We start from the raw sequence: 115,343 nt of genomic DNA, 5'->3' as shown, positions 1-115,343 counted from the left end.
AGCAAAATGGCCACTGGACGGATTTTACACAGCACGTTTCCTACCTGCAAATGGATGGCGACGATGCGGAAGCTTACCACAAGATCACTGATCTGGTAAAAGAAAAAGAAGAAGAATGGGGCGTGCACCCCAATGTGATATTCTACCTCGCGGTAGCGCCTCAGCTCGTTCCTTCAATCGCTCAGAAACTGGGCGCATTGAAGATCTGCGGAGACAAAGGTACCACCCGCATTGTGGTAGAAAAACCTTTCGGGCACGACCTGGAAAGTGCTCACGAATTGAACCTGCTCCTTTCGAGCATGTTCGCCGAGGAGCAGATCTTCCGTATCGACCATTATCTGGGTAAAGAAACGGTTCAGAATATTCTGGCTTTGCGTTTTGCCAATGCATTGTTCGAGCCGCTCTGGAACCGTAACTATATCGACCATATCCAGATCACAGCTGCCGAAGCGGTAGGTCTGGAAGGCCGCGGAGGTTATTTCGAACATGCGGGCGCTTTGCGCGACATGGTGCAGAACCACATCCTGCAAATCCTGTGTATGATCGCAATGGAGCCGCCGGTATCATTCGATGCGAATGAAATCCGTAACAAAAAGGTAGACGTACTCAATGCGATCCGCCGCATTCCCAAAGAACAGGTACACGATTTCGCCGTTCGCGGACAGTATTCGGGTGGCTGGAAAAAAGGCGCGAAAGTGGTAGGATACCGCCAGGAAGAAGGTGTGAACCCGCAGTCGAATATCGATACGTTCGCTGCTGTGAAGTTTTATATCGATAACTGGCGCTGGCAGGGCGTGCCGATCTACGTGAGGACCGGTAAATACCTGAACCAGAAAGCGACCCACATTACATTGCATTTCAAACAGGCGCCGCATTACGCATTCCCGCCTGAGTCAGCTGAAACATGGCGATCAAACCGTCTGACAATCAGTATTCAACCTAATATGGACATCAGCATTCGCTTCCAGGCCAAACGCCCGGGGCAAACGATGATGCTCGATCCGGTGGATATGACTTTCGATTACGACGCGGCAGGCGAGCACGCACCAGAGGCGTACGAAACCTTGCTTTTGGATGTAATGGAAGGCGATGCGACGCTGTTCATGCGTAACGACCAGGTAGATGCCGCGTGGAGAGTGATCATGCCGATCCTCGAAGCATGGGAAAACCGCCCGCCGCAGGACTTCCCGAACTACGCACCTGACTCCTGGGGCCCCGATGCGGCCGATGCGCTTCTGGCCCGCGACGGACATACCTGGCTCAATCTGCCTCCAACCCCGTAAGCTATGGCGTTGCATATCGAGAAGGATACCAAAGCATTAAGCGCCGGCCTTGCTGAATGGATTACCAATTACATTCAGCAAGTGCTTGCAAAGCAGGACCGTTTCACTTTCGTATTGTCGGGAGGAAGTACGCCTAAGGCTTTGTACGCATTGCTGGCCGAATCGCCTTACAAAGAGTCGATTCCCTGGGAGAAACTTCATTTTTTCTGGGGCGACGAAAGGGCGGTGCCGTTTGAAGATTCGAGGAATAATGCCAAAATGTGCTATGATGAACTGCTGGATAAAGTGCCTGTAAAGGCTGAAAACATCCACATCATGCGCACGGACATTACACCGGAGGAGTCTGCTGCCGGGTACGAAAAAATATTAAAGACCTATTTCGAAGGTTCCGAAACGACTTTCGATTTTGTATTACTCGGAATGGGGGATGACGGTCACACATTGTCACTCTTCCCCGGAACAGAGGTGATCCACGAGCAAAATGCGCTTGCTACCTCATTTTTCCTGCAAGCTCAGGACATGTACCGCATTACCCTCACGGCTCCGGTCGTGAATAATGCAGCTTGTGTAGCCTTTTTGGCAGCGGGCGCGGGTAAAGCGGAAGTTTTGAAGCAAGTTTTGAAAGGTGAAAAGAATGTAGACCTCTATCCTTCACAAATTATTAAACCCCCAAAAGGGGAATTGCATTGGTTTGTGGACGAAGCTGCCGCTGCGCTGCTTTAAGATTTAAATACCTATTTCAAATGCTGCGAAGCGCGTCGATCCAACGGCGCGCTTCGTGCTGTTTATGGGGTTTTTGAAGCGTTCAACAACACGCTGCACCATTAGATAAAATTCAAAGGCCCTTCATCGACCCGCGTATTAATTTTACGTAAAACAAATCTCGCTCACATGGTACACATTCTGAAAATCGCGGCGGTTATCATCGTGGTAACCTACGCGCTCCGGCTCGTCAACGCCCAGTCCGATTGGCTCGTTTTTGCTGGCCTGGCGATTATCGGGCTGTCTTTTTACTTCCTATATATTGTCCTCGGACAAATTGTAAACCAATTGAAATCTAAACTGTAATCGAATATGAAGCGAAACATTATTATTGGAATTCTGACACTCATCGTATTGATCATGGCGCTCGCGGTACAACCATTTTCGTTCGAAAACATCGATGCGGGTAATGTGGGTATACGCATTAACCTGTACGGCAGCGACAAGGGCGTCGATAATATCACGCTGGTAACCGGCCGCGTTTGGTATAATGCCTGGACAACCAAGATCGTAGAATTCCCGACTTATACGCAGAGTGTTGATTACGAATCATTTGTAATCACAACCAAAGATGCCGCCGAATTCAAAGTCGATCCGAAACTGAACTACCACATTAACCCGGACAAAGTGCCGCAGATCTATCGCCAATACAGACGACCGTTAGCGGAAATTCAGCAGGGTTTTATGAAAAACACGATTTACGATGCGTACCGGATCGTGGCTAACTCATTCACGTCCGACAGCGTAATGTCGAACCGCGAAGTATTCGAAGACCGCGTACAGAATGTATTGACCAAAACCCTCGGCAAAGACGGATTCGTTTACGACCAGCTTACCTCGGCCATTACCCCGCCGCCATCGCTCCGCCAGATGATCGACGAGAAAAACGCTTCTATCCAGGCTCGTCTGAAAGCGGAAAACCAGGCCAAGCAAGCCGAAGCCGAAGCAAAAGTCATCATCGCGCGTGCGGAGGGGCAAGCGAAAGCGACCTTGATCAAAGCCAGAGCGGAAGCGGAAGCCAACCAGTTAAGACAAAAGACATTGACACCATTGCTCATTCAGCAGGAATGGGTTGCGAAATGGAATGGTATTTTGCCAACGACGAATGCTGGCGGGAGTACGAGTTTGATGCTGGGGATTAAATAATTTCCTGTTTGCACCAAGCAATACCGGCCCCGGGGATTACCTCGGGGTTACTTTGTTTTGCTTCATAATCTTTTTGAGCATACTTCCCGGCAAGCTGATGTAGGCCGAACTATCAATCAGCGTATTGATATCTCCGAAAATGTCTTTTTCCGCGTTGAAAGTGCTGTTGTCACGGATGTCGATATCGGCGGTTTCAATGCGGTTCTGTGGGTTCAGCAGCACATACCCACCGCGGGAAATGGTGGCTTTGAAGTTGCGGGCCGTCGAGTTGGACAGCATTACCGAATTGCCTTTCTGTTCCAGAACCAGGTCTTCGAATTTATAATCCTTTATTCTCGTGCGGATGCTATCTGAAACAATACCTTCCAGTTTTGGCGCAATAATGTAGATCGAAGGCAGCGAACCGAAAGCGTTGCGTGGCAGGTTATCTTGTTTCCAGTCGGCTTTGTAAGTCACAACCAACGTGTCGCCGGAATGGGCCCATTCGAGGTATTGAGGTAGGGTAATCATGCGGATTTCCGCCGTAGGGCCTTGTTGTATTTCAGTTAATGCAAATCCTCTACCTTTCAAATGCAGGTACTTGAATGCGCCTACCTGATGTTTCGAAAATCCGTAATACTTGTCGTCTTTATCGATTCTATCAAACTGCTTTTTCAATACGAAATTGGATGACAATGTTACCACAAAGAACACGGATAATGTGATTGCTAACAGTATGTTGCTGGTTTTCATGGCTATTTGGTTAACGGGTACATTTCTTCAATGAATTTCTGGTAGAGGCTATGCAGCTCATCAATACCAATGTCTAGTAAATAGAGGTTCTTGAAAACCTCGGGGAGTTCGGTCGTCAGGAAGCGTTCTTTGCGGTATGCTAGGATTTTGCTATTTGCCTGCTCATCGGCCGAATAGCCAATGCCGCGTTTGTTAAATATGATTTCCTTGTTTTGAAGAAAGTCATAAGTCCGCATTACGGTGTTCGGATTCACTTCCATCATCGAAGCGAGGTCGCGTACCGACGGAATGCGCTCGCCGGGCGGCCATTTGCCCAGTAAAATCTGCTCGCAGATGTAGTCGGCGATTTGCAGGTAAATGGCTTGTTTATCTTTAAATTCCATGATTGGTGCTTATTAAATTTCCCGCTCCTTCATCTGGTAGTAGGCGCAGATCCACAGCATGACGGCAAGCCATACAGCAAATCCCTGCATTGCGTACTCCATAGTTTCAGAAAATCGGATGTGGTAAAAGCCGGCAAAGTACTTAGGTCTCTCCATTCCTTCTTCGGTATAAAACCAAACTTTCCAGCCGGATAGCGGATATGCCAGGAATTTGCTGGGTTTGGACGCAAATTTTATTGCCATCGAGTAGTTGAAATAGGCGAGCGCCGAACCAAAAGCGATAACTACAACCGCGGTTTTGATATAAGCGAACTTTTTAAAATAAATAGACCCCAGGAATACAGAAGCGTGAATGATGAGGTAACAGCAAGTCGTATATTCAAACAGTTCCTTGGGAATGTAACCATATCCGGTACCGCCCGAAGGAAGCAAAGTGTTCGCGTAGTCGATGGTCCAGTAATGAAGCTGCCAAAAGAAGATCAGGAACGGCACTACGAATGCCAGGTTGAGCAAAAGCGAACTAAGGTACTTTTCGAGACGCGACGCCGGGATCATCAAGGCCGCAATGCCATTACTTTGGTCGGAATACTGCGAGAAAGAGGTGCTCGTATAAAGGCTTCCACCAAAAAGTGCAATCATGAACAGCGCACCGAAATGAAGAATTCTTAGGAACTCACTGGGTTCGCTTGACTGCGTGATGGGTAGCATCATTGCCAGAATGCAAAAAACAAGCACACCAGCCATCATCAGATAATTCCGGCCTTTTTCCGCCGCGTCGAATCGTAGCATGAGTGCAAATCGGTGAATGTCGAATGTCTGGTTCATAGGATAGTGATCGGGGACAAAAAGGCTGGGACTAGGAAAGGCAGGATGTAGCGAAGCGTCGCCGCGGCTAACGCGATCAGCAGGATGATGATTATTTTCATGGCTAATAGGCGAATATTTGACTGATTCGCTGAGGATTTTCAATCACCGCATTGAACAGATGTTCCAGATCGACGCGACTTTCTTCCTGAGTCGAATTCTCGAAAACGGCTTTGTAGCCGCGCAGCGATGGTTCGGAATAAAGTATCCGATTGTCGTATTCAATGTTGGGTAGTTCACCGAAGCACAGTCGTTCCGAAATGGTGTCCAGGCTGTGCTGGATGAGTATCTTACTGTCTTCGAGGATGATAATGGCGTCGATCAGATTATCTAAATCGCGGACCTGGTGAGTCGAGATCAGGATGAGCCGGTCTTTGTCAAGTGCAGACGATACCAATCTGCGGAACTGGCTTTTCGACGGAATATCGAGGCCGTTAGTGGGCTCGTCCATGATCAGCACGCGGGTGTTGGTGGCCAATGCGAATGCGATCAGTACCTTTTTCTTCTGGCCGTACGACATACCCGTCAGCTTGTTGCCCTCCGGTATGTCCAGTTCGGCAATGTACCCGCGGAAAAGCTGCTCGTCGAACTTTGGGTAAAACGGGGCCATGAGACTCAGGTATTTGTCGACTGTCACGGACGGGAGGTAGATCTCTTCAGGCAGGAAAAAGATATCCTGCAAAAATGCAGGCTGTCGTTTACGTGGCTCATAGCCTGCCACTTCGATGCGCCCGGCAGTCGGGAAGAGGAGGCCCGCCATATTGCGCAGCAAGCTCGATTTTCCCGCCCCGTTTTTGCCGAGCAATCCGTAAATATGCCCGGCGTCGAGGTGCAGATCGAGATTCTCAAACAATTTTTTACGCTTTCCGTACCCAAATGAAACCTGGTTAAGGTGGATCATGGCTCAATTGTTTTAGTGTATTAGTTAAATAGTACACTGCAAATGTAACTGATGATTTTACATTCGCAACAGTTGAAGCAAAAATTAATTTTTGAAAGAATACTGAAAGGAAATGGCTGCTTAAATGCCGGAGATCAGTCGCTTATAATCTTCCTGCGTGTCGATATCGATGCTGCCCTCTGGAAATGGATAGGGCACGACATCGTCCGCATAACGTTTGAAGAGCTTTTTTGCACCTTCGGCTCCGGTAAGTTGGAGCAGGGCGGGGAAATAGGAAGCGGCAAAAAAAGCAGGTGTGCCCAGCGAGTCGCTGTATTGGGAGGCGATAATGCCTTTTCCGGTTTTTTCGAAAGTGTGAATTAATGCAAGGAAAATTTCCACGGAAACAAATGGCTGGTCGCTCACGGCCAGAACCGAACCTTTAACATGCGGGGCATGACCCGCCAGCGCATGAATCCCGGTTTTAATGGAAACCGACATACCTTCCTGCCAGGCGGTGTTAAATGCCAGCTTGCAGGGCAGATCTTTAAGTTCCGTGTCAATTAATTCAGAATTGGAACCTGTCACGACAATGACGTTGCCGCCGACGATTTCCAGCGCAGCTTCCGCAATGTGCCGGATCAGGCTTTTGCCTTGATATTGCAGCAATTGCTTGGGCTCTCCCAGCCGCGACGAGTTCCCCGCGGCCAGGATTACAATACTATATTCGTCGCGTAGCATGACAGGTCAGGGAGTAATGGTCTGAATGGCGCAGAGGAAATCTTCCTTTTCCTCGCGGGTATAATCCACGTGCTGACTGGCGCGGTTATGGATCGGTTCGAGCTTTTCGCGTAGGGATAACCCGGCACGTTTGCCCAGCACGGCCTTTACTTCTGCCAAAACGGATAATGCAATTTCCTCGGAAGTTTCGGCACCGATATCAAGTCCTACCGGCCCGTATACTTTGGCCTTTTGCTCATCGGTAATCACCATTCCTTCGCTTTCCAGCTCTGTATACATCCGTTCGAGCTTTTTCTTCGGACCTAATGCACCTACATACTGGCAGGCATCGACGGTGAGCAATTGTTTCAGTAATGCGAGGTCGTAGTTGTAATTGTGCGTCATGAGCAGCACAAATGTCCGCTCATCGATGGTAATGTGCTTCAAGGCCTCCTCGGCACGTGATACGAGTACTGTTCCGGCTTTGGGAAACCGCTGCCGTGTAGCGTGGCCGGTGCGACCATCGACCACCGTTACGTCCCAGCCGAGCACACTCGCCATTTCAGTCAGCGGGATCGTATCGTTGCCTGCGCCGGCGATGATGAGGGAAGGGGGTGTATTGAAATATTCGATGAAGCCGGTCAATGATCGGTTTTCAAATGTCTTGAAAAACGAATCGCCGCGCTGGTAGGCAGCCTGTGTTTCGGTGAGGAGCTGATCGTGCATTTCCGGTTCAATGCAGTTGCAGGTCACCTGGTCGTCGCTCTGCAAATGCAGGAAACAGGTACCGGGTTGCGCGCCGGTCCGGGAGTTCAACGAGAACAATGTTACCAGGACTGCATTCTGCCTTTTGGCCGAAACCCTTTTCAACAACTCCACCGGGTTTTCGGGATCTGCTGTTTGAATGGGTTCAAAAAGAATATGCACGATACCATTGCAGCCAAGCTGAACGCCGAGGGTGGTGTCGTTTTCGTCGGTCGTATCGTAGGTTACCAACTTGTTTTTCTGCTGGGAAATGGCCAGTAATGCTTTTCGCAACGCGTCGCCTTCGAGGCATCCGCCGCTGATGGCGCCGGTAAGCTGGCCGTCGTCGGTTACGAGCATGCGTGCGCCGGGGCGCCTGTACGAGGAGCCTTCCACGTGCACGACCGTCGCGAGCGCCATGCGTTTGCCCGAGGTCAGTGCCTGCTCATACGACCGGATGATGTCCGTGATCTCTTTCATGGCGATGTTGTTTTACAATCTTTGAAATAACGGAAACCGCATGCGTTACTTGCTCCTCGGTAGAATATCTTCCGAAGCTGAAACGGAAAGAGTTATGGATGCGCTCGTCGGGAAAACCCATTGCTTTCAATACGTAACTGGGTTCCAGCGTGGCTGAGGTGCAGGCCGAGCTGCGGGAAAATGCGAGGTCGCTTCCCGCTTCGAATATCAGTTTTTCGCCGTCCACCTGCCCGAATGAGATATTGGTGCAATGGGGCAGCCTGCGCGCGTCCTCGGCGTTGATCTCAATGTCGCGCAAAGTCAGCAGTTCTACTTCAAATGCATTCCGTAATGCGGCAACACGTTTACTTTCCCGCGCCATTTCGGTGCCGGCAATCTCGCAAGCCCAGCCGAGTCCGACGATACCCGGCACATTCAGCGTACCGCTGCGCATATTCCGTTCATGGCCACCGCCGTCGATCTGTGCGATCAATGTCACGGCCGGATTTTTCTTGCGTACATATAATGCACCCACGCCTTTGGGACCATAAATCTTATGTGCGCTCAATGCAAGAAGATCTATTCCGTCATTCTGAACATTCACCGGAATTTTGCCGACGGCTTGCGTCGCGTCGGACAGGAAGGTAATGTGATGCTTTTTAGCAATAGCAGCTATTTCACGAATCGGCTGGATTACGCCGGTCTCGTTATTGGCATACATCACCGCAATGAGAATGGTATCGGCCGTAATGGCGTTTTCAAGATCAGTGAGGCTGATGAGCCCGCTCGCATTAACGGGAAGGTAGGTCACACTGCCGCCTAGGCGCTCAATGTGCCTGCAGGTATCGAGTACGGCCTTATGCTCGGTGCATACGGTAATGATATGTTTCTGCTGCTGTTCCGAATTTTCAAAAACACCTTTAATAGCCAGGTTTACAGCTTCGGTAGCCCCGGATGTGAACACAATCTCCTGCGGGTGCGCGCCTATGAGGTTGGCGACCTGCTCGCGCGCCATGTCGACCGATTCCTCAGCTTCCCAGCCATAGGAATGTGTGCGGCTCGCGGCGTTTCCGAACCGCTCCGAAAAATAGGGGAGCATCTCCTGCAAAACCCTCGGGTCCACAGGGGTGGTCGCGTTATGGTCCAGGTAGACAGGTAATTTCAAAGGTTAAGGTTGGTTTTTATTTAAAAAAGCAAAACGGACGGGCTTAGTTCAAAATAAACAAAAAACCATCTCATTTTAAACATGAGATGGTTTCCGAAACTTAAACGAACAGGTTAACTATAATTAACAAAATCGGTATTCAGTTTGATGATCTGATTAGTGGGTCATCATCAATAGCATTAGGATCTCAGGTATTTCGAAAGGCGGGAATACAAACCCCATTCCTTCGTGTAGAGCATGTACAGGGTGTATTTCAGCTTTTTGGGCAGTCTGTCTTCCCAGGTTTTTTTATCTGAAATGCCTCCTTCCTGCACGGGCATGCCCGCAAGCAAGGGCGGAGCCAGTAGCCGGTACGCGCCCAGGAATGCATTCGCTGCGATATGTATGAGTGCCAGGTTCTTAAATCCTGCCGCCACTTCGATAAAAATGAGCCCGGTATGGGCCATCGAAACATAGGCAATGCGCCGCTTTACGGACGATTGCACCCGGGCAAAGGCCGTCGCCATCGCCGCCCCTGCCAATCCGAGCAATGCAACCAGTACCCGTACGGAAAGCAGGTGTTCCCAGAATGGATATGAACGCAGCAGCAGAAATACTCCCATCTGGACGGTCAGCGTGGCAAGCAGAATGGCACTCGCCGTGGTGGAATTTTCCAGCGCCTGGGGCAGCCACGAAGCGAATGGCAGCTGCGAAGATTGCATGGAAGCGGTTGCCAGGAGCAGACACGAGATCAGCGTGGCGTTTTCCCGCCACAGGTGGTGGCTTGCCCACATGGCAAGGAGCAAGCCCACGTCACCCAAGCGATATATAAAAAAGGCTTTCGCCGAAATGCCGCCCGAAGAACTACCCGATGTAAAATCGCGGTGGACGATGATGAGCAGGAAAGAAGCGATGCCCATGATCTCCCAGCCGAGCACTAGTGTTTTTAACTCACCGGAAAAAATTGTAAGTCCATAACCCGTACAAAAAAGCAAAGCGGTACAAACGAAGCGGGGCCACTGTTTTTGCCCACGCAATGTTCTTCGGCCATTCCACACGGCCAGGAGCGTCATCGCAAACCCGGTCGTGAGATAGGCCAGTGTCAAACCGTCAAAATGGAAATCATTCCAAAACATATACTCAATCAAAAAAAGCTATCGACGACCGGTATCAATCAGCAATGCGGCTTCACGGATCACCAGCCACCGATAGCGAATATTTTAATGGGCGGCATCTTCGAGCGACTTCACCGCGGGAAGCCGCCGATAGGTTACCATTTTTCCTTTCTTCAAAATTCGGAGTTCGCGCGATACAGGGTCGACCGTTACCAGGTGTACCCATTCATTCACCAGCCACGAACGAGAGGCATTTAGCCGCCTAATCACTTGCATGACCGTTTCGGGAAACTGCTCCACGACACATAGTAATCGCATCGGTTCTAAATCCTGGGTTAGTTCGGTCGGCAAACCCGTTCTCAGGTCACCCCGGGCACTGCCGGTCATACCAAACAGCCCGATTATCTGGTCAGTCAAAGCATGTCCGACATCTGCGCCTGCCTGGCTGGTTCGCGAGAAGTAGTATTCCAGATTTGCAGCACCCAGTGAGGGCACGACGGTTTCCAGAATCTTTTCCAACACTTCACCCTCCGGATCGAGCGAGAATTCGTAACCGTTCAGAAACGCGCGGTGGCCAGCCGGCAGGTTCCGGAATACCGGCGGCCTCCCGACTATACAAAGGGAATCCGGCGCGTTTGTGAGAATGACTTCCGAACTTTGCCCGCCCGTTTTGCCTGGTGAATTTTCCGGATTGTGGAATAACCCGGCCAGTATCCCCTCGTAATAGCTCCATTCGACAGCTTCCTGCCAAATGGCGAGCACCTCGCTCTTTTCATCCATGGGCACGGGCGCAAACAAATCGTCGGGAAGTTCGGCAAGCCGGGATGCCAGCGGCTCCCAATGCTCGCCCAGGCGATCGTCCAGCACGTCTATTTCCATCAGCAGCTCAAACACGATCAGCTCGCGCAAGGTAATGTGGCTGCCATTGGGCAGGTTCTTTCCCCCGCTTTCCAATGTTGCCACCAGTCCGGACCAGCCGCGATGGGCAAATTGCTGGTCGAAAAGGTATTGTTTGAAAAGCGTTTCATCCCCGACAATAACCGCCAGCAAATCGCTGATTGAAGGGCTGGTATGCAAAAGCAGGTTACGCGCCCGGGGCGTATTGAATGCGCTGACAAAACTGTTCGACTCCACTTCGCGCATGGAATCGAGAAAGCCCTGTCCGCGTACCGGGAATTTCCAGTCCGCAATGCCGTGGTCGAGGTAGTTGCCGAGAATCCGTAACAACCTCGGATGAACACGGGCATCCGGATCGGTTTTATATTGCTTTTGCCAATGAGCCCTCAGCTGGCCGATCCGCGCCGCTGCACAGGTCTGTGCCGGAAATTTCTTCATCAACACCTTGTCCTGCCACTCGAATGTGTTTGCGGCCCCTTTTTTCTCGACCAGCACTTTTTCCAGCACACCGGGTTTCACCCTTTTGGAATTATAAAGTGACCGGTATTCTTCCAGGGAAAGCGATGTATGGTACCCCAGCATTCCGGACGCTTGCCGGAGCGCGTCGTGGAAGGCCAGGTGCTGAAAAGCCTGCAACGGGTTCCGGTGCGTAAATGTCCTTCCGGGAACCAGTGCCGGCAGAAATTGCTTCAACTCATGCAGTACCACTTGTTCATCGAAAGAGTTGTTCCGGGCTGTCATGTGCTGAATGCTGATCGCGTTTTATGAAGTGCTTTTGCCAACCGGGCGACGGCGGAAGCCATCTCCCGGTTTCGTGTTTCAAAGGAGCCAAACGGCAATTAAAACGCAATTAAACGAGCCTTAAAAAGCGGTTAAAATTGGTTAAAATGAAGATTATCAGCTTGTAATGCCGGTTCGGAAAAGGCGGTTCGCCGTTGGATTTATTAATGCAGGAAATGGGGCATTTAATGAAACTATTTTTTTAATTTTGTGTTCTACTCTACAATGTTAGTAGATTAATGTTTCATTCTTTAAACCTTCACCATTATGTCACTTCGATTAGGAGATATCGCACCGGACTTTGAAGCAAATACCACTCAGGGACCCATAAAATTCCACGAATGGCTGGGAGATAGCTGGGGATTGTTGTTCTCTCACCCCGCTGACTTTACTCCCGTTTGTACAACCGAATTGGGTAAAACGGCCCTTTTGAAAGGTGAGTTTGAGAAACGCAATGTGAAAGTACTCGCCGTAAGCGTCGACGACCTGGATTCGCATAACCGCTGGATCCCGGATATCAATGAAGTAAACAATACCGAGGTGAACTTCCCGATCATCGCCGACGAAGGCCGCCAGGTAGCGCAACTGTACGACATGATCCACCCGAACGCCAGCGAAAAAGCAACGGTACGCTCGGTATTCGTGATCGGTCCCGACAAGAAAGTTAAACTGACGCTGACGTATCCCGCATCGACAGGCCGTAATTTCAACGAAATCCTCCGCGTGGTGGATTCGCTCCAACTGACTGCCAACTATTCAGTAGCTACACCGGCGGACTGGAAAGACGGCGAAGACGTGATCGTAGTGCCCGCAGTAAGCACCGAAGACGCGCAGAAGAAGTTTACAAAAGGTTTAAATATCGTGAAGCCGTATCTGCGCTATACGCCGCAGCCGAACAAGTAATTTTGGTTTGCATGAAAAAGCGGATGCCTCTTATCGGGACATCCGCTTTTTTATAAGCTACCGCTTTCGCTCTCAATCACCTCCTCCGGCACAATCTTCTCCTCCCCGTAATACGTCATATGCCGTGCGCCCTGGTAATAGAACCAGATCGACAGCGACATTGGAATGTGGGCAATGTCGTTATAGTTGAACCAATCGCCGAAACTGAACTTCAATGCGTGGAAACCGGCGGCTATCGCGCCCATGAGCGTTGCCAGGAAAATATTCTTGCTTCCCGGGTCCTTTTTCTTCTTGTAAACATAGAGCTCGATCATGAAGAGCATCAGGAACAACCCGTAGAATGCATGTACTTCCACGACTTTGAAATCGAGGGTAATGAATGTCAGGACAAAAAAGACGGTGAGCTCCACGTAGTTCAGCCAGCCCAGAATAAGGCCGTTTCGCTGTTGCAGTAACGGTTTGATATGCCAAATAGCCGCCCTTTCAAACAATGCGACGGCGATCATGCTTGCGAACCAGCCGGGTATTTTACCGACTTTGCCGGTCATGTACAGAAATCCATGTCCTAAAATCCCGCCAATCGCCGTTGCAATGGCCATAAAGAGGAAGAAATACTGGATTTGCTTGTACATGCGATGCGCGCGCCCGAGTTTGTTGAGGTGGATAAAGGCGTAGATGCATACAGCGGTCATCATCAGGCTCGACAGCACCGTCGAGGGCTCCATAATGGTTATTCCGAATAGATTTATCTGGTGGACTTTGCTGAAATCTATGACAACGTCATTCATGAACAGAAGAGTAAGTTAGCGCATACCGGACTTGACCGGTTTGCATTCAAGTTTCAAAAATACGCTTGTCTTCCCTCTTCACCAAAATTGTACCAATGGCCGAACATTCGTTGTCCGGTCGGTTTGATCTCTCCCGCGTTTTCCGTTTGGTATCCCGAAAGTGCCGATTCGCAGATGAAATCGGGGTAGCTATCTATTATCAAATAATAAATATGAAGTATGTTTTTCCTTTGTATTGAGAATTGTATTTAAGTAGGACAGCGGCGAAAGCACCCTCTTTGAAAACTTATGGAACCCATGAACAATCCCTTACTATCAGTCGTCAGATTTGCCTTTTTGACGCTCATTATGGCCATTGCGGTCAACCAATCCTTCGCCCAGGCCCCTGTGCAGGGAAACTCTAAAATTTCTGGAATTGTACTCGACTCAGCCGCCGCGAAAGGGGTTGAATTTGCCAGTATTGCATTATTCAATGCCGCTGATAACAAGGCGATTGACGGCACCACGGCCGACGAAACCGGCAAGTTCGCCATTTCGAAAGTGGCGCCGGGTACTTACAAGCTGATGATTTCCTTCATAGGCTACAAAGACAAGGCAGTGAATGTAAAAGTAGAGAAAGATAAGGATGTGGAGCTGGGCTCGATCCAGCTGGCTTCGAGCGTGCAGAATTTGCAGGAGGTAACCATTACCGGAGAGAAGTCGTTGGTGGAGGAGAAGGTAGACAGGCTGGTGTTCAATGCTGAGAAGGATATTACTTCCAAAGGAGGCGACGCGTCCGATCTGTTACGCAAGGTCCCGATGCTTTCGGTGGACCTGGACGGTAATGTGTCGTTGCGCGGAAGTTCAAACATCAAGGTTTTGATCAATAATAAGCCTTCTACCATTATCGCGGCCAATGTGGCGGATGCTTTGAAGCAGATTCCGGCGGATATGATCAAGTCTGTGGAGGTGATCACTTCACCATCGGCTAAATACGATGCGGAAGGCTCGGGCGGGATCATTAACATCGTTACCAAAAAGAACAATTTGCAGGGGCTTACGCTAAACATCGATTCCGGTGTGGGTAACCGTGGCTCGAACCTGGGTTTGAACGGAAGTTACCGCAAAGGCAAAATGGGTTTCACGCTCGGCGGATTTGGTCGCGCATTCTATAACAAAGCAACATCGGTACTTGATCAGACAACCTATTCAGGCGGAAGTTCTTTCCTCACCAACCAGAGCTCGACGGCGAAAGACCGCGGCTTGTTCGGGCAGTATTCGCTGGGTTGGGATTATGATTTGGGTAAAAATCAGGCATTATCGGCTGGTTTGCGTTATGGAACGCGGAATTTTATCCAGAAGCAGGATCTGACCATCAATCAATACGAAAACAGCATTCTCAATAACAGCTCGCTGCGCAAAGTCGATCGTAAGGATTTGTCGGGAACGGTCGATTTCAATATCGACTACATCCGGACATTCAAACCGCAACAGGAGTGGAGCATTTCCACATTGTACAGCCGCACCAGACTGACCAACAATTTCAATACCGACCTCCTGAACGAATCCGGCGCAGTAGGCAGCAAGCTGAAAAACGAGAACAAAAACGAGAACTCGGAGCTGACGCTCCAAACCGATTACCAGACACCGCTGGGCAAGAACCAGTTGCTGGAATTCGGCGCGAAAGGCATTTTCAGGACTGTGAATAGTGATTTTAAATACCTTACGGCTGGTGAATCGGGCGATTTTGTGTTGAGCACGACCAATCCGTCTGGCGCATTGAACTACAAACAGAATGTGGCGGCGGGATATTTCTCCTACACGCTTTCTACGAAAAACAAATACACTTTCAAACTTGGCACACGCTACGAATACACGGGCATTACGGCCGACATGGGCGAGAATAAGGCCATCGATATCCCGGCTTATGGGAACCTGGTGCCGAGCATCAACGTGTCGAAGGCACTTTCGGGCAATACTACTTTGAAAGCGGCTTACAACCGACGCATTCAGCGCCCGGGTATCCAGCAGCTGAACCCGAACGTGAACTTGTCGAACCCTCAGAGTATCAGCACCGGTAACCCGGCATTGAGCCCCGAACTGACCGATAATTTTGAACTCGCATTGAGTACGAATATCAAGAAGACCTACATTAACGCATCGGTATTCGCCCGCCAGACCAATAACTCGATCACGCAGGTGAGAATGGCGGTTGATACATTGCAGGGAGCCATTGTGACAACATACGAGAACATTGGAAAACAAAGAGCCTACGGGGCGAACGTCTTCGCGAATGTGTACCTGACGCCAAAATGGACATTGAACGGTAGTATCGACATCCTGCATTCGTACCTCGAAGGTCAGACGACCGCGCTGGACGGTACTTCGGTGGGAATGAATAATTCCGGTTTCAACTTTGGAGGTCGGTTAATGTCTCAGATTTCGCTGCAAAATGGCTGGGGATTACAGGCCTTCGGATTTTATCGCGGTAAGGAAATCCAGTTGCAGGGAACGCGCACCGGTTTCTACCTATATTCATTAGGGTTCAAAAAGGATATTGCCAACAAGAAAGGCAGCATCGGTTTCGGAGCGGAGAACTTCCTGACCAAAGGCGTACGGTTTACGTCCGACCTGACTTCACCGCAATTCGTGCAAACCGGCGCTACACAGCTTTACAACCGCAACTTTAAGGTGACATTCAGTTACTCGATTGGAAAAATGAGTTTCAATGCGCCTAAGAAGAAAACCAAGTCGGTGAACAATACGGATGTTGTAGGAGGCAACCAGCAAAACTAGCTTTGAATTGCTGTTGCCATAGCGCAGGGGCTTTTGCCTCTGCGCTTTTTTTGTGTGTACATTGTAAAACAGATATTACACAGCGTACTTTTTCGTTAATATAAAAAGATATTTTTGTATTTTCTAAATACATTGATACCTTGAGAAAGTTAATTATCAATTCATGAAATGGTCATTTGTTATTCAGCAGAAGTTTAAAGCTGCGATTTTGTTGGGAGGGATCATGGCATTGATCGTTGGCGGAACATTAATTTCCCGCTACAATGTGGAAGGGATCGACGAGTCGTTTTCTTCCATTTACAAGGATCGCCTCGTTCCGGCGACCACTATTTTGTATCTCACTGAAAATCTGTACCGTAAGCGTCTGTCGCTGGAAAATTATCTTTACTCGGAGGCACAACAATCGCCTGCGCACGTGAGAGCGCAGCTACGCGCGCATGATCGGAGCATCGATTCGCTGATCCGATTGTTTGAAAAGACTTACCTGGTGGACGAGGAGGCGAAAAGCCTTCAAGGATTCAAAAATCAGATCGGGCAATATGCTAAGCTGGAAAAACAGGTTCTTGCATTGTGCGTAGCCGGATCGTTCGCGGAGGCGAAACAGCTGTTTTCAGCGCCCGGCGGTAACACATTCGAAAGTACGATTTTGAACCTGAACGAGTTGGCGGGTATTCAGTCGACGATAGGGAAGGACCTTGTGAAGGCGTCGAAAGTGAATGTGGCGAGTTTTGGCATTATCTCCTTTCTGCAAATTTCCCTTGCGATTATAACCGGGCTGGTGGTGATTGTGCTGATCCGCAACTCTCAGATCGTCCAGAAGCCCCGCACGAACAGCAATAAAAGCCAATATTTTAACCTAAACTGATAAAGGAACGCTCAAAAAATAAAAGGTCGGGGTTTCCCGACCTTTTATTTTTTGAATGACTGAGAAGAAATTACTGGTTCACTTTGCGTCCTTTCAAAGTCTCTCTCTGGTTTTTCACCTGCTTCAACAGATCTTTCTTAACAAAGAGACGGGCACCGTTACCGCTTTGCAGGTCGAATGTGCGCTCTTTGTAGTCGAATTTGTTGTTGGGAAGCACGTCGAGGAAGTAGTTCTGGCCGCTCAGGTTGAACTTCATCCCTTTGGTATCCTGCTGGGTATCATCCCACGAGACGTTGATTGTACCATCGCCGGTGCTCAATGCAACGCCGGGTGTAAACGGCAGCACATTGATCGTCTGTATGCTTTTCCCGTTGCTCATCGTGATCTGTCCTTCGGGATTTACCTTGATGTCGTTCGGGTCGGTTACTTCGCGGCGGATGTTTATCGACTTGTCATTGAAAAACTGAACTTTCGTAAGGGAAATATTGGCAGCTTCCAGGTCGCGACGGAGATCTTCGGTAAAAACGGTGTAATTCGAGAGGGGAACGGAGTTCATCGTGGTGCAGGCAGAGAACCCGCTGATAAAGAATACTCCTACAAATAGTTTTTTAATCAGATTCATGTCAGAAATTGGTGTTCGGCGGAACTGGTTTGGTGATTTTAGTTGAGTTGTTTACCGGTCGCAATATTAGTAAAAAAGCCTGTCAGATACCAGCCGATTGAGCTTTCGTACCACTTGGTAGCGTAGTACTGACAATGTGTCAGCCAGTATGTGTTTTGATTGTTATTGGAACGTATATTTCTGGCCCGTATTGCAAAGCGAAATTACATTCTTAAAATATAAAACAAACGATAACATAACTATGGAATCAGTGATTCAGGAAAAAGGGAATTTGAGCATTCACACCGAGAATATCTTTCCGATTATCAAGAAATTCCTTTATTCGGACCACGAAATCTTTTTGAGAGAACTCGTTTCCAACGCGGTAGATGCCTCGCAGAAGATCAAAAAGCTGGCTTCTTATGGCGAATACAACGGAGAGTTGGGCGATCTGAAAGTGGTTGTCAAACTGGACAAAGATGCCAAAACGATCACCATCAGTGACAATGGTATCGGTATGACAGCTGACGAGATCAAAAAATACATCAACCAGATCGCATTCTCGGGTGCTACCGAGTTTGTGGAGAAGTATAAAGACAAAGGCGAAGGGGACAAAGGCATTATCGGTCACTTCGGTCTGGGCTTCTACTCGGCTTATATGGTGGCCCAGAATGTGGAGATCATTACCAAGTCTTACAAGGAAGGTTCCGAGCCTGTTCGTTGGGAATGTGACGGTTCGACAGAGTTCGAAATTTCTTCCGTGGAAAAAGAAGAACGTGGTAGCGACATTATCCTGCACATTGCCGAGGATTCGGAAGAGTTTCTGGATGAACACCGTTTGCGCGGCATACTGGAAAAATATGGCAAGTTCCTGCCGATCGAAATCGAGTTTGAAGACAAGGTTATCAACAACCCAAGCCCGATCTGGACCAAGAGCCCATCAGACCTGACGGACGAAGATTACCTCGCATTCTACAAAGAATTGTATCCATTCGGCGAAGACCCGCTTTTCTGGATCCATTTGAATGTGGATTATCCGTTCAACCTGACCGGAGTGCTGTATTTCCCGAAACTGCGCAACGACTTCTCAGGCCAGCGGGAAAAAATCCAGCTGTACAGCCGCCAGGTATTCATTACCGACGAAGTGAAGGACATTGTTCCCGACTTCCTGCAATTGCTGCACGGCGTGATCGATTCCCCGGATATTCCGTTGAACGTATCCCGCAGCTACCTGCAAGCGGATGGTAATGTGAAGAAAATCAATGGCTACATTACCCGTAAAGTGGCTGACAAGCTGCTTGAAATCTTCAAAAACGACCGTGAAGGATTTGAGAAGAAGTTCGATGATATCGGCTTGTTCGTGAAATATGGTATTATCAGCGATGATAAATTCTATGACAAAGCAAAGGATTTCTGTCTGCTGAAAAACACCGATGGTAAATACTTCACCTTTGAAGAATACCGCGAGCATATCAAGGAAAACCAGACCGATAAAAACGAATCATTGGTTTGGCTGTATACTACCGACGAGAAAAAGCAGGATGCATTCATCCAATCTGCCAAAAAGCGCAGCTACGATGTGCTGGTACTGAACAGCATGATCGATTCGCACTTCATCAATACATTGGAGCAGAAGCTAGAAAAAATCCAGATCAAACGCGTCGACGCCGATACACTGGATAAGCTCGTTGAAAAGGAAGTGAAGCTGGAAAGCATTCTTTCTTCCGACGATCAGGAAAAAGTGAAGAAGGTGTTCGAAGGCGTATCCGAAAACAAAACCGCCCACATTACCGTGGAAGCAATGCCTGTGGACGAACTGCCGGTGGTGATCACATTCCCCGAATTTATGCGTCGTATGACCGACATGCAGGCGTCTTCCGGCCAACGTTCGATGTTTGGTGATATGCCGTTGATGTACACGGTTTCGCTCAACTCTAATCACCCGCTGATCGGTAAGATTGCCGGTTCTGAGAACGAAGATGAGCAAAAGTCGCTGGCGAAGCAGGTATACGACCTTGCGTTGCTGTCGCAGGGAATGCTATCTGGTAATGATCTTACTCAATTTATCCAGAGAACTGTCAGTACTTTGTAATTGAGACTGATATAAGAGAAAAGCCGCTGTAAAAAGCGGCTTTTCGTTTTTATGATCTTCCTGAAATCAGTTTGAGTTTCAATCTTTCCAACTCTTCCCATTTCTGCTGTTTGGCGAGGGCGGCTTGCTGCGGCCAGGTCGACGGGTCGTGGAGCTGGTAACGCGGGCCTGCCTTTTTCAGGAAGCTCGCAATGCGTAAAAGGGATGTTTCCATGAGTTGCTCATAGGTATGAATACCCTCCTTGTTCAGAATCTCCTCGATTTTAGGCCCTATTCCCTCGATAATTTTGAGGTCGTCGGGTGCGTGATCGGGGCTGATCGGGGGATAAACGGTTTTGTGGGCGTTGGTAGCAATCGGGTAATCCACTGTGGTGTTCGTTAAAGTCCGGTATTGAGCGAGTTCGTATTTCTTTTCCTCTATTAATTCCTGCAAGTTATCGATTCTCTTTTTGATAATCACTTTTGCCAAAAACCAGCCAGCGACGGTGGCTGCAATGAGCAGTATAGCGATTTCCGCCACCGCTACCGGCAGGCTGTCCAAATCGAGTGAGATCGCAGGTAAGTTCATTGTTTCGACTGATAATAGGCCAACTCGCGGTGGATCCGGTTCAGTTTATACCGCAAATCCCTTGTTTTCTCCATTTCATAGGTTCTGCCCAATATAAAACCGATGATCAGCGTAACTCCGATCATGATGGTGTGTTGCCAGAAATGCGTGAGTTCGATCTGGTAGGCAGGAAGCCCGAGTTGCCGCAGCGAAAACCGGAGCAGTCCACGCTGTGCCGACATTTCCGGCAGAAGCCCCTGGGAACCGAAGAGCATGTCGCAAAACTGCTCTAATTTACAAACATGCCAATAAATGGAACCTGTAATCCAGAATCCGAGGAACGTCCACCAGAGCGCCTTGCTATTGAACATGAGGAAGGAAAGTTTGACGGATGTATGCTTTTACCTAAAAATAGGGTTTCATCCATTAAGAAGCAATAGGAGCGCTTATAACGCAATAAAGCCCGGGCGTTGGCCCGGGCTTTGTTATTTATCGGTTCATCGAGATCAGGAACTCTTCGTTGTTCCGTGTCCCTTTCATATGTTCCAAAAGGAAGTCCATCGATTCCATCGCATTCATATCCGACATGTGCTTGCGCAGTATCCACACTTTTTTGAGTGTTTCCTTGTCGAGCAACAAGTCCTCGCGGCGTGTTCCGGACGCCATTACGTCGATAGCCGGGAAAACACGTTTGTTGGACAGCTTGCGGTCGAGTTGCAATTCCATATTACCGGTACCTTTGAATTCTTCGAAAATAACTTCGTCCATTTTGGAACCGGTGTCTATCAATGCAGTGGCGATAATGGTTAGCGAGCCGCCGTTTTCCACATTACGCGCCGCACCGAAGAAACGTTTGGGCTTGTGCAATGCATTGGCATCCACACCACCGGAAAGGATTTTACCGGATGAAGGAACCACCGTGTTATACGCACGTGCCAGACGTGTGATAGAGTCGAGCAAAATCACTACATCGTGACCGCATTCCACCATTCTTTTGGCTTTTTCCAAAACAATGCTCGCTACTTTCACGTGGCGGTCGGCTTGCTCGTCAAATGTTGATGCGATCACCTCCGCACGTACGCTGCGCTGCATGTCGGTAACCTCTTCCGGACGTTCGTCGATCAGCAGGATCAACAGGAACACTTCGGGGTGGTTACGCGTGATAGCGTTGGCGATTTCTTTCAAAAGCACGGTTTTACCGGTTTTAGGCTGGGCAACGATCATACCGCGCTGGCCTTTTCCGATAGGTGCAAAAAGATCGAGAATACGGGTGGAATATTGTTCCGGGCGCGAGCTAAGGCGCAGGCATTCATCCGGGAACAACGGGGTAAGGTATTCGAATGGGATGCGGTCGCGGATTTCTTCGGTAGTTTTTCCATTGACCGTCTCCACGCGCAGAAGCGCAAAGTATTTTTCTCCTTCTTTCGGCGGGCGGATCTGACCTTTTACGGTGTCGCCCGTTTTCAGACCGAACAGTTTGATTTGTGAAGGCGAAACGTAAATATCGTCGGGGCTGGCCAGGTAGTTGTAATCGGCAGAGCGAAGGAAGCCGTAGCCGCCATCCTGCATGATTTCGAGCACGCCTTCGTTGACGATCAGGCCATCAAACTCTCTTACATAGTTATTGTAATTACGTTTGATTTTCGAAGATGGGTCTTCGCGTTGTGCCTGAGGCTGTTGATGCCTTTCCTGGCCTTCCTGCTGAGGACGTTGCTGACGCTCTTCACGTGGCTGGGATACCGGCTCATGCGAAATTGCGGCAGGCTTTTCTTCTTGATTATCTTCCTGAATATCAGCCTGTGTTTGTTCAACTGCAACTTCCGGTTCAGTCGTTGCCTCTACTTCCGCAGGGATGATTTCTTCTCTGCCCAGGTCGTTGAGGGTGTCATTGTCCTCGTCGATTTCGAGCGATGTATCTATGTTTTTCGGACGTTCTTCCTGACGTTTCGGGAACTCCTGACGAGGAGTATCGAATAACGGCGCGGAAGAAGGGCCGCTTTGAATGTTATCTTTTTTATTCCGGGCAGGACGGTTGTTTCCACCTTTTACCGGAACGGACACGGGTGTTGGCTCGACAGGCCTCCTCGCACGTTTTTTCTTGGGTTCACCGGAATCGGCTGAGACAGCTTCCAGTTCGGGGGTTTCCACCACAACTGGCGCAGCAACAGATGCAGGTGCTTCCTGCCGTGACATTATCCGGTTAATCAGTTCTTTTTTAGGAAGTTTGGCATGATCGGGTATTCCCAGAGCACCCGCTATTTCTCGTAGCTCTGATAAAAGCTTAATGTTTAAATCATCAATTGTAGGCATACAGAAAATGGAAAGTAAAGGGTCACTTTACCAATTGGACAATAAGGTTGTGAATATAATTGGATGTAAACAGGACTGCGCGCCCTGAAGTCACGTGATGGTCATTGATAGGTTATAATAAGCATTTATCGCGAAAGCCCGCGCGAAAGGCTTTACTTACTGCAAAACTTTGATGGATCAAATCTGATAATTGTAACTGGTACAAACAGGAAGTATTGACAATAAATCGGCAAGATTTTGAATCTCGATAACGCTGAGGTGCGAAGTTACTGCGAGATGGAATTTGGATTTACGAGTCGATACTGACTTGGATGGACGAAAGTAAATATATATGGTTTAATTTCCAAATATTTAGCTTAAAAACCGTGCCAACGGCATTCTTATTGTTTTTGTATGACAAAAAATCTCTGATGAAGTGCCGAAGTCAGTGATTTAACGTACACTAACTTTTTTCGGCCTTAGTTTTTGTGGAGGGAAAATCGGATTTTTGCGGGACTATGAATATTGTTGTGGATTCCGGGAATACCTTTTCGAAGATCGGATGGTTCGAAGGGCAAAAACTTATACGATATACGACGCACCTGGAATTCCCGGAATTGATCCGGAATGTCAGGGCGGAACTCCCGGAATACCTCTTTTTTTCTTCTGTGGGAAGGACGCAGGAAGAATTCCAGGAAGCACTGGGAGAGCCTGTCCGGATAATGGGCCTCACGCCGGATACACCTTTGCCGATCACCAGGCATTACGATACCCCGCAAACTCTCGGCGCCGACCGCATAGCCGCCGCTGCGGGCGCAAATTATCTTTTCCCCGATGAAGATCTCGTGGTCATCGACATGGGGACCTGCATTACCTACGACCTCATCGACCGCAATGCCACGTTCCAGGGCGGGTTAATTTCTCCCGGTGTACGAATGCGATTCAATGCAATGCATACGTTTACTAAAAGACTTCCACTTTTCGAGCCTGAAAAAACGCCTGATTTGATCGGAAAAAGTACCCGTCAGGCCATGCAGAGCGGTGTTATGAACGGCACGCTCGCTGAAATCGAAGGAATTATTGAAAGATACCGACACAATTACCCGACTTTGCGCGTAGTATTATGCGGTGGGGATGCTGCTTTTTTTGAAAGTAGCTTGAAACCACCCATCTTTGCGGTGCCGGAACTGGTTTTAATAGGATTGAACAGAATTTTAACATATAATGTCTCTTTACAGTAGAATAGGAATAATCACGCTTGCCATTACACTCGGTTGGAGTTGTACAAATCTTGCAAAAGCACAAGGATTGGGCAATTCTCCGTATTCATCGCTCGGTATGGGTGAGTTTTACGGAGATGCATATTCCGATAATACTGGTATGGGAGGGGCTGGCGTCGCCTCGGGTAGTGGGTTCCAGATCAACAACCTGAACCCGGCGCTTTGGGTGCGCAACCGCTTTACCACGCTGGATGTGGGGCTGGTGGGTCAGTACAAAGATATTGCGTCCGGTAACCTGAAACAGGGAAATGCGGGCGGAAACCTTGCATATCTATCATTATCCTTCCCGATCACCCCGAGATGGGTAATCGGCGCCAACTTGAAGCCTTACAGTTTCATCGATTTCCAGAATACATTCACCCGTCCTGTTTCAGGTTCGCCTGGGATCGCTGAATATACTGTTTCGGGAAAAGGCGGAGTCAACAAGGCTTCGTTGGTCAACTCGTTTCAGATCGGCCGTTATGTGACCCTGGGTCTTGAAAGCAGCTATTTTTTTGGTAACGTGCGAAGGGCGTCCGATGTGATGCTGTTTGTCAATGGTATCGCATCCGACTATATCGTCAGCCTCAACGAACGCAGTACCTATTCGGATGTTGCTTTCCGGGCCGGTGGTACTGTCCGTATTCCTCTCAAAAAAGAAAATAAGCTGAACCTGAACCTCGGTGGTGCGTATAGTTTCAGTACTTCGCTGAACTCTACCAAAACTACTTCTTTTGAGCTTACACAAGGTTCATTCCCGGTTGTGGCACCCGATACGCTGGAAAAAAATCTGGGCGGTTCCACGAAAGTGCCCGAGCAATACCAGGTAGGTGCAACACTCGAATGGCCGTTCAAATTGTCAGTTTCCGTGGATTACAGCCATCAGTCATGGTCGCAGTACAGGGGCTTCGGGAACGTGAATGAAGCACTCAAAGATGTGAATCGCTTGCATGTCGGTGCAGAATATATTCCGAAATTCGCGTCTCTCAGCTATCTTGATAATGTTCGCTATCGTATCGGTTTCAGCACGGGTAATACGCCTTATGTAGTTGGTAATACGAAAATTAATGACACAAACGTCAGCCTTGGCTTTACTTTCCCGATGGGCCGTGGGTATGCCAACTTCCTTTCGGTAGGATTCGTAGGAGGACAGCGCGGTACCAACTCCGGGGGAGCGATCCGCGAACGTTACGGGCGAGTGGTCCTGGGAATAACGCTCATGGAAAGATGGTTTGAGAAGAGGAGGATCGACTAAACGGGTAGTCTTATGCTTAACATAGGCATTCAAAAGCTTTTTTTAAAAGGAGATAGTCACGTATCTCCTTTTTGTATTCTGGTACTTTGCGTACTGCTTTTCGCGGCTTGTGAATCTAAAAAAGATAAAATCGGGGCGGTTTATAACGGACCAATCGAAATTGTCAATGACCTGGTGGTCAAGTACAGTGAGCAGGGCAATATGAAAGTGTATGTTAAAACGCCCAAGTCATTTACCTACCAGAACGAAACCCGCGTTTTCCCGGATTCGGTTAATATCAGTTTCTTTGACTCGCTGGGGACGGTGGTAACCACGCTACGCTCGGATTCGGGCAGATATGACCGCAGTGCGGACGTATATATTGTAAAAGGGCATGTGCGGGTGGTAAAATTGCAAGACCATCAGATTCTTACCACCACCGAGCTCAATTGGAGCCCGGGTACGCGCAAGGTTTTTACAGATAAGGCATTGAAAATCGTAAATACCCAGTCGCCGGAAGTGACCCATGCCGTGGGGATGGATGCCGAACAGGATTTTTCAAGAATCAAATTGCGGAAAATGACCGGTACAGTCATTTCAAAAGGTTTTTAGTCGGGCTTGCATTCTGCTAACGCCTTGCGTACAACCTCGATCGGTGTATAAACGCTGTCCTTCCCCCATTTCATCGATACAAAACTCACGAGTTCCGCGATTTCTATTTCGGTTAGCTTAGGATTGGGAGGCATTGGCCTGCTGAACTTTTTGCCGTTCACGACGATGGTATCGCTCATTCCGTACTGAATAATGCAGGCCACCCGTGCCTTGTCGGAAATAATCGACGACCCTGCGATAGGAGGGTAGAGATTAGACATTCCTTTACCTTCCATCTGATGACAGTTGGCGCAATGCGTCATGTACAGTTGCTGGCCGGTCACAAAATACTGCTCGCTTTTCAGCTCTTCCGAACTGCGGCAAGAGCCCAAACCCAGCATCATGAATGCCAGCATTGGGGCAATGCGGTTACTTTGCAGCAGTTTCATTTCTTATATTCAGCCAGTAACCGCTCCATATCGTTGAGCAACTTCTTTGTCCCTTCTTCGGTAGTACCGTCGTACATACCGCGTACGTGCTTCTCCTTATCCACGAGGATGAATGCCCCGCTGTGGATGTAGCCGCCTTGCACCGTCGTGTCTTCTTTGGCGGTCGACATGTAGTTCTTTTGGCCTATTTCATAAATTCGGGCCTTATCGCCGGTCAGGAATTGCCATTGCTGGCCTTCCACGCCCAAATCCTTCGCAAACTTATTCAGTACTGCCGGTGTGTCATGCTCGGGATCAATAGAGTGGGAGAGGATCATCACATCGGGATTGCCCTTGTAAGCTTCGTAGACTTTTACCATTTGCTTTTTCATCACCGGGCAAATGGTAGGGCAGGTTGTGAAGAAAAAGTCGGTTACGTAAATCTTGTTTTCGACAATTTTCTCGGTAATGGTATCGCCGTATTGGTTGACAAAAGCGAATTTCGGGATCTTGTTATAAATGGTGTCAACGACTTCTTTTCCATCCACGGTCTTCTTCACCCAGTCGCGCTCTCCCAGGATAGGTAGTTTTTTGTCCGAACCACCGCAGCTCGTAATAGCAGCCAGGGAAGCGGAAGCGAAGAGGCATTGGAAAAGGATTGATTTTACTTTTGAATTCATAAACGGGTTATTCTAAAAATGTTTTTGCCTCCTGAATCGATTTCAGTGTGGCCTGCTTTACGAGCAAGATCCGTTCCTTCTCAGTTTCGAAATAGAGGACAGCTTGTTTGGGGTCCAGTTTTTTCGCAGAATCGCCGCGGTAGGCGTGCATCCAGTCCATCATGAGTTTATCTGCATCAGTCAGTTTCTGGTTCAAATCCACTGCTTTAATGCGTTGTTCGGCCATGGTATTGCTGCTCACACCCACATTTTGAAGGCTATCAATGCCCTGGATTTTTTTCGAAAGCTGCGATTGCAGGCTCACAATGTCTTCCTGCTTGGGCATTACTTCGTCGTGGATCGCCAACACTTCCGTTTCGAGGCCGACGATTTTTTCCTGATTTTTGTCCTTACCACATGCCATACAAAGCGTGATCAGGAACGATAGAAGGATAAGGTTTTTCATGTAAATCGGGTTTACCGAATAGGTGTACATTAATCTCTGAGGATCATTTCGCGCGCATTGTGCAGCACGGCTTCCGAAGGATTATGGCCGCCGATCATTTGGGCGATCTCCTGTACACGTTCATCGATGGTGAGTTTTTTAATCCTGCTGACGGTTCTGTCGGAGGAGTGATCTTTGTATACGAAATAGTGCGCATCACCGCTACTGGCAATCTGGTGCAAATGCGTTATGGCGATAATCTGGTGATTTACGGCCATATTTTGCATCATTTTCCCCATCTTTTTGGCGATCTCCCCGGAAACCCCGGTATCGATTTCGTCAAAAATAATGGTCGGCAGCTTTCGCTTGTCGGCGAGTATATACTTAATAACCATCATCAGCCGGGAAAATTCCCCACCGGAGGCAACTAATTTCAATTCCTGGGGAACGATGCCTTTGTTACCGCTGAAAAGGAAGGTTACCGAGTCTATTCCGTTGGGAGTTGGTGTGGTTTCTGTAATCTGAATACTAAGCGAAGCATTAGGGATGCCGAGTTCATAAAGCCTGTCAAGGATAAGCTTTTCAATGGCTTTGGTCACTTTCTTGCGTCTCTCTGAAAGTACTTTCGCGCCCGTCAGCATTTTGTCGTGCGTCTGCGCAACTTTCTTCTCCGCCTTGATCAGATCCTCGTCGAGATTCATGACAATGCTCAGCTTGTCCTGCAAAGCGGCTTCGATATCCAGCAATTGCCCAATATTCGAGACCTGGTGTTTTTTGAGCAATGAATAAATGAGGTCGAGCCGTTCCTGGACCACCTCGGTACGCGCAGAATCCAACTCCACACCTCCATTTACCTGATCGATTTCCTCGGCCAGGTCCCGGAGTTCAATCAATGCACTTTGGGCGCGCTGGCGCAGAACATCATACTCATTCACAAGCCGCGACGCCTGCGTGAGTGAGCTGACGGCATTTTTAAGCAAATCAAGTGCTGAATTTTCAGGATTATCGAGATAGGCATGTGCCAGTTGGAGTTTTTCTTTAATCTCTACCGCGTTCTCGAGAATGGTCAGCTCATGTTCCAGCTTTTCCTGTTCGTCGGCTTTCAAACCCGCGTTATTCAATTCCTGAAAAAGAAACTGGTCGTAATCGAATTCCTTGCGGAGCTGGTGTGCTTGCCGTTTCAATTCCTCGAATGCTTTTACGGCTTCGCGGTAAGCATTGAAATCCGTTTGGTATATTTTGAGCCGATCAGCGTTTTCGGCGTAGGAATCTACAACCCGCAGTTGAAATTCGTTGTTGCCCAGCAATATCGAATCATGCTGCGAATGAACGTCGAGCAGCTGCATGCCGATCTTCCGCAGGGTTTCGAGATTAACTGGCGTATCGTTGATGAACGCCCTCGATTTGCCGGCAGCGGAAATTTCCCGCCGCACAATGCACTCTTCCGAAAAGTCGAGATTTTCGTCCTCGAAATTGGGGGCGAGATCGTAACCTTTTAGGTTGAAAGTACCTTCGATAACGCATTTCTCGCTACTGTCATATAACGATTTTGCGTCCGCCCTGTTTCCGAGCAGAAGGCCTATTGCACCAAGCATAATGGATTTTCCGGCACCCGTTTCACCTGTAATGATGTTCAGCCCGGGGTCGGGCGACATTTCCAGGTGCTTTATCAGCGCATAGTTTTTGATCAGTAAATTAGAAAGCATGTCTAATTTAGGCAGCAGATTGCCGGAGATGATGCAACCTGGCTATGATGAAGGGATCAAGGTCGTCTCCGATACGAATATAGGGATGATCTTCCCAATTAGGAAATATAACAGGACGTAACCCCAATTTTATAATGTAGTATGCCTGCTTGGTGGTACGACTCCCTGATCGTCGTCATAAACCACTTCATACAAGTCCGAAAGGGCGATCTTATGCTGGTGGTCACGGGTATCTTTCAGTATCAGCTGTGCCGCGTCGATGGATATTAATCTGCCAAAAATGGTATTTCCATTGGAAAGGACTGCATTGAGCGGCTGTTTTTGCAAAATGTGTTGTTTGCCCTGTATTTCGTCGCGCTGGACTCTTATTAATCGTTTACTCATTGATTTATATTCGCTACATAGACAGCCGCTGGTACATCTGGGTTTTCGAAGGGTCGAGATTAACCAGCAAAGTGTAAGCCTGAACGCGCTGTTCGGGCAATCCTTCAATCATTATTTTGTACAGCTCATCCGATTTGGCGTCAAAAAATGAGTTCACTACCACGCTCGCCGGACGAAGCTGATTGACTTCTTTCATCGTGTTCAGAAATTCAAGCACTTTCGCACGGGTTTCGGCAGGATTCTGCGTTGCCACATCCAGGCCTTGGCGATAGTATTTGTACATCCCCTCGCGGAATGGCGTAAATTGTTGGCTTTGAAGGTTCTCAATCAGCCAATAGCGATTTTTTGAATCCCCGTTCGAGTCCCAGCCACGCTTGTTCGGTGAAGCGTTTCGCGCAAGGTTCACCAGGTTGAATGCCTTTTGCACATAGGGCGATCCGCCCATTTTGCTGAACGAGTCGTAATCGAAAATCAGTGCAATATTGGCGTAGAATGCCAGAATGTACGGAAGCTCTTCGGTGTAGCTGTTTTCATTAAAATACAGCTGTGTACTTGGGAGGTAGGTAAATGTGAAATTTTTATCGACGTAAGTAAACAGCACGGTTTCATACGTCGAGCCATACACGGGCCGCGATACCACAAGCTGTGCGTTGCCCTCGTAGCTTCCCTGCGCCAGCGAGCGCGTGAGGTTCACATTGAGCTTGCATTTGATCTTCTCTTCCTTCGTAAACTGATCGTTGGTCCAGCGCGTATTGTTCAGAAAATCATTCATGTAGGTCTGCAACTGATTCATCGACTGTGGATCAGTCTTTTGCTGCGCCACCAGTTGCTCATAGTTGAGATTGACCGTGAACAGGAATTCCTGCGCGTGCGCACGTTGCGCGAGGGCCCCTAAAAGCAGCGGGATGGTCAGGATTAGTAGTTTTATGCTTCGCTCCATTTGCCTAATACGATATTTAGAATGTCCTGCGCGACCTCTTCTTTGGATTTAAGGTCGAATTGCTGCACATTTTTGTCTTTGTCAATAACGGTTATTTTGTTGGTATCGTGTGCGAAACCTGCTCCGGGGTCATTCAGCGAATTTAAGACAATATAATCGAAATTCTTCCGGGTCAGTTTGTCCTGCGCGTGGTTCAGTTCATTCTCTGTTTCAAGCGCAAAACCGATGATTAACTGCCCCGATCTTTTCATTGCGCCCAGCGTTCCTGCAATATCGGTCGTTTTGGCAAGATCCAACACCATACTGTCGCCTTGCTTTTTGATCTTTTGCTCAGCGACATACCTCGGTGTATAATCGGCCACCGCTGCTGCGAAAATGATCAGATCGTTCGCTTCGAAATGATCTTTTGCAGCCTGGAACATCTGGCCGGCAGTTTCAACGGCGATTGTTTTAATATTCGGATTGGACGTTTTCAGATGTGTAGGTCCGCTCACGAGCGTTACGTGTGCGCCTGCGGCCGCAAAGGCTTCCGCAATGGCGTACCCCATTTTGCCGGAGGAACGGTTGCTGATAAATCTTACCGGATCGAGCGGTTCTACTGTTGGCCCGGCAGTAATGAGGACGCGCCTGGAACCGGCAACAGGCCGTTTCGCGAAATGGTTGTCAAGTATTTTAACAATATTCTCCGGCTCGGCTAACCGTCCGTCGCCGATTAATCCGCTGGCCAGTTCCCCGTGTTCAGGTGAAATAAAGCTATTGCCGTAGCTCACCAGTTTTTCAATATTATGCTGTGTGGAGGGATGTTTGAACATATCCACATCCATTGCAGGCGCGAAGAACACCGGGCATCGGGCCGAAAGATATATAGCCGTCAAAAGGTCGTCGCAATGGCCACTGGCACATTTGGAGAGCGTTTTTGCCGTCGCGGGTGCAATGATGATCAGGTCAGCCCAAAGCCCGAGTTCGACATGATTATTCCATTCGCCTGTTTCATTTTTGGTAAATGAGGTTAGAACGGGGTTTTTGGAGAGTGTCGACAACGTCAGTGGTGTGATAAACTCGGTTGCCGATTGGGTCATTACCACACGGACTTCTGCTTCTGCTTTTACAAGAAGACGTACCAGTAATGCGGATTTATAAGCAGCAATACTACCCGAAATGCCCAGCAGTATCTTTTTACCTTTCAGATTCAATTTATGGCTATTTGAATGATCGTGGTCCAATGGTGTAAAGTTAACCAGATAAAAACAAAAAGCCCGCCGGGAATCAGATTCCTGGCGGGCTTCGTCCAATACAGTCGTATTATTCTTCTGTCGTATCGCGGTAGCTGTGGTAAGTTTTACCTTCGATGAACTCATCGATGGCAATGCTTCCAGCCTTAGGCATACGCTCGTAAAATTTCGAAATTTCGATTTGTTCTCTGTTTTCAAACACTTCTTCGAGGTTATCCACACCGGAAGCAAACTCGGCCAGTTTGTTGTTCAGCTCTTCCTTCATTTTGCTGGAAATCTGGCGTGCCCTTTTAGAAATGACCGATACGGATTCATACAGGTTACCTGTTACCGCCGCTATCTTGTCTGTATCACGGGTAATGATCGATGGATTCGTTGCCATAATGGTCTGATATAGTTAAAATTCTTAAAACAATATAAATGGTGCCGCTATTGACCGTTCGGGGTGCTGATGGCAGGCGTGGTCACCTTAGCCGGTTTGGTAGCCGGATCTGGTTGAGATTCTTTCAGTTTTTGACGTTCCGCTTCCACTTTGGCGATCACTTCGATCTGTTTCTGACTGTCGTCGAACATTTTTTCGGCGTCGCGGTTGTATTTGCCAGTCGGGTATTTATCCACAAGTTCCTGATAGAACTTAACGACTTCCTGGTATCTTTCTTTTTGCTTGTCGCTGAAACTGTTGGACGCCAGGTTGAACTGGGATTCAACTTTCAGGAATGCAAGCTCTTCGTTGTATTGCGAATCCGGGAAATCTTTGCGGAAGTTCTCAATCGAAATAACCGCGGATTTAAGCGACATCGGGTTAAAATCACTGATCTTGTGGTACAACCTCGCACGCTCGTAAGCTTTCCGTTCCAGTTTGGACCTTAGTTCCAGGATATAACGGGTACATTCTTCGCGGAACGGGCTGTCAGGATAAGTGTTGATAAAATCCTGCATAGCAGAGATCGCCGTGAAAGTACTCGTCTGATCGAGGTTGTATGGCGAAGAATCTTTGTATAAAGAAAACGCGTGCATGTACAACGACTCCTGCGCATAGTCGCTACGTGCGTAGGTGTCGTAAAATTTCTTAAAGAGAAACTGGCTGGTATTGTACTGACTCTGATGGTATTGCGTGTAGGCGTAATAGAACTGCGCGAGCTCAGATTCGGTACTTCCTTTCAATAAAGGAATCAACTCCTCAAACAGCAGTCCTGCGCGGTAATAGTCCGCCTTTTTGTAATAGGCCATGGCAGCATCATACTTCTGCTGATCTGTACCTGTCTTTTGTAACTTGGAGAACTTACTGCAGGAAGTAACAACAAGGATTGCAATGAATAGCAAGAAATAGCTTGCCGGACTGTTTTTTCGCATATTAACTGCAAAGGTAATAAAAAAAGCTACACGTCCATAACGAATGCGTAGCTGATATAGTGTTAAAAATTAGCCTATTGCTGATGGCGAACGAGCATTTTCTTGGTAGCCACTTTTTTGCCATCGACCGACAACTGATAGAAATACAGGCCGGTAGCCATGTCCCTGGTGTTAACACGTAATTTACGCTCGTTTTTGTTGAGAGTGAATTCCTGGATCTGCGAACCGAGTACATTGTAAAAAGTAAGTTTCGCATCGCGCAGGCCCGGGTTGATCGTGAAATCGATTTCAGCATATTCGCTCGCAGGATTGGGGTATACATTGGAAACCGAAATCTTGTCGTTCACAAACAGTAGCTCTTCTGCTCTCAACTGTGCTTCCAGGGCAGGTGATTTCTTTTCGCCCGATTTTTCTGCGACTTCGACAGCCAGTGTGTTGTTATCTGCCGGGTTCGCGGAAGCAAAAAGAAACGAAGTGTAGAATCTGTTCAGCGCTTTTGGATTTTGCAAAGTCAGCGGTTTGTAGCTGGTACCGCTTGAAAAGTTTGAGAATTTGATGCTCTGGGTAGCGGGGGCTTTCTTTTTGCCGACCATATTCAGGCGGCTTCCCCCCGAGACACTTTGGGCCTGTAACCCTTGAATACTCAGGGCTAAGGCTAAAATCATATATATAAAACGTATAGTTCTTTTCATAGCTGCAATCGGATACTTTTGACTAATGCGTTATGTATTTTTAGCTGAAAAGTACGCTACAAAAATATAGAGAAATAATTGTATATTCAAAATATATTGTGCGAACGGGTAACTTTATTTTTGTATGGTAAAAAATCGTGCCGACAGCTAACTCGGGACAAAATTTCTGAGTAATAGGTTATTTTTCCTGCCAGGTCGTCTTGGCCTTCGTTGGCTTCTCGGCAATACGCCAGCTGAAACCGTCCAGTTGCCGTTCCGCGGGCTTTATTTTGGAGGGAGGTATCAACTTCCCGTCCGGCTTCCCGATGAACGCGATCCGCTGAACCCGGTTATCTTCGAAAAGGAGATTCATCCTCCCGCATTCGACCCTGTTTAAACCGATATTTTTCTGCTTATCGTCTACCGCATAGTAGGCACTTTCCCCATTGCCGTCTACGAGCACCTGTTTCAACTTGTTTCCGGTCTGAAAATAGGCGTTGATCGTCCGGCCCTTCACCTGGTTGAATTGCTTCACGAGCGTATCTTCCGTGATGACGAAAGATTTTCCCTTGAGAAGCATTCGGTTGATCTCGTTGCTCACCAAAAATGCGGTGATCGAATCGGCTTCCATCTGGTAATGTTGATCGCTCCAAAGGATCGGTTTACGGAAAAAGCGGATGATCGAATCGGCGGTGTTGTAGGTGATCGAATCACATTTCCCTTGGAAATCGGATTTGTAAATGAATACGTTACGGTCTCCGATCAGCTTTCTCGTGCTGTCGCGTGCGTTTTCGAACGAATACAGCGTGTCGGCGCGGATATAAAGCGTGTCTTCGGATACGACATTCCTTACATAGGCATGTCCGAAAATTTTGGAGTAACCTTTTGTTTTCCAGTAATATCCTTCGTCGCCGTTAAGAACTGTTTTATCCTTTTTGGCTACAATCACCACATTTCCCTTCCCCTTGCCGTCATTGGATTTTCCATCTACCACCAGCGAATCGGCGGTGAGCGTATACGTTTCGTTGTCGACCGTCGTGCGCGTATGAAATGTGGACTGAGTCGATTCCGTATTGTATTGCCCCTTAGTTCCTACAACAGTACCGTCCTTGTTCACGATTTTGGTCTTTCCATTGAAATACGACCACTTGGTGATCGAGTTGTAGAGCAGCGTATCGGTAGTGAGCGTGTATTTCTTATTGACCAGCTTCACATTTTTATAATACGTAAACTCCTTGGTGGCTGTATTGTAGAGTCCTTCCTTGCTGGTAAGTACATTCTCTTCGTCGACGGTCCGGCCGGGCTGCTTGTAATAGGCAATCCCATTGGCCATATCGTACTCGATTTTGCGGGTCGTGAGCGTTTTTTTCGTGTCTTTCAGGACAGTTTTCCTTCCACTCACAATGGCGAGACGGGTGTTTCCGTAATAATAAAGTGTGTCTCCCGTAACCGTCACCGTGTCCCCCTGAACGATTCTGACATTGCCAAACGCCTCAATCATATTGGAATTGATGTGCTGGATGGCAAGGTTGCTGTACAAAAGTGCCCCCTTATGCCTGAAAACGCCATTGGTCACCCTCCTTGAATCGTCTCCGGGCTGATTAATAATTTCCAGCTCGTCCGATTTCAGGATCTCAATCAGACCTTCGCTTTGAGGAGGCTGTGTTTGAGGTAATGCTTTCTGTGCGAACAGATAAGGCGAAAAAATCAGTAAAGCAAAGAACGTTAGTTGAAATATACTTCTTTCGATATTGATGACGCCGAAAAGTTTAAAAGGGTTGCAGGTTTCTGCACTATTTTTTTTCTTCATGTTGCTTTTCTTTCTCTTACCTTTGGCTGGATCCTGTCCCGTTTACCACCCGGACGAAGAGATAAATCCATTCTCATTTAATCAAAAGTACATCAAATACGATTCGCAGGTTCATGTTGGATTCGTTTTTAACTTTTATTAACCAACACACGCCGGATCTGAAACGACAGCCGACTTTGCTTGCCGTGAGCGGCGGGATCGATTCTGTCGTAATGGCTCATTTGTTTCATAATCTGGGACTTCCGGCGGTCATTGCCCATTGTAATTTCGGTTTGCGGGGGGAGGATTCCGATGGCGACGAAGCCTTTGTGCGCGATCTTGCCGCCGGATACAATTTTTCCTTTTTTGTGACCCGTCCGGATGTCAAAAGCTTCGCAAAAAGTGCTTCCGTTTCTACCCAAATGGCAGCCCGCGAATTGCGATACGAATGGTTCGGGAAAGTCCGGCAAGAATCCGGCTGCCAGTGGATCGCTACCGCGCATCACGCGAACGACTCGCTGGAAACATTGCTACTCAACCTGGCACGCGGAACCGGCCTGGCAGGACTGACCGGCATTGCGCCCATCAACGGTAATCTGATCCGGCCTTTGCTTTATTCAAATCGCGGGGAAGTCAGCCGGTATGCTGCTGAAAACGATATTCGTTGGAGGGAAGACCGGACGAACGAAACGGATGATTATCACAGAAACAAGATCCGCCACCATGTAATCCCGGTACTAACCGAGTTGAATCCATCGCTGGAAACAACATTTAATACTTCGTCGGAACGGCTTAGGGCGGCCAACTCATTGCTCGACGAACATCTGGAAAAATGGAAAGCACAGATTATTCGCCAAGAGGCCGGTGTCACCCGCATTCCGATAGCGTCAATATTGGGCGAAACGGAACTGGCATATCGGTTATGGATTATTTTGCAGGATTTTGGTTTTCAATACAACCAGGTGCGCGGCATCCTGACTGCTCTTGAAGGAATGCCAGGCAAGCTGTTTTCTTCGGCAACCTATACTTTGCTCGTCGACAGGGACCACCTTATTCTAAAAACATCCTCCGAAATCTCCAATTCGGAGGAGCTGATCATCGAACGGCCGGACACGACATTGGACTGGCATGGCGCCAAACTTACCTTGCGTATAGTGGAGGAGGGGGGCGTAATTCCATTTGATACGACTACCATTGCCGTCGATCAGGATTCACTTACATTTCCGCTGACGCTTCGGAAGTGGCGGAAAGGTGATACGTTCCAGCCCTTCGGAATGGGTGGAAAGCATAAAAAGGTGAGCGATTTGTTGATTGACAACAAGATAGATCGCTTTGAAAAGGAACGAATTGGTGTATTGGTGAATGGAGATGGGGAGATTGTGTGGGTGGTAGGCGTGCGTGCGGATGAGCGGTTTAAGTTAACTGCCTCTACACGCAGAATATTAAGAGTCCTCTTCTACCGGGAATAGCAATATAATCAGATCGAAATTGCCATTGTAAACGACCATGAGCTCATGGCGAAGGCACTTTCCGGCCTTGTTCAAAAATTTGAAGATTTTGATGTAATATTTGAAGTTTCAAGTGGCGCTGCACTTATAGAGCGACTAGGACTTGATACGATTCCGGATGTCATGTTGCTGGAAGTCAGTATGCCTGATATGGACGGATACGAAGTTTCTTATTGGCTAAGGTCCCTCAAAGTGATCATCGACTATTTCTTCAAATCTATTAGCGGCCCGCTGTTCTTTCTCTTTAGCCTCTACTGCTGAAACGCCCTAACGGAAAACAAAATACCCCTGGTGTGATATTCCTTCCGTAGCTCGTCTCTGTAATGGGACTGAGGATCGAAGCCGTGAACAAAAACCAATTCAACTCTGAAATCAATAAGCTCTTGGTGCAATCGCTCTGCATCCTCCACAGACGGTACGATCAATTCATTTGGAAACCGAATGTTTCTAAGTTCAGCGCACTGTTCTCCTGTAATATGTGTACCCGCTTTTATTTATTATCTTCGAAGGCAGGACTCGCCAGATTCTCATTTACCGAATAGTAGTCAGAGAGGTCCCTCATATTTGGGGTGACCTTCTGTTGGTTTGCAGGTTAAATTAAACTGGGAGTATAACGCCAAGTTGAAGGTGGTTAAAAGGACTCAAGTAACTCCATTTACGCTGCTTTTAGCAATTTGGCGCCTTTGGGCCAAAGCTCGACTTTGCATTTAAGCAGCTTCTTGAGATTGTAAGCAAAAGCGGCCATGATCATACATTGGTTTGCCTGCTTAATGCCATTTACATTGATCCTACTCATTCCGGTATAATTGATTAGTGAACCAATTACGGGCTCCACTGTACTGGAACGGAGCTTTTTGAATAACTTAGCTTTATCGCTTTCCAGTTGTTTGTGCATCTGATCATAAAGCGGTTTATCGAGCGAGTGCTTGATTCTCCGAGTACCCATGTGATTTACGCACTTACTTTTAATCGGGCAATTCGCACAGTCTTCTGGACTAGTCCGGTAGATTTTCTTCTGAAGCTTCCTAGTTTTAGTAAGCTTTTCGTAACATCTAAATGTGGCATGCACACCGTTTTTGCAGGTATATCGGTCATTTTCAAGATCATAAATAAACCCTTCTTCTAATCTGTCTTTTTTGTAACTGGCAATATTAGGAATGTAACCCTCGATGCTATGGTCTGCCAATGAGCGCATAGCTTCTCCACTGCTGTAACCAGTATCTGCTAATATTTCTTTGACCTCGATATTATGCTCATGCACTCATTACGTAGAGGAATCACTCGCGGCTTGATGAATAGCTAGAAAATACAAAAGTACCGACTGTGAACCAGTGCTTTTGTGTGTAAAATTCTGTGAGGACTGTAAATGGTTGATTTTCAGCGCCTTTTGTGGAGTTTTAGAGAGGATCTGAAACCAGGTGGTTAACTCGCTGTTAAACAGTAAGTTATAGGATTTCAAAAATTACTTCCACGATTCACGATATCAACCCAAAATACCTCGTAAAATCTTACTTAACTGGCTGATTATCAATTAATAACCAACCGATTTTTATGCAAAGTTACGAAATCCCTGTTTAAGGGCAAAAATCGAGTTGATTTCTACTGCACTTTAAGTTCAAATCCCTCATCTCCGAGGGTTCGAATCCTCTTCGAGCATTTGGAAGTTCGCAAGATTTTTCAGAAGCCAGTATGGAGAGCCTAGCGTTATAAAATGTCCGGTTTTCTAAATACAAAACTGGACACTTTTGGAGATGGAGACGTTTGAATTGCCCTAGTTTGCTGATAGGCCAAAACAAAATGTACTACTGAAAATAGGAATGGCTTTGGGACTCTCTTACGGGCTTCACCGGCTGACAATAATGCAGAAGTGGAGCCCGAGAAATTCCAACAAGGCACTTTTACCGTCGGACCGGGACGGCGTGGTAACCATCCGGTTCGAAGGCTCCATCGAGGGTAAATTTCCTGAATTGGAAACCCGGCTGAAAATGCTTGGAGTCGATTTTGCCTAGGAGCGGGCATTTTCCTTCACCGCGCAATCTCGATTTTTACAACTGTTCCGTAACCAGGCCCGGAGTCTATTGTCAACCCGGCACCGATCATCTGCGCGCGCCGTTCGATATTCCGCAGGCCCGAACCTGAATGGGTATGATCTTCTGATTTGTGGTAAACGAAGCCGCGTCCGTTATCTTTCAATTCGAGCAGTACAGTTGTTTGATCGTAGGAAATGGACGCGGTGATTTCCGACGCGCCGGCGTGTTTGATGCTGTTGTTCAGAATTTCCTGACTAATGCGGAACAGTACGATTTCCTTGTCAAAACCAAGAGAATACCTGTTGCCTGAAATATTTAATTCAGTCTTGTACCGTTTTGTCTTCGAAATCCGCAACAACTCTGCCGACAGGCTTTGGTGAAATCCGAAATCCTTGACGAAGTCCGTATCAAAGCTCTTGGAAAGGGCGCGTAAATCGGCGATGGCCTGCTCGATAATCTCATTCGTCATCAAAATATCCTGCATGTTGTCGTCGCTTTGTGGCCGTCCCTCTAAAGTATTGAGGTTAACTTTCGCCACAGAGAGCAGCTGGCCGATGTTGTCGTGCAGTTCCTGGCCGATGTATTGCAGTGTTTCATTCTGGGCTTCCAACTGACTTTCCAGTATCTCGCGTTGGTAATGCTGGTGGATGTTATGTTGTTCCTGACGGTTGAGGAGCTGCCTCCGCTGGTATGCGAGCAAAATGACACCTATAAAGATAGACAGACAAAAAAAGATGATGGTACCCACTGTAACCATCAGCACGATCGTATCCCCGTAGGCGAATGATTTTGTCATTTCATCTCGTTTTTGAAAAGCCGATCCGCCAGGAGGCCCACCGTAAACAATGTATGCAGGAGATATGCAAGCGGATAAGTGATAAAATAAAGCTTTTCTGCCAAATCAGTAGAATATTTTTTCATTTGTTCGTAAAACGTCTCCACCAGGATACAGCTGGAAAAATAGCATATGTACCCTAATGCAACCCAAAAAAGCAACTCGCGAAACAGATTCCTCTGTACCGAACTTTTAATCTCCCCATACAAATACAGGAACGACCAACAGATCAGCAGCAAATAAGAAATAAAGTACGAAACGGAACTATTCTCGTCGATATCGTTCACAAAAGCCGTGAAGAATAAGCTGAGTAACGGAAAAGCATATACTGAAACCAGGATCGTTTTTTTTAGCCGCGCGTTCGAAATGCCAAAGTAAATGATCAAAACATAGAAAACATAATCCGTTACCGTCTGAATATGGAAAATGAACATGTTGGACATGTTCCGGCTCCAATAGTAGAATGACGTGCTAATGTAGATAAGCGTTAAGAACAATTGAAAGGTGAGGACACGGCCTGACATGCCAAGTAGCCGAAACCTGACGGTTCCGGCTACCAAAGGAATGAGCACGGCAACAATATACACAATTACAAGTACCTGAACACTCATAGTTTATTTACAGCATTTGCAGCATGGCGTTTGAATTTGGATCAAACCATCACTGCGCTTCATGATCTTCGCATTATCGTCTCCGATACTCAGATACACATTGTGCTTTCCGTTTTCGACTACATTGTAAATCAACAGCTTTGTTGCGGTGGGATGGTCCGCAATCAAGGTCTTTACTACATCGATAGGAAATGCGCACGATTTCATGGCGATTTCACTAGTGGCTTCGAACTCAGCCATCCTTGTCTGAAGATCCGCATCCGATATTTCTGATTGTATTTGATCTGGCGTAGAACTTGCCTGCGCACAATTGTCCAGATCCTTTACATCACTAAATCCCAGTACTTTAATTTCATTCATGGTTGTTGAATTTTAGGGTTAAAAATTAATTGCGTACAAAAGAAGGCATACCAGGCAAATAAATTCAGGAGAAAAACGCGGGAAAAAAATGTTGAAAATACGGTAGAAACGCGGGTAGGCTTTTGCATACCCGATCAAATTTCAAACAGACCCAGCTTTACAGCTTCCAGCACCATCCCTACCCTGCTTTTCACGTTCATCTTCACGAACACCGACTCCCTGTAACCGTCCACAGTTCTGGGACTTACGCACATTTGATCGGCGATTTCCACGTAAGTCATGTCGCTGCATGAGTGACGGACGAATTGTAGCTCCCGGTCGTTGAGGCCCAGCTCGGCCACGGGGTCGAGAATGCTTTCAGGATTCAGGTTTTTGATGAGCTGGCTGGTAACGTAGTCGGTGTAGTAATGGCCTTTCTGAACAATGGAGTCAAGGCCCTGTTTCAGTTCGTTGGGTTTGCAGCCTTTCAGAAGGTAGCCTTTGGCCCCGTTCCGAAGCATTTTTACAATGGCTTCCTCCTTATTATTCATCGACAATGCGAGTATCTTGATGTCTGGATGGTTATCTTTGAGCCATTCGGCAACTTTGTAACCGTCCATTTCCGGCATACTGACGTCGAGAAGTACGACCTCGGGTACCATACCCAGGCCGATCCGTTTTTTCAGATCAGCCCCACTGAATACTTCATAAATCACATCGTAATTTTCGAATTTCTGAACGAGTCCCGACAGCGCTTTGGCCATTAGTTCGTGGTCATCCACAATCGCAATCTTGGTTTTCATAACTATTCAAGGAGGATTAAGGGTTATCTAGAGGAAGAAAAATTTCAATCGTTGTACCCTTGTCAGGGACTGATCGCAACACAAATTGACCGCCGATTATTTCGGTTTTCCGTTCAATCCTTGCTAGGCCACTGTACTCATCTCCGGTCGCACTTGCGTTCAGTTTTGGCTCGAACCCAATACCGTTGCCGCTCAAATGCATGACAAACTGATCGGATTTATACCGAAGCTGCACGAAAATATTCGTTGCCTTCGAATGTTGTTTTATGTTGTTGAGAATTTCTTGCGAGATACAAAAAAGTACAATCTCTTTTTCATATCCCAGCGCGTATTTTTCTCCGGAAATAGTCAATTCGGTTGCCAACCCGCTAGCTTTCCGAATTTGAATCAATTCCGAGGCTATGTTGTCGGCCAATTTGAAATCTTTGACAAAATCTCCGCCTATTCTTTTACCGATATTGCGAAGGTCTTTAATGGAATAACTGACCATTTCATTGGCCTCAGTAATATAACATAGGTTTTCACCTGTTTGCTGCGTCTCTTCCAGCATATCCAGCTTAATATGTGCCACAGCCAGCAGTTGGCCAACATGGTTATGCAATTCTTCTCCGATTTGCCGTAATGCGCTGCTCTGCACGTCCACCTGCGCCTGCAGTATTTCCCTCGTTACCTGAGCGTCCCGGTACACATTCCGAATAAACTTTTCCATGCACCACCGGCACAAAACAAACATAAACACGATTAATAGCGCTGAAATAAATAAAATCATGACGATGGTTGATGAAGAAAAGAATGCAGAACGCGGGTCAACACCCTGCCAGCATCCTGATAATTGAGGTTTTAAAACCAAAGCTATTGAAAGCCGATACCATCCGCCACCGTTAAATACCCGTTCCGGTCACGGGAATTTTACCCGAAAAACTTATGAAAACTGATGTACTAATGAGTCTGGTTCGACTTTATAAAACTGACGAAGCTAAAAATTCGATGAGTTAACGTATATATATTAACGTTACATATCTTGAAGTTAGGATTATCTTTGTACCTTCCGAACTCCCATGAGGTACCTCGTAACACTCATTGTAACAAGCCGCAAATGCAGAAAAAATCAAGACTACCATACATCACACACGCTATTTTGGGGAGTTGAGGTTGCGCTGATCTCCGCGATACCGAAGTTATTTGAACATTATGATGTGACTTGTCGTGTTAGGCAAAATCGATCGGAAAATGTTGCAGCATTTGAGCGTCCAGCAACAGGCATACTTTCATTCCTTCGACTTCCCGCTGTGGGCCACCCGCTTGCCATTTTGAAAGTTCAGGGTTTCATCATCGCTGATGAGGTCTGAGGTTCTGATCAGCTGCTATGGCGGGGTTCGATGATGGGCATCAACGCAAAAACCCGCAACCCGGCTCTGAAGTATATTTCATTCATCCATAGCAACACGTTTTTTTATCGGCTTGGTGAATTTTTCTCAAAAAAGTCCCTTCAAAACGCCGACTGCATTTTTACAGACTCCGAGGCGTTTGCCGAATTCATCCGATCGTCCCATGCGTCCAGGTCGGAGATCAAAGTAATATCGTTTTTTACGCGTGCGTCGCCCGGGCACCCGACCAACGCCTCGGGAGATTGACCAAGGTTAGGAACCTGAACCTTTCGAAAGAAATGACTGTAAATCTGCGATCAAGATGCATTAATGCATTTTGAATAACTACGGACCCGACGAAGGGTTATGGCAGACACTTTCCGCGCAGGTCGAATCCGGCGGCATGCAGGAAGCGATTAAATATCATGGTCAGATTTTAGGGCAGCAGAAGCAGGAAGCTTTCAAGCACCACCAATTTCTGGTCGAGCACAGTTCCAATGAAGGCATGGCCACGAGCGTTGCCCAAGCGATGCAAAATGGCTTGGTATGCTTTATGACACCGGGTGGGGAAATACGCTACTATGCCAGCTACTATGCCAGGGATATGGATAATTCGGTTTTTACAAATATCGCCGATCCGGAAGCCTGGAAGCAATCACTCGACAAAATTGCGAAATGCATTGCTAAGCCGGATTTATATCAGAGAGTGTCTGAGAATGCCTTTAGTCGTTTCAAAGGCGTAGAGCTTTACGGGGACTCCTGCATGCCGTTGTCCAAACGGTGCTGCACGGATCGTTGGTTCATAGTTTAAGTTTAGCTAATAAAAACATTGAGACGCTACTACATGTCAGGAATCGGATAACTATAATTATATTTACTTTTGGAAGAATGGAAATGGATTGAAACTTTTCTACTCATAATCATTCACTTATAAACCCCCTTTTTATGGCTTCGTATTCTCTTACATCCAGTGCTGACAAGCTTGAACTGTTAACAAAAGAAAATTTTAAGCGTAGAGGCCCATTTTCTGCTCCGATTGAGATTTCGGAAATGCTTTTAATGATTCAGAATTTTCAGGATTCTAAAATGAATCAAAACATCAGGAATGAGGATTCATCATTTATAGAAGCTTTCGATATTGACAAGAAAAGCCTGTTCAGGGTGCTCGAACAGCCAAATTGTGAAGGCATCAGGGTTTTCTTTTCTTTATTACCGGACGGTAAAGGGCTGACACTTTCCTTTGTAGGTACCAACAAAGACGGGGATGATCTGATCTACGTCGATGAGAACGCTAAAATTCAGGGGATTGCGGAAGATCAGGTTGGGAAGCCCCGTGGAAAACCATTTGTACAAACTCTCGCAAAACTCTTTAAGAGGCCGGAGTTCGAGTTTTTATGGACTTAGCCGTCAATCTGTATCTTTTAACCGTAATGATTGCCATTCCCGTTGGGATCATTATGCACAAAAGTCACACCAGACCGATCAGATCCCTGGTGTTATTTTTGTTTGTTATACTTTTAATTGAACTCCCCATCAAAATACTGAGTTTACGGGGTTTTTATCAGGACCTGATTTATGTTTTCTACGGGCCGATAGAATACTTTTTCATGTGCTATTTATACAGGAGTCATTACAAAGGCGCGCTTGCAAAAAAAATTGTCGTCATCTCATTTGCACTTTATCTGGCGTTCAGCATTGTCGAGGCAATATTTTTCTTCGAATATTTTCATCTGAGCTACAATTTCATGCTCAGAAGCATCCTGATTATCTGCCTCGTGATGTATTACCTGTATGAATTGTACATTGATGAAAATATTCTTAGTTTATGGAGAGAACCTCTTTTCTGGATCAGCATAGGTAATTTCTTCTTTTTTACGGGAGTCTTTTTTGTCATGGGACTGGTAGCCAAGTTGGAGGATCATGACGTTGAATTGTCTGATAAAGTATACATTCTAAATCCGATCCTGAACATCTTCCTCTATACCACCTTTATCATTGCCTTTTTATGCAAACTTTGGACACAGCATCCCAGATTGTCTGGGTAATCCTTTTGGGAACTTTGCTGTTTATGCTCCTGGGAGTTATCATTTTTCTTTTCATTCTGATCTTTAAGCAAAGGCAACGACGGAATCTGGAAGAAAAAGCCCAGCTGACGGCCAGGTATATCCAGGAATCGTTGAAGTCGCAAATCGAGGTTCAAAACGCGACGCTCGCTGACGTGGGGCGGAATTTACACGACAATATCGGACAGTTGCTGGGTGTCATGCGCATTTCGCTCAACATGGTGGAGGACGACGAAAATACTAGTCCGGAGTCCAAAGCCAGCATCGCGAATGTTTCAGAAATCATTGAACTGGCAATCGACGAAGTTCGTACGCTGACCAAAAGCCTGGATAGTTCATTCGTTGAGGATTTCGGCTTGCTGGAAAGCGTACAACTGGAAGTGGAAAGACTCCGAAAAAGCCGGAAGTATGTTATTCACTTTGAAGTTCACGGCGACGCTGTAAAGTTTCAATTTGACAGGGAGATTGTGATATTCAGGGCCTTTCAGGAAATACTGAATAATACCATCAAACATTCAGGGGCAAAAAATATCAGTTTTGAGTTCCGGTATGATAACGATGGGTTGCTATTCACGGCGACAGACGACGGAAAGGGTTTTAACTACGATGAAGTGATGCAGCGAGGTCTGACCCACTCTGGTGCGGGACTAAGGAATATCGTAGAAAGGATCAAATTGATCGGAGGTAGCTGCGAATTCAAGACGTTTCCCGGCCAGGGAACTTCGGTTGTATTACGAATACTTAAAACCTGACTCGCATGATGAAAATACTTTTACCTGCCTTCCTTTGTCTGATTTCCTTTTCTGCATTTTCGCAGACGAAGAAATATACCGTCCTGTTTGGAAAAGATGGTAAGCTGGAAAGCCCGGATTATCCGACTATTCTGCACCATGCAGAGCTCACGATAGATTTGAGCAAGACAGATATCCCAAAATCCAAGCTCATTGCCCGGTTTGAAGAATTTTTGAAGGTGACGTCGGACACTACACATCCGTTTTACAATGACTTCCACTGGGAGCGGAAATATATGAGATCTCTCATAGACTCATACGATAGCTCTTACGTCATCGGATATGACAACTGGTTCAATAGATATTTTCCTGTACTTCTGAATCCTGCCGCAGCCTTCAAAAAATTGATCTGGAAAAAATCGTCTGGCGATTCGGTGGTTGTTTCCGGTAAGCTGGAAATCGATGGAGATGAAATCAGCAAAGTAGAATATAACATCACCATTGACGACCCTGATAATCAGCTGGTCGCTAGGCACCTGGCAGGAACTGCTCGTCTGTTCAAAGGGATAGGCGCATCACATCTGAATTATATCAGGGATGTGAGAAAAGACGTGAGGAACGAGGCTAACGCCATCGGCAACGCGTTCCTTATCGACTCACTGGATGGGCGAAATTTTAACCTGGGTTTAGTAGAACGGCTCAAACTTTTCGAATCTCAAAAAAACAGAATTGAAGGTATTTACAATCATGTCTTAAAAGAGAACAGGGATTGGATTAAGTCATGGATCTGGTATTCGCGGGGCAAAATTGTCCTTAATCCCTTTGAAGTAACATCCGACACCATACTGGTAGTCAATCGATGGGAGGAACAAATACACGAACTTTCGGAGGAGCTAAAATTGTGGAATACTATATTGCGGGAAGATCCGACGAAATTCGCCGAAGTCAACCACCACATTTCATCTATTTCCAATCGGCTATCCGACCTGAAAACCATTCCGGTGAATGGCGGTAACCTCGGCTCGCAATATAGGGCCTGGATGAAGCAAAGCAGTTTTAAAAACAAAATCCTGTACAGCGGTGTCTGGCACGTATCGTCGGAAAGTGCTATTCAGTGGATGCGCCATTATGATTTTGACCTTGATTTTGCGGATGTCAGTAAAGCAAAGAGTCTTCCGGATATGATAGCTAGTAGGGACCGCATGGCTGTATACGTTCATAATCTCAAAGAAGGGGATAAGGTCAGGAATGTTTCCACAGCGGCCGCTTTCCAGCCTAAAAGCCCTTTGCAGATCACGCTGGAAGAAATCGAAACGCAATTTACTGACGCGGCAAAGCAGGCTGAAAAACTGGCAGGCATCATTCCCCATGGCGCATTTTCAATGGATGGCCTTCTTAATTTTAATCAGGGCCTGCACTGGTCGCAACCGGCATCGGGATTATTTGATTTGAGCATACCGTGCGATTCTGCGCTTAAACAGGTATTGGAGAATATCCGATTTGGTAGTGAGGATAATTACGCGATGCTTGGACTGCTTCTTTTCGGCTGTCCCGATTCCATTGACATAGACGGCCTGGTAAGCTTAATGGAGATGCAGGATCGGTTCCAGTTTATGTCTCAGATATACAACCTCTTCCACGTCGAACCGCTTGCGGAATACAGAGCTTTGATGAACGAAATGCGATTAACCAGAAGCCATATGGAATGGCTTTTGAACCAAACCACGCCTCCGCTGAAAATCAGTTTGGAGGATGACGAAACGGCCGATTTTCGTACAGAAGTATTGATGCCGGAAGAAAAACTCGATATCGCAGCTTCGAGCAAAGTCACCTACTCCGTTTATCATAACAGCGAAACGGAAGCGGAGCTAACGAAAACCTACAAAAAATATCACACCGCCTTTTTTCTTCCGACTATCGGATTAGCCTACATTCCCGGCGATCGGACGGGCTCCGTTTTTGATCCCGGCACAAAGCAATTCATGCCGGGTAAACGATTTGATAATATCGAGGCATTCGCAGGAGTCAAGTTTTATCCGTTTAAAACGAACCCAGTAAGGAAGGTGTCCACCACGCGATTGATCCGTAAAAATGTGAGCATGCACGCTAACTTTAAGCGTGGTAACCATTTCGCCAGCAAACTTTTCGTAACGGCTGGTTTAGGTGTGAAGCACCAGTTTCTCCGAAATTACTATGGCGGTGTCGGAATCGATCTTATCCCGGGTGTGAATTTTCACGTGGGGAGCAATCTGATATTGCGGAAATATTATCAGTTGGAAAACGCTGAAATCAAACGCGAGCAGCAAAGGCCCACAGGCTATCTGTACTTTTCGTTCGGTTTTGATCCCGGTATTGTAGCAAGCCTGACAAACATATTCATCAAATGAGAACGACGCTGTTCCTTATCGCACTTTCGCTCTTCCTCTTCGCTTGCCATGGTGACGACGTAAAGTTTTACGAAGAAAAAGACCTTACCGGCAGGCTGATTCTCAAAGATGAACTTACAGGTATTTCCGGAGGTCTGGCATCCGAAGCCACGGTCTACTTGTCGGCAGGCGAGCTGAAATCAATTAACGACAAGTTTCTCTACAGTACCAAGGCCGACAAGGAAGGGATATTTACTTTTTCAAATCAACCCCGGGATCAGGGAGGTGTCTGGCTTACCGCCAAATACACGGCCAGCAATGGGATTGTGTATCAGAAACAACACGCGTTGGCCTCTCTCCCTCCTGCGAATGCTGTTGGCGAGATGGAGATAAAACTGAACCCGGTTTACCCAAAGGGTGTCCTTAAAGTTATCTGGAAGAATACCGATGAGCCAGTGGTAGGTGCGGAAGTATATTTATTTGCGAATAGCAACCAGGCAACGACAATCAGTAATGAAACTCCCGATGGCCACGTGCAAAAAGGGACCACTAATGCAAATGGAATAGCATTGTTTTATGGATTAGACGTCGGAACATACTATGTCGCCGGGCGCACGAAAGCAGGTGGCACCATTGCCTTGGCAGACCCTCCTGCTGTTCGGTTTGAGACGGCAGATGTAGATGGTCAGACAAAATCCGAAAAGTCCGTTACGTTGGCATTTCCTGACATCAGCCCAGAACCATCGATCGATGTAACTGCTACGATTGGCGCGAAAGAGCCTCTCGCCCGTTTTTACGTCTACCTTTTTACCAGTGAAGAGCAGGCAAAGACTATCCATGACCGCCGGGTAAATGGGTATGTCATGCGCGATAGCACGGATGTAAACGGGACGGTAAGTCTCAAAAATCTGGAACAAAAGAAGTACTATGTCGGTATTCGCGGGCTTGTAGGTGGTAACATTCCCAAATCGGATTATCGATCGATTGTTTTAACAGGCAATACCGTATTCGAGGTAGATTTCGAATTTTGATATGGTGAAAATTACCCGTGTCAAATGGGTGAAAATACTATTGGTCACCCCAGTACGGATGGCGAATTTTGATATGATCATATCAAAAAAAAATCATGTCAAACCCGTTCCCATCCATCACGCCCTACCGTTGGTTCTGTTACATTATCGGTACGCTATGCTCGCTTCTACTCATCTATTTACTGCTTCACTGCTGGTTACCGGAGGGCCTATCCAAAGCGACATTATCGCAAGACGATTTGTCGGTTATCAGAACCCTTCTGTATCAAAAGGACTCGCTGATATCCGAAAAGACAAACCAGAATCCTGAGAAAAAGCCCAACCCGGCCAACAAAGATACCGCCGCAACACCTGCCGCAAGCGCCGCAGTGCCGGCCGGGAGCACCACGGCACCAGCAGGCAGCACTGCAACACCCACCGAAAGCACCTCAGCAAAAAGTACGCAAGCCCTTCCGGACGGACAGCGTCCTGTTACGCAACGTCAACGCGATCAGGTGCTGATTTACATGACTTCCAGCTATCCGATCGATACGATTGAACGGAACGCGATTGAAGAATGGATTCAGATGTTTGACAGCCCGGCCGACCTCCTGGCTGCATTGAAAGATTATGTTTTTCCTGTTCGGTCTTATTTCTGGCTGTATGATGGCGGGCTGTACGCCGAGGTGATTTTCTGGACATGGTTTGGGCTGATAGCCAGTTTGTTGTACAGTGTTTCTGAGTCTTTACGAAAAGGTCTGGAAGCGTTTGATAAAAATGAGTTGTGGGTTCATATTGCTAAATTCTTTTATGCTCCCCTTTGCTCACTGGTGATCTTTGTGGGCATTAGTCTGGCCATATCGGACAAGCCGGTCATCGACCAGATCGATTACAGTCCTAACCAGATCCTCGTCGCATTTATGATGGGTTTCTTCTCCGGAAGATTGGTCCAGTTCCTGCAAGGGATCAAGAATCTGATATTTCCTAGCGACACAACGGAAAAACCATCCGGGGCAGCGTCCGGTTCATCGACGTCCCTGGCCGAAGCCACCGGGGATGACATTTTGCAGGCGATCGAGCAGGAAGGGGACCGTTGGCGCATGAACTACCCTAATGTGGTGGGTATCGCTTTGCAGACAAAACAAAAAAGTGGCAGTCCGACTGGTCAACTGTCCGCTCTTTTCGAAGTTAAAACCAAAACCCCGGGATTAGTTGTTGGCAAGATCCCCCCATTCCTTCCCTTCGAGACCTCCGATGGCAGAACGGTGGGAATTCCAACTGATGTGGTGCAAGTCGGCGAGACGCGCTTTGCATACAATCCCGGGCCTTCCATTCATCATGCTGTTCCGACGGCACCTGGTGGCAGCATCCGCCGGGCCGATCAAACTACCTGGGGAACATTAGGCTTGGGATTGAAAGACAGCCAGTTCAGCTACGTCCTATCCTGCTATCACGTTCTCTGTGCCGACTTACTGGCCCGAAACCAAACGCAATTTCGCAACACGCCAGGACTTCCGACAGTTGCTCCGGGAGAAGGAATTGCTCCAACGACAATCGGCGAGGTCGTCGAAGGCCAATTCAGCCCGTCCCAGGATTTTGCCTTGGTTCGGCTAAACAATGCTACGGATGTCTCTGGACTACCTTTCGGCACTACAACCGGCTTTCATGACATACTGGACGCACCTGGGAACAGCCTCGTAGGACGTACGGTATTCATGGTAGGTGCCCGCTCCAACGCGCAAAAAGCCAAGGTGCTCGCGCCATATCAGGAGGGAGAGTATTTCGTTCCCGGGCTTCCTGCGCAAACGATGAAAGGGCTTATAAAAACAGAGCGTTTAGCCGACGAGGGAGACTCCGGTGCGGCCGTTTACCTCGAAGAAAATGGCAAGAAACGCGTAATCGGATTGCTTATCGGCTTTAATTGTGAAGCATCATATGTGCTGCCGATCGGTGCATTTTGCACAGAATTTAACCTGCGTACCTCATAAACTCACAACCATTCCTGATCATGAAAAAGTACATATTGTTACTGGCAATGAATTTCCCTTGTTTCCTCTTCGGTCAAAAACCTGTAAGCATTCCGCAAGAAGTCGCTTTTGCGACTCTTGATACTAAAAAGACCGTGCGCGTTTCTCTGGACTTTCCTGAAAAATCATTTAGTCAGTTACGCGAAGATAAACAGGACATTCGCATTTTGCTGAGATTGAAAGACGTATTGGGCACGCTAGTGGACAAGATTCTGCTCGGCGCTCAAAGGCCGGAATCTGTGGAAAATCAAGGGGACGGCAAAAACACCCTTGTATTTGCAAAAGATTGGAATGGAAAAGATAAAACGGTTGAATTTGTCTTCATCGACATCAGTATTGTTGGGCCGACGCCAAAAACTATGAAAGTCGTATTGACAAAACCGAAAGTCGTACCTCCCATCCGAAGCGAACTGGTTGTCGATCTTTGTACGGATTCAAATAAGCCAGTCGTGTATCCAATGGGACGCTCATGGGCATTTGTCTTACCCAGAGAGAAAACACGCATGGTAGTTAAGCATATCAATCCTCTTCGTAACTCCGTTTCAATCGATGTCGCGTCGATGGCCTTTAATACAGATGCGAAGCAAGCCCTTTCCAATGTGGCCGGTTTATTAGACCTGGAAGCAGTGAAATCATCAGCAAAAGGTGCGACAGGGGCTAACGACGCCACTTCTGTATTGGCAGATACAGAAAACGTAATCGTAGAGAAATTGTTAAGCCTTGTTTCAATATCCGATTCCTTGACCGAAAGTCTTAGTCAATGGCAAAAGCTTGATTGCCTGACCGATGATGACCTGAATGAGATTGAAAAGGAAAGGAATCGAGTTTATGTGCTTATTAAACCTTATCCGAATGAGATATGGCTGGACTTGGAACTCAAAGATTTGACTGATAAAGTCGAAACAATTGCAAAAAATAAAAATGCCATTTTAAAGGATTTTCTCAAAAGATTATCCTCCTATGCCAAAAGAGACGGCCTAGCAAAAGAAACCTTCGCTCTTTTCAACGCAGTTAAAGCCATTAAAGACGGCGCTACCGTAATTACACCGCTGATCGATGCATCGGATTATCCGAACGCCGATGTCCTCCGATTCACTATGACTAAGAGCAATAAGCTGGACTCCACCAGTAACCCGGTTGTCAAGTCGTTTGATGTTTGGGTCGTAGGGCGGGTTAAACTGGATTTCAGCGCCGGTCTATTGCTTACGGGCCTCGCAGACCAAACTCACGCGGCCATTGACCAGGTAGCGAGTCAGACACGTGTTGTTGAAGGCGCTTCGCAAGTAAACGAAGTGGTTCGTCAGACACCAGTTGATGAAAGGAGAGACAACGTGAGTCTTGCCATTGCGACACTTGGCCATGTATACTGGCGTACTTCATGTTGGAAGGGCGGGCTTAACCCGGGCGTGTCAATTGGAGCGGGCCTTACTACGAAAGGGCGCCCGTTATATCTGCTGGGCGCAAGCGTGATGATCGGGCGTCGGCAGCGAATTGTTCTGAACGGAGGAGCGGCAGTTGGTACGAGGAAAGAATTGTCGCTTCGATATGATACAACCTCTAACTATTTCCCAAGCGACCCGGCAGAAGACTTTACATACGTCGACCGGACCCGCGTCAGCTGGTTTGCAGGTCTTACTTTCAATTTCGGTCAGAACGAAAAGAGAGAAGCTATAATAGGAAAATAAGCAGGGCAACGCATAATTCATTATCGGGCTTGCTCTGAACTTTGTTGAAAGCGATCTATGGTGGCTTTTGACCCATAGAGCCCGATCAAAATATTATATAAAGAAAATACCTGCAATAATAGAGTCGTTTACTACATGCCCGAAAAATGTGTTGATACATCAAAGGGCAAAATTAATTTCTTTGAGGCAAATGATGTCGAGTTGATCGCTATTGACGAGCCTGATAAAGAGAAATACTATAAAAAAGTATTAGATATGATTAACAACTCATAGATCTGAAATTATTTGACAGGGCAGTCCGCGTCGATGTTTTGATATTCATGCAAAGCAAAGGATGAATATTTTACTTACAGACACAGTTAACTTGTCGGAGTTTACAGGCACTCTGACCTGTGACGATGGCAACGGAAGACTTTTATGTTCAAATCAAATTCCTTACACGACTTCCCATCACCAGATATCAAAATCTATGTGACCAACGATGTTGTTTTGCTTCCCAATCAATACTGACCATCCAATGGTTGCTTCCTTAACGGAGGCAGCACTGAATTTTCGATACTCGTCCCTAGGTTTCGCCTAGGAATCGCTCACGTTGCCGTTTTATGATTGAAAGCGTTCATTTTCTTCCCGTCTTTGGTCTGACGCATTGATCGAGTGCGATTTATGAATGTCTTCATCTTTTTCGGACTCGTGCGCATTTGAGTACACACGGGTGAATGTGAAGGCGAGACCGTTTTAGGTTCTGGGAAGAGCATAGTCTCCGGGATTTTTCACAACGAAAGCTTGAAAACTACGGTGAATATACCCGGTGCAATAGGTTGAAAAGCCCGTTTACAGAGGCAGGCCCATAACATAATTTTGGTGCTGTGAATATGAACGAACTAAGCATGTTCACAGCAGGAACTGCCGAAAACCTGATCAATAAGTAGGCATCTAAACCATTTGGAATTATGTTGTTGCAAGACGAGAACCTGGACTTAATTGACGTCGACAGTCTGAAAAAAGAAATCGAAAGGGATTTGCCCGAAACGCCGGTATTGACAGAGGACGAAATCGAAGACGACCTCGCAGAAATGTACCTTTCCGCTTCCAATGTTACGGCCTCATTGTATTACAACAATGAAAAAATAGCGGCACTGGCTTCTACCAGAGCGCGTTCATTCGCAGCAAGACGGGCGGGACGTGGTATTTTAAAGAAAATCAGGGACTTCATTTGCCGATTTTTGAATGAAGGCTCTACGACGTCGGATATTATCGATAAAATTCTTGAAGCGCTGGCCTCAATCCTTCCGGGCGGGGTGATCATCAAATTTCTTGTCAAGAAAATTGTCAAGTTCGTTCTGAACCGAGGGATCGGGGCATTCTGCCGCGTAGCCTGATGCGCCATTGATCATGTCTTGAAGGCGCTGCGGCTGGGAAGGACGCGTCAACCGTCCTTCCTAATCACGCTCCTTCGGAACATTTCAATGAAATAGCCGAATAACTAGTCCGTATCGTTTGAGGTGCGAAGAGCCGTTTTTTAGAAGTTTTTTTTCTACTAAATTGTTACAAGTAGTTCTCAATTTCAACCTTAACTCTCCTTCGATATGATTGAAACGCTTTACTTATCTCCCCGGGTTTCAGACCCGTTTTTAAATCCTTGAAAACCTATCATCCGATAGCGGTTACGGCATGAGAGACAGCGGGTAACCACTCTGCGCAAAAACCGCCTTGTGATGAAGCTTTGTTGATTCTGACAATGTCAGCGTTTTTCAATATTACGTATATACATTAAGGTTTAATTGGTCAGCCGATACACGATTTAATATCCAGCCACCCTTCGCCATGCAGTTTTTTTATCAGGGTGAGAATAGTAAGCCTCACCAATTAACGGAATCGCCGGACAAGATTATCATCAGGACCGGGGAGCAATTCAATCCGGAGGTACTGTTTTCCCGCTTGGAGGGATTTCAGTTTACCGATCGGACCATCTTGTTGGACTATTACCCGGAAGCTTCTTCCTATGTGTACCGCCTGCGGGACGCCATTCTGGGAGAAATCGACCTGTTTAAACAATTGGTAAGGTCGCTCGACCATCCACTTATCGAATATATCGGAACGGTACTCCAGCGGGCCGATTCCGGCGTTTATCAGATATACACCGGCAACCTTTTCATCAAATTCAAAAAAGGTACGGACGACTCTCAGTACAGCGCGGTATTTGCGCGGTACGGATTGGTTTTAAAACGTAAACTTCATTTCACGGAGAATGCCTTCTTCATGCAGCCGGTCGAGGATGTACACAGGGAGATTTTTACATTGTGCAATACCATCCTCCGGGAGCAGTCCGTCGAATTTTGTCATCCGGAATTGGTCGTTCACAGAAAGACCGTGATCAAAACCCACGCACCCGCCCCGGTGGTGTACGATCGTTGGATTGAAAAAATGATCCACCTACAGGAAAGCTGGACTATTTCGAAGGGAAAGGGATCGAAAATATGCATTGTGGACGACGGAATCGACCTGGCGCACCCTTCGTTTTTGAGGAAGAAACGGAAGATCGTCAGCACCGATATGTTGCTGGACGGTTCCGACGGGTCGCACAAGGACGACTCCGAAATGCACGGTACCGCCTGTGCCAGCATTGCTTGTAGCGACGACCCCGATACGCTGGGAATAGCCCCGGAAGCAGAATTGATCGTCGTCAGATCGAAAGGCCTGGGTTCTGTACTGGAATCGGAGGCGATTTACTGGGCAGTGAAGCAGGGCGCAGACATTATTTCGTGCAGCTGGGGTCCGGCCGATGGGGACCCGTTTTCGGAGTTTAAATCCTTCTCGCAGCATCCGCTTCCCGACCATACACGCCTTGCACTGGAATACGCGGCCACTAAGGGACGCAATGGCAAAGGATGCCTTATTTTCTTTGCTGCCGGCAACGGTAAGGAGCCCGTTGATTACGACGGATACGCATCCAATGAATTCGTCATGGCGATAGGGGCCGTAAATCGGGGAGGAACGCTGACCAATTACTCCGATTATGGAAATAATCTGTTTTGCTGTTTCCCGAGCAGCGAGGTGTTCCTGGAAGCGGGTGTGGTAAAAACCGCGTACGGCGTCCCGACGATCGATCGGATTGGCGGAAAAGGGTACTCGGAAACGGATTACTATTATGCATTCGGCGGCACATCGGCTTCCTGTCCCGGCATGGCCGGCGTGGCGGCCCTGATGCTTTCCGTGAACAACGAACTCACCTTGAAGCAGGCCAGGGGCTTGATCTGCGCGGCCTGTTATTACCCCGCGTCCCCAAAGCCACTGTATTTCAAGGATAAACTAGGCCACGGCATCATCAATGCGCATGAGTTATTGAAGCTTTCCCAATTATCAAAAAATTCAAAACCTTCATATCGAACCATGAGTGATTCTAAAAAGAACAAGAAAATAGCCATCCATGTGGCGGTAGATAATGTGAGTGAAGATGTCTACAAAGGCACGTTTCCGCAGCTGGAAGGCTGCAAGAATGACCTGGGGCTTTTCAAGGCTGTTACCGAGCAGAAGGGGTACCAACAACTGATTTTTACAGATGACGACGCGACAAGGGGAGCGATCCGTACCGTACTGGAAAATGCGGTCCGCGAGGCGGAGGACGGAGATGAAGTCCTGTTCACTTACTCGGGGCACGGTACAATGGTGGAAGACAAAAATCTAGACGACGAAGACGGGAATGACGAGGCCCTGGTACTCCACGACGGATTGTTGCTCGACGACGAGATCCGGGATTACCTGACAAAATTTAAAAAAGGGGTGCGGGTGTTTTGGTATACGGATTGTTGCCACAGCGGCACCAACACCCGAAACCGGATCGTCACACGAGGGATCGGCAGCCTCGTTACGCCACAGCTTGGGGGATTGAAGCGCCTTCGTTTCATGCCTATGGAGATTGCCAACAAGGTTTATCATGAAAACAGGGCGGAATATAATACGGAGAGGAAGTCGGCGCGGGGCGACCGCGGGATTAATAACGAATACAATGCATCCATTATCCATTTCGCCGCATGCCAGGATCACCAGTTTGCGTCGGAGATCAACGGGTATGGCGACTTTACATTGAAACTGTTCAATCTTATCAACAGCGAGAAGGGATTGACTTACAGGGTTACTTTCGATAAACTGAAAGGGCTCATGCCTGCCAACCAAATTCCAATGCTTAATTTGTACGGAGATACGGATAGCTTTCTTCGCGCATTGCTTTTCGCCCAGGGCGACAACGCACCAATGTCGGTGAGTGTTGACAGGGTAGATGAAAGCACCGCCGGGCGCCCCAAACCGACTGACGACCAGGATGTCTTTTCGGATTTGCCGGAATGTAACAGGCTTTTGCTGGGCGGGAACGAATCGTTGGTAAGTTTTCAGGTAAAGGCGACCGGACGGGGAGGGAGAGATCATTTTTCAGCGAGATCGGAAGTCAGTGCGGCGCGATTTGGTGGAGACACCATTTGGGACAAAGCTTATACCGCCTATAAAAGTATGAGCCCGGATGGTCATGCGCGCGTATTTATCGAACCGGATCTGGCCAGCGTCGTTTTCGGCGATCCCAGGGTGGAGACGTCACGGGGCTCGGACGACGATTACCTCGACACTTATCCGTCGCCCGCCCCCGGGTCGGGTTTTGACGCCCTTTGGCATTTGACCGACACGTACAGTCAGTTGACATCTGCTTTGAAAGAGGTTTGTCCCAACGAATTTATCCTGGGTAAGGTCACGAGGCCATTGGATCAATATCCGCTGATCGCGCATATCGACACAGGCGTGCTGGCAGGCGGGCCCATGCACCCGATGAATCTCGACCTCAAATCGAGCCATCGTTTCGACGACCCGATCGATCGGGACAAATGGATTATCCCCGATTTTATTGAGCAGCAAGGGCACGGTAACGGTACGATCGCATTGCTGGCAGGGGGTAAACTCGAACTGCCCGGCGAAACTGCTTTGAATGCAAACGACTACTTCGGCGGCTTTCCGTTCGCACGGGTTGTGACGTTAAAAATCAGTGAGTCGGTTGCCATTCTGAGAGGCAAAAGCTTTGCCAGGGCGCTCGATTATGCCGTCGACGTACTGAAAGCCGACGTGGTCACAATGTCTATGGCCGGTGCTCCGTCCAAAGTAATGGTGGAGGCCGTGAACAATGCTTATGATAAGGGTGTGATAGTCGTGAGCGCGGGAGGGAACAGCTGGTCGAGAGGAATCCAGAAAGCCTTACCGTCGACCCTGATGTACCCGGCCCGCCTCAACCGCGTGATTGCCGCAACCGGCGCCACCTTTGACAAAACGCCCTATTTAAACGAGTTCAATGAGGTTTCGAGGGCCGCGGGCGGAAAGTATATGCAATCCTGCTACGGACCGAACGAGGCTATGCGGACCGCGTTGGCGGCCTACACGCCTAACGTCCTGTGGTTTTCCAATGAAAAAAGGCCTTTCTATTCCAAATCGGGTGGAGGAACATCCAGTGCAACGCCGCAAATCGCGGCCGCGGCCGCTTTGTACTGTTTGAAATACCAGAGCGTTTTAAAGCACGTCGCCGGCACCTGGAAAAAGGCCGAAATCGTACGACAAGCGCTTTTCCAGAGTGCCGATCAGTCTAAAAATGCGGATTTCGGCAACTTTTTCATCCTGGGTGACCGCCAGTACAACGAGTATTTCGGCAACGGTTTGTTAAAAGCGAAAGACGCGCTGGATATTAATGCACAGGGACTGTTGAACAGTATCAATCAGAATCCCGCGGCGTTTGAGGAAGAGAGAGATTCGATTGGGCGTGTCGGGATCGACGATTTGATCGGCATGTGGTACCGGTCGTCGGGAACAGCTAATGATCCCGTGCTGAAAGAAATGTTCTCGCTTGAAATCGAACAGCTCATTTTCACCGATCCGGAACTCGCAGAATTCAGCAAGGACAACCAGTTGACCGCTAAGTTGAAAACTGCGCTATATTATTCGAAATATGCTTCGTCCAACCTTAAAAAATTGCTCGCGGTGGATTTGGGACTGAGCCGGCGCGGCATCGCTGCGCGCTCAAATCAGCCGACGTTCGCGACGGAGGTCGTTGAGCTGGCGCTGGGAAAACGGCTCGTGGTATCGCTCGAAAATATTGCCGGAACGATTTCCAGCCTGAATCAACCGGTTGATGACATCCACATCGGAGGATTCCAGCTAAGCATGTCAGATGATGCGGTTCGTGCAGGCGGCCAGGCGCAGATCAGCGTCGTAGGAGAGGGCCTTGGTGAGGAGTCGATGTTCCTGGTTACGGAAGAGTACGAGGACGGTACGAAAAACTACCGTTGGGCAGTGCCTGAGGAAAACGAAGCCAGCAGGGGGGCGGCGGATACGCTGATTCATCTGGAAGCCGACCATATTTTGAACATCACCATTCCGGCCTCGCGGGGAATATTTAGAAAAATCGGCAAATTTATTGTCAATGTCTTCCGTACGGTGCAGGACAAGGCCGCCTCGGACATGCAAGGATTGCTTCTGGGAGAGATCACAACTACCGGAATTAACTGGCGACAATTTGATCCTAACGACAAGATAGCGAAGGATGCGCTGCCGAAACAGGATAATGTGCTGTTTTTGAGCCACGGAACTTTCAGCTCGGTGGAGTTTTCGTTCAGGCATCTCCTTGCAAACCCCGGTTTCCTGTCTGTCCTCAAAAAGAAGAAGTTCGGCAATTATGTGCTAGGCTTTAACATGTCGACTATCAAATCGGGAATAGACGAGAATGCTGCGGAAATCGCGTCTTCGCTGAAATTGCTGGGCATCGAAGCCAGCAAGGTAACGGTCATAGGAACGAGCCGGGGCGCGCTGGTGGCACGAGCGGCTTTCCCGGCCACGACAAAAATGATCCTGAGCGCAGGACCGCATTTCGGAACGCCGATGGCGTCTGGCGAGAACATCGGCCAGCTGCTCAACCGGTTCACCGGGCTGGTGATGACGGTATCCGGCGGCTCGTCTTTTGCACTAGGTGCCATCGCATTTGCTGCCAAAATGGGCATAGGGCTCGTCTGGAAGATGCCTGGATTGGCCGATATGGCTCCGGGTAGCAAGTTTCTTACCAACCTTAATAAGTCGAATCCGCTGGGAAACAACCATTATTTGATAGGTATGAACTACACCGGAAAGGGATTGAAATCGGTACTTGACATCGCCAGTGACAACCTTATTTTCGGAGGGAGCCCCAATGATATGATCGTGCCTTTCCTTGGCGCAATCAACGAGAACAAGACGCCCGGCAACACTTTCTTCTGCAATAAGCACGACGGGGTTCATCACCTTGTCTATTTCGAAGATCAGGAGATTGTAGACCAGGTGACGAACTGGCTGTAAAAAAGTAGCCTTCGGCAGGCGATCCATTCGGGTGTAATGCCCGAACGGATTGGTCTCTTTCCTTTTCGGAGGATAGTAGAATGCAAGTGCGGGCGCATCTGCGCCGGAGATCCACGAATTTGTCCCTTAGTGCCCATGAGATCGTTATTGCCATCCAAGGAAAATATCCCCGCATTTCTGACGCTGGGGGTTGTAGCAGTTCTCGCTTGTTTTTATTACTTCAAATATTTGCCCGACACGGAAGCAAGTATCAAGGAATGGAAATTTAGGACGCTTCAGAACGTTGCCAGGAATATCCGGAGCAAGATCGAAACCGGACACCTTCAACTTCAAACTTATCTTAAAAGCGAGAAACTCGGAACGACTTTGCCCAATACGGGTATAGCCACGTTGAACGCGTTTCTGCGTCAGCAACGAACGAATAACTTCCCAATTACGCAAATCGTACCGCCGAAACCGGATTTCATATCGTTGAAGTTACTTCCACATCAGCCGCGGCAATTAGTCCTTTCCGATTCGGTTAAATACAGAAATCACGATTATACGTTGTCGTTGGAATATACTTTCTCCGACTTCATAAAGCCCTTGTTGCCGGAGAATGTTTTTGAGCACTATATCGTCACAGACAGTCTGACGGTACTTTATGAAACCTTTTCTTCCGGTTTTGACCCTCTTCGGGATTCGATTTTTACCAAAAGGAAAAAGCTGGCCGCATCAGAAATTGTTTACCGCGAAATTGCTGGAAGTGAGCGGCTGCTGTTTGTGCAACCGGTGAAACTGGGTAACAAAATCGACGTTTATGTTATGGGCGTGGTATCGAAAGAGAATTTCTTTCAAGCAAAAACGCGATTGCCGCCCTATCTCATCCTACTACTGATTACCATCTTTACGATCATTCTTGTCACTTTCCCCATTATCAAGCTATACCAGCTTGGAGAAGAGGACAGGCTAACGCGCACCGACGCGATATCCGTTACGGTGGTCTCGATGTTTTTGCTGTCGATGTTATTCATGTGTCTGGTAAAATATGGCAGAAAACCGGCCGGCGGTGAAGCGAAAGCCAAAGAGGTGCTTGCCGAGGCGGTGAGGGCGGCTTTTGTTCAGGAGATCGCCGACACCTATCACCGGCTTTTTTGTATTAATCAGCTCATTGAAAGTCACTCTCGTTTCAAGGACTCGTTTACCGGTAGTAGCGGCACGATGTTCAAGGATATCATTTTGGATAATGCCATTGACCGCATTACCCAGGGTATAGATCTCGACCGGGTTTTCTGGATGGACAAGAACGGGACCGAGGTTCGGACCTGGAATGTAGACCGTCGCGAACCGGGCTTTTCGGGTCAGTTCAAAGACCGCGCTTATTTCAAGAACATCGTGAACGGTGCGCCTTATCTGCTAAAAGGCTCGGAAGAATCGGCTTTGTATGTCGATCAGGTTGTTTCGTGGATATCGGGTGATTTTCTGACGGACATCTCCATCGCGTCTTCTATCGGCAAAGCGAAGGTCGCTGCAATTTCGTTCCGGGTAAAAAGTCTTAAGGATTATAAAATGCCCCCGGCATACACTTTTGCGATGATCGACAGATCGGGCAAAGTTTTGTATCATTCCGACTCTACCCGCAATCTGAATGAAAATTTGTTCGAAGAATTCTCGGAGGAAAGGAAACTGAGAGTCTGTCTGGAAAAGGGTGTCACCGCCACTTTCAGTACCCGGTATTTTGGCCAGGAATACCAGGTTTTAATGAAGGCGGTCGGGGAGGGGCTTCCTTACTATCTTGTTGTCATGGAGAACCTGGTGCTCGACGACTACCGGGACATCAACGTATACAGCTTTACGATTTCGATGCAAATGCTGGTGTTCCTCCTGATCACGATCCAGGTGCTGGTCATGTTCCTGGCTTCCGCGAAGCGGTCATTATTTAAAGGGCAGATGTTTGAAACCGACTGGATCGGTCCGAAAGAATCCAGCAACTGGGAGTACATTGTTTCCACGGCATTCAACATATTGTTGTTCATAGGATTATGTGCTGGCCGCCATCAGCCGGTTTTGTGCCAGTTCTTTGTGTTGCTCGTTGCAAGCACTTCTATGCCCGTATTTCTGAACTTTCTGTTCGCCTATAAATACCATAACAGGCTGTTGCCTTCGAAATGGTACAAGATCAAGGCAGGTCTCTGGGGGATTTCCATTCCGGTGTCGTTGAACGTTTTGGCAGCATGGGCGCTTGAAGAATCGTGGACCACTTTCTGGACTTTTGAAATAAAAATCATCCTCACCCCGGCCGTCCTTTGCTTTGGCATACATGCATTGCCCGACGTTCTGAAACTTGGTTCAAACAAGTTAACCGCCTGGCTAGGCTACAACCAGACTTACACCACGGTTCTGGTTTCATGGATGCTCGTCACGATGGGCATTCCGATGGTCATCTTTTTTAACGCGTCTTACAACTACGATCAGCACCTGATAGCGCGTTCCCAGCAACTGAATTTCCTGAACGCCTACATACCGCAGGCGCGTTTAGAAAGCGCGAACAGCTACGCCGTGGAATCCGAGCAAGAAAAGCTCGCCCGGTTACGTTCGGGATTCTATTTTGATGGCTACTGGCTCGACACCGCCGGGGTAGCCGGAAGGGGTACGGTCGCATTTTTGGAAGACGACAAAAAAATCAGGGATTTACTGCAATCTCTTCGCATTTACGAAAGTGAGCGGCTATCTTCTCCGTTATATCTGGACGAGCCTGCGTCAGCTGACCTTTCGTTTTATTTCAACAATCTGATGCACCAGGTTAACGGCCATTCGGATTCGACCTCCACGTCCTATAACGTAGGCAACGACAGGTATTTGTGGGTAGCCTCTTCAAGTCTGAACACCAGGCTTCCACGCCTTTTCGGAGATCAGGGCTTTTTTCTGTGGGTGTTTTTTTTTCTGGTGCTGCTGGGCTTTTATTTCGTTTTCCAGGGATTGATCAATAAAATCTTTTCCATCAAAGTCCCAGAAGCCGCTGCGCGGATGCCGCTGACGCTCGACAAGATCACCGACAAGACTTCCACAGCCCAGTTTTTCGTGGTCGGATCATCGAGGTTTGGCCAATTGCAGCTCATAGACGACCTGTTGACGGGACGCGAACAACCGCCGGTCAAAAAGCTTATCATCGACGCTTCGCGGATTCCGGAAAAGGACGACGACGTGAGTATGAAAAAATGGACCGCCCCCATTTTCGATGCCGAAAACGCCAAATACGAACTCATTATCATTCAAAATTTCGAGTACAATTTCAAAAATGTCAGGGCGACTTATCTGAAATTGTCCATGCTGGAAAGGTTAATGAGCAAGGCAAAGAACAGCAAGATCCTGATCTTGTCGGCGATCCACTCTGACTGCCTGCTAGCATCGGTTTTGGAAAGCAACCCCAAGGAACTGGGCAACCACAGTATGGAGCGTTGGCAGGAGTTGCTGGGCAAATTTCAAATTGCGCTGAACCCGGTTTCTGAGCCAAAAATGTGTGCTGCTTTGGGCACTAGCCCTCAGCTGGAACGAAACGACAGTTTTCTTCTCAAATCCGTGGCGGCCTCCCAGCATTCCTATTTTTCTATTTGGCAATCTTTGTCGGAAAAGGAGAAATTCTTCCTGTATGATCTTGCCGAGGATGGCCTGGTCAATTCGTACGACCAAACTACATTGGACACCCTTCTCGAAAAAGGCCTGATCGTTCACCACGACGGGCGGCTCAAATTCATTACCAGGGGATTCCGTCATTTTATCCTCAGTTCTTTAGGGACTGTCGAGCTTGGAAAGATCATGGAAAAGGTCAATGACAATCGTAATTGGAACCGGGTCAGGGTTCCACTTGTGCTTGTGGCCTTGACGATCCTGGCGTTTATCCTTTCGTCGCAACGGGAAGCAAGTACAAAGATCATCACGTCCCTGGGCGCGCTCGTGACGGTAATTCCTGCGATCATCAATTTCCTCGGAACCCTGGGAGGCACCAACGCCAAGAAACCGGGGGCATAAACCATTCGATGTAACTTGTCTTATTGATCCATCTCACCTTAAAATCCATTACCACGATGAAATTTCCCAACAGAATAATCAAAGCCGGTGAAAGCGACACGAAGGTCGTGAAAGCGGTACAAGACCGATTGAAGGAATTGGGCATCGCCGACCTGCAAGGGACAGGCATTTTCGGGCCGAAAACGACTGCGGCCGTGAAACAATTTCAGGCATTGCACCGCGACATTCACGGTAACCCGTTGGTTGCGGACGGCAAAATAGGGCCGATCACCTGGCAGGTGCTTTTTAATATCCCCGTCGACAGTCCGCCGGCTCCTACCGGCGGTTCGGACCTACTCGAAAATGCGGTAGCCCAGGCCCTATCTCAGGTTGGCGTCATGGAAAACCCACTTTTCTCCAATAGGGGCAGGGAGATCAGAATGTACATGGAGCGCGCGGGCTCGCAGGAAGGGCTGTTCTGGTGCGCCGGATTTGTGTATTGGTGTTTTGACGAGGCCGCCCTTTCGCTGGGACGTAGTAACCCGTTGTTCAAAACGGTGGGATGCCTGAAACATTGGAACAATACGAATGCGACGAAAATCGTGAAGAGCGCCGCCACGACTAATCCCGGATTGATTAAACGGGGTAGCATTTTTATCAAGGACCACGGTGGCGGAATGGGTCACACAGGAATCGTCGAAAAGGTGGAAAACGGCTTTATCCAGACGATCGAAGGCAACAGCAACAGTAATGGAAGCAGCAATGGCATCGGCGTTTTTAGACTGACCCGCAAAATTAATTCCATCGAAAAGGGGTTTATCATTTATTCGTGATCGAGAATCAACCGGCCAAGGCCACCCCAGTTCGAATAAGGTGGCCTTTGTATTCCGGCGCCGTATCGGTTACCATTTGAAGGTCACCCTGACGAGCATGTTAACAGACTTTTGAGGCGTGCCGATCGATTTCCAGTAACGTTCATTGAGCAAACTATAGCCATTTAAGGCCAGTCGGTACCTCGGTTGGTCGTAGAAGACCGAAGCATTCACCGGCGCTTTGAAAGTGTTGGCGCTCTTGACCCATGACGCGCCCAAATAGTTGCTCCAGCGAGGGAGTGAAACGATGATCTTAATCGTCTGCGATTCAACCCGTTCAAATGGAAGCTTAGTCAGCATCCATGTTTCGCGACTCACCCGGGCATTAGCTTCTCTGGTGGCGGTCTAAAGATTGATATTCAATTAAGTTGCCTCCGTGATAACCTCTTTGCGCTTCGAGTCCATTGAAATTTTGAGGTTTAGTAAAACGAAGAGCGTATCCGACATTCGGAAATCCCAAGGGGGTTATTGGATGGTCGGTATCCGGAGATCGCAAGTTCACCATTGTGCGCGACAGCTACAACATGCGATTGAGTGAGATCATTACTGCACATGGGAGTAGAGGGCGCTGGTGTCGAAAACGTGTGCTATTGCTTAGATCGATGCTGTTATCTTCTAAGATGTGTAAGCGACATTCCCGCGCCAAACTTTTGATAGAATAGTATGTCCGACTATTGTTTTCACGATGGTCGATTACCCTTCAAGGTTTTAGTCCTTGGTACCTCTACCTATCAACCATCTCGTTGTAGACGAAGTCGATCTTTCTAAATTTACCTATTTGCGGCATTTTTCCAAGACTTCAATCAAAGCTTTGCGTCTGCCTTCGGGAATGCCAAATGGTTTCCCTGCCACGACTACCTGCAGCGAAGTGATACGCTCAATCCGGTCGAGACTGATGATTAGCGACCGCGACAATCTATAAAAGTTGGGAGTCAGTAAGGAAAACACGTAACCCATGCTGTTGGAAATACTAATATATCCATAGGCTTTCCCAGGATAGACCCTGCCGAATTCTGCTTCCGAAACGAAAAGTTTGGCATAAATTCCATCCGCCTCTACGAACAGTATTTCGGCAGTTCTCACGAGAATATGACCTTTAAATGCCGGCAGTAGCACAGTACTTTGCCAGGTTCGGGCAGAGGCAGGGATGTTACCGGCCTGGAAATTGCGCATGGCCAGGTCGATTTGCACCATGAGCTCTTCTGAGCGCAGTGGCTTGGATAGAAACGCTGCCGGATATACGCCATTACTTCGCTCGGCAGTAGCGCGTAAAGGGCGGCCTGTGATAAAAATGAACGGAATGGGCCGGATACGCGATAACTCGTTAGCCACAATGACACCATCTTCCGGACCGTCCAGCTCGATATCGATCAGCGCAAGGTCCACGGTCTGCTTGCGCATCAGGTCCAGAGCGTCGGTCAGATTGCTGGCCACTCCGGCGATCTGATACCCGCCCTGGGCCAGGTTTTGGTGCAGGCTCGTGGCGAGCATCCGGTCGTCTTCGATGATAAGTACAGTAGTAGACATGTCTTAATCTATTACAGGGTTTGATGTGCTGTTTGCAGCTCACGCTGTGTCCGGGTATCGAATCGGAAGGTAAAGCTACGATAACCCTCACCATCAAAACCGCCCTCAGCCTTCAAGTTCTCCAACATCTGGCCGATGAGGTCCAGCCCGAAAGAGCCGTGGCGCCTGGGGCGGGCCGGATTGATACCATTGTCGGCAAAAGAAAACCGGATGTGGTCGCCATGACGGCGGCAGGCGATGCGTAGCATAGGCGCTGGGTTTCCCGTGAATGCATATTTGCATGCGTTGGTTACCAGTTCATTAAGGATTAGTCCCAATGGAATCGCCTTGTTGGCATCCAGCAGGAGGTCGTCGATGAGATATTCTATTGCTACACCGGTCAGATTATAGCTGCGAAGTGTCCCTTCCACGATGTCGGGAATGTATTCGTCCACCTGTACACGGGCGAGCTTGCCCCCCTCATACAGCTGCCTATGCACGTGCGAAAGCGCGTCGAGGCGCCGCAAACTCTCTTCCAAGGCCTCGATGGCTACCGGGTCAGAGAGCTTTTGGCGCTCGCTGCTAAGCAATGTGAACACTGATTGCAAACCATTGTTAAACCGGTGACTCTGTTCCCGCACCAGGCCTTCATTCACCGTGCTTCTTTTTTTGTAAATAATAAAAAGTCGAAAGAAAAGCACTGCCGAAATCCCGCCCATCAATGCGAGCAAGAGCGTAACGATGTTCAGCTCGCGCTGCATGCGCACTTCCTGCTCGTTAGCCCTCAGTTTGATCTCCTTACTTTCATTTTCGTACTGGGCACGAAGTCCGTCGAATGCGCCGTCGCGGTAAGCATTCACCTCGTAAAGATTAAACGCATTGGCCCGTTGCCGGTGCGCGTAGGCTTTCTTCCAATCACCCATATAACTATAATAGTCGGCCTGGATTTCCTCGATGCGCCGCAATTCCTTGTGGGAATGGACTTTCAGCGCCTTACTGATGCGTAACCCTTCGCCGAGCCATTTGCGCGCCTCCACGGGCTGCCGAAGTCCCATATAGGAGGTACAAATACTGAATGCGAGATCGACAATATTCCGCCAGTCCTTTTCCTTTCGGTAAATGGTCATAGCCATAGTCTGGAAACCGATCGCGGTTGTAAATTCTTTCCGTACCTGCCAGTAGCCGGATGTACAAAAGTAGGTGAGGGCAATGTCCTTCGGCGGCATAGGGATAGCAATTGCCAATGCAAGCGCCTTTTCGGAGTAGCGGAATGCGCTATCGAGCGACGGAACAAATGTTTTGGCGGGGTTGGTGTTTCGTCTCTCCCAGGCGAACTGATGGGCACCGGCCATGCCCCGGTAACCGCCGACCATCCGCTCGCGCGCACCGGCTCTTTCAAAATTATACAACGCCTTGCTAGCAAATCTCATAATGCTGTCGGGATTGCCCCGTTCACCCTGGCTGTATTCGCAATCAGTCATCCAGAGGTACACTTTTCCCACCGATTCGGATGGCCCGAGCGGCTCCCAGATTTTCAATGCGCGGGTAAACCATTGCCGGGCCCTATGGTAGTTGACCAACCCTTCATAACGCTTTCCCATTAGATAACACAATTCGGCGATTTCGAGCGAGTCGGCGCCGCGTGCCACGGCACTGTTGTACTCCTGTTGTGTTTCCAGGAACCGGTCGTACGCGCGCTTGCCTGTCTGGGCATTTACAACACTTTGTGCCGCGCTGTGGGTAACCGACATTATCAGCACACAAAAATACCAGAGCAAGAATGGGCGTCGCATCGGGGAGGGTGGAGTTTGATAGACAACGGCGTAAACAGTGTGTCAAAATACTTCGTTTGTAACTCAAAATCAACTCTTGTAACATTTTCCTTTTTTCCGGCCGCCCGCTTCGCAACGCCATTTTCCCGGTTGAAAAGGAATACGACCGGTTTCGGAAGATTTAAGAAGAACGTAACCCGATGTGTCTTTTTTTTGAGTCGTTTTCACAAGTGCGGTAAATGCCGCAGCCCGATGAAAAAAGCCCTGCTCTATTAATTCATTGAACATTGACGTGCCTCAAACGATATGCAGTCGATTTATGAAAAAACTTTACCCGACCCTCTTTCTTACATGTGGATTTTTGATTCACACGCACGCATTTGCCCAGTCGATAAACTCCGGTACGCTCACTAATGACGGAGGGAGTGTCGACAACCATCCCGTCTGGACCAACTCGGCCGACGGGAACTATTTCGGTAGTAACAATGGGAAGTTTAACCATTTTGGATCGTCCACGCTTACCCTCACCAACGATGGTGGGTACAGAGCAGCGACGGGCCATACGGACGTGTTCAGTGGCCCTGACGGGCAGGCCGGAGCGCAGGAAATCGCTGGCTCCAAGCGGCTACATCTTTTCAACGCCGACTTCGTCAATGGAATAGCAAGTCCGATTTACATCAGCAATACGGAAGGAATTAGCATTGCGGGCGCCCTGAATTTTGAAAATGGCATTACTTCCACGCTGCGAAACCTGCATCATGCGGCGGCTATCGTTTTCGAAGCAGGTGCAACCTACCAGAATGGGAACACCGACGCCCAGCACGTGAATGGCTATGTTGCCAAAATCGGTAATACTGCATTTAGTTTTCCGATCGGCAGTGGGACGGACATCAGGCCGCTAACCATCAGCGCGCCAGCGGCTGCCATTGCGCACTTAGCCGCAGCATGGATCGCGGGCAGCCCGGCGCTCACCGGCGACCCGTCGGATATAGCTGCCACGCATCCGCTGAATGCGGTGGTTAGCCCGGTCGTTTCGGTATCGGACGTCGGCCAGTGGGATTGGATTACCGTTGTCCCGCCCGGTAATGATATCACCGTCACCGTATCTTTGCCCGATGTTCACTCCTTTGCGGTGGTCAGCAATCTGCGCCTGGTAGGTTGGAATGGCACCGCCTGGATCAATTTGAGCGCGAACGCCAATGCTACGGGCGTTGTGGAAGGTAGCACGCTGACCGGTACGATCCCGGCAGGTACAAACATCAGCGCGCTGGCCATTGGCAGCACGCAAGCGCCACTACCGGTGCGGCTGGTGTCATTCGACGCCAGGGCTGTGGAAAAATCCAAGGTGTTACTCATCTGGAAAACGGCCAGCGAACAGGACAACGACTACTTCCAGGTGGAGCATTCGCTCGATGCCCGCACGTTCGAGGCGATCGGGCGAGTGAAGGGCAGAGGTACGGTTTTGTCCGAAAATTCAGAATATTCTTTTAACCACACCGCGCCGGTTTCGTTCGGGGTGCATTACTACCGCTTAAAACAAGTCGATTTTGACGGGAACTTTGCGTATAGTGCTATACGGACGGTCGATCTGGGCGATCCGGTAACGCTGGTTTATCCAAACCCTGCGACCGATAAGATCAACATCGACATTGCCGACTGGAAGCTCATCGAATCCGTTGAGCTGCTGAACGCCAGCGGGCAAAATGTTTACAAAAGCCGCGACAAAAAGCCGTCGATCAGGATCGATTCGCGCTTTTTTCCGGCGGGCCTGTATTTGCTGCGGTTCAAATACATGAACGGCACCCATCTCAATCAAAAAATAGCAATCGCTAACTAGTTTTCCACCATCCTCCCGGCTTTATGAAGCGATTTTTTACGCCCCTGCGTGCCCTTTTGCCGGCACTGATTATTGTCTTTTTCTGTACCGAAATCTTCGCTCAAACGATCGTCAGCGGCGATGTATCCGGTGTATGGACAAAAGCTAACAGCCCTTACGTGTTTGAAGGGATGATCACCGTCCCCACCGGCCAAACGCTCACCATCGAGCCAGGTGTGGTGGTGGAATCCAGGAATTACAATGCTCATATCTCTGTTTACGGCACTCTGATTGCCGAGGGGACAGCCGCGGATTCGATTTATTTTCGAGGAATAGAAAATTTAACCTATAATTCGGCTTCAACCCATGGGGGAGGCCTCTACTTTCAGAATGGCAGCGGAACGTCGTCATTCGACTATGTATCGATCAAACGTATGGGTGATACGAATTCGGGAGGCTACGCGGTTTATATTGCGAATGGAGAAACACCCGCTCTCAAAAGTACTGCCATTCTCGAAAGCGAAGGGCTGGATGTTTATACCTGGCCGGGGGGAGCGGCGGAGTTTTCTGAAATTAAGGCAATTATCGATCTTAATAACACTTCATTCGATACGGACATCATTATGCCTAGCTTGGGGTATGATGATTCTTTCTATCGAATCTCTTCCGATTTGACAATCCCGGCAGGGCGGAGGCTGACAGTTCATCCAGGAGTTATCATTGAATCTGACCGACTTGCAGCAAACATAAGTGTTTATGGTACCTTACTTGCAGAAGGGACTGCCACAGATTCGATCCGTATTCGTGGAAAGGCCAATCCTGAATACAGCTCCTCATCGACGCATGGGGGCGCTATTTACTTCCAGAACGGTAGTGGTGAGTCTTCATTGGATTATGTCTCCATTACACGAATGGGGGATGAGTCCGTTGGCGGAAATGCTGTTTTTATTACCTCCGGCGCGACGCCGACTTTTAAGAATGTCTCTATCATCGGTAGTGAACAGAGGGATATCTCTATGTGGGCAGGTGGAGCCGCGAATTTTTCCAATGTAAAAGCAATTGTCGAGTTAAACAATAGTCCCTATGATTCGGATATATCTATACCCAACCTCGGCTATACCGAATCTTTCTACCGCATTACAACGGATTTGACTGTACCAACCGGGCGAAAGCTAACGGTATACCCAGGGGTTTTAATAGAATCAGACAAGCTTTCGGCCAGCATTAGCATATATGGTACTTTACTTGCATTAGGAACTGCTACCGATTCAATCCGTATTCGTGGAAAGGCTAACCCAGGATACAGCCCCTTATCGACACATGGGGGGACTATTTACTTTCAGAATGGTAGCGGTGAATCTTCATTGGATTATGTCTCCATCGCACAAATGGGAGACGAGTCCGTTGGCGGCAATGCTGTTTTTATTACCTCCGGCGCGACGCCGACTTTTAAGAATGTCTCTATCATCGATAGTGAGCAAAGGGATATCTCTATCTGGGCAGGCGGAGCCGGGAATTTTTCCAATGTAAAGGCTATTATCGAGTTAAACAATAGTCCCTATGATTCGGATATATCTATTCCCAACCTTGGCTACGCCGAATCTTTCTATCGTATTGCAACGGATCTGACTGTTCCAACTGGGCGGAAACTAACGGTATATCCAGGAGTTTTAATAGAATCAGACAAGCTTTCAGCCAGCATTAACATATATGGTACTTTGCTCGCAGAAGGAACTGTTACGGACTCGATCCGTATTCGCGGTAAAGCCAATCCTGAGTACAGCCCTTCATCAACCCACGGAGGTACAATTTACTTTCAAAATGGCAGCGGCAAATCCATTCTAAAATTCGTGTCAATCGAAAAAATGGGGGATGAGTCCGCGGGAGGCTATGCGATGATGCTGCAAACCAGTGAAGTAGATATTTCAAACTCAACGATCAAACAAAGCGAACGTTACGCGATCTATAACAATGCCCCCACGCCGAAAATAACGGATTCGGACATTTATGGAAATGCAGTAGGGGTTTACAATGCAACAGGTAGCCCGATATTACAGGGTAACAAAATTTACGGCAATTCGGAGTTCGGTATCCAGAACATCGGCGTGGATTCCGTGGATGCGCGTAACACTTACTGGGGCAGTCCGACGGGCCCTTATCACGATCCGTTGAACACGGAAGGCGAAGGTAATAAGGTCTCCGACCGCGTCAAGTTTGTGCCCTGGGTCGGACAGGTCATTCAGGTTGCTCAAACGGTTGACTTCCCGGCGATACCAGACGCCTTTATCGACGATACCCTTGTGTTGGCCGCCACTGCTACTTCCGAATTGCCCGTAAGCTACTCGATGGTAACGAACCCGGCGACTGGCGTGGCGACGCTTTCGGGCAATACCATTACATTCATGGGCGTGCCCGGGCAGGTGGTGGTTACTGCCAGCCAGGCGGGAAATGCCTCCTTTCTGCCTGCTGAAGCGCAACAGACGTTCAATGTCATTAAAAGGTCACAGACGATTACTTTTGAACCGGTTCCTGCCAAAACCATCGGTGATGTACCTTTCGCATTAGTTGCCAGCGCGAGCTCGGGGCTTGCGGTTAGCTTTCAGATCGTTTCCGGACCCGCTACGGTGGCTTCAAACCAAGTTACCTTAACCGGAACCGGCACGGTGATCATCGAGGCGACACAATCGGGCAATGGTGTTTACAATGCCGCAATTGCCGTCCGCCAAAATTTCGAAGTTCAGCCGAAATACGCAGATTTCGTGGTGAAAAATGTTGTGTCCGGCCAGCTGGAGATCGGCGCCAATGACGTTGTCACCGTCACTTGGGATGTCCATAACGACGGCGTCGCTTCTTCCCCGCGAAACTGGTTTGAAAGGATCTATATCCAATCCGCCAGTGGCCAGAATCGGACTTTCATAAAACAAATAACATTCTCGAATGCGGGCACGCTCGAACCGGGCCAGCACATAGCCAGGAACGACAACGTGACTTTGCCCCCGCATATGAATGTCGGCGATCAGGCTGTATTTGTGGTAGAACTGATACCGGCATCGTCAACTATGGAAGCGCCCGGCGCACAGGTAAACAACACCGGTGTCCAGCAGGGCGCATGGACGATCCGTAAGGTTCTGACGGTTTCTTTGTCGTCCAACCAGGTAACGGAAGGCACTTCCGTACTCACTGCAACGGTGACCAGATCGGGCTCTCTCGATAACGAACTGCCCATAACCCTGGCCTTCAACAATCCTTCACGTCTCTCTTTTCCTGCATCGATATCCATTCCGGCAGGACACTCGGGTATAACTTTCAACATCGGTGTCCCGGATAATACCACCGTTGAAACTACGACCACCGAACAATTACAGGTCTCGGCCGCCGGGTATCCCGGAGCCTCTGCCAGTTTTTCGGTAGTGGACGACGATCAGGCAACATTATCGATTGCGCAACTCCCTGCCAGCGCCATGGAGGGGCAATCGTTAACATTCAAGGTTACCACCAATGTGGCGCCTTCCAGCCCGCTTGTCGTTTATCTGCAAAGCGGCAATGGCGGCCGTTTCCCGGTTCCGCCTTCGGTCACAATCCCGTCGGGTGCATTGGAAGCGTCGGCAAATGTGACGCTGGCGCAGGATAATGTACCTGAAATCGACCTGGACGTATCGGTTACCGCAGGTGCGGCAAACCACAAACCGGCAACAGGTACGATCCGTATCAACGACGATGACCTACCCAATCTGGAATTGGTCGTGGCGTCGGCGAGTTTGTCGGAATCGGCAGGTTTGCGCGCCACGCAGGCCACGTTGCGCAGAACGTTCACCAGTAATCCGGTCGCATTTACGGCAAACTTGTCGGCCAGCGTTCCCAATGCGCTGATCTTGCCCGGCGCGATCTCGTTAGCTGCTGGGGAAAACGAAAAGACTTTCGCCATCGGGGTGCTGGATAACACGATTGTCGATGGACAGCGCCAGGTGACGGTCACCGCCTCGATTTTCGTCGCGTCGTGTAACTGTAATACGCCGTCGGCTACATCCGGTTCGGTATCTTCCATGATCACGATCAACGACAATGATGGCCCTTCGCTCCAATTGACGGTTGCCCAGCAAACCCTTTCCGAAGGCCAGTCCAATGCCGGCGCGCTACGCATTACACGCAATACACCCACAACGGGGGAACTGGTGGTGAACCTTTTGTCGTCTGACGAAACCGAAGCCACAGTTCCCGCTAACGCCACCATACCCGCCGGCCAGAGCTTCGTGGAAGTGCCCATTACGACCATCAGTGACGGCTCGGCCGACGGTAATCAACAGGTTTACCTTTCAGCCACCGTCGATGGGTTCTCTTCCGGCTCAACCTGGATTGTGGTCACCGATCTGACCAAGCCCGACCTACAAATTACCGCCGTGCAGCCGTCGTCCAATGCCGTTACAACCGGGGCGATTTTCAACTATCAGGTCACGATTAAAAACACCGGATCTTCTACTGCGCCCATCGGAACGCTGGTCCGCGGCTATTTGTCAGCCGATAATGTGATCGACGGCTCGGATATCCTCATTTCGGAAAACACCCTCGCCGAAGCCGTCCCGGCCGGCCAGACTCGCCTGCTTATCAACGCCACGCGAGCCCCGGATAGCCCGGGAACCTACAAACTGCTTTACTGGGTAAATCCAACCAGTTCGTTGACCGAGCTTTTGCTGAGTAATAATGTTTCAGAACCGGTGAATTTTACGGTGCAATCAGGCTACACCGTGACGGCCGTCGTGGGACAAGAATATGTTACCAAAGGCACCGAGGTAGTGATCAATGGTGCTGCGGTTTCGGGTGGAAACGCGGCGGCAAATGCGGCGGTCGAAGTCTATGTGATCACAAATGGCATTCGCCGGAACCTGTCTGCTGTAACGGATGCCACGGGTAACTATCAGGCCAGATTCACGCCCGTTCCTACCGAAGCAGGTCACTACTCGGTAGGTGCAAGCGCCCCGGGCCTGGCTCAAACAACCGGCCAGGACGCGTTCGACATCCTGGGCGTGAGCGTCAATGATAATAATGCACCGCTCATTCCCGCGACACTCAATGAACCGCTGTCGGGCACATTGACGATTCAAAACCTGAGCGGAAGAGCGCTGACGAACGTGACCCTGACCCCGGTAACATTGCCCGCGGGGATGAGCATTCAGTTTCAAACGATACCATCGCTGGCAGGTAACGCGTCCGCTAATCTCGGCTATACGGTGACTGGGTCGGAGTTGTCTGTCGGTGATCGCTACCAGGCTGTTGATTTTCAGGTTAGCACGAATGAAGGGATTATTCAAAATACGCCTCTCTATTATTACTGCCAGGCGCCGAATGGTCTGCTGGTGGCAAACATATCGGGCATTCAGGCGAGTGTTTCGCAAAGTTCCGGGGAACGGAATGTGGAGATAATGCTCGTGAACAAAGGGAAGTCGGCCAGTGGAGCGATCCAGGTATTTTTACCAAATGCAAGCTGGATAACGGCTGTCACAGGTAAAAACATGCCTCCCCTTGCCCCGGGGGATACGGCCGTCGTTATCCTCAAATTTCTTGCGACGGCAGATATCCCGTTCAACTATCCGCTTTCAGGCAGCGTCGGATTCGGTGGTGCCAATGCCAACACGTTCACCATTCCTTTCACATTTGAAAAAGTAGCGGAATCATCCGGCACGGCGAAAGTGACGGTTACCAACCAGCTGAGCTACTACGCCGAGGGAGCGCCGAAGGTGAAGGACGCGTTGGTTAAAATCAAAAATTACTTTACCGGGCAGGTGTATGCAGAAGGGTATACCGGTTCAGACGGCGTTTTCACAGCCGAAAATGTCCCGGAAGGCAAGCACCGCATTACCGTCGAAAAGGACCAGCACCTTCCATACTCGAATGTGCTTGAAATCAATCCCGGTCGCACGGTCGAGCATAGCGCGTTCCTGAATTATCAGGCCATCACATTCAGCTGGAACGTCGAACCTACGGCCATTCAGGACCAATATGAAGTGACGCTGGAATCAAAGTTCGAGACGAACGTGCCTGTACCCATTGTGACGATCGAAGTGCCGCGGCAGATGCCCGCACTACCAGAAGGAGGAACGTTCCAGTTCTACGCAACCGTGACGAACCACGGACTCATTAAAGCAGAAGAAGTGCGTCTGGTCTTTCCCGAAGATCCGGAATTCGAATTTATCACCAATTATACCCCCGGCGACCTTCTACCGCAACAGAGCATACAGGTCCCAGTGGTAATGCGCCGGAAGGAGGGCTTCACAGGAGGTAGGCTGAACGCTTCGAACGCTGTCGGCCCTTGCGCAGGAGGTATTGGTGTTGTGTACATCTATATATGTAATATAAAGATCACACTGTCCGGAGCAGCAGCAGCTCCGTTTACCTATCCCCGGGATTGCAGTGGTGGCGGCCCCGGCGGCGGCCCAACCGTTTCAGCCAGCCAGTACGCGGTTATGTACGATATGTGGGCGGCGATGATGGTGCGGTTGGGTGAAATTGGTGTACAAATCCTTTGTCCTAATGGCTGTCCGGGCGGGTCCTCTGATCCAAACCTGGGAACGCCGGTGGTGCCACCGACGGAATTGCCTCAAGAGAGAAAAAGTTGCATTAAATGCATTACCGGCTTGGCTGGTGCAGTAATTGGATGTCATCCCAAGGGCGAAGTTCCTGCACTTCTTCTTTGCTACGCTGGGGTAATGTTAGATAAGAACGACCATAACAAGGACGATGGGATGTTTGATTGTGTGAAAAACGGTGTCAAGGGTCGTCTCGGCTCAATTGCAGATAAAGAAGCACCTGAATTTAAAATAGGTCGTATACTATGTATAAATGATGTTTTAAAAGCACTTGACGATTGCATCGATATTGAAATAGGTGGGGGCCGGATGAATGCACGCCTATATATGGCAAATACAACCAATGATTTACCAACTGCTGCACTTCAAAACATTAGGAGTGATCTGACCGCTGCTAGAAATGGGTACTTGGCAACTGAAAGTTGGTTGTTGGAATATTTTGGAGATATTTTAAATAGTGATGCGCGGGAAGTTTTTGTGCCTCTTGTAAGCAGCTACCTGGACAACTTGACGCCAATATCAGCCAATACCCAGGTTGAAATAATTAATTCAATGGCAGGCTATGACATTTCCACTGTAACCCTCAATGCGTTTTTTACAAGGTGGAATACATCACTTGAAGCATTAAATAACAATGTACTTTCCCCGAACGCTCAATATCCCGGCATTATCGATTGGAACAAAGTTGATGATTATGTATCTAATTTGATAGAGGCTCATAATTATGCCGTTGACAAGGGATTCGTGACGATTAGCGTTATGGATGAGGAATCTATGAAAGCCCTTAACCAAATTCTCGACGCCCAAAAGAACGGAGTCTGCGCCTCGGTTACAGTCCAATTCAAGCAACAGGTAACAATGACCCGTGAGGCGTTTGAGGGTACGCTGGAAATTTTTAACGGCCACCCGACGGATGCGATGAAGACGATTGCGGTAAACCTTTCGATTACCGACGAGAATGGTGTGCCGAGCAATGGTTTGTTCGAAGTCCAGACCCGCAGCCTCAGCGGACTTTCGGATGTGAACGGTAATGGCGAGATCAATGCAGGCCAGAAAGGCATTGCCCGGTTCCTTTTCATCCCGGAGATCGGTGCGGCCCCGCAGACACCGAAAGTGTACCGGTTCGGAGGAACGATTACTTACCTCGACCCTTATGCAAATGCGGTTGTAACGCTGCCATTGTCGGCAGTGCCGATCACCGTAAACCCGAGCCCAAATCTGATGCTCCATTACTTCATGCAGCGCAATATTTTGGGAGACGATGCGCTGACTTCGCCAGAAATAGAGCCTTCTGTGCCGGCGGAACTGGCGGTCCTGGTCGACAATGCAGGTTACGGTCCGGCTGGGAATATGACGATTTCATCGGCGCAACCGACCATTGTAGACAACGAGAAAGGCCTGGCGATTAATTTCAACCTGACCGGTTCGAACTTCCAGGGACAGCCACGCCAGTTTGGTATCACAAATATCAACTTTGGTACCATTCCTGCATTGCAGTCACGCGTGGGGCAATGGTATTTTACGAGCTCGCTGCTGGGTAAGTTTGTTGCGTACGATGCGAAAGTGGTGCATACCAGCAGCCTGGGGAACCCCGATCTAAGCCTGGTACAAGGCGTGAAGCTGCATGAGCTGACCAAAAGTATTCGTTTGTACGGCACATCGGACGACGGAATCAACGACTTCCTGGTGAACGATATTTTCGACGTCAACGACCTACCCGATATCATTTATTTCTCGCAGGGCCGGCGAACGGCCAAAGTCGTTCCGGCAGCAAGCGGTAGCTTCGACGCGGCGGTTTCCCCACCTACGTTTACCAACACACTTTCGGTGATACCTTTTGATACCGGCTTTAACTACATCATGCTGGAAGATCCGGGCCAACGGCGCTACGAACTTGAAAGCGTGACGCGCAGTGATGGTCAGCCGATTCCGCTGGATAATGCCTGGCTGACGTTCGTGACGTTGCCGGTTGCAGGTTCGCCAGTTTATGAAAACAAATTTCATCTGGTGGATTATTTTGCCTCGAATGGCGCCACGACTTACACGGTGCGCTGGAAGCCGGTGAACACAGATATTCCAAGGGTGGATAGCATTAGCGGCGCACCGAGTCAGGTGTCGGCGGTCCAGATTTCGAAGTTGCGGATACATTTCAACAAAGCGATCGATCCCGCCAGTTTTAATTATGAAGACCTGAACCTGACCTTGCAAGGCGGGCCAAATATCGTTACCTCGGGGGTGACAGTAACACCTGTCAATGCTACAAGTTTCGAAGTGGATCTTTCAGCAGTCACGATCGGCAATGGATTTTACAACTTCACAGTGCAGGCCGCCGGCATCACCGACGTTTTCGGGACGCCCGGCCAAACCGGTAAACAGGTGACCTGGTCGCAATTCCTCGACGTACCTATCGTCCAGGCATTCCAGGGTATTTCGGCCAGTCGCAAGGCGTCGTCGTTCAGTACCATTCAGCTCCTGTTCAACTTGCCGATCGACGTATCGACCGCGACTTCGGAACGTTTTGGTATCTATAAAGACAATGCGCTTTTGCCCGGTGCGCTTACGATCGAATCGGTGAGTGCCGATCACAAGCTGTTCACACTCGGAGGGTTGCAGGCGATCATGACGCAGATGGGCGCGTACGAGCTTCGGGTGGATCTGCCGCAAATCAAATCGGAGAGCCAGGTGTCGGGAGCGGTAATGCAGTCGGTTACCCTGTATCTGGACAACACCGGTCCTGCGGTGGTACAGTTGGATAAATCGAATGACCAGGGAATTGATCCCCAGCATGTGCCTTTTGTGCATATAGGTTTCGATGAGGGCGTTGTGGGGCTGAATACCTCGGCATTGCACCTGACACGCAATGGAGAGAATATCCCACTATCCATCACTCAGTTGGAATATGTGAATGCCAAGACCTGGATTGCCGGCAACTTCGGCGTACAGACCTATCCGGAAGGTAATTATGTTTTCACCGTCGACCTGACCAAAGTAGTCGATAGTACCGGCAATGCAGGAACCGGGAGCCGTGAACTGCCCTGGACGGTAGACCGCACCGCAGGTATTAACATTAATGGCCTGACGCTAGGTCCCGACCGCGGTTTTTCTAATACGGACGGCATCAGTTCCGGCACTTCGCTGAATGTGGCTTACGAGCTGAGCGCCCCGGCTCCACAGGTGACCATCAGTCAGGTGGAGACCAACGGCGAGGTAGTGCTATTGAATGTTGCCAATGTAGCGGCAGGCCAACGCTCCGCGGTTGTGAATCTGTCCGGCGGCGGCCCGACGCGGATCAGGGTTACGGCGACCGCGGCTACTGGCGGCACCGCTACGGCCGAAAAGTCGATATTTATCGATCAGAAGCCGCTTTTCGCACAATGGAAATTTGCTGCTAACCAGAAACTGGCAACTCAGACGACGACGATCCCGCTGGCTTTCTCTGCCAGATTGCTGGATGCCGGCGGACTTGCCGCAGCGATCGAGTTGAGAAGAAACGGAACGATAGTACCAACTACAGGGCTGACGATCCAACCTGTCAACGACACGCTTTACAACGTTTCGGGCTTCAATACTATCAGTCCGGACGCGGGTAACTATACGCTCAATGCCAATATCGCGGGCCTGGCCAAGTACAGCAGCGGCCGCAGCGATGCGGGCATGGCGAGCGCAGCATGGGCCGTACTGTCGCCAAACCGAACTCCGGTGGCAAATGCAGGAGCCGACATCCTGGTAACGGCGCCCGGTACCGTAACGCTCGACGCCACGGCTTCTTCGGACCCGGATGGCGATGTACTCACTTACAACTGGGTGGCACCCGACGGCGTTACATTAAGCAATGCCAATGCTGGCAAACCCACGCTTACGCTGGCCGAAACAGACCGTGGTAAGACCTATTCAATCCTGCTGATTGCCCGTGACGGCACCTTGTTCAGTACGGATGTGGTGCTTGTCAAATTCGACTCGCAGGCTGGTTTCAGTGGCCTTGCAGCAGAATATTGTATTAATGCGGCACCGGTAACCCTCTCCGGCACCCCAGCTGGCGGGGTTTTCACCGGCCCCGGCATTACCGGATCGACGTTCGATCCAGCGACGGCAGGCCTGGGAACGCATACCGTGACTTACACAGTGAATGGACAGCCTTACGCACAGAGCACAAATGTACTGGCTGCACCCGCGCTGGGTGCGGACACGCTCGTGGCGATCGTGTGCGCCAGTGAGACCTTTGATCTCAGAACACTGGTGAATAGTACCGGCTTGACGATCAATTGGGGCACGGCCTATCCGGAAACTGCGGCAGAAGGTACCTACGAAATCGTCGCAGTAAACAGTTCGGGTTGCTCAGACACGCTGAGGGTCGAGGTAGGCCGAAAGTTGGCTCATTGGACTGGTGCGATTGGTACCGATTGGTTTGAAGCGGGCAACTGGGATATCGGAAGCGTACCTGATGCAAAAACACATGTAGTGATCCCAGCGAATACGCCGCAGTGTGAGCTTGCAGCGCACGCGAGCATTGCTACAATCAAACTGGAAAAGGGAAGTTTCATGAAAATTCAGGCCGGCAATAAACTAACAATTCTGGCAACTTGTGATTATTAGGAAAGGTGATGCAGTTTCCATACAAAAGATATGCGCAATTTGGAGATCCAGCATTTGATTTGCGTCTGCCAATGGCAACAAGATAGGAATGACACGTAAAACGGTGCATTCCTATCCAAAAGTTTTTGAAGGGGAATTTTCACCAGGTGAGGGGCGCAATTATCCTGGGAGCCAGTTGACTAGGATCCTCCGAACCTGTCTTCAAAGAGAAAGTTACTTCATTTATTTACGAGATGATGGTGTCTCGTGAACAAGTTGATTTAGCAGCAAATATGGGCTTCTACCTTTTAACGTGTTGGTGCTGTCACAGGAACGGCCCTTATGTCAAAAGATACAGAGCCTTGTCACCTTTCCTATACCGAAGCGAAAATTAGGGATTTGCGTATTAAAACCTGACCTGTTTGTGATCGTGATCAGATGCTGTTCCAGGACGACCTTTCTCAATTTTTCAATTCGCCTTGTTTTTGATCTTATGTTGCACTGGTTAGCAAAACACGACCAGCAAAGTTTCCGAAATAACAATTATCGCTGGTACAGCGAGCCATCCAACGCATTGATATTTTCGAATCCGGGCAACGTTTAACAGGGGCTCGCGGCGGCCACAACGGAATATTCCAGAGTTGGTATTTGGGATATTGCCCCCGACTATCAGGTCAAGACATCGATGCAGCGTATCAGCGACCGCAGAACACAAGTTAATTGGCGACTCGTAAAGTAAGAGGAATTGAAGTTTACGCGATTTTATAATCCACTTCGTCTATCGCCCAATTCTCAAAATAGTAAATTTCAAAGTTTCTTTTTTTTTATATTTATGATATAACTATCAGTAAATGAGTGTTGTTTGTGCTTTGATAATAAAATTCCTCCTCTACAACAACCAACAGTAGAATATATGACTGCTGATAAATTTTCTCAAAAGCAGACCGAGCGAAAATCGGACGAGTTTGACTATGCTACTAACTCCCAGATAAAAAAGATATACCTCCAGATTCCGGGTGGCTACAAGTACCGACATCAATCTTTGAAAGGAAGTGAAGATGGTTTTTTGGGGAGGAGGCAGATAATCGACTCGTTTACGGACATACTCAAAAGTCAAACTCGAAAGGGTGTATATCTTGTTACGGGATATAGAGGCATGGGAAAAACTAGCTTCGTGAAACAGGTGCTTGCAAAACTTGGTGATTCTAAGGTAATCGAAAGAGCACCTGGTAAACAACACATCGAAGAAACAGTTAAAATCAAAACATTCTTCATAAGCCTTGCTCAATCCCAGCTAAAAGATATCGACATCTTAAAGCACATTGTCAACCAGTTGTTATCCAGTTTAGAGGATACCCCGCAATATAGAATAGCGCGATGGTCTAGCCTGGGAAACGTTTTCGGCTGGTTGTGGCCACTCATAACCATTCTATTGATAAGTATAAATTTTTATCTAGTTCACTCCGTCCCCGGTGATGATTCTAAGACGGTAATTGAAAACCTCGTTGGAATAGCTACGCTTGCAGCAATTCTTGCAATGTTTCTCCACAAGCTTATATCTTGGATAAATTCTAAGCTGACAGCGATTGTCAGGTCAATGCGGATCTGGGTGGTTGTATCCGCGCTTTTCTGGTCTGTTCTAGCAATTATTTTTGTATTAACGTATATTCCTGAACTTTTCCTGAATCTCGATTGGGTTTTTGAATCATATGAACATTTTGGCATACCAGAGCTAAATCCGATATTATCTATCCAAGCACTTGCTGTCGTAGTAACATCAGCTGGATTAATTATGGCATCAATCAAATATATATCGACAATTGAAAAATGTGTTAACACAAAGATACCAATTTCTAGATTACATGAACGCCTTAAAATCCTGCATGATCGTTGTAATGCGCAAGTAACCAAGGAGGATCAATTGCAGGATAGTTTTGCAATGTCTATGTCATCTCTTTTTAACAAACATCAGAAGGTTTATCCAATCGCAAATCCGCGGGAAATAGAAAATGAACTAATTGACATTATTGGCAACTTAAAGGAATATTACCAATATATTTTTGTATTTGACGAATTGGATAAGGTTGATCCGGACTTTGAAAATGTAGAATCGCTGTCGGAGCAAAATGCTGGAAAAGTGACTTTTTTGAATGATTTGCGAGAGAGAAGATATTTAATTACCAGCATTTTGGCTTCTCTGAAATACTTTATTAATGAAGCAGAAGCAAAATTTATTTTTATCGCTGGTCGAGAAATGTTTGAGGCGGCCTTGGCTGACATATCAGATCGGCAATCTTCTATTAGTAGTATCTTTCACAAAGTCATATATGTCGATAGTTTCTTAAAAGATCGAACCGGTGTAGAAAACCAGGTGTCGGCAATTGGCGGATTGGTCGAGGATTTTCTTAACAGTATCCTGCTGAGCGGATGCCCTAAGGGAAGGGATTTTTTTTCGCAATACTATAAGATTTTGACTGAGGGTATAGTAGAAAACCACGAGGATGAAGAAATTGTAAATAACGTGCATTTGCCGGCGCTTACAAAACAGCAGGCAAGAAAGGTGATCTTCACGCTTCAAAACTTTGTTGGATACCTGGTATATCGTAGCAATGGCTCGCCGAAGAAAATTACAAAGATACTTGAAGAATATATATGTGAGATGGACTGCAATAGCAGTTTGACTGAGTCGGGTAAGTCAATTTTAGTGAATATATTTCCTCCTGAACAAAATACCCACTATCTGTCTTTCTCCTATTTGGACCAATATAGACTAGGCTATACGGCGTATTTATTCCAGCCGTTTCTTACGATAAATAGTTCATTTATGAAAAGATATAGCGATAACACTCTCGTGTCAATCTCTTATCTCATTGATAACCTTATCAAATTTCATCCATTTGCTTTTTCTGCTCAGAATCTTGAGTTGCTTCCGGAAATTCTTGCCACTAGCAGAACTCCTGTGTCAAGGCCATTTTTGGAGGAATTGGTTTCATTTTTGGCGCAAAACCATATTCGGCGTACGGAATCTGGGCTTTATGAGTATAAGTTTCATGATCGTACACATAATGAGATTACCTATATCTCTAAGTTGTTTGAAGACGAAGCAGCTGCATTTAATTTTACGCTGGACGAGACTTTTTCGATAAAAGCACATTTGCAGGCGAAGATTCGTCATTTACGATTAGTGCACTCGTCTTCAAATAATCAGGGGCCTGTTGTCTCGATTGTATTTTTAAACCGTTTGTTAGGCGATGCGAGGTTTCAAGACGAGGAATACCAAGATGCGATTATATCTTACCAGGACGCATTACACATGCTGAATCCAAGCGGACTTTTATATGCTAATCAAATAACTAGTTTTATGCTTCTTAAGCTTAAACTAGGGCTAACCTATGAGAAGATTAAGGCGTACGAATTTGCTCTTGGGCACTATGCTGGAGTTATTGAGGAAGGCTCAAAGATATTACTTTCTAGTTCACAAAAGCACGAAATAATATATCGTGAACTGATGCTAATAATGATGCAGGCATTTTTGGCTACCTTGTATCTTCAAGAGAAATTACAAGAAGGAATAACATTTCAAAAGATCAAGCATAATGTAGATCGATTTGTCCGTTTGCTGAGAAAATTTAAGCACGATTACGAAAATCGAGACATCCTCATGGCCTCTTACTTCGGTGGCATTGGTACCGCTTTGTATTTCAAAAATATGGTATTACCACAAAAAATTAACGAAGTGTGGATGAATTCGATTAAACATCCTTCCGTCCAAAATATGAAGTTGGCAATTGATGCTATAACGACGTGCTTTTCTATCCATATTCCCATCCCTGTGGTCGAGGAAAGTGAAAGGGAGTTACGTGCTTTCATGGATCGATCTACTTCTAATTCTGATGCGCGAATTTCTATTGCGGCTTACATATATTACAAGATCTCTTTTCGTACGCTTCTAGGAAGCAGTAATAATAGTATTTCTGATTTACTTGGAGAGTGTCCTAAGCTCATTTCGCCCAGGATTGGCGAAAATGTGACATACAGAAGCCTTCAACATACTCGTCGATTGAATAGTTTTGGGCACATTCTTGCAAAGATTGGAGATTTTCTTCTACCTGTATTAAGCTCCGACGGTATAGATGTTAGTGAGGCACTTGGATGCTTCTACTTTGTCAACAGTGAGTCGGAGCTCCGGAAAAATCAGATTTTCGAGTCGCGCGCTCGGCTTTTCAAAAGCTATTTCCAGAATAGGAAGAGTGTTAATGGAGATTGGGGCGAAAAAATTCATCCGAGGTTTTTAATTCATCTTTATTATCTATCTGCCTTGTTCTATCTAGAAGGTGGTGACAGATCTAATGCGGTTTTCCAAATGCGCAAAATTCTCTTTGTGCTCCGTTCAGTTAGACTAACGAGCGTCGGTGTTGAGGTATATGAGGCGCTTCGTTGCCTAGAATTTAATTTGATAAGGAGAATACTTGAATTGTCGAGCCTAATGAGTCATTCATCTGACAGACCACAGCTCGGGAAGTACAAGGACTATTTTGACATACATACAAGTCGGACTCCTCATGAATTTTCAAATGAATTGTATGGAAGCCTGTCTAATAACCCCGACACGAAAGAAACTATTTTGGCTTATGCAATTTTGAGGATGAAGTATTTCAAGTTCTCACGCCCTAAGTCATCTGACTCTTTGGAGGAACAATTTCGGTCTATTCCAGAACATAAATTGTTGTCGCCATACAACAGCATGAGCCATCAGATTACTAGATTGATGGAGCTTGATTTGCACACAAGGTGTAATCGAATGTTGATGGACTCGTACCTGGCGAAGACAATTCGTCTTGGATATTATTTTGAAATGGAAGGAAAAGATCGAAATATTCCATTTCGTCTATTCGGAAGAAAGTCACACTGGGAGAACTACTACTTCCATGACTGTAAGTTATATGATGTAAAGCGAGGTTCGTTCTTTCCTGTTGGTCCAAAAAAAGACAGTGTCAGAAGAATTGAAGGTCTTAAAAAGTCCTTTGAAGAATGTGCCGACAAGGAAGTTTGGTTTGATGAATATGTAGGCTTGGTTCTTAACTCAATTTTTAATCTTATCCAAATGAAACGTATTGTAAATACGTTTGGTCATAACTATATATTAAGCTATTCGTTCTTTGCTAAAATTCATATGGACCTAGGATCTTGGTTAAAGCATTTGCATTTATGTCGCATCATTGAACCAACAGAGCGTCGGGGAAACTTGGATAAGCGACTAATTGATCTAATTGGTTTTCAAGACAGCATTGGGCTGGACGCGTTGACAGAGTATCAAATGGCTGCTCAGTACTATTACTTCGCGTTACAAATGCATAAGGAGGGTACTATTTACAGAAACCGAATGAATAACCTTATTTACTTAGAGGACGACTTCAACGACAACCTCTATCACTTCGGGGCCGGATTAGAGCGCCTCCAAATTAATTCAGAGGCTATTCGTCGTAAAATTGGTTACTTGAAAGCGGATCTACATAAGGCGAATATGTATAAGTATACAACTTTCATCGGAGACAGCCGTTGACGATCTGTTGGCTGCGTCAGAGGTTGTCGGGGAGTTTTGAGTTGGCTTGTGTCCGGCTTGCGCTTTTAATGGTGGGGTATGGTCGCTTATATAATGCACTGGCAGTGAAGGGACTGGTATGTGAACAAAATTGGATCCGACGGCGTTTGGAGGGGCTAGACGTTCTTGAATAGGATCAGAAGTCAGTTAAGCCTTTTGGGGTGAGAAGTTCCAGGACGCGATATCTATGATAATAAGGTTGCGGTGGAAAGGGATTTTAGCTGGTTTTTCCAAGCATGGTTAATTTAGCGCGATTATCTATCCGAAGAAATGTCAAGTTTTTTGATCAAAAAACTTGACATTTTGGTTCCGATCTGATACATTCGTAGTATGGCTAATCTATCTAAGACTATACAGCAACAGATTCAGGGCATACAGGAAGATACCAGCTTTGGGTATGGAGAGCTAACCATACCTGCACAACAGTACCCGTCAGCGGCGAAGGTGCTTGAACGATTGCAACAGAAAGGCCTGATTAGAAAACTGTCCAAAGGTATCTTCTATAAACCAAAAACGACGGTCTTTGGCGAAAAGCGTCCTGGTGAGGAACAGGTGCTCAAATCCTATTTGTACCGTGAGGGACAAAGGATCGCCTACATCACGGGAACTTATCTTTATAACCAAATGGGACTGACGACCCAGATTCCAGCCATTATCCAGATAGCCAGCCGTGAAAGGCGGATTTTTGTCAACCGGGGCACTGTACGTGCGACGGCAGTCAAAAGTTATGTGGACGTCACCGAAGACAATTATCAACTACTTGAGCTGCTGGATGCTTTAAAGGATTTGAAAGATATTCCCAATGTCGATATGCAAGCGGCGATCGGGATTATAAAAAGCCAGATCCAGCAGTTAACCGAAAGCAGGTTGAAAGAGATTGTTGGATACGCATTGAAATACCCGCCGCGTGTCCGCGCTTTACTTGGAGCAGTTTTGTCTCCCGAAGGGAAGACAGCCATTGCAAAGGCTTTAAAGGAAAGCCTCAATCCTTTGACCGTTTTCAAATTGGGAATTAACGATACATTGTTGCCTTTGGCTGCGGAATGGAACATTCAATGAGACTGCATGAAAATAAGGAACTGTTTCGCGATGCGATAACCTTTACGGCTCAGTACAGTGGCCTACCCGAGATTTATATTGAAAAAGATTACTGGGTCACATTCGCACTCCGGCGTATCTTCGAAGGGCCTTCTGCGAAATATACGGTTTTCAAAGGCGGTACGGCGCTTTCCAAGTGTTTTACCTATATCAACAGGTTCAGTGAAGACATCGATCTGGTCGTTGTGAGGGATGTCGGTATGTCTGCCAACCGTTTAAAGGACCGCTTGAAGCAAATCAGTAATGCTGTTTCGGAGCTTATCCCGGAAGTAGAAGCACCGGGTATTACCAACAAGAGGGGAATGATCCGTAAAACGGTGCATTCGTATTCTAAAGTTTTTGACGGAAATTTTGGGCAGGTACGGGACACGATCATCCTGGAAACGAGTTGGCTCGGATCATCGGAACCTGCATCCCAGGGACAAGTTGCTTCATTTATCTATGAGATGATGATGTCGCGCGGACAGGCCGATTTAGCGGCAGAGTACGGGCTCCTGCCTTTTGAGGTGTCAGTACTGGCTGCGGAACGAACCTTGTGCGAGAAGATTATGAGCCTTGTCCGCTTCTCATACACTGAAAACCCGGTAAGGGATTTGCGTAGCAAAATCCGGCATGTTTATGACCTTCACCAGATGCTGGCCCAGGATGACCTTTCCGGATTTTTCAATTCGCCGGATTTTGTGCAGATGATACATAAGGTCGCGCGGGACGATCAACAAAGTTTCCGAAACAATAGTGACTGGCTTTATATCCATCCTTCGCAGGCATTGGTCTTTTCTGATCTGGATCGGATTTGGCCGGACCTTGTAGCAGCCTACAATGGAGCGTTCCGAACTTTGGTTTTCGGACCGCTGCCGCCCGACCATCGGATCAGGCTGTCGATGAAGCGTATCATCGACCGTATTGCACAGGTCGTGTGGCAAATCAACAGGGCATGAGCGTCAAGGTTGATTTAACTGTTATGCCTGTTAATTCATAGAGATGATTTTTTAATGAAAGGAGGGCGATGTGGCTACTTTGCTTTCGCCTCTGTTATTTTTGGCACTTTTATCGACGAGCAAACGACCCAACGCGTCGCAAATCGGGTTGTCGTTAGGACTACGATATCGGATCCGGATAGGCCCTCCACTTAGTAACAACTTCCGTAGAAACGAACAGTCAGATCCGCTTCGCAGCGAAGCGAGGGATTTGAACGATTGACTTAACGGATTGAAAACCAGCAAGACCTCTATCTTGTAGAAATCCCTTCCATGATGCACGGAGAACTCAAAATTCTGATAGATCTATGTGGTGTTATATATTCATTGTTAGTCATTTGAATATGTTGAATATTTGCTTCTTACATTGAGATTGGGTCGCGGATGCTAGACATAGGTGGCTATTTCAAACCTTGGCGAGCCTCTTTAGCCTGGTCTGATATGCCTGGAGATAATTTCTTTTAGAACGATCATTCAAGAATGAAGCATTGACCAAGCTTTCGACCTTTTCCGAATTTGAAAGCATCTTGTTGAAGATGGATGCAATCGATTTTGTATTCAAGCCTGCTTGCTCTCCAAGTGTATGGAATCGTCTGGCAATATTCCCATTTGATAGTTGGGCGGGCAAGAGCCCATCTTCCAGTGCAAAGTCGGAATCATTTACATGAAGGCGGCTGTTAAGAAGATCGTATGCGGGGCTCAGCCTAAAATCGCCCATGCCGGTTTCAATTATCGAGAAGTTCTTGAAATGGGCATCGCCATTTGAAAATAGATAATTGAACATGATTAGTTGAAATAGTTTAGGCGATTCTAATCCATAGATTGGAAGATATTTCTTCATTACGTTGAAGAGGTCCAGATAGTTACCCAGATACTTGTAATGTTCCCCGTGGGTCTGAGGACTTCTGTTGGCCAAAGCCGCGAAATCCTCTACCGCCTGCTTTTTATTTCCGTCATGTACATCAAAGCGCTTGGTCAGATATGCGGGTTTACCGTTTTCAAAGAAAATAAGTGCATTGTCTGCCGTATCAATGCCATAAACCTGGCGGGCTATTTGCATCGTCAAATGTTCATTGGCTGGCATTTGATCTGGATTACTCCCGATGGTGGGTATCGGTTTAAGGATGTGCGTTCCCTGCTCGCCCTCTCCAACCAATCTCAACTTACTCTTGACCTGAATTATGGAAAATTTTTCTTGGACGCCGGAAATTGACACTCGCCTTTGGCTCTGCAAGAACGCTATGTTAGCAAGGCCCCCGGAAGCTGGCGAGTCATACGGTAATACATGTGATACTTTCGCGCCATTGAACATTCTTTTCAGGCATTGCCTGCTGTAAGTATCATAGCCTTCGGCTAATGTACCCGGACAGTATTTGATAATGGGTATATTCATGCCGAGTCGTTTGTCCGTTTGACTGTGACAGCTCCAATTGCGTCGTATTGCGCAACGTTCAGTAAAAGCCCAAAATAGTCGTCCTCGTCAATTTTCAGGGACCGGCAGATAACATGCTTATTGACGCCCTCCGGCAACATATTGGCAAAGAAAGGAAAAAGAGTTTTAGCGTTATACACCTTGGCTGATTTCGGCAAAGTGAGGCTAACAGGAGGTTTCTGGCTGTTTGTTATCCAGGTATCTTCGTAGGTGAAGCTAAACGAACCGTCGTTATGCTGGATTAGCTTGCCAGCAACTTCGCCTTTGTACATAATTTCCGCCTCCCTCATAGCTATTGATCCATCGATTTGATTTGCAGAACAAGCTGCATTCCCAGTACATCGGCAACTTTCTCTAATGTGATGATGGTAGGATTTCCCTTTCCACTTTCCAGCTGTTTCAATGTTCTCAATCCAACACCTGACATGTCGGCGAGCGTTTCCTGGGTTATATCAAGAAGTTTTCTTCGTTCCTTCAGTATGCTACCAAGATGCATTGCCCTTCCCGTTTGTAAAACCTATTATTCAAATATACGTTAAAACGTGCATTAAAGCGCTCTTTTCGATGTTAAAAATTGTTATTGACTGATAAAGGATAGTGAAAGTGCACTATGTCGCACTTTTGAAAAAATACTTGCTAGCCTTTCTGGGCGGGTTTTACCAGAGGTGGGAAATTGAAATAGAAGAATATTCGCATTCTATAACTGACGCTACTTTTCGAAGAAATCGTCATGCAATACATTTCAAATTGATCCATCTGTGTTCATAAAATTTCCGAATGAAGCGGGCCAGACTCTGTTTGCAATTCGCGAACAGAAAACTCAACTATAAGACATCTTGCATAAAATGATCTAGTGATTGAGTGCGACAACTTGACATCATCAGTTATCGCACTCAATCTCTTAATCAATAATCTGCAAAAACATGACCTTCATATTCGCTGTATCCATCTAAAAACAAGTCTCTTGCGAAGGCTTCGTAGTCAAAATACCGCTCGAGCGACTGGGGCACGCCTGAGAGCAGGCCAGTCTCTTCTATATACTGGTAAGCGTATTCGAGCGTCGCATCTTTCATCGAGCCGCCAAAGAATCCGCGGTAGCTTTCCCAGAAACTTTCAAGTTGGTCTTCCAGCTCATAGCGATTGTTTGGCCAATAGTTGATCTGTTTGCAATAAATCTCGAATGCTTCGGCAGTCTCATGGTCCATTTCACCGATGGCCTCGAAATATGTAAATGCCTCTTTATGTAGGCTGCATTCTGATATCAAAAAATCCGGGATGTTCTCCCAATCTTGGAACATCAGCTCTGGATCCAGTTCATTTCGATGAAATTCGTAGCAATCTTGCAGGAATTCTTTGAGATCAGCGAAGTCCGTCAGGTCAAACCACTTACCAAACAGCGACCCATTGTTGTACTGGCTGTAGGTTCCAACATAGATTTTAGGAGTACTTTCAAGATTTCTCATGAATGAAAGGCATTTAAGTTGCTTAGGCCCCGGCTCTGTGCTCAGGGCAATCGCTGCCTATCGATCAAAGAAAAAATGACGGGGCTTGTCCCTTGGTCGCAAGCCTATCCGGCGGTTTAGGGTGCGGCTGGCTGCCGAGCGATCAGCTAAAAAGCCGGATAACGGAGTGCAGGCTTGCAACCGTCATTTTTTGCTTTGTAACTTTCGTTTGCACTGATCACGATCTTGCTGATGTCCTTCGGGTGGCCAGCGACTTAGCCCCGTCTCCAGCTTTGACCATATGTAAGCTATATGTTTGCAGCAGTCCCAATATGGATTTGTAGGAGCGACTGAAAGTGCCAAGTCGATTTGCAATTTATGACCCGAACACAATCCGATTATTGTAACGTCTTTTCAGGTAAGAAGTCCCTGGGAGAGAGATTGAAATACTGGGCCAACTTATCAATGTGTTTGAGATTGTATTTAGCCCGATGATTGGTGCTTTCCGCATTACTGATGAATGCTTTTGTAGTTCCAAGAATACTGGCAATATCCTCTTGAAGCAAATTATTAGTCACACGTAGTTCCCTGACGTAGTCGATTACGTACTGTTCTATTCTGCCAATGTTGTCTTGGTCCTTCATGCTTGGGACTAAGTACGGGAAGCGTAAAAATTTTCAGTACACACATGTGTGTCTTTTGGTAACTTTCGATATATTTGTTTTAACAATCGTTCGCATAACGTGTGCAGATGAATGATTGTCGGCACTCATAGAGCTGCTATTTTCTTTTGTTGCCCAAGTTATCGTAAATGCTATGGCACTTCATGAACTCTCCAAGACGTCCGCACGCAACGAGCAATACCTGCTGCTTTTCCGCAACGGTAACGAGCGAGCACTTGATTATTTTTACAAACGCACCTATGACAGCCTGCTCTACATTGGTAGAGGTTTGGTCAATGACGAGTTCCTAGTAAGCTGCATTCTACACGAATGTTATCTTAAAGTTTGGGCACACCGCGATAAGATTGAAAGCCTCCCTCACGCATACCGGTTTATTCGCCTCAACCTTCGTTGGCAGGTGTTAAAGCAAGTGCAAAAACCGGCATACCAGATATACCGGAAAATGACTGAAATAGACCATCTCGAACCTTCCCTGGGCGAAAAGCCAGATCTGGATAGCTACTTCGAGGACGGCACCGAAGGGAAAAGGTGGAATGAAATCTCGAAAGCGATCACATTTCTGCCCAAACAGCGCCAGCTGATAGCCAGCCTTCATTTCCAAGATGGGCATAGCGCGCGCGAGGTAGCGAAAAGAATAGGAGCGAATACGCTACATGTGACCAGCGAAATCCAAAAGGCCATAGAGGAGCTTAAAAGGATGGTAGCGCCCCGCGCGACTGTGCCTATAAGGCAAGCAAAGCAGCCGCACCCTTACGATCATATACTGAGTAGTGAGCAGGCTGCGGTGTTTGAGCTGAGGCAAGACCAAAAGAAGTCGTTCGCCGACATAGCATCAATTTTAGGCTACCCGCAAACCCAGGTACAACAGCACTATATCAAGGCATACCAACTCGTCAAAAATCACTGGAAACAAAATGGCAGATAGATCATGGAAAAGCTTTTCACCACCCGGAAGATCCGCCTTCTGATCGATTCAGACGACATCGATCAGAAGAATAAGATTATGGATACGCTCTACCAATGGCGCTACATCTGCTTCAAAGCCGCTAACCAAATTTATACCCATCACTATGTCCAGCTGCAGCTCAGGGAAATGCTCTATCTGACCGAAGGCGTACGGGCAAGACTCGCTGACATCAAAAGGGACGAGTATGGGATGCTGTCGACATCCAGAATGAACACGAGCTACCAGGTGCTTGCCCAAAACTACAAAGGCAGTATCCCGATGCACATCATGAGCGCCTTGAACGGAAATTTAGTTGCCAGTTTCAACAAGATGAGCAAAGCGTTAGCTAGCGGTGAAAGCGGAATGCCCAATTTTCGAAAAGAAATCCCGATCCCATTCAAAGGAACTGATGTCAAGAAGCTAAGAAGTAGCAAGGAAGGGACAGTGTTTCACTTTTCGTTATTCGATTTTCCGTTCAGGACATACCTGGGAAAAACTGGTCATGACAAGCGGGAAATGCTTCAAAGGTTACTTGCTGGTCAGCTCAGGCTTTGCACCAGCTCACTGGTGCTTGACAAAGGAAAGATTTTTATGCTTGCTGTTTTTCAAACAGAACGGCAGGAGCAACCGCTTGACCAGGATATCATTGCAGAGGCGAGTTTGTCGCTTGATTACCCGATCATCGTTTCGGTAGGCCACAAACGTTATACAATCGGAAGCAAAGACGAGTATTTATACAAGAGGCTCGCTATCCAGGCCGCCATCCGGCGGAAAAGAAAAGCAATGCCCTTCATGAACCAAAACAGTCGAAGGCAGCTCCGGAAAACGAGCATCGATCAGCTGATACAATCAGAGAAGCGATATGTCTCGCACAAGCAGCACGTATACAGTAAGAGGTTAATTGATCTATGCCTTAAAAATAAAGCAGCGACTTTGCTGCTCGTAGACCAGACAGATAAGGAGCAGCAAGCAAAGGAAGACCCTTTCCTTTTCAGGAACTGGGGATATTACGGCCTCAAACAAAAGATAGAGCGCAAAGCCTTAAAGATTGGGATTGCTGTGCTGGTAGAATGAACTTTCACAGAGGCTGCTTGTACAGCCGCAGGGTGAAACCACTGGCGGTTTCACTAAGTGCCAGGGGGCACATACAACTGGGTTAGCTTAATTATCAGTAAGCAAACGTGACCCGATATTGAGCAGGTAACCGGGACCGGTTACCTGCATTTTTTGGTGTTTTTATTCCGCATCAACCGCAGCTTTAGGCTTTCTGCCACGGGGTTTTCCGGTATACTCAGGTTTTGGCGCTTCGGTTTCGATTGCCAGTTCGAAGCCTTTGGTAGTTTGATCAAAATCAAAAGTGGAAATCTTGAAGATCAGCCTTTCGCTTTCGAAGTTGACGTTGCCTTTTTTAAGAATAACGGCTAATGGAATTACGTGGCCTCTGCCACTTTTTTCGAAGGAAAAAGTTTGATCCGAACTTGCTGCCGGGATAAGATATACGGTTTTAATTTTTCGCTTGCCTTCCTGGGTTCCAATTTTGAAATGGGTAGATTCCGGATCAATTCCCAGGTCGCGTAGTGCGGCTGCCGGGAAAACAAGCTTGCCGGAATTAGATATGTAACCTTTTGGAAGTGGTGCGGCCTTTTCGACCACTTTGGTTTTGGAGATGTTTTCCTCCGGGGAAAAGAATTTAATTGCTTTCAATTTCATGGGTGTAATGGGTTATTTTTGGCTAAAATAGGCTATTCTTTACGAAAGCCTGCATCTATAAACCCAAACCGCGTTTTTTCTGCTTTTTTAAATCCGGTTTTAGTTCTTTTTTAAGGCCAATTTCCAAATTTTGAGCCAACCGCTTTTCAAGAGAAGAAAGCGAATAGTCACGCCCCAAATCAGAGCCCTTGATCTTAATTTTCTTATGTATATTAAAGAATGCGATGCCACGCCCGATGTAAGATTTATATCCCGCACTTACGAGTTCTTTTTCAAGCTGATCAATGGATTTTACGCTATCCAATAGCTTGTCAATCGTCTGTCTAAGCTTCAAATGTGCATGGTCGGTTATCGATAGTTCCTGTGTCCTTCGCTGATTGATGCGCATATCAGGTGCTTGGACTAATCCCAGTTTACGTTCTATTTTGCGAGAGAATGTCCCGATTCGGGCGTAGTTCTTAAAGTGATCGGCGGTGTTTTTCCCGTTATGGTTGAGCCGGTTTCCAACGATATGAAAATGGTGATTGTTTGTGTCCTCATGCTTGAAGACAAGCATTTGATTCTGTTCAAACCCAAACTCCTTGGCAAACTCAGTAGTGATGCTGGTGATGGTCTCGTTGTTAGGCCTTTCGCCTGGCGCGAAGCTAAATGATTGATGCCAGATGTATTTGGTCAGCTGCGTATTCCGCGAGTGGTTATTCTCAAATTGTTTGATCAGATAATCCAGGTCTAGTTTTCCATCCGGATGTATTTTGATTCCCAGATTCTGTATGTAGACCAGTTCTCCACGGACTTCTTCCGTATCCAGCTTTCTTTGCATTTTCGACGAAACCTGTTTGTCGTAGTAGCAGTACTCGATAAGCCTTTTCGCGTTACTGCCCAAACTTGCTTTCCCAATCATGTCTTCATCATTTTAAGTAATGTGGCAAGCGCACTTTCAATCTCGTGATGCACTGAGCTGGCGTCAGCGTTCACTGCTTTCCAAGCCCGTTCTAGTTCTGATAGTGGGGCTCGATAGTAGGCTTCGTATTTATCGAGCAGGTCGCCTGCAAGCCGAGCGTTCGACCGGACCTCTTCAATAAGTTGCTGCTTGCTTTCAAGCTCATCAGGAAACAGGGACAGAAAATTAGTAAGCTCATTTAACCATGAACGCAGGCTATCGAGCGTCTGCTTTGTGCTACGGATCTCAAAGGATTCAAATACCCATAAGGTGATAAGATCAGCAAGTAACCGGACACGCTGACTGCTCTGTTGCCATTGGGCAGAAAGCATCTGCTGATCTTTGGTCTTTAAAACTGCCAGCGAAAGGATACCCGAAAGCTGTTCCAGTATTCGGACTGTGTTGGCGACCTTTTTTGGGAGCGATTTTTTCTGAGGCTTTTTAAAAGGGACGTCCAAGGCCAATGTCAAGAAATACTGACTGGCGGAAAGCCCGCTTTTCTCTATGATCTGATTAATCTGGCTTTTCTGTTCAGCACTCACCCAGACTGAAAAGTGTTCTCTTTTGGCAGTGCCCTTTTCCTTGGGCGGTCTACCTTTCGTTTTCTGATTTTGCATATGTCTTTTGAGATTAGCTATGAGCCGGTGGCGAATAGCAGGGGTCCAGGGGTTTCTCCTGGCCAGCTCCGCCGGGTCGGCGAGCGTCGCTCCGACGCATTTTGCGACGTACCGGCGATAGCTGGCTAGGGAGAAAACCACTGCCCACGTTCGAATCTGTTCGAAAGTGTTCGCTTCCGTTCTAAAAAATTCGGATTTGTTTGAAAGTGTTTGAATTCGTTCGAAAGCGTTTGAAGTTGTTCGCCTTTGTTCGAAATCTGAATAACAACATTTAAAAAACGAGCTGTCCTATTCGGCCCCTAGCGGAACCAGCACACGTTTGCCCTGGGAGTCATAAATGTAGTGCTCACCGATCTTGACTTTCCCCTTTTTAGGTAAAGGTGTTAGTTGCAGGTACATCATTTTATCGTACTCGACAATTTTTCCTTGCTCCATGATCTGTCTGTAAGCTGGTGCATTTTCATACTCGTCCAAAATTCTTTGTCGCTCTACATACTGCTGCCCATCGCGTATCAATAAATAGAACAAAACAGATATGACAATGCCTGCAATTGAGTAGGGGCCACTAACACCTAAGCCGTAAAATAGTGCCTGGCCTCGGTCTTGAAACTGCAGGAACCGTTTCCTGCCTTTCAGCTCCAATGCAGCCCGGTCGATGGCTGCAATGGATTTTCCTACCCTGATTTCCAGGCTTTGAAAATGCTCCTGGGTTTCGGTCAGAAACAGCGCCGACCAGTCATCGATCTCGTGACCGTATTTGGCCGCGTACTTCCCCCTGGTCTGGGTGAGGCGGTTCGGCTCCGGGCTATTCATCGCCGAAATTTTCTTTAAGTTCCTTCTTTAGCCTGAGCCTTGCGCCTGGTGGATAGTCTTTGAGCGAATAGCCATTACGGATGCCGTCGAGGATCTGTCCACCTAATAGCGATGCTGGCTCGAAGTCGCCGAAGCGTCTGAGGTCAAGTCCGAGTGCGGTGCAGTTGTCCTCGAGCTCTTGGGACAAGCCTGGAAACTGGTTAAAACCAAACAGGTTCTGCCAGATCACGATCTCAAATTTTGACCTTAATGCAGCCCGCATCTTTTCCAAAAACTGTATGCTCGCCAGGTACGCTCCGCCACCACCGATGATGATATGGAATACGGCTTCAATGCCAAGTTCATCACACCATTCCTTCAAATCGATATCCCGAGTGATCAGAGCAGGCAGTTGCTCGCTTTCCGGCGCCCCAAAATCCATATACACTTTGTCGAAGGGGCTATCCGCCAGACTTTCCACGTAGCCGATGAAAAGGTCCCGCATTAGCCTTTCGCGGTTGTCCAGCAGAGAGAAAGCTTCAAACCGGTCTTGTCCGAGAAAAGCGAGCTGTCGGGATGAGGTTTTTGTTGAGCTGTCAAGGTCAACAAAAAGGGAAGAGCTGCCCGCTTCGGAAAGCGCCCTCAGATAGGTGTGCAGGCTTTTGCCTACGCCGCCTTTGGCCTGGACGATAAAATGGAATTCACGTTTCATTTTTCTTTGCAAATTTTGATTCGAACTTAAATTGGTCTTGTAGCTTGATTTCATCCGGATTGGTCACCTTGAAAGCGCTGGCTTGAATGTTCTCAGCGTCTTGCGGTTGATCCGGCTTACGTATTGTCTTCTCCACAGCCCTGTGAATGCGCTCACGCTTTTTGTCCTTGAAGTAAAACCGACAGTAGCGCACATCTTCTGCGGTGATAAGCCCTGGCCTGCCCAATTTGGCATTAATCATATCGGCAATTCTGGCGCGTGTCAGGCTAGCAAATAGGTCTTCTCGAAAGAGCCCCACCAAGGCCTCTCTGCGTTTTCGGTCTTTCTGTTCGAAGAGCTCGACTAACAGCTTTTCATCGATCATCATCCGAAGGAACCGTAGTTGCGGTCAACACTATACGACTACCTTGTTGCGGGTGAAAAGAAGGATGATAGTCCAGGTAGCCATAGCTGATCAGCTCCCGCAAACATTTGTGATAAGTTGCCCCGGATTTGATCCTGGAAAATCCCATCAACTTCCTGCGACTAGCATGAAACGGGATTTGCCTGATCCCTTTGCCGTAGTAAAGAAGCGCGGTGTAAAGGCTAATGTGATAAGCGTTCAGCCGGTCATCGGATTTGACGGCCTCAAGTAATGCCATGTCCACGGCAGTACTCGGATGATCGAGCCTTTTCATCGCCCCGAGCCATTTCTGTTGAGCATCGTAGCAATGTCCCGCTGGCTGTAAAAGAAGCATCCACCGATCTTGGTAAACCGAAGGTGTCCCTGGATGCGAAGGTTCTGCAAGGTGCCCGGCGAGATGCTTAGCATCTTTCTTACCTGGGCACTCCTAAGCCAGGTACTATCCGTTGGCTTATCCTGCGAAAGAATTGATTTTAGCTCTGCAATGATTTCATTTTTCAGGTTTTGCAGATCCTCCCTGGTGATCATCTCTACATTCATTATTCTGCAAGTTTATCGTGAAACGTCCCGGCATGAAGACCGCCGGCTGCTTGCAAAAATGAGAGAGAGACAAGCTATTGCAATGACCAAACTCAGCAGCTGGTCATCAGGAGCCCGACTCCGAACTGGTCAGGATAATTTTAAAGAACCGCAAATGTTCGGGTACCTCGACTTCCTTGCTTGTCTTTTCCTTCTGTACTGGGAAATAATTGCGAGCTGTCTCGATGGGGATGGGCTTCCGGTCGTGCGTGAAATATTTACTTACCAGCTTATACCACCCACTCTGTTCCTGAAAGTTAAAAAGCCTCCGCTCGTCAGGAAGCATCAGCTGTTGTAATTGATGGATGAGGTGAATGAAGGTGGGGAGGTGCTTATCGCGAATATCGATCTTGGTCTTTGTCTCATAACGACGAAGTGCTTCGAGTTGATCTTTCAGCTCGGTGATTTGCTGTTTAAGCCCAACGATTTCTCTGTTGTTTTCTGCAATGACGGCTTCTAGGGTTAGTGAGGAGCTCCAATTATCGATCGAGTGGAGAAAGGTCTGGAATGTTCTTAGTCTCTCAGTCTGTTGTTTCACGCGTAGTGCTTTCCGGGAAAATGGATCGATGAGCTTTTGTTGTGCAATCCGCGTTGAAACGATATCAGAAACGTAGCTGTGAAAATCATTCTCAGTGCTTGAGACATTTTGAAGATAGTGCCTAAGATGGAAATCGTAAAAGTCAGAGAAATCGTCTTTTCTGAGCTCGTAAAGCTTTAAAAAGAAATGATTGTCGTGAAAAGAGCTCCTGATGAATGGCGTGCCGATCTCAAATCGATGCGGTTTGAAATTCCAGGGATCGCGGATTTTAAAATAGGAGTGCTGCATAGTCTTTTAACCAAAAGTTACAAATCGAGCTTGGTATATCCAAATCCTTCGAGGACAGCAATCTGGAAGGCGAAAGTTTAGATGAGCAAGTTTCAAATGTTCTTACCGCATGGTTAATTGCTCTTTGCTTAACTAATGCCTGTCGCATTTCTGATGTCGTCGGGCCGGAAAATTTCAAGAGACATGGTACATTGCAGGGTTAGAGCAGCGACTTAGCTCAAAGTGCTTGTCTCATAACTAGTCAGCACTTTAGCTCTGGATTTTCGCTACCACCCTCTTTTTTAGATTCTTCGAAGGAATTTGACAATATGACAAAGTATAGTGTTCAGCAACAACCGATTGAAATCCTGCCTACCTGGATTAAATCCGGGTAAATTGTGATACTGTAGTTGGGTAATTATAAAAGCCTATAATTGTCGCTGCTCATTACCTAGACAAAAGGTCTGGTATGAATTCTCACACTCAGATTTAGCGTATTTACGAATATCGATAACCCAAGGAGAAAGAAAAAAATAGGGTAGGCTATCTCAATATATCCTTTTTGAGTGGCAGGCAATTCCGAGGAACTAGCGGCAGCCCATGTGATGAAAGCCGGATAAACGGATACCGATATGAATAACAGAAATCTGCTCCAAGCCCCTGGAAATAAGGCCAACCACGGAAAGTCCTGAGCGCTTTCAGCATCCTGACGAAGACGCGTCGCCCTGTTAAGATGTAGAACAAGGGAAGAGAGATACACCATTAAACAAAAAGTCAAGAACGGAGCAACAACATACATATGCTTGCTCGCCACACGAATCCCTGAAACATCAACGTCATTTTTGGGATTATTTTTAAAATTAGCTGATTCTCTGGTCAATAGATCTTTGCACTCTTTGACAGACTTTTCCTTATTTGTAGAATAGAAGTAATCGAGGCTTCCAAGGCTTTGCCCGCTTGGATCATTGAATATCTTCTGATCTTCACTGTTATATAAAATCCTATTCAATCTCGAAAGTGACATTAGAGAGTCAACATATTGATTTGATTCAGGTATTATGCGAAAATCCTCATCTTTCCACTCGATCATTTGCTCCGTCAAATCAACGATGTTTTCATGATAAATCTTTTGACGTTCTCGTCCGGCAGTAAGTTCAACAATTAAGTCATATGCTTCCCGGAACAGCGAAAAGTCCTTTCGATTCTCGGCGGTATCAAGGGTAATTCGCATTTTCCTTATGCTTTTATTTACCCTCTTCATTTCGGCATCGTGCTGTATATTCTCTTGCCTTATTTTACTTTTCAGCCTATTTATTTCAGCTGTGTCCTTCTTACTAACAGCTACATTGGAGGAGTCGATCTCGTTTTTGCGAAATACTTTGACGCCTGTACTATCATATCGGATTCTTACCTTATCATACAGGATCATTGAGTCTAAATCAGCTTCACTTTCTTGTACAATTCGTAGACCTGTCTCGAAAGGGTTTGTCTCGAAAATGATTGATCCTGCAAAAATTCCAATAACGGTTAGGACGACAAGTAATATTTGGTGGATGTTTCTTGCAGATTGTAAGCTTTCATTCATATGATAAAGGGGTTTTGTGCAAAATTAAGCATTTGACCACCAGCTACAAGAACAGAATTATAAGTTGGCACGTGTATCATCTTGTGATAAGGTGGTTGGGAAAAAGAGATGCTAATGACCGAATAGACGATCAAGTTGCTGGATACAGAAGACGCTCTTGAAAAAGCCTACTGGGATTTTGACAGCACAAGAGCTGGAACTGGCCCATGGAAAGGCAGACCAAAATCTGAGCGTGATGCATTCAAGGGTATCGTCCGCGCCGCATTACAGCATCAAAAAGACAGCGATTTGATAAAGGCGTTGGGGGATTATTACATCCCTCAGCTTAAGTTCAGCATGAAAGGTTGCGATCACATCATCTTGGGGCTTATAACGCCTTTGTAATAGCGATAGGGTGCATCGAAGAAGCACTCGCAGCGCACAAGGCTAAGAAGGATGGAGCCGAATAACGACGAAGGCCACCCAAACGATTACTAATGTTCAACTAAATCAATCCTTAGGGCGATCTATAAAATCCTTTTTTCTTCATTTTGAACCCTATTCTATCGTTGATAATCAAATAGTTATTATGTTGAGGCCGCCAAAACATAAACCTCCGAGAGACCCGAACCCTGAATCACTCGTAAATTGTCTTTAAGTAACGTGTTGTCTATTAGTAGTTTACGACTTATTTTTATGCTCGGAATGTGACCGTTTAGTAAATTGAGAGAGCATATCGAGAGCACTGCTTTATATGTCATATAAAGTATTGAATATCAGTGTGATATAAGTTAGGTTCGAATCCCTACGCCTCATACCTCCCTGTGGCAGCTTTTAACCTCTCTCTAATTATCTCTTTGAAGCTTTCAGGAGCAAGTACTTTGACCTTTTCTCCAAATGCCAGCAATGTACTTTCCAACTCGTAGTTAGGAGCTACCTCTATGGAAATAACCAGCTCCTCTTTTGTCTTGGATCTGATTCTTTGCGTGCCATGAATTGGTTTCGACAATACATATGGCGCAGTTTTTGAATCGAACGACAGCAAAATTTCGGTTACAATAGATTGTTCCCGTTTTGTGACACCGATGATGTCTTCAAAGTATTCGTTAAAATCGCAGAGTGTATTCTCTGTAAAATGAAAATTTTCATCCCTGATGTCGATGATCCTGTCCAAAGCCAGGTTGAAGATCCGGCCAGATTCATATTGTAGCCCGAAGAGAAACCAGCGATTATTGTATTGTTTCAAATAATACGGGTGGATGACAAGTTCGGAAGCTTCTTCGCTATGAAAGGGCTGGTACTGAATGCACAGCACCTGTTTATATAAAATACTCTGAAAAAGTTGCCCTAGGCGTTCTATGCCGGTTAAATATTGATTGTTATCAAAACTGATGATTGGTGCCCGATTTCGCTCCAAAAGGAAAGATTGTTCCAGTTTAGGCATCAGCTCATTCACCCAACCGAATTGCGGCATTCCCTCAAATCTCGCGAGTAGCTCCATCGCTGATTTTAGCTGTTCGATCTCCGATTGATTAAGTGGTTGCTTTTCAATGGAAAATCTTGGGTCGCTATATCTGTAATGAATCCGTTTTCCAACCTTTACTTTATCGAGCGGCAGATTCCAGGCCTCTTCCATATACTTAATATCTTCAAAGATCTGCCGCCGCTGCACTCCCTTACTATCCGGATTTCTATTCAATAAAGCAGCGCTGCAAGCTTCCACCAAGTCTTCCATAAAATACCGTTTGAACGGATTGGAGAAGCATTTATCCAACGCGAGATATCGTGTTTGAGCATCTTTGTTAGTAGCCATTGAGATAGAGGAATTTGAGTACTCAAAAATAAATTTTCCTGTGCAGATACACTGCACAGGTGCAAAGAATCTTTGAGCATCGAACACTAAAAAGCGACTTAGTATGAAGAACAAGTATCAAATGAGTGTGCCGCTAGTATGCAAAAGCTGCCAGAGTGAGGACATCTACCTGAGTGAAGACAAGCGGTTTGCCAGATGCAACCAATGCCAGAAAGAGTATCCAGGCGGGTATGATGAGCTGGTGAGGGCAAATAAGCTGAGGATTGATGCAGAGATGAAAAAAATGCAAGCCAAAGTGGTTAAAGATGCGGAGAAAAAGGTGGATGATATGTTGAAAAAGGCCTTCGGAGGCGGTAAGAATTTCAGATTCTAGTATGCGTCGTCATCAGATTCGGCAGCCACGCCAAATCAAAAATGTTACATTTGTACACCCAGAACGATTTGAAAGATTGCTTTAAACAGCATATGTTTCCAAGGTTCGCAACACGTAGACCTATGTTTATCAGACACAATGACTTAGTAATTTCAAAAGACGACCCGTTCGCAACCTGCCAACTGGGAAGAAAGAAGTATGCTGACGTCCTGACACAAATTGTTGACGAGCCGGGCAACGGCTTCGTTCTGGCGATCAACAACGAATGGGGAACAGGAAAGACCACATTTGTGAAGATGTGGCAGCAGCAACTTCAAAATAATGGATTCACAACCCTATATTTCAACGCATGGGAAAATGACTTTGAGCGTAACCCGCTAGCGGCAATCATGTCGGAGTTGAAAGTATTGCGTAAGAAAAGCAATGCGAAAACCTTCGACTCTTTGGTAAAGAAAGGGGCGGTCCTTACCAAGAACGTCCTTCCTGCGCTGGTAAAAGGTCTTGCGAAACGATACATTGATAGCGAGGAGCTTGTGGAAGGAATTGTATCTTCAACCGAAGCGGCGGCCGAAATATTGGAAAACGAAATTGACGAATACACTGCGAGAAAAAAGAGCCTCCTAGATTTTCGTGCCGATCTGGAAAAGTTTTTGGAATCGACCAAAGGAGATAAACCGGTCATTTTCATCATTGATGAGCTCGATCGTTGCCGGCCCAATTATGCGGTAGAGGTCTTGGAGCATATGAAGCATTTCTTCGCGGTCAACGGGATCATTTTTGTTCTATCAATCGACAAAGTACAATCAGGGCATGCAGTTAGAGGGGTGTATGGGAGCGAGCAGCTGAATGCCGATGAATATTTGCGGCGATTTATTGATTTGGAATATTCAATTCCTGAGCCTGATATTGAGAAATTTGTCAACTACCTTTTTAAATACTTTTCATTTGATCAGTTCTTCAAATCACCAAAAAAGCTGGAATATCGAAGTGCTGAGTCCGATCGAGAGAGTTTTCAGAATCTGGCTAAAATACTTTTTAAATTAAAATCACCTACTCTTAGGCAGCAGGAGAAAATATTTGCACAGGCAAGGATAGCATTGAAAATGTTTTCTTACGAACAATTTTTATTTCCAGAAACCCTATTGTTTTTAATTTACCTGCGATCAACCGATCACGAATTCTTTATTAAGATTGCTGGCAAGAAGCTGAATCTACAAGAATTATCAGATGAGTTTTTTTTGAAAATTGGAAGAGGTAGTTCTGACACAGTCGTACGTCACATGCTATTCTTAGAAGTTCAAGTAACTAACCTATACAACAACTATATATCTGAAAACCAGTATGATTCTTCGAGATATAGAAGAGTGGAAAAAGGCGAAGAATTACCTCTTGTAATCTCAAAATTAGATCAATCTGAAAATCAGCAGCAGTATCTGGAATGTATTCGTTATCTAAACAGAGAACCTGACCGATCATATGTTTCCCTTAAACATTTGCTAGATCGAATCAATTTAACAGAGACACTAGTCAGCTAATTTAAGTGTTGCAAAAAACCTAACCGCATTTAATTAATGAATTATTCGAAAGTTAAGCTGGGCGAAATTTGCTACATAAACATGGGTAAAACTCCTTCCAGATCCAAGTTGCAATATTGGGGGCCGGGTTTTCCTTGGGTTTCAATAGCGGATCTATCAAGCTGTCGATCTGCTGGTGTTATTGGCGAAACGAAGGAGCAGATAACTACTTTGGCAGTCAAAGAGTCAGGGATTAAGATTGTGCCAGCAAACACATTACTGTACAGTTTCAAGCTTTCAATTGGTAAAGTAGCAATTACAAAGACTGAACTATTTACCAATGAGGCTATCGTTGCCTTACCAATTAAGGATACTGAAAGAGTTGACATCAAATATCTTTATCACGCTATCCAAAACATTAACGTGTCAGGAATAGGCGACAAGGCTGTTAAGGGATTGACATTGAACAAAGAGAAGCTGCAAAGCCTGGAAATCTCTCTCCCCGACCTCCCAACCCAAAAACACATCGCATCCATCTTAGACAAAGCCGACGCGCTGCGCCAGCAAAACCGCCAGCTTTTGAATTATTATGATGAGCTGCTGCAAAGCACGTTTATTGAGATGTTTGGGGATCCGGTTAGTAATAATAATGGCTGGACAGTAAAAAGATTGGACGAGATAGCTGAGGTTGTTTCTGGCGTTGCGAAGAATACAGGATTGGCTGGCGACCTGATTGAAGTTCCCTATATGCGCGTTGCAAACGTTCAGGATGGGGCTTTGGATCTTCGAGAAATAAAGACAATACGAGTTTTCAAACGAGACTACGAAAAGTATCAGCTAAAAAGTGGCGACGTTTTGATGACGGAGGGGGGAGATCCTGACAAGCTTGGACGTGCGGCTATATGGGGCGAAGAAATCCCAGACTGCATTCATCAAAATCACATTTTCCGCGTCCGACCAAATTATCTAGTCGCTGATTCAGAATTCCTTTGCAGCCAATTTGGGAGTATTTATGGGAAGAAATATTTCCTACGAGCAGCCAAGCAAACTACTGGAATCGCATCTATTAACATGACACAGTTGAAAAACTTCCCAGTGTTAGTTCCACCAATTGAAATGCAAAAAGAGTATAAAGATGTAATGCATAAAATTAGGCAACAAAAAGAGATTCTTTCCTCGGAAATCATGGAACAGGATATGCTATTCAATACGCTACTTGCCAAGTATTTTACTAATAATTGAATCAAAAATGCTCACAGGAGAAAAAAGAACCCAAATAGATAAAATATGGAATGCCTTCTGGACCGGTGGCGTTTCCAACCCTCTTACAGTCATTGAACAAATTACCTATTTGCTTTTTATCAAGCGACTGGATGAGCTGCAAACGGCAAAAGAACAAAAGGCCAGCTTGTTAGGGAGCCAAATAGAATCGCCGGTATATCGGGAGGACCAATCTGACCTGAGATGGAGCCGGTTCAAAGACCGGGAGGCGGAGGATTTGTTTAAGCATATGACCAAGGAAAATGGCGTTTTTGATTTCATCAAAAACCTTGGAACAAACAATGTATTCAGCCGATTTATGCGGGGAGCGACGTTCATGATCCCAACTCCGCGCGTTCTGGCCCAGGTGGTAGATTTGCTTAGTGATGTGCAGATGAATGACCGGGATACCAAAGGGGACATTTATGAATATCTGCTTTCCAAAATCGCGTCCGCCGGTACAAACGGACAGTTTCGTACACCACGCCACATAATCAAAATGATGGTAGATATGATGGAACCTATGCCTGACGATATCATTTACGATCCGTCAGCAGGAACCTGCGGCTTTTTGGTTGCCTCCGCTGAATATGTTCAGCATCATTACGAAAGTCAATTTACTGATTCCAAGTTCAGAAAGCATTTCAACGAGCAAATGTTCAACGGGACGGAATTTGATGCAACAATGATCCGTATTGGTGCGATGAACATGATGATGCACGGAATCGAAAATCCCCATTTGTTGGATGTAGACGCATTGTCGGAAGCAAATGCCGGATTTAAAAACAAGGCGACGTTGGTGCTCGCGAATCCACCTTTTAAGGGTAGTTTGGATCATGATTCTGTTGAGAAGAACATTTTGTCGATTGTCAATTCTAAGAAAACAGAATTGCTTTTCCTTGGTCTCATGCTAAGAGGAATGCAGGTAGGCGGCCGGGCGGCGGTAATTGTGCCGGATGGCGTTCTGTTCGGGTCCTCCAAAGCACATGTGCAAATCAGGAAGGAAATCATTGACAGACACCAGCTTCGCGCTGTGATTTCGATGCCTTCTGGTGTATTCAAACCTTATGCGGGAGTAAGTACGGCCATTCTGATTTTCACCAAAACCAATTCCGGTGGAACGGACCAGGTTTGGTTTTACGATATGCAGGCCGACGGGCTGAGTTTGGATGACAAAAGGCAACCTATTGCCAGCAATGATATCGATGACATAGTGACGCGTTTCAAAAATCCGGAACAAGAAACGGATCGATTACGGACGGACAAATCGTTTTTTGTACCCGTAAGTGAAATAATTGAAAATAAATACGATCTTAGTATCAACCGGTACAAGGAAGTGGTGCATGAAGAGAAACATTACGACAAGCCGGAGGTAATCATTGCAAGAATAAAGGCGCTGGACGAAGCTCGCAGGCAGAACCTGGCAGAACTCGAAAAACTACTCTCCCAAGAAATACAGATTGAATAATTAATGCTTAATTCTAACTTCTTTTTCCTCAATAATGAATGGACGGATCATTTTGAAACTGCTCAGAAAGCGGAAAGCTACGCATTAACAGAACCCACCATTTCTGCCATATTGAGCAGGAAAGCGCTCGAAGAAATGGTGAAGTGGCTGTATGATCACGACGGAGCTTTGCAATTGCCATTGAAAGAGCAGTTCAACCTGAATGACCTTCTGCGCGAGCCCAGCTTTCAGGATTCCTGGGGAAAAGAATACGGAAAAGAGTTGCATATCATTAAGAATACCGGAAACAATGCGGTTCATCGTGGTACTAAAACCGGTACGCACGAGTCGCTTTCGTCCGTCAAATACTTATTCAGATTTTGCTCAGGGGTTGTCCGTACCTATTCGGCCAACCCTTATTCTTATCGTGCTTTTGATGACAGTCTGATCCCAACCGAAGGGAAAAAGCTTTCGCAAAAAGTCTACGACCAATTGCTCGACGAAGGCAAGCAGCAGAGCATTGAGTTGGCAAGAAAAACTGCGGAGTTGGATGAAAAAACGGAGGAAATTGAACGCCTCAAACGCCAGCTGCAACATTACGAACAACTAAGCAAGCAGAATGGCGAGGTAGTGGCACCGGCTGTGCTGTCCGAAAAGGAAACACGAAAGCTTTATATCGACGTATTGCTGCGGCAAGCCGGTTGGGATGTTGAAGCAGCAAACGTGCAGGAGTTTCCGGTCACTGCGATCGACGAAGAGTCGGGAACAGCCAAAAGTCTGAAAATAGATTACGTCCTGTGGGGCGACGACGGGAAGCCCCTGGCTATTATTGAAGCAAAGCGTACCAACAAGGAGGTAGAACGCGGAAGATATCAGGCAAAGAATTATGCTGACGCGATCGAAAAGCAATATGGACAAAGACCGGTCATCTACTACACCAATGGTTTTGACACCTTCTTTTGGGATGATCTGCGATATCCGCCACGTAAGGTATTTGGCTTTTTAAATGCGGAAGAGCTGATGCGTTTGATGGTCAGGCGACATCAGAAATCCTTGCTTCGCGAGCAGAAAATTAATCAGGACATCGCCGGTCGGTATTACCAGGAACGTGCGATACGCAGGGTTATGGAGCGGTTCGAAGATGAAAATCAACGGAAGGCACTCCTGGTCATGGCAACCGGTACAGGAAAGACGCGTGTTTCAGCTGCGATTGTGGATCTGCTCGCCAAAGCACAATGGATCAAACGCGTGCTGTTTCTCGCCGACCGTAATGCATTGGTCACACAGGCGCTGAAAAATTATAACGAATACCTACCCAGTTCTACCGGAGTGGATCTCACCAAAGAAACGGATCAGGGATTTGCGAGGGTAGTATTTTCAACTTATCAGACTATCATCAATCGAATTGACTCCGACTACCGGAATGGAAAGCGATACTACGGTGTCGGGCATTTTGATCTGATCATCATCGATGAGGCGCACCGCTCCATTTATGATAAGTATGGCGCCATCTTTGAATACTTTGACGCTCTGTACCTGGGCCTCACTGCCACGCCAAAAAGCGAAACGGATAGGGATACTTACGCCATTTTTAATCATAAGCCGGGTGAACCTACCGATGCATACGAATACACCACGGCAGTAGACGACAAATTTTTAGTTCCGATCAAAAAAGTGAAGCTGGAACTGAGGTTTCCAACACAGGGAATCAAGTATACCGATCTCTCAGACGAGGAGAAAATGGAATGGGAACGTAAATTCTACGATCCCGCAACAGGTGCTGTGCTGAATGAAATCGATGGGGCGGCTATCAATCAATGGCTTTTCAATCAGGATACTGTTGACAAAATGTTACAATCGCTGATGGAATTCGGGCATAAAGTCGAAGGAAATGAGAAGTTGGGTAAGACGATCATATTTGCCAGAAATCACCGACACGCCGAATTTATTCTCAAACGCTTCGGAGCACTTTATCCTCAAATACATCCGCATTTCGCGCAGGTGATCGATAACTATGCAGCCAATGCTGAAAATCTGATTCTGCAATTTAAGATCAAAGAAAAATATCCGCAGATTGCCATTTCGGTCGATATGCTGGACACCGGCATTGATGTCCCAGAAATAGTGAACCTTGTATTTTTCAAACCGGTATATTCTGCTGCCAAGTTTTGGCAGATGCTGGGTAGAGGCACCCGTCTGAGCGCCGACCTTTACGGACCATTGATGGACAAGGAGGACTTCTATGTATTCGACGTGTGCCGGGTTTTCGAATTTTTCGACCAAAATCCGCAGGGTATTATTCCGTCGAAAGCAAAGTCTCTTAGCGAAATAACGTTTAATGCACGCGCAGAACTAGTTCATATTTTACAAACGCAGGGCAGCGCACTCCCTGAAAGTGAAGATTTTCAGACGAGTAAATCGCTTTGTGAAATACTAAGCAAGCAGGTGGCTGACCTAAATCCGAATGCATTTGAGGTAGGCCTGCATTTGCGCCAGGTGGAACATTATGCTAGCCTGACATCATGGAATAGCATCCGCGATACCCATGTCAGAGAGCTGGCGGAGCATATTGCACCGCTTGTTGCAAACGAAGAAACGGACGAGCAAGTGAAGCGTTTTGACTTAATGATGGTGAAGTTGCAACTGGCCGTCATCAGAAGTGAGCGTTCGCTACCGAATTATGTGGAGAAGCTGCAAGGCGTTGCGAGAGAGCTGTTGAGAAAAGCGGATAACGTCCCAACGATCGCGAAGCGCAAAGAAACGCTAAGGCAGATTCTGCAACCAGAGTTTTGGGCTGCGGCGGGCGTTCTCGCTATCGAAAAACTTCGCCTGGAAATAAGACAGCTTGCGAAGTTATTAGACATTTCATCAGGTAAAGAAATCTTCTACACAAACTTCGAGGACCAACTAATAGCTCCCGTTCAGTTCGAAGACTACACGGGCAGTTTCGGTAACTACAATAATCATTACTCGAAGCTTAGAAAGATCATCCTGGACAATGTCAATCATATGACAATTAACCGGCTTCATAACAATCAGCCTATCACAGCCGCTGAGTTAAACGAACTCGATAGAATGCTTTTCGAACAATCGGGTTGTCAGACCCAGGATGCCTTTAAGAAGGCATTGGGGGATAAACCGATAGGTATTTTTGTAAGGTCAATTCTAGGGTTAGACAAAGTAGCAGTACAAGAGGCATTTTCAGAATTTCTTTCCAACGGGCCTCTCAATTCTACGCAAATAGAGTTCGTAAATGATATTATAAAGCTTTTAACAAAAAATGGTACAATTGACACTAATATGCTCTTTCAGCAGCCATTCACAAAATTTCATGAAAGTGGCGTGGCAGGAGTGTTTGATTTGAACGCTAGGAGAATTATTGAGATTGTTGAAGATACGAATCGGAAGGCGATAGCTGGGTAAGACCCTGCTACAATTATTTAAAATTAACTCATGCCAATACCAGATTATCAAACGATTATGTTACCTGTGCTAAAATTAGCCGGTGATCAAAAAGAACATTCCTTGAAGGATGCCGTTGAGATTTTATCCAACCAATTTCAGCTATCCGATGCAGAAAAGAGCGTGTTACTTCCAAGCGGTCAGGGGCTTTTGTTTTCCAATCGGGTTGGCTGGGCGAGGACATATTTGAAAAAGGCAGGCTTACTTACTTCACCAAAAAGGGGAAGCATTTTGATTACAACCCGCGGACTTGATTTATTGGACAAAAATCCGAGCAAGCTGGATAACAGTGTTTTAAAGCAGTATCCCGAGTTTCTTGAGTTCTATAGTAAGAAGGATGATGGAGGAGTTATCAACAATAATATAGTTCAGGAAGTTGAAACTGACACACCGGAAGAAACCATTGAAATAGCATATCAAAAGATCCGTAAATCTCTGGCTCAGGAAATAATAGACACTGTAAGAAGTTTTTCTCCAACATTCTTTGAACGTCTTGTCGTCCAGCTCCTTGTAAAAATGGGATATGGAGGTTCCGAAAAAGATGCTGGTAACGCAGTTGGTAAAACAAATGATGAGGGAATCGATGGTACCATTAAAGAGGATAAGCTTGGCTTAGATATTATCTACATTCAGGCAAAGCGTTGGCAAGCAGGAAATACAGTTGGACGACCTGAGTTACACAAATTTGTCGGAGCACTCGCCGGCCAGGGTGCTAAGAAGGGAATTTTTATAACGACCTCTTCATTTACAAAAGATGCATTAAGCTACATGCCACGAAATGAGACGAAGATTGTGTTAATTGACGGAGAGCAACTTGCCCAATTAATGATTGATTATAATCTGGGTGTATCTCCTCAAAAAATCTACGAGATTAAAAGACTGGATAGTGACTATTTTGACGAGGGATAAAGAGATTTAAATCATCAACTAAACGATAAATTATGAATGCATTTATTTCATATAGCCACAATGATGCCGAGATGCTAACTTTATTGCATACGCATTTAGCACAACTTCAAAGAGATGGACTAATTAGTACTTGGACCGACCGAGAAATACTCGCCGGGGGAAATCTGAATGATTCGATCTCTAGGTCTCTTGATAATTCGAATATATTCATTGCGCTGCTTAGCCCAAGTTATATAGCTTCAACCTATTGCTATGAGAAAGAATTTGTAAGAGCAATACAGATCCAAGAAGAGGGTAAGTTGGTTATTGTTCCGACGATAGTTGAGCCTTGTGACTGGCTGAACACACCTTTCAGCAAATTTAAGGCATTACCCAAAGACGGTAAAGCTATCACCACTTGGGAGAATAAGAATACCGCTTTTGTTGACGTAATCCAGAATTTGAGAAAACTTATAGAAAATGGAGGGCTAACCGACGACATCCCAGGTCAACCTCCGCATTCTGAAATTCCGAAAACGGGTAGAAATTATAGAGTACAGAAAGACTTTGACTCTATTCAAAAAATGGAATTTATCGAACAAAGCTTTAAAGAAATAAAAGAACATATTAAACGATATTTGCAAGAAATTAACGAGCTTGAAAATATAAGATCTCGTATAATTAAAGAAGTCAGTGAGGAAATTGAGATTATTCTTGTCAACAGAAACAAGATTGCTACTGAGGCTAGGTTAAAAATCTCAATTGGAAAGGATCAGGCAAGAGTGCGTATGTTTTCTAACAGTGGAGATGGTCGAATCAACTATTCTGTATCAACGGAAAATAATAATCTGAGTGATCGCGGATACAATCTTCAATATGACGACTATGATTTGTTCTGGGTTAGTGAGGATTACTATTCTGCGAATAGGGCTGTGAGGATGACTGTTAGAGAAATAAGCGAACAGATTTGGCTTGAATGGTTAAAGAGCGTGGGCATCATGAGCTGAAAGCAATTCGTCAATCTATCGTCAGTGAGTCCCGCTGCTCTATTTTGCATCAGCCGCAATGCGCAGCATTTACTAAGTGCAAGTTCGGCGTATCCACCCGACCAATCCATCTATCCTCGCTTTCTGTGATTTTCCTAGCCCCGTATCATGAAAAGAGACAGAGAACAAATGCGGGATACTTACAATTTGATTTCGCATAATTCGCCAATTGAAAAAAGTCACATCGGGTAAAAATTTTAGAGGAAAGGTCGAAATGAGCATATTGAGAACAGTTTTGGAGTTGTACCTATCTTGTACCAACAAAAAAGCAGTCACAAACCAAAGTTCATAACTGCTTTAAACCAGCACATGAAGGGAGAATCAAACCTTATGGCCGTTTCGGCTCTCAGGATTTTAAGTCCCACGAGCTGACATCTTATGCCTATTTCGACAATATTTGCCTCAACCTGGCCATATCATCACTGATCTTACGATCAACAATCTTGGCATACTGCTGAGTCGTCTTGATGTTCCGATGCCCTAACATCTTCGAGACACTCTCAATCGGCACACCATTAGTCAGAGTCACTGTAGTAGCGAAAGTATGCCGAGCCAAGTGAAAAGTAATGTTCTTCTGTATCCCGCACAAGTCGGCAATCTCCTTCAGATAGGAATTCATCTTCTGATTGGAAAGCACGGGCAATACCCGGTTTTCATTCTCGCATTGAGGATGATCTTCATACTTCTCCATAATCTCCATCGCCATCGGCAATATAGGTATCCGGGAGGGAGTATCAGTCTTCTGGCGCTTGGTCGTAATCCACTTTCCGCCATCAATCCCCTCAGCAATCTCAGTCCGCTTCAATTTATATATATCGGCATAGGCAAGTCCTGTGTAGCAACAAAACAGAAAGATGTCCTTGACCAGAGCAAGCCGACCGTCGCCCATATCTTTCTCCCATACTTTCTTCAACTCAACTTCGGTTAATGCCTGCCGATCAACCTCTCGCTTCGAAAATTTGAAAGCATAGAACGGATCACGTAGAAGCCATCCTCTCTTAACACACAGAAGGACGATCTTTTTAAAGTTCGCCAAATATTTCATCGTAGTGTTATGGCTGATCTTCTTAACTGCTTTAAGCCAGAACTCATATTGTGATATGAATTCGTAATCAAGCTTCCCAATTTCGAAATCGTCTGCCTGGTATTTCCATTTGATGAAATCGCGGGTGTGTTTAAGGCAAGTCTCGTACCGCTCCAAGGTGCCTGGCGCAAAATCGGCCCCGATTAATGCAGCAATCTGATCGTTGTGTTCTCGAAAAATAGGCAAGATAGTTTTTCCACCCTCAGTTCTTCCTAGAAGAATATTTTTGATGGCTTCTGAGGTGACCTCTTTGTTTGCCTCAATCAGTGATCGTTTTGCCTCGTAAATCTTGGAAGTCAGTGTATCGAGGTAGGCATTCAATGTTTTAGTGTCCTCTTTGTTTCCTGTCGCCCTACCAGCGCCGACACTCCACTTGGATGGATGCCAAATTCTTTTTGTAGAGATGTCCTTGGGGATGCCGTTGACGGTGACTCGGCAATAGACATAGCGCATTCCACCCGCTAATTCTGGTTTGGGCTTTTTCAAAAAGAAAATCAACCCGAAGCTTGTTTCCAACATAGTAAAAAATGTTTAAGATGAACAAAAATCGAATTGTTACAATTGAAAGTAAAGATGTTTAGTGCGTAAACGTCTTTTGATCAGCCAGTTAGTAGATATGATATGGAAGTTTTTGTTCAGTTTTGTCACTTCCACGATACCCTACATTTTCATTGGGATTTCTTGCATTTTTTGGTAGGTCCCAAAAACGCAAAAACCCCGTTTAAAGCGTTTAAACGGGGTTTTTGAATGTTTTGACATCATGTCCTGCAGAGAGAGAGGGTTCGGAACTCTTCCGCATAACAACTTCGCTTTGACCTGGTTATGAATCATCATAACAGGGACGTAATCGGCCCCGTAAC

92 protein-coding genes (1 of these 92 only partly in view) are annotated in these 115,343 nt (G+C 47.0%); 40 read left to right on the top strand and 52 right to left on the bottom strand.

Annotated elements, in window-relative coordinates; translation table 11 throughout:
• The 4 genes from zwf to BMW93_RS01585 all read left to right on the top strand — a co-directional run.
• Window positions 1–1,283, top strand: the 3' portion of a protein-coding gene (gene zwf, locus BMW93_RS01595) for a glucose-6-phosphate dehydrogenase (RefSeq protein ID WP_090373446.1). It extends 223 nt beyond the left edge of the window; the window shows 1,283 of its 1,506 coding nt (coding positions 224–1,506); its start codon lies off the left edge, out of view; its stop codon occupies window positions 1,281–1,283.
• 3 nt (window positions 1,284–1,286) lie between these two features.
• Complete coding sequence (gene pgl, locus BMW93_RS01590; protein WP_090373445.1) at window positions 1,287–2,006, top strand: 6-phosphogluconolactonase; 720 nt, start codon at window positions 1,287–1,289, stop codon at window positions 2,004–2,006.
• A 168-nt stretch (window positions 2,007–2,174) separates the two neighbouring features.
• Window positions 2,175–2,351, top strand: coding sequence for a hypothetical protein (locus BMW93_RS35350; protein ID WP_177193980.1), 177 nt, complete (start codon window positions 2,175–2,177; stop codon window positions 2,349–2,351).
• A gap of 6 nt (window positions 2,352–2,357) precedes the next feature.
• Window positions 2,358–3,191: an SPFH domain-containing protein gene (locus BMW93_RS01585; protein ID WP_090373444.1), complete on the top strand. Its 834-nt coding sequence runs from the start codon at window positions 2,358–2,360 to the stop codon at window positions 3,189–3,191.
• Window positions 3,192–3,227: 36 nt separating this feature from the next.
• Here BMW93_RS01585 and BMW93_RS01580 read toward each other — a convergent pair whose 3' ends face one another.
• The 9 genes from BMW93_RS01580 to BMW93_RS01540 all read right to left on the bottom strand — a co-directional run bounded on the left by BMW93_RS01580 (window position 3,228) and on the right by BMW93_RS01540 (window position 11,870).
• Window positions 3,228–3,923, bottom strand: a complete 696-nt coding sequence (locus BMW93_RS01580; RefSeq protein ID WP_177193979.1) for a hypothetical protein — start codon at window positions 3,921–3,923, stop codon at window positions 3,228–3,230.
• 2 nt (window positions 3,924–3,925) lie between these two features.
• Entirely contained in the window at window positions 3,926–4,306 is a 381-nt protein-coding gene (locus BMW93_RS01575) for a GntR family transcriptional regulator (RefSeq protein WP_090373442.1), read from the bottom strand.
• A 12-nt stretch (window positions 4,307–4,318) separates the two neighbouring features.
• Window positions 4,319–5,131, bottom strand: coding sequence for a hypothetical protein (locus BMW93_RS01570; protein WP_090373441.1), 813 nt, complete (start codon window positions 5,129–5,131; stop codon window positions 4,319–4,321).
• Between the two features lie 103 nt (window positions 5,132–5,234).
• A complete protein-coding gene (locus tag BMW93_RS01565) occupies window positions 5,235–6,071 on the bottom strand; it encodes an ATP-binding cassette domain-containing protein (protein WP_090373440.1) in 837 nt (278 codons plus the stop codon).
• A gap of 120 nt (window positions 6,072–6,191) precedes the next feature.
• Complete coding sequence (locus BMW93_RS01560; protein ID WP_090373439.1) at window positions 6,192–6,791, bottom strand: NTP transferase domain-containing protein; 600 nt, start codon at window positions 6,789–6,791, stop codon at window positions 6,192–6,194.
• 6 nt (window positions 6,792–6,797) lie between these two features.
• Window positions 6,798–7,994, bottom strand: a complete 1,197-nt coding sequence (locus tag BMW93_RS01555; protein WP_090373438.1) for an XdhC family protein — start codon at window positions 7,992–7,994, stop codon at window positions 6,798–6,800.
• Window positions 7,960–9,138 carry a cysteine desulfurase family protein gene (locus tag BMW93_RS01550; protein WP_090373437.1) on the bottom strand — a complete coding sequence of 393 codons (1,179 nt, stop codon included), beginning with the start codon at window positions 9,136–9,138 and terminating at the stop codon, window positions 7,960–7,962. Before BMW93_RS01550 ends, BMW93_RS01555 begins: the two co-directional genes overlap by 35 nt.
• 179 nt (window positions 9,139–9,317) lie before the next feature.
• Window positions 9,318–10,253, bottom strand: coding sequence for a proton-conducting transporter membrane subunit (locus BMW93_RS01545; RefSeq protein WP_090373436.1), 936 nt, complete (start codon window positions 10,251–10,253; stop codon window positions 9,318–9,320).
• An 84-nt stretch (window positions 10,254–10,337) separates the two neighbouring features.
• A complete protein-coding gene (locus BMW93_RS01540) occupies window positions 10,338–11,870 on the bottom strand; it encodes a putative inorganic carbon transporter subunit DabA (RefSeq protein ID WP_090373435.1) in 1,533 nt (510 codons plus the stop codon).
• Window positions 11,871–12,176: 306 nt separating this feature from the next.
• Between BMW93_RS01540 and BMW93_RS01535 the strand changes: the two genes are divergently transcribed.
• Entirely contained in the window at window positions 12,177–12,812 is a 636-nt protein-coding gene (locus BMW93_RS01535) for a peroxiredoxin (RefSeq protein WP_090373434.1), read from the top strand.
• A gap of 50 nt (window positions 12,813–12,862) precedes the next feature.
• Here the strand turns inward: BMW93_RS01535 and BMW93_RS01530 are convergent, their stop codons facing one another.
• Window positions 12,863–13,600, bottom strand: a complete 738-nt coding sequence (locus BMW93_RS01530) for a DUF6962 family protein (protein ID WP_090373433.1) — start codon at window positions 13,598–13,600, stop codon at window positions 12,863–12,865.
• 288 nt (window positions 13,601–13,888) lie between these two features.
• Between BMW93_RS01530 and BMW93_RS01525 the strand changes: the two genes are divergently transcribed.
• Window positions 13,889–16,375, top strand: a complete 2,487-nt coding sequence (locus tag BMW93_RS01525; protein ID WP_090373432.1) for an outer membrane beta-barrel family protein — start codon at window positions 13,889–13,891, stop codon at window positions 16,373–16,375.
• A gap of 163 nt (window positions 16,376–16,538) precedes the next feature.
• Entirely contained in the window at window positions 16,539–17,240 is a 702-nt protein-coding gene (locus tag BMW93_RS01520; RefSeq protein ID WP_090373431.1) for an MCP four helix bundle domain-containing protein, read from the top strand.
• Between the two features lie 70 nt (window positions 17,241–17,310).
• Here BMW93_RS01520 and BMW93_RS01515 read toward each other — a convergent pair whose 3' ends face one another.
• A complete protein-coding gene (locus BMW93_RS01515) occupies window positions 17,311–17,862 on the bottom strand; it encodes a hypothetical protein (protein ID WP_090373430.1) in 552 nt (183 codons plus the stop codon).
• Window positions 17,863–18,103: 241 nt separating this feature from the next.
• On the opposite strand from BMW93_RS01515, the gene htpG reads away from it, so the two are divergent.
• Complete coding sequence (gene htpG / locus BMW93_RS01510; protein ID WP_090373429.1) at window positions 18,104–19,933, top strand: molecular chaperone HtpG; 1,830 nt, start codon at window positions 18,104–18,106, stop codon at window positions 19,931–19,933.
• 49 nt (window positions 19,934–19,982) lie between these two features.
• On the opposite strand, the gene BMW93_RS01505 is transcribed toward htpG, so the two are convergent.
• From BMW93_RS01505 to rho, 3 genes are all read right to left on the bottom strand, one after another.
• Window positions 19,983–20,501 carry a hypothetical protein gene (locus BMW93_RS01505; RefSeq protein WP_090373428.1) on the bottom strand — a complete coding sequence of 173 codons (519 nt, stop codon included), beginning with the start codon at window positions 20,499–20,501 and terminating at the stop codon, window positions 19,983–19,985.
• Window positions 20,498–20,851 (bottom strand): hypothetical protein, encoded by a 354-nt coding sequence (locus BMW93_RS01500; protein ID WP_090373427.1) that lies wholly within the window; start codon window positions 20,849–20,851, stop codon window positions 20,498–20,500. Before BMW93_RS01500 ends, BMW93_RS01505 begins: the two co-directional genes overlap by 4 nt.
• Before the next feature lie 118 nt (window positions 20,852–20,969).
• Entirely contained in the window at window positions 20,970–22,790 is a 1,821-nt protein-coding gene (gene rho / locus BMW93_RS01495) for a transcription termination factor Rho (RefSeq protein WP_090373426.1), read from the bottom strand.
• Between the two features lie 497 nt (window positions 22,791–23,287).
• Between rho and BMW93_RS01490 the strand changes: the two genes are divergently transcribed.
• The 3 genes from BMW93_RS01490 (at window position 23,288) to lptC (ending at window position 25,874) form a co-directional block, all read left to right on the top strand.
• Entirely contained in the window at window positions 23,288–24,010 is a 723-nt protein-coding gene (locus BMW93_RS01490) for a type III pantothenate kinase (RefSeq protein ID WP_090373425.1), read from the top strand.
• 97 nt (window positions 24,011–24,107) lie between these two features.
• Window positions 24,108–25,283, top strand: a complete 1,176-nt coding sequence (locus BMW93_RS01485) for a hypothetical protein (protein WP_090373850.1) — start codon at window positions 24,108–24,110, stop codon at window positions 25,281–25,283.
• 12 nt (window positions 25,284–25,295) lie between these two features.
• Window positions 25,296–25,874 (top strand): LPS export ABC transporter periplasmic protein LptC, encoded by a 579-nt coding sequence (gene lptC, locus BMW93_RS01480; protein ID WP_090373424.1) that lies wholly within the window; start codon window positions 25,296–25,298, stop codon window positions 25,872–25,874.
• On the opposite strand, the gene BMW93_RS01475 is transcribed toward lptC, so the two are convergent.
• From BMW93_RS01475 to BMW93_RS01425, 11 genes are all read right to left on the bottom strand, one after another.
• Window positions 25,871–26,302, bottom strand: a complete 432-nt coding sequence (locus tag BMW93_RS01475; RefSeq protein WP_177193978.1) for a cytochrome c — start codon at window positions 26,300–26,302, stop codon at window positions 25,871–25,873. The two genes, lptC and BMW93_RS01475, sit on opposite strands and share 4 nt — an antisense overlap.
• Complete coding sequence (locus BMW93_RS01470; RefSeq protein WP_090373423.1) at window positions 26,299–26,961, bottom strand: SCO family protein; 663 nt, start codon at window positions 26,959–26,961, stop codon at window positions 26,299–26,301. The genes BMW93_RS01475 and BMW93_RS01470 overlap by 4 nt, the downstream gene beginning before the upstream one ends.
• Before the next feature lie 7 nt (window positions 26,962–26,968).
• Entirely contained in the window at window positions 26,969–27,406 is a 438-nt protein-coding gene (locus tag BMW93_RS01465; protein WP_090373848.1) for a viral A-type inclusion protein, read from the bottom strand.
• Between the two features lie 29 nt (window positions 27,407–27,435).
• On the bottom strand, window positions 27,436–29,091 hold the full coding sequence (recN, locus tag BMW93_RS01460; RefSeq protein WP_090373422.1) for a DNA repair protein RecN: 1,656 nt from the start codon (window positions 29,089–29,091) through the stop codon (window positions 27,436–27,438).
• 129 nt (window positions 29,092–29,220) lie between these two features.
• Window positions 29,221–29,475: a hypothetical protein gene (locus BMW93_RS01455; protein WP_090373421.1), complete on the bottom strand. Its 255-nt coding sequence runs from the start codon at window positions 29,473–29,475 to the stop codon at window positions 29,221–29,223.
• 13 nt (window positions 29,476–29,488) lie between these two features.
• Window positions 29,489–30,415 carry a DUF4835 family protein gene (locus tag BMW93_RS01450; RefSeq protein ID WP_090373420.1) on the bottom strand — a complete coding sequence of 309 codons (927 nt, stop codon included), beginning with the start codon at window positions 30,413–30,415 and terminating at the stop codon, window positions 29,489–29,491.
• The gene (coaBC, locus tag BMW93_RS01445) at window positions 30,400–31,608 is read right to left on the bottom strand and encodes a bifunctional phosphopantothenoylcysteine decarboxylase/phosphopantothenate--cysteine ligase CoaBC (protein WP_090373419.1); all 1,209 of its coding nucleotides are present in this window, start codon (window positions 31,606–31,608) and stop codon (window positions 30,400–30,402) included. The genes BMW93_RS01450 and coaBC overlap by 16 nt, the downstream gene beginning before the upstream one ends.
• 109 nt (window positions 31,609–31,717) lie before the next feature.
• Window positions 31,718–32,029, bottom strand: a complete 312-nt coding sequence (locus tag BMW93_RS01440) for a DNA-directed RNA polymerase subunit omega (RefSeq protein WP_090156762.1) — start codon at window positions 32,027–32,029, stop codon at window positions 31,718–31,720.
• Between the two features lie 47 nt (window positions 32,030–32,076).
• Window positions 32,077–33,000 carry an outer membrane protein assembly factor BamD gene (locus BMW93_RS01435; RefSeq protein ID WP_090373418.1) on the bottom strand — a complete coding sequence of 308 codons (924 nt, stop codon included), beginning with the start codon at window positions 32,998–33,000 and terminating at the stop codon, window positions 32,077–32,079.
• 74 nt (window positions 33,001–33,074) lie between these two features.
• The gene (locus tag BMW93_RS01430; protein WP_229240131.1) at window positions 33,075–33,665 is read right to left on the bottom strand and encodes a T9SS type A sorting domain-containing protein; all 591 of its coding nucleotides are present in this window, start codon (window positions 33,663–33,665) and stop codon (window positions 33,075–33,077) included.
• A gap of 205 nt (window positions 33,666–33,870) precedes the next feature.
• Entirely contained in the window at window positions 33,871–35,481 is a 1,611-nt protein-coding gene (locus tag BMW93_RS01425) for an OstA-like protein (RefSeq protein ID WP_090373416.1), read from the bottom strand.
• A gap of 113 nt (window positions 35,482–35,594) precedes the next feature.
• On the opposite strand from BMW93_RS01425, the gene tilS reads away from it, so the two are divergent.
• Together tilS and BMW93_RS01415 are read left to right on the top strand one after the other, a co-directional pair.
• Window positions 35,595–36,929 carry a tRNA lysidine(34) synthetase TilS gene (gene tilS / locus BMW93_RS01420; RefSeq protein WP_090373415.1) on the top strand — a complete coding sequence of 445 codons (1,335 nt, stop codon included), beginning with the start codon at window positions 35,595–35,597 and terminating at the stop codon, window positions 36,927–36,929.
• 12 nt (window positions 36,930–36,941) lie between these two features.
• The gene (locus BMW93_RS01415; protein ID WP_310590230.1) at window positions 36,942–37,229 is read left to right on the top strand and encodes a response regulator transcription factor; all 288 of its coding nucleotides are present in this window, start codon (window positions 36,942–36,944) and stop codon (window positions 37,227–37,229) included.
• 394 nt (window positions 37,230–37,623) lie between these two features.
• On the opposite strand, the gene BMW93_RS01410 is transcribed toward BMW93_RS01415, so the two are convergent.
• On the bottom strand, window positions 37,624–38,229 hold the full coding sequence (locus BMW93_RS01410) for a transposase (protein ID WP_090373413.1): 606 nt from the start codon (window positions 38,227–38,229) through the stop codon (window positions 37,624–37,626).
• 556 nt (window positions 38,230–38,785) lie between these two features.
• On the opposite strand from BMW93_RS01410, the gene BMW93_RS01405 reads away from it, so the two are divergent.
• Window positions 38,786–38,977, top strand: coding sequence for a hypothetical protein (locus tag BMW93_RS01405; protein WP_090373412.1), 192 nt, complete (start codon window positions 38,786–38,788; stop codon window positions 38,975–38,977).
• 16 nt (window positions 38,978–38,993) lie between these two features.
• Here the strand turns inward: BMW93_RS01405 and BMW93_RS01400 are convergent, their stop codons facing one another.
• The 5 genes from BMW93_RS01400 to BMW93_RS01380 all read right to left on the bottom strand — a co-directional run bounded on the left by BMW93_RS01400 (window position 38,994) and on the right by BMW93_RS01380 (window position 42,355).
• The gene (locus tag BMW93_RS01400) at window positions 38,994–39,794 is read right to left on the bottom strand and encodes a sensor histidine kinase (protein WP_229240129.1); all 801 of its coding nucleotides are present in this window, start codon (window positions 39,792–39,794) and stop codon (window positions 38,994–38,996) included.
• Complete coding sequence (locus tag BMW93_RS01395; RefSeq protein ID WP_090373411.1) at window positions 39,791–40,444, bottom strand: hypothetical protein; 654 nt, start codon at window positions 40,442–40,444, stop codon at window positions 39,791–39,793. The genes BMW93_RS01400 and BMW93_RS01395 overlap by 4 nt, the downstream gene beginning before the upstream one ends.
• Before the next feature lie 3 nt (window positions 40,445–40,447).
• The gene (locus tag BMW93_RS01390; RefSeq protein WP_090373410.1) at window positions 40,448–40,804 is read right to left on the bottom strand and encodes a hypothetical protein; all 357 of its coding nucleotides are present in this window, start codon (window positions 40,802–40,804) and stop codon (window positions 40,448–40,450) included.
• Between the two features lie 134 nt (window positions 40,805–40,938).
• Complete coding sequence (locus BMW93_RS01385) at window positions 40,939–41,586, bottom strand: response regulator transcription factor (RefSeq protein WP_090373409.1); 648 nt, start codon at window positions 41,584–41,586, stop codon at window positions 40,939–40,941.
• 16 nt (window positions 41,587–41,602) lie between these two features.
• A complete protein-coding gene (locus tag BMW93_RS01380; RefSeq protein ID WP_090373408.1) occupies window positions 41,603–42,355 on the bottom strand; it encodes a sensor histidine kinase in 753 nt (250 codons plus the stop codon).
• Window positions 42,356–43,290: 935 nt separating this feature from the next.
• On the opposite strand from BMW93_RS01380, the gene BMW93_RS01370 reads away from it, so the two are divergent.
• The 11 genes from BMW93_RS01370 to BMW93_RS01315 all read left to right on the top strand — a co-directional run bounded on the left by BMW93_RS01370 (window position 43,291) and on the right by BMW93_RS01315 (window position 65,008).
• Window positions 43,291–43,764 (top strand): glycosyltransferase, encoded by a 474-nt coding sequence (locus BMW93_RS01370; RefSeq protein WP_090373406.1) that lies wholly within the window; start codon window positions 43,291–43,293, stop codon window positions 43,762–43,764.
• 134 nt (window positions 43,765–43,898) lie between these two features.
• A complete protein-coding gene (locus tag BMW93_RS01365; protein ID WP_090373405.1) occupies window positions 43,899–44,357 on the top strand; it encodes a hypothetical protein in 459 nt (152 codons plus the stop codon).
• Window positions 44,358–44,958: 601 nt separating this feature from the next.
• Window positions 44,959–45,768 carry a sensor histidine kinase gene (locus BMW93_RS01355; protein WP_090373403.1) on the top strand — a complete coding sequence of 270 codons (810 nt, stop codon included), beginning with the start codon at window positions 44,959–44,961 and terminating at the stop codon, window positions 45,766–45,768.
• A gap of 5 nt (window positions 45,769–45,773) precedes the next feature.
• Window positions 45,774–48,134 carry a hypothetical protein gene (locus BMW93_RS01350; protein WP_090373402.1) on the top strand — a complete coding sequence of 787 codons (2,361 nt, stop codon included), beginning with the start codon at window positions 45,774–45,776 and terminating at the stop codon, window positions 48,132–48,134.
• Window positions 48,131–49,144 (top strand): prealbumin-like fold domain-containing protein, encoded by a 1,014-nt coding sequence (locus BMW93_RS01345; RefSeq protein ID WP_090373401.1) that lies wholly within the window; start codon window positions 48,131–48,133, stop codon window positions 49,142–49,144. The genes BMW93_RS01350 and BMW93_RS01345 overlap by 4 nt, the downstream gene beginning before the upstream one ends.
• Before the next feature lie 95 nt (window positions 49,145–49,239).
• On the top strand, window positions 49,240–51,111 hold the full coding sequence (locus BMW93_RS01340) for a serine protease (RefSeq protein ID WP_090373400.1): 1,872 nt from the start codon (window positions 49,240–49,242) through the stop codon (window positions 51,109–51,111).
• Window positions 51,112–51,131: 20 nt separating this feature from the next.
• Window positions 51,132–52,835 carry a hypothetical protein gene (locus BMW93_RS01335; RefSeq protein WP_143061569.1) on the top strand — a complete coding sequence of 568 codons (1,704 nt, stop codon included), beginning with the start codon at window positions 51,132–51,134 and terminating at the stop codon, window positions 52,833–52,835.
• 950 nt (window positions 52,836–53,785) lie between these two features.
• A complete protein-coding gene (locus BMW93_RS01330) occupies window positions 53,786–54,214 on the top strand; it encodes a hypothetical protein (protein WP_090373398.1) in 429 nt (142 codons plus the stop codon).
• A gap of 445 nt (window positions 54,215–54,659) precedes the next feature.
• Entirely contained in the window at window positions 54,660–60,188 is a 5,529-nt protein-coding gene (locus BMW93_RS01325) for a S8 family serine peptidase (protein ID WP_090373397.1), read from the top strand.
• A 135-nt stretch (window positions 60,189–60,323) separates the two neighbouring features.
• The gene (locus tag BMW93_RS01320; protein ID WP_090373396.1) at window positions 60,324–64,196 is read left to right on the top strand and encodes a cache domain-containing protein; all 3,873 of its coding nucleotides are present in this window, start codon (window positions 60,324–60,326) and stop codon (window positions 64,194–64,196) included.
• 56 nt (window positions 64,197–64,252) lie between these two features.
• Window positions 64,253–65,008, top strand: a complete 756-nt coding sequence (locus BMW93_RS01315; protein ID WP_090373395.1) for a CHAP domain-containing protein — start codon at window positions 64,253–64,255, stop codon at window positions 65,006–65,008.
• 69 nt (window positions 65,009–65,077) lie between these two features.
• Here BMW93_RS01315 and BMW93_RS01310 read toward each other — a convergent pair whose 3' ends face one another.
• The 3 genes from BMW93_RS01310 to BMW93_RS01300 form a co-directional block, all read right to left on the bottom strand.
• On the bottom strand, window positions 65,078–65,347 hold the full coding sequence (locus BMW93_RS01310) for a hypothetical protein (RefSeq protein WP_090373394.1): 270 nt from the start codon (window positions 65,345–65,347) through the stop codon (window positions 65,078–65,080).
• Window positions 65,348–65,821: 474 nt separating this feature from the next.
• On the bottom strand, window positions 65,822–66,574 hold the full coding sequence (locus tag BMW93_RS01305; protein ID WP_090373393.1) for a response regulator transcription factor: 753 nt from the start codon (window positions 66,572–66,574) through the stop codon (window positions 65,822–65,824).
• Window positions 66,575–66,585: 11 nt separating this feature from the next.
• Entirely contained in the window at window positions 66,586–68,346 is a 1,761-nt protein-coding gene (locus BMW93_RS01300; protein WP_090373392.1) for a sensor histidine kinase, read from the bottom strand.
• A 298-nt stretch (window positions 68,347–68,644) separates the two neighbouring features.
• Between BMW93_RS01300 and BMW93_RS01290 the strand changes: the two genes are divergently transcribed.
• The 5 genes from BMW93_RS01290 (at window position 68,645) to BMW93_RS01270 (ending at window position 88,932) form a co-directional block, all read left to right on the top strand.
• Window positions 68,645–70,162 carry a T9SS type A sorting domain-containing protein gene (locus tag BMW93_RS01290; RefSeq protein ID WP_090373390.1) on the top strand — a complete coding sequence of 506 codons (1,518 nt, stop codon included), beginning with the start codon at window positions 68,645–68,647 and terminating at the stop codon, window positions 70,160–70,162.
• Between the two features lie 23 nt (window positions 70,163–70,185).
• Window positions 70,186–81,315: a PKD domain-containing protein gene (locus tag BMW93_RS01285; protein WP_090373389.1), complete on the top strand. Its 11,130-nt coding sequence runs from the start codon at window positions 70,186–70,188 to the stop codon at window positions 81,313–81,315.
• Window positions 81,316–82,207: 892 nt separating this feature from the next.
• Window positions 82,208–86,857 carry an ATP-binding protein gene (locus BMW93_RS01280; protein WP_090373388.1) on the top strand — a complete coding sequence of 1,550 codons (4,650 nt, stop codon included), beginning with the start codon at window positions 82,208–82,210 and terminating at the stop codon, window positions 86,855–86,857.
• A gap of 369 nt (window positions 86,858–87,226) precedes the next feature.
• Entirely contained in the window at window positions 87,227–87,955 is a 729-nt protein-coding gene (locus BMW93_RS01275; protein WP_090373387.1) for a DUF6088 family protein, read from the top strand.
• On the top strand, window positions 87,952–88,932 hold the full coding sequence (locus tag BMW93_RS01270; protein WP_090373386.1) for a nucleotidyl transferase AbiEii/AbiGii toxin family protein: 981 nt from the start codon (window positions 87,952–87,954) through the stop codon (window positions 88,930–88,932). The genes BMW93_RS01275 and BMW93_RS01270 overlap by 4 nt, the downstream gene beginning before the upstream one ends.
• Window positions 88,933–89,377: 445 nt before the next feature.
• Here BMW93_RS01270 and BMW93_RS01265 read toward each other — a convergent pair whose 3' ends face one another.
• From BMW93_RS01265 to BMW93_RS36180, 5 genes are all read right to left on the bottom strand, one after another.
• A complete protein-coding gene (locus tag BMW93_RS01265) occupies window positions 89,378–90,364 on the bottom strand; it encodes a type II toxin-antitoxin system HipA family toxin (RefSeq protein WP_090373385.1) in 987 nt (328 codons plus the stop codon).
• On the bottom strand, window positions 90,361–90,693 hold the full coding sequence (locus BMW93_RS01260; protein ID WP_090373384.1) for a HipA N-terminal domain-containing protein: 333 nt from the start codon (window positions 90,691–90,693) through the stop codon (window positions 90,361–90,363). The genes BMW93_RS01265 and BMW93_RS01260 overlap by 4 nt, the downstream gene beginning before the upstream one ends.
• Window positions 90,694–90,695: 2 nt before the next feature.
• On the bottom strand, window positions 90,696–90,899 hold the full coding sequence (locus BMW93_RS01255) for a helix-turn-helix transcriptional regulator (protein WP_090373383.1): 204 nt from the start codon (window positions 90,897–90,899) through the stop codon (window positions 90,696–90,698).
• A 409-nt stretch (window positions 90,900–91,308) separates the two neighbouring features.
• Complete coding sequence (locus tag BMW93_RS01250) at window positions 91,309–91,866, bottom strand: antirestriction protein ArdA (RefSeq protein ID WP_090373382.1); 558 nt, start codon at window positions 91,864–91,866, stop codon at window positions 91,309–91,311.
• Between the two features lie 377 nt (window positions 91,867–92,243).
• Complete coding sequence (locus BMW93_RS36180; protein WP_090373381.1) at window positions 92,244–92,489, bottom strand: helix-turn-helix domain-containing protein; 246 nt, start codon at window positions 92,487–92,489, stop codon at window positions 92,244–92,246.
• A 172-nt stretch (window positions 92,490–92,661) separates the two neighbouring features.
• Here BMW93_RS36180 and BMW93_RS01240 point away from each other — a divergent pair, with 172 nt between their 5' ends.
• The gene (locus tag BMW93_RS01240) at window positions 92,662–93,453 is read left to right on the top strand and encodes an RNA polymerase sigma factor (protein ID WP_143061568.1); all 792 of its coding nucleotides are present in this window, start codon (window positions 92,662–92,664) and stop codon (window positions 93,451–93,453) included.
• 3 nt (window positions 93,454–93,456) lie between these two features.
• Window positions 93,457–94,548, top strand: a complete 1,092-nt coding sequence (locus BMW93_RS01235; RefSeq protein WP_090373379.1) for a hypothetical protein — start codon at window positions 93,457–93,459, stop codon at window positions 94,546–94,548.
• A 162-nt stretch (window positions 94,549–94,710) separates the two neighbouring features.
• Here the strand turns inward: BMW93_RS01235 and BMW93_RS01230 are convergent, their stop codons facing one another.
• From BMW93_RS01230 to BMW93_RS01185, 10 genes are all read right to left on the bottom strand, one after another.
• The gene (locus BMW93_RS01230; RefSeq protein WP_229240124.1) at window positions 94,711–95,127 is read right to left on the bottom strand and encodes a hypothetical protein; all 417 of its coding nucleotides are present in this window, start codon (window positions 95,125–95,127) and stop codon (window positions 94,711–94,713) included.
• A gap of 112 nt (window positions 95,128–95,239) precedes the next feature.
• Window positions 95,240–96,085, bottom strand: coding sequence for a relaxase/mobilization nuclease domain-containing protein (locus BMW93_RS01225; protein WP_090373377.1), 846 nt, complete (start codon window positions 96,083–96,085; stop codon window positions 95,240–95,242).
• Window positions 96,082–96,741, bottom strand: a complete 660-nt coding sequence (locus BMW93_RS01220; RefSeq protein ID WP_090373376.1) for a plasmid mobilization protein — start codon at window positions 96,739–96,741, stop codon at window positions 96,082–96,084. The genes BMW93_RS01225 and BMW93_RS01220 overlap by 4 nt, the downstream gene beginning before the upstream one ends.
• A gap of 288 nt (window positions 96,742–97,029) precedes the next feature.
• Window positions 97,030–97,554, bottom strand: a complete 525-nt coding sequence (locus BMW93_RS01215) for a hypothetical protein (protein WP_090373375.1) — start codon at window positions 97,552–97,554, stop codon at window positions 97,030–97,032.
• Window positions 97,547–98,245 (bottom strand): hypothetical protein, encoded by a 699-nt coding sequence (locus BMW93_RS01210; protein ID WP_090373374.1) that lies wholly within the window; start codon window positions 98,243–98,245, stop codon window positions 97,547–97,549. The genes BMW93_RS01215 and BMW93_RS01210 overlap by 8 nt, the downstream gene beginning before the upstream one ends.
• Entirely contained in the window at window positions 98,235–98,612 is a 378-nt protein-coding gene (locus BMW93_RS01205; protein WP_090373373.1) for a hypothetical protein, read from the bottom strand. The genes BMW93_RS01210 and BMW93_RS01205 overlap by 11 nt, the downstream gene beginning before the upstream one ends.
• Window positions 98,599–98,922, bottom strand: a complete 324-nt coding sequence (locus BMW93_RS01200; protein WP_218147649.1) for a hypothetical protein — start codon at window positions 98,920–98,922, stop codon at window positions 98,599–98,601. The genes BMW93_RS01205 and BMW93_RS01200 overlap by 14 nt, the downstream gene beginning before the upstream one ends.
• Window positions 98,919–99,188, bottom strand: a complete 270-nt coding sequence (locus tag BMW93_RS01195) for a helix-turn-helix domain-containing protein (protein WP_090373372.1) — start codon at window positions 99,186–99,188, stop codon at window positions 98,919–98,921. The genes BMW93_RS01200 and BMW93_RS01195 overlap by 4 nt, the downstream gene beginning before the upstream one ends.
• 106 nt (window positions 99,189–99,294) lie before the next feature.
• A complete protein-coding gene (locus tag BMW93_RS01190) occupies window positions 99,295–100,053 on the bottom strand; it encodes a hypothetical protein (RefSeq protein WP_090373371.1) in 759 nt (252 codons plus the stop codon).
• A 430-nt stretch (window positions 100,054–100,483) separates the two neighbouring features.
• Window positions 100,484–101,617: a hypothetical protein gene (locus tag BMW93_RS01185; RefSeq protein ID WP_090373370.1), complete on the bottom strand. Its 1,134-nt coding sequence runs from the start codon at window positions 101,615–101,617 to the stop codon at window positions 100,484–100,486.
• A 135-nt stretch (window positions 101,618–101,752) separates the two neighbouring features.
• Between BMW93_RS01185 and BMW93_RS01180 the strand changes: the two genes are divergently transcribed.
• Entirely contained in the window at window positions 101,753–102,001 is a 249-nt protein-coding gene (locus BMW93_RS01180) for a hypothetical protein (protein WP_090373369.1), read from the top strand.
• 400 nt (window positions 102,002–102,401) lie between these two features.
• Here BMW93_RS01180 and BMW93_RS01175 read toward each other — a convergent pair whose 3' ends face one another.
• On the bottom strand, window positions 102,402–103,409 hold the full coding sequence (locus tag BMW93_RS01175; protein WP_090373368.1) for a YafY family protein: 1,008 nt from the start codon (window positions 103,407–103,409) through the stop codon (window positions 102,402–102,404).
• Between the two features lie 103 nt (window positions 103,410–103,512).
• Here BMW93_RS01175 and BMW93_RS01170 point away from each other — a divergent pair, with 103 nt between their 5' ends.
• The 7 genes from BMW93_RS01170 (at window position 103,513) to BMW93_RS01140 (ending at window position 113,360) form a co-directional block, all read left to right on the top strand.
• Window positions 103,513–103,782 (top strand): hypothetical protein, encoded by a 270-nt coding sequence (locus BMW93_RS01170; RefSeq protein ID WP_090373367.1) that lies wholly within the window; start codon window positions 103,513–103,515, stop codon window positions 103,780–103,782.
• Between the two features lie 122 nt (window positions 103,783–103,904).
• Window positions 103,905–105,317 carry a P-loop NTPase fold protein gene (locus BMW93_RS01165; RefSeq protein WP_177193977.1) on the top strand — a complete coding sequence of 471 codons (1,413 nt, stop codon included), beginning with the start codon at window positions 103,905–103,907 and terminating at the stop codon, window positions 105,315–105,317.
• A 36-nt stretch (window positions 105,318–105,353) separates the two neighbouring features.
• Window positions 105,354–106,538, top strand: coding sequence for a restriction endonuclease subunit S (locus BMW93_RS01160; protein ID WP_090373365.1), 1,185 nt, complete (start codon window positions 105,354–105,356; stop codon window positions 106,536–106,538).
• Window positions 106,539–106,545: 7 nt separating this feature from the next.
• The gene (locus BMW93_RS01155; RefSeq protein ID WP_090373364.1) at window positions 106,546–108,024 is read left to right on the top strand and encodes a class I SAM-dependent DNA methyltransferase; all 1,479 of its coding nucleotides are present in this window, start codon (window positions 106,546–106,548) and stop codon (window positions 108,022–108,024) included.
• 3 nt (window positions 108,025–108,027) lie between these two features.
• The gene (locus tag BMW93_RS01150) at window positions 108,028–111,426 is read left to right on the top strand and encodes a DEAD/DEAH box helicase family protein (protein WP_090373363.1); all 3,399 of its coding nucleotides are present in this window, start codon (window positions 108,028–108,030) and stop codon (window positions 111,424–111,426) included.
• A 30-nt stretch (window positions 111,427–111,456) separates the two neighbouring features.
• Complete coding sequence (locus BMW93_RS01145; protein WP_090373362.1) at window positions 111,457–112,374, top strand: restriction endonuclease; 918 nt, start codon at window positions 111,457–111,459, stop codon at window positions 112,372–112,374.
• Between the two features lie 32 nt (window positions 112,375–112,406).
• Entirely contained in the window at window positions 112,407–113,360 is a 954-nt protein-coding gene (locus BMW93_RS01140) for a toll/interleukin-1 receptor domain-containing protein (RefSeq protein WP_090373361.1), read from the top strand.
• A 421-nt stretch (window positions 113,361–113,781) separates the two neighbouring features.
• Here BMW93_RS01140 and BMW93_RS01135 read toward each other — a convergent pair whose 3' ends face one another.
• The gene (locus tag BMW93_RS01135; RefSeq protein ID WP_090373360.1) at window positions 113,782–115,002 is read right to left on the bottom strand and encodes a site-specific integrase; all 1,221 of its coding nucleotides are present in this window, start codon (window positions 115,000–115,002) and stop codon (window positions 113,782–113,784) included.
• Window positions 115,003–115,143: 141 nt separating this feature from the next.
• Window positions 115,144–115,343 (bottom strand): hypothetical protein (locus tag BMW93_RS35655; RefSeq protein ID WP_218147648.1); only part of this gene is annotated, 200 nt, incomplete at its 5' end.

The organism is Dyadobacter sp. SG02 (assembly GCF_900109045.1).
Classification (GTDB): domain Bacteria; phylum Bacteroidota; class Bacteroidia; order Cytophagales; family Spirosomataceae; genus Dyadobacter.
This window is presented reverse-complemented; position numbering and strand designations above follow the sequence as displayed.

What these genes read in the sequence shown, in the direction of transcription:
- pgl (WP_090373445.1), top strand. Translation starts at nt 1,287, where the DNA reads ATGGCGTTGCATATCGAGAAGGATACCAAAGCATTAAGCGCCGGCCTT.
- BMW93_RS35350 (WP_177193980.1), top strand. Translation starts at nt 2,175, where the DNA reads ATGGTACACATTCTGAAAATCGCGGCGGTTATCATCGTGGTAACCTAC.
- BMW93_RS01585 (WP_090373444.1), top strand. Translation starts at nt 2,358, where the DNA reads ATGAAGCGAAACATTATTATTGGAATTCTGACACTCATCGTATTGATC.
- BMW93_RS01580 (WP_177193979.1), bottom strand. Translation starts at nt 3,923, where the DNA reads ATGAAAACCAGCAACATACTGTTAGCAATCACATTATCCGTGTTCTTT.
- BMW93_RS01575 (WP_090373442.1), bottom strand. Translation starts at nt 4,306, where the DNA reads ATGGAATTTAAAGATAAACAAGCCATTTACCTGCAAATCGCCGACTAC.
- BMW93_RS01570 (WP_090373441.1), bottom strand. Translation starts at nt 5,131, where the DNA reads ATGAACCAGACATTCGACATTCACCGATTTGCACTCATGCTACGATTC.
- BMW93_RS01565 (WP_090373440.1), bottom strand. Translation starts at nt 6,071, where the DNA reads ATGATCCACCTTAACCAGGTTTCATTTGGGTACGGAAAGCGTAAAAAA.
- BMW93_RS01560 (WP_090373439.1), bottom strand. Translation starts at nt 6,791, where the DNA reads ATGCTACGCGACGAATATAGTATTGTAATCCTGGCCGCGGGGAACTCG.
- BMW93_RS01555 (WP_090373438.1), bottom strand. Translation starts at nt 7,994, where the DNA reads ATGAAAGAGATCACGGACATCATCCGGTCGTATGAGCAGGCACTGACC.
- BMW93_RS01545 (WP_090373436.1), bottom strand. Translation starts at nt 10,253, where the DNA reads ATGTTTTGGAATGATTTCCATTTTGACGGTTTGACACTGGCCTATCTC.
- BMW93_RS01540 (WP_090373435.1), bottom strand. Translation starts at nt 11,870, where the DNA reads ATGACAGCCCGGAACAACTCTTTCGATGAACAAGTGGTACTGCATGAG.
- BMW93_RS01535 (WP_090373434.1), top strand. Translation starts at nt 12,177, where the DNA reads ATGTCACTTCGATTAGGAGATATCGCACCGGACTTTGAAGCAAATACC.
- BMW93_RS01530 (WP_090373433.1), bottom strand. Translation starts at nt 13,600, where the DNA reads ATGAATGACGTTGTCATAGATTTCAGCAAAGTCCACCAGATAAATCTA.
- BMW93_RS01525 (WP_090373432.1), top strand. Translation starts at nt 13,889, where the DNA reads ATGGAACCCATGAACAATCCCTTACTATCAGTCGTCAGATTTGCCTTT.
- BMW93_RS01520 (WP_090373431.1), top strand. Translation starts at nt 16,539, where the DNA reads ATGAAATGGTCATTTGTTATTCAGCAGAAGTTTAAAGCTGCGATTTTG.
- BMW93_RS01515 (WP_090373430.1), bottom strand. Translation starts at nt 17,862, where the DNA reads ATGAATCTGATTAAAAAACTATTTGTAGGAGTATTCTTTATCAGCGGG.
- htpG (WP_090373429.1), top strand. Translation starts at nt 18,104, where the DNA reads ATGGAATCAGTGATTCAGGAAAAAGGGAATTTGAGCATTCACACCGAG.
- BMW93_RS01505 (WP_090373428.1), bottom strand. Translation starts at nt 20,501, where the DNA reads ATGAACTTACCTGCGATCTCACTCGATTTGGACAGCCTGCCGGTAGCG.
- BMW93_RS01500 (WP_090373427.1), bottom strand. Translation starts at nt 20,851, where the DNA reads ATGTTCAATAGCAAGGCGCTCTGGTGGACGTTCCTCGGATTCTGGATT.
- rho (WP_090373426.1), bottom strand. Translation starts at nt 22,790, where the DNA reads ATGCCTACAATTGATGATTTAAACATTAAGCTTTTATCAGAGCTACGA.
- BMW93_RS01490 (WP_090373425.1), top strand. Translation starts at nt 23,288, where the DNA reads ATGAATATTGTTGTGGATTCCGGGAATACCTTTTCGAAGATCGGATGG.
- BMW93_RS01485 (WP_090373850.1), top strand. Translation starts at nt 24,108, where the DNA reads ATGGGTGAGTTTTACGGAGATGCATATTCCGATAATACTGGTATGGGA.
- lptC (WP_090373424.1), top strand. Translation starts at nt 25,296, where the DNA reads ATGCTTAACATAGGCATTCAAAAGCTTTTTTTAAAAGGAGATAGTCAC.
- BMW93_RS01475 (WP_177193978.1), bottom strand. Translation starts at nt 26,302, where the DNA reads ATGAAACTGCTGCAAAGTAACCGCATTGCCCCAATGCTGGCATTCATG.
- BMW93_RS01470 (WP_090373423.1), bottom strand. Translation starts at nt 26,961, where the DNA reads ATGAATTCAAAAGTAAAATCAATCCTTTTCCAATGCCTCTTCGCTTCC.
- BMW93_RS01465 (WP_090373848.1), bottom strand. Translation starts at nt 27,406, where the DNA reads ATGAAAAACCTTATCCTTCTATCGTTCCTGATCACGCTTTGTATGGCA.
- recN (WP_090373422.1), bottom strand. Translation starts at nt 29,091, where the DNA reads ATGCTTTCTAATTTACTGATCAAAAACTATGCGCTGATAAAGCACCTG.
- BMW93_RS01455 (WP_090373421.1), bottom strand. Translation starts at nt 29,475, where the DNA reads ATGAGTAAACGATTAATAAGAGTCCAGCGCGACGAAATACAGGGCAAA.
- BMW93_RS01450 (WP_090373420.1), bottom strand. Translation starts at nt 30,415, where the DNA reads ATGGAGCGAAGCATAAAACTACTAATCCTGACCATCCCGCTGCTTTTA.
- BMW93_RS01440 (WP_090156762.1), bottom strand. Translation starts at nt 32,029, where the DNA reads ATGGCAACGAATCCATCGATCATTACCCGTGATACAGACAAGATAGCG.
- BMW93_RS01435 (WP_090373418.1), bottom strand. Translation starts at nt 33,000, where the DNA reads ATGCGAAAAAACAGTCCGGCAAGCTATTTCTTGCTATTCATTGCAATC.
- BMW93_RS01430 (WP_229240131.1), bottom strand. Translation starts at nt 33,665, where the DNA reads ATGATTTTAGCCTTAGCCCTGAGTATTCAAGGGTTACAGGCCCAAAGT.
- BMW93_RS01425 (WP_090373416.1), bottom strand. Translation starts at nt 35,481, where the DNA reads ATGAAGAAAAAAAATAGTGCAGAAACCTGCAACCCTTTTAAACTTTTC.
- tilS (WP_090373415.1), top strand. Translation starts at nt 35,595, where the DNA reads ATGTTGGATTCGTTTTTAACTTTTATTAACCAACACACGCCGGATCTG.
- BMW93_RS01405 (WP_090373412.1), top strand. Translation starts at nt 38,786, where the DNA reads ATGGCTTTGGGACTCTCTTACGGGCTTCACCGGCTGACAATAATGCAG.
- BMW93_RS01400 (WP_229240129.1), bottom strand. Translation starts at nt 39,794, where the DNA reads ATGACAAAATCATTCGCCTACGGGGATACGATCGTGCTGATGGTTACA.
- BMW93_RS01395 (WP_090373411.1), bottom strand. Translation starts at nt 40,444, where the DNA reads ATGAGTGTTCAGGTACTTGTAATTGTGTATATTGTTGCCGTGCTCATT.
- BMW93_RS01390 (WP_090373410.1), bottom strand. Translation starts at nt 40,804, where the DNA reads ATGAATGAAATTAAAGTACTGGGATTTAGTGATGTAAAGGATCTGGAC.
- BMW93_RS01385 (WP_090373409.1), bottom strand. Translation starts at nt 41,586, where the DNA reads ATGAAAACCAAGATTGCGATTGTGGATGACCACGAACTAATGGCCAAA.
- BMW93_RS01380 (WP_090373408.1), bottom strand. Translation starts at nt 42,355, where the DNA reads ATGATTTTATTTATTTCAGCGCTATTAATCGTGTTTATGTTTGTTTTG.
- BMW93_RS01365 (WP_090373405.1), top strand. Translation starts at nt 43,899, where the DNA reads ATGGCTTCGTATTCTCTTACATCCAGTGCTGACAAGCTTGAACTGTTA.
- BMW93_RS01355 (WP_090373403.1), top strand. Translation starts at nt 44,959, where the DNA reads ATGCAAACTTTGGACACAGCATCCCAGATTGTCTGGGTAATCCTTTTG.
- BMW93_RS01350 (WP_090373402.1), top strand. Translation starts at nt 45,774, where the DNA reads ATGATGAAAATACTTTTACCTGCCTTCCTTTGTCTGATTTCCTTTTCT.
- BMW93_RS01345 (WP_090373401.1), top strand. Translation starts at nt 48,131, where the DNA reads ATGAGAACGACGCTGTTCCTTATCGCACTTTCGCTCTTCCTCTTCGCT.
- BMW93_RS01340 (WP_090373400.1), top strand. Translation starts at nt 49,240, where the DNA reads ATGTCAAACCCGTTCCCATCCATCACGCCCTACCGTTGGTTCTGTTAC.
- BMW93_RS01335 (WP_143061569.1), top strand. Translation starts at nt 51,132, where the DNA reads ATGAAAAAGTACATATTGTTACTGGCAATGAATTTCCCTTGTTTCCTC.
- BMW93_RS01330 (WP_090373398.1), top strand. Translation starts at nt 53,786, where the DNA reads ATGTTGTTGCAAGACGAGAACCTGGACTTAATTGACGTCGACAGTCTG.
- BMW93_RS01325 (WP_090373397.1), top strand. Translation starts at nt 54,660, where the DNA reads ATGCAGTTTTTTTATCAGGGTGAGAATAGTAAGCCTCACCAATTAACG.
- BMW93_RS01320 (WP_090373396.1), top strand. Translation starts at nt 60,324, where the DNA reads ATGAGATCGTTATTGCCATCCAAGGAAAATATCCCCGCATTTCTGACG.
- BMW93_RS01315 (WP_090373395.1), top strand. Translation starts at nt 64,253, where the DNA reads ATGAAATTTCCCAACAGAATAATCAAAGCCGGTGAAAGCGACACGAAG.
- BMW93_RS01310 (WP_090373394.1), bottom strand. Translation starts at nt 65,347, where the DNA reads ATGCTGACTAAGCTTCCATTTGAACGGGTTGAATCGCAGACGATTAAG.
- BMW93_RS01305 (WP_090373393.1), bottom strand. Translation starts at nt 66,574, where the DNA reads ATGTCTACTACTGTACTTATCATCGAAGACGACCGGATGCTCGCCACG.
- BMW93_RS01300 (WP_090373392.1), bottom strand. Translation starts at nt 68,346, where the DNA reads ATGCGACGCCCATTCTTGCTCTGGTATTTTTGTGTGCTGATAATGTCG.
- BMW93_RS01290 (WP_090373390.1), top strand. Translation starts at nt 68,645, where the DNA reads ATGAAAAAACTTTACCCGACCCTCTTTCTTACATGTGGATTTTTGATT.
- BMW93_RS01285 (WP_090373389.1), top strand. Translation starts at nt 70,186, where the DNA reads ATGAAGCGATTTTTTACGCCCCTGCGTGCCCTTTTGCCGGCACTGATT.
- BMW93_RS01280 (WP_090373388.1), top strand. Translation starts at nt 82,208, where the DNA reads ATGACTGCTGATAAATTTTCTCAAAAGCAGACCGAGCGAAAATCGGAC.
- BMW93_RS01275 (WP_090373387.1), top strand. Translation starts at nt 87,227, where the DNA reads ATGGCTAATCTATCTAAGACTATACAGCAACAGATTCAGGGCATACAG.
- BMW93_RS01270 (WP_090373386.1), top strand. Translation starts at nt 87,952, where the DNA reads ATGAGACTGCATGAAAATAAGGAACTGTTTCGCGATGCGATAACCTTT.
- BMW93_RS01265 (WP_090373385.1), bottom strand. Translation starts at nt 90,364, where the DNA reads ATGAATATACCCATTATCAAATACTGTCCGGGTACATTAGCCGAAGGC.
- BMW93_RS01260 (WP_090373384.1), bottom strand. Translation starts at nt 90,693, where the DNA reads ATGAGGGAGGCGGAAATTATGTACAAAGGCGAAGTTGCTGGCAAGCTA.
- BMW93_RS01255 (WP_090373383.1), bottom strand. Translation starts at nt 90,899, where the DNA reads ATGCATCTTGGTAGCATACTGAAGGAACGAAGAAAACTTCTTGATATA.
- BMW93_RS01250 (WP_090373382.1), bottom strand. Translation starts at nt 91,866, where the DNA reads ATGAGAAATCTTGAAAGTACTCCTAAAATCTATGTTGGAACCTACAGC.
- BMW93_RS36180 (WP_090373381.1), bottom strand. Translation starts at nt 92,489, where the DNA reads ATGAAGGACCAAGACAACATTGGCAGAATAGAACAGTACGTAATCGAC.
- BMW93_RS01240 (WP_143061568.1), top strand. Translation starts at nt 92,662, where the DNA reads ATGGCACTTCATGAACTCTCCAAGACGTCCGCACGCAACGAGCAATAC.
- BMW93_RS01235 (WP_090373379.1), top strand. Translation starts at nt 93,457, where the DNA reads ATGGAAAAGCTTTTCACCACCCGGAAGATCCGCCTTCTGATCGATTCA.
- BMW93_RS01225 (WP_090373377.1), bottom strand. Translation starts at nt 96,085, where the DNA reads ATGATTGGGAAAGCAAGTTTGGGCAGTAACGCGAAAAGGCTTATCGAG.
- BMW93_RS01220 (WP_090373376.1), bottom strand. Translation starts at nt 96,741, where the DNA reads ATGCAAAATCAGAAAACGAAAGGTAGACCGCCCAAGGAAAAGGGCACT.
- BMW93_RS01215 (WP_090373375.1), bottom strand. Translation starts at nt 97,554, where the DNA reads ATGAATAGCCCGGAGCCGAACCGCCTCACCCAGACCAGGGGGAAGTAC.
- BMW93_RS01210 (WP_090373374.1), bottom strand. Translation starts at nt 98,245, where the DNA reads ATGAAACGTGAATTCCATTTTATCGTCCAGGCCAAAGGCGGCGTAGGC.
- BMW93_RS01205 (WP_090373373.1), bottom strand. Translation starts at nt 98,612, where the DNA reads ATGATGATCGATGAAAAGCTGTTAGTCGAGCTCTTCGAACAGAAAGAC.
- BMW93_RS01200 (WP_218147649.1), bottom strand. Translation starts at nt 98,922, where the DNA reads ATGAAAAGGCTCGATCATCCGAGTACTGCCGTGGACATGGCATTACTT.
- BMW93_RS01195 (WP_090373372.1), bottom strand. Translation starts at nt 99,188, where the DNA reads ATGAATGTAGAGATGATCACCAGGGAGGATCTGCAAAACCTGAAAAAT.
- BMW93_RS01190 (WP_090373371.1), bottom strand. Translation starts at nt 100,053, where the DNA reads ATGCAGCACTCCTATTTTAAAATCCGCGATCCCTGGAATTTCAAACCG.
- BMW93_RS01185 (WP_090373370.1), bottom strand. Translation starts at nt 101,617, where the DNA reads ATGAATGAAAGCTTACAATCTGCAAGAAACATCCACCAAATATTACTT.
- BMW93_RS01175 (WP_090373368.1), bottom strand. Translation starts at nt 103,409, where the DNA reads ATGGCTACTAACAAAGATGCTCAAACACGATATCTCGCGTTGGATAAA.
- BMW93_RS01170 (WP_090373367.1), top strand. Translation starts at nt 103,513, where the DNA reads ATGAAGAACAAGTATCAAATGAGTGTGCCGCTAGTATGCAAAAGCTGC.
- BMW93_RS01165 (WP_177193977.1), top strand. Translation starts at nt 103,905, where the DNA reads ATGTTTATCAGACACAATGACTTAGTAATTTCAAAAGACGACCCGTTC.
- BMW93_RS01160 (WP_090373365.1), top strand. Translation starts at nt 105,354, where the DNA reads ATGAATTATTCGAAAGTTAAGCTGGGCGAAATTTGCTACATAAACATG.
- BMW93_RS01155 (WP_090373364.1), top strand. Translation starts at nt 106,546, where the DNA reads ATGCTCACAGGAGAAAAAAGAACCCAAATAGATAAAATATGGAATGCC.
- BMW93_RS01150 (WP_090373363.1), top strand. Translation starts at nt 108,028, where the DNA reads ATGCTTAATTCTAACTTCTTTTTCCTCAATAATGAATGGACGGATCAT.
- BMW93_RS01145 (WP_090373362.1), top strand. Translation starts at nt 111,457, where the DNA reads ATGCCAATACCAGATTATCAAACGATTATGTTACCTGTGCTAAAATTA.
- BMW93_RS01140 (WP_090373361.1), top strand. Translation starts at nt 112,407, where the DNA reads ATGAATGCATTTATTTCATATAGCCACAATGATGCCGAGATGCTAACT.
- BMW93_RS01135 (WP_090373360.1), bottom strand. Translation starts at nt 115,002, where the DNA reads ATGTTGGAAACAAGCTTCGGGTTGATTTTCTTTTTGAAAAAGCCCAAA.